The organism is Enorma shizhengliae (assembly GCF_009676995.1).
Classification (GTDB): domain Bacteria; phylum Actinomycetota; class Coriobacteriia; order Coriobacteriales; family Coriobacteriaceae; genus Enorma; species Enorma massiliensis.
In genome coordinates, this window is the sequence record NZ_VTFZ01000012.1 from 1 (window position 1) to 112,598 (window position 112,598).

General features: G+C 63.0%; 99 protein-coding genes. 26 read left to right on the top strand and 73 right to left on the bottom strand.

Annotation, left to right across the window (positions count from 1 at the left end; translation table 11 throughout):
- The coding region (locus GJE22_RS10325) for an IS3 family transposase (RefSeq protein ID WP_407923528.1) at positions 1-84 on the top strand (84 nt) is incomplete at its 5' end.
- A 504-nt stretch (positions 85-588) separates the two neighbouring features.
- Here GJE22_RS10325 and GJE22_RS08620 read toward each other — a convergent pair.
- The gene (locus GJE22_RS08620) at positions 589-1,101 is read right to left on the bottom strand and encodes a GNAT family N-acetyltransferase (RefSeq protein WP_144687947.1); all 513 of its coding nucleotides are present in this window, start codon (positions 1,099-1,101) and stop codon (positions 589-591) included.
- 7 nt (positions 1,102-1,108) lie between these two features.
- Positions 1,109-1,408 (bottom strand): YerC/YecD family TrpR-related protein, encoded by a 300-nt coding sequence (locus GJE22_RS08625; RefSeq protein WP_144687948.1) that lies wholly within the window; start codon positions 1,406-1,408, stop codon positions 1,109-1,111.
- Positions 1,409-1,792: 384 nt separating this feature from the next.
- On the opposite strand from GJE22_RS08625, the gene GJE22_RS08630 reads away from it, so the two are divergent.
- The 3 genes from GJE22_RS08630 (at position 1,793) to mnmA (ending at position 4,422) form a co-directional block, all read left to right on the top strand.
- Positions 1,793-2,155, top strand: a complete 363-nt coding sequence (locus GJE22_RS08630) for a phage holin family protein (RefSeq protein WP_019127939.1) — start codon at positions 1,793-1,795, stop codon at positions 2,153-2,155.
- Between the two features lie 182 nt (positions 2,156-2,337).
- Positions 2,338-3,273 carry a cysteine synthase A gene (cysK, locus tag GJE22_RS08635; protein ID WP_144687949.1) on the top strand — a complete coding sequence of 312 codons (936 nt, stop codon included), beginning with the start codon at positions 2,338-2,340 and terminating at the stop codon, positions 3,271-3,273.
- A 6-nt stretch (positions 3,274-3,279) separates the two neighbouring features.
- Complete coding sequence (gene mnmA / locus GJE22_RS08640) at positions 3,280-4,422, top strand: tRNA 2-thiouridine(34) synthase MnmA (protein WP_235895781.1); 1,143 nt, start codon at positions 3,280-3,282, stop codon at positions 4,420-4,422.
- Here mnmA and GJE22_RS08645 read toward each other — a convergent pair.
- Both GJE22_RS08645 and GJE22_RS08650 read right to left on the bottom strand, forming a co-directional pair.
- Complete coding sequence (locus GJE22_RS08645; protein WP_019127936.1) at positions 4,419-5,084, bottom strand: YoaK family protein; 666 nt, start codon at positions 5,082-5,084, stop codon at positions 4,419-4,421. The two genes, mnmA and GJE22_RS08645, sit on opposite strands and share 4 nt — an antisense overlap.
- An 87-nt stretch (positions 5,085-5,171) precedes the next feature.
- Positions 5,172-5,387, bottom strand: a complete 216-nt coding sequence (locus GJE22_RS08650) for a type II toxin-antitoxin system RelB/DinJ family antitoxin (protein WP_019127935.1) — start codon at positions 5,385-5,387, stop codon at positions 5,172-5,174.
- 425 nt (positions 5,388-5,812) lie between these two features.
- On the opposite strand from GJE22_RS08650, the gene GJE22_RS08655 reads away from it, so the two are divergent.
- Positions 5,813-6,574, top strand: coding sequence for a gamma-glutamyl-gamma-aminobutyrate hydrolase family protein (locus GJE22_RS08655; RefSeq protein WP_144687950.1), 762 nt, complete (start codon positions 5,813-5,815; stop codon positions 6,572-6,574).
- Positions 6,575-6,787: 213 nt separating this feature from the next.
- Here the strand turns inward: GJE22_RS08655 and GJE22_RS08660 are convergent, their stop codons facing one another.
- Positions 6,788-8,611 carry a DEAD/DEAH box helicase gene (locus GJE22_RS08660; RefSeq protein WP_235895782.1) on the bottom strand — a complete coding sequence of 608 codons (1,824 nt, stop codon included), beginning with the start codon at positions 8,609-8,611 and terminating at the stop codon, positions 6,788-6,790.
- 369 nt (positions 8,612-8,980) lie between these two features.
- On the opposite strand from GJE22_RS08660, the gene GJE22_RS08665 reads away from it, so the two are divergent.
- The 6 genes from GJE22_RS08665 to GJE22_RS08690 all read left to right on the top strand — a co-directional run bounded on the left by GJE22_RS08665 (position 8,981) and on the right by GJE22_RS08690 (position 15,177).
- Positions 8,981-11,350, top strand: a complete 2,370-nt coding sequence (locus GJE22_RS08665; RefSeq protein ID WP_144687951.1) for a heavy metal translocating P-type ATPase — start codon at positions 8,981-8,983, stop codon at positions 11,348-11,350.
- A gap of 269 nt (positions 11,351-11,619) precedes the next feature.
- Complete coding sequence (locus tag GJE22_RS08670) at positions 11,620-11,835, top strand: heavy-metal-associated domain-containing protein (RefSeq protein ID WP_144687952.1); 216 nt, start codon at positions 11,620-11,622, stop codon at positions 11,833-11,835.
- Positions 11,836-12,108 carry a metal-sensing transcriptional repressor gene (locus GJE22_RS08675; protein WP_144687953.1) on the top strand — a complete coding sequence of 91 codons (273 nt, stop codon included), beginning with the start codon at positions 11,836-11,838 and terminating at the stop codon, positions 12,106-12,108. It begins immediately after the preceding gene.
- Positions 12,109-12,371: 263 nt separating this feature from the next.
- On the top strand, positions 12,372-12,845 hold the full coding sequence (locus GJE22_RS08680) for a hypothetical protein (protein WP_144687954.1): 474 nt from the start codon (positions 12,372-12,374) through the stop codon (positions 12,843-12,845).
- A gap of 542 nt (positions 12,846-13,387) precedes the next feature.
- The gene (locus GJE22_RS08685) at positions 13,388-14,158 is read left to right on the top strand and encodes a hypothetical protein (protein WP_144687955.1); all 771 of its coding nucleotides are present in this window, start codon (positions 13,388-13,390) and stop codon (positions 14,156-14,158) included.
- 2 nt (positions 14,159-14,160) lie between these two features.
- The gene (locus GJE22_RS08690) at positions 14,161-15,177 is read left to right on the top strand and encodes a hypothetical protein (protein ID WP_144687956.1); all 1,017 of its coding nucleotides are present in this window, start codon (positions 14,161-14,163) and stop codon (positions 15,175-15,177) included.
- Between the two features lie 622 nt (positions 15,178-15,799).
- On the opposite strand, the gene GJE22_RS08695 is transcribed toward GJE22_RS08690, so the two are convergent.
- From GJE22_RS08695 to GJE22_RS08710, 4 genes are all read right to left on the bottom strand, one after another.
- Positions 15,800-17,431, bottom strand: coding sequence for a glutamate synthase subunit beta (locus GJE22_RS08695; RefSeq protein ID WP_144687957.1), 1,632 nt, complete (start codon positions 17,429-17,431; stop codon positions 15,800-15,802).
- A gap of 170 nt (positions 17,432-17,601) precedes the next feature.
- Positions 17,602-22,293, bottom strand: a complete 4,692-nt coding sequence (gene gltB, locus GJE22_RS08700; RefSeq protein WP_144687958.1) for a glutamate synthase large subunit — start codon at positions 22,291-22,293, stop codon at positions 17,602-17,604.
- 229 nt (positions 22,294-22,522) lie between these two features.
- Positions 22,523-23,737 (bottom strand): tyrosine--tRNA ligase, encoded by a 1,215-nt coding sequence (tyrS, locus tag GJE22_RS08705; RefSeq protein WP_144687959.1) that lies wholly within the window; start codon positions 23,735-23,737, stop codon positions 22,523-22,525.
- Positions 23,738-23,943: 206 nt separating this feature from the next.
- The gene (locus GJE22_RS08710) at positions 23,944-25,623 is read right to left on the bottom strand and encodes a DUF6056 family protein (RefSeq protein ID WP_144687960.1); all 1,680 of its coding nucleotides are present in this window, start codon (positions 25,621-25,623) and stop codon (positions 23,944-23,946) included.
- Between the two features lie 186 nt (positions 25,624-25,809).
- On the opposite strand from GJE22_RS08710, the gene GJE22_RS08715 reads away from it, so the two are divergent.
- Positions 25,810-27,993, top strand: coding sequence for a transglycosylase domain-containing protein (locus tag GJE22_RS08715; RefSeq protein ID WP_144687961.1), 2,184 nt, complete (start codon positions 25,810-25,812; stop codon positions 27,991-27,993).
- Positions 27,994-28,118: 125 nt separating this feature from the next.
- On the opposite strand, the gene GJE22_RS08720 is transcribed toward GJE22_RS08715, so the two are convergent.
- The 26 genes from GJE22_RS08720 to GJE22_RS08845 form a co-directional block, all read right to left on the bottom strand.
- Positions 28,119-28,556, bottom strand: coding sequence for an arginine repressor (locus GJE22_RS08720; RefSeq protein ID WP_019127921.1), 438 nt, complete (start codon positions 28,554-28,556; stop codon positions 28,119-28,121).
- 198 nt (positions 28,557-28,754) lie between these two features.
- Positions 28,755-29,825, bottom strand: coding sequence for a glycosyltransferase family 2 protein (locus GJE22_RS08725; protein WP_144687962.1), 1,071 nt, complete (start codon positions 29,823-29,825; stop codon positions 28,755-28,757).
- A gap of 220 nt (positions 29,826-30,045) precedes the next feature.
- Entirely contained in the window at positions 30,046-30,864 is an 819-nt protein-coding gene (gene truA, locus GJE22_RS08730) for a tRNA pseudouridine(38-40) synthase TruA (RefSeq protein ID WP_144688007.1), read from the bottom strand.
- Positions 30,865-30,942: 78 nt separating this feature from the next.
- A complete protein-coding gene (locus GJE22_RS08735; protein WP_186297394.1) occupies positions 30,943-33,798 on the bottom strand; it encodes an energy-coupling factor transporter ATPase in 2,856 nt (951 codons plus the stop codon).
- 271 nt (positions 33,799-34,069) lie between these two features.
- Positions 34,070-34,573, bottom strand: a complete 504-nt coding sequence (rplQ, locus tag GJE22_RS08740) for a 50S ribosomal protein L17 (protein WP_019127917.1) — start codon at positions 34,571-34,573, stop codon at positions 34,070-34,072.
- A 32-nt stretch (positions 34,574-34,605) separates the two neighbouring features.
- Positions 34,606-35,550: a DNA-directed RNA polymerase subunit alpha gene (locus GJE22_RS08745; RefSeq protein ID WP_019127916.1), complete on the bottom strand. Its 945-nt coding sequence runs from the start codon at positions 35,548-35,550 to the stop codon at positions 34,606-34,608.
- Positions 35,551-35,583: 33 nt separating this feature from the next.
- The gene (gene rpsD, locus GJE22_RS08750) at positions 35,584-36,180 is read right to left on the bottom strand and encodes a 30S ribosomal protein S4 (RefSeq protein WP_022349918.1); all 597 of its coding nucleotides are present in this window, start codon (positions 36,178-36,180) and stop codon (positions 35,584-35,586) included.
- Positions 36,181-36,201: 21 nt separating this feature from the next.
- Positions 36,202-36,609: a 30S ribosomal protein S11 gene (gene rpsK / locus GJE22_RS08755; RefSeq protein WP_019127914.1), complete on the bottom strand. Its 408-nt coding sequence runs from the start codon at positions 36,607-36,609 to the stop codon at positions 36,202-36,204.
- 14 nt (positions 36,610-36,623) lie between these two features.
- Positions 36,624-36,998, bottom strand: a complete 375-nt coding sequence (gene rpsM / locus GJE22_RS08760) for a 30S ribosomal protein S13 (protein ID WP_019127913.1) — start codon at positions 36,996-36,998, stop codon at positions 36,624-36,626.
- Positions 36,999-37,013: 15 nt separating this feature from the next.
- Positions 37,014-37,127 (bottom strand): 50S ribosomal protein L36, encoded by a 114-nt coding sequence (gene rpmJ / locus GJE22_RS08765; protein ID WP_006363204.1) that lies wholly within the window; start codon positions 37,125-37,127, stop codon positions 37,014-37,016.
- 123 nt (positions 37,128-37,250) lie between these two features.
- Entirely contained in the window at positions 37,251-37,469 is a 219-nt protein-coding gene (gene infA, locus GJE22_RS08770; protein ID WP_019127912.1) for a translation initiation factor IF-1, read from the bottom strand.
- Between the two features lie 161 nt (positions 37,470-37,630).
- Positions 37,631-38,419, bottom strand: a complete 789-nt coding sequence (gene map / locus GJE22_RS08775) for a type I methionyl aminopeptidase (RefSeq protein ID WP_019127911.1) — start codon at positions 38,417-38,419, stop codon at positions 37,631-37,633.
- Positions 38,416-39,042 carry an adenylate kinase gene (locus GJE22_RS08780; protein ID WP_019127910.1) on the bottom strand — a complete coding sequence of 209 codons (627 nt, stop codon included), beginning with the start codon at positions 39,040-39,042 and terminating at the stop codon, positions 38,416-38,418. The genes map and GJE22_RS08780 overlap by 4 nt, the downstream gene beginning before the upstream one ends.
- 18 nt (positions 39,043-39,060) lie before the next feature.
- Complete coding sequence (secY, locus tag GJE22_RS08785) at positions 39,061-40,329, bottom strand: preprotein translocase subunit SecY (RefSeq protein ID WP_022349920.1); 1,269 nt, start codon at positions 40,327-40,329, stop codon at positions 39,061-39,063.
- Positions 40,323-40,772: a 50S ribosomal protein L15 gene (gene rplO / locus GJE22_RS08790; RefSeq protein ID WP_019127908.1), complete on the bottom strand. Its 450-nt coding sequence runs from the start codon at positions 40,770-40,772 to the stop codon at positions 40,323-40,325. The genes secY and rplO overlap by 7 nt, the downstream gene beginning before the upstream one ends.
- A 3-nt stretch (positions 40,773-40,775) precedes the next feature.
- Entirely contained in the window at positions 40,776-40,958 is a 183-nt protein-coding gene (rpmD, locus tag GJE22_RS08795) for a 50S ribosomal protein L30 (protein WP_019127907.1), read from the bottom strand.
- Positions 40,959-40,960: 2 nt separating this feature from the next.
- The gene (gene rpsE, locus GJE22_RS08800) at positions 40,961-41,491 is read right to left on the bottom strand and encodes a 30S ribosomal protein S5 (protein WP_019127906.1); all 531 of its coding nucleotides are present in this window, start codon (positions 41,489-41,491) and stop codon (positions 40,961-40,963) included.
- A 14-nt stretch (positions 41,492-41,505) separates the two neighbouring features.
- Entirely contained in the window at positions 41,506-41,868 is a 363-nt protein-coding gene (gene rplR / locus GJE22_RS08805) for a 50S ribosomal protein L18 (RefSeq protein ID WP_019127905.1), read from the bottom strand.
- 69 nt (positions 41,869-41,937) lie between these two features.
- Positions 41,938-42,474: a 50S ribosomal protein L6 gene (rplF, locus tag GJE22_RS08810; RefSeq protein WP_144687964.1), complete on the bottom strand. Its 537-nt coding sequence runs from the start codon at positions 42,472-42,474 to the stop codon at positions 41,938-41,940.
- Positions 42,475-42,506: 32 nt separating this feature from the next.
- Positions 42,507-42,905 carry a 30S ribosomal protein S8 gene (gene rpsH / locus GJE22_RS08815; protein WP_022349922.1) on the bottom strand — a complete coding sequence of 133 codons (399 nt, stop codon included), beginning with the start codon at positions 42,903-42,905 and terminating at the stop codon, positions 42,507-42,509.
- A gap of 120 nt (positions 42,906-43,025) precedes the next feature.
- Positions 43,026-43,211, bottom strand: a complete 186-nt coding sequence (locus GJE22_RS08820) for a type Z 30S ribosomal protein S14 (RefSeq protein WP_022349923.1) — start codon at positions 43,209-43,211, stop codon at positions 43,026-43,028.
- Positions 43,212-43,291: 80 nt separating this feature from the next.
- Entirely contained in the window at positions 43,292-43,849 is a 558-nt protein-coding gene (gene rplE, locus GJE22_RS08825; RefSeq protein WP_019127901.1) for a 50S ribosomal protein L5, read from the bottom strand.
- A gap of 1,029 nt (positions 43,850-44,878) precedes the next feature.
- Entirely contained in the window at positions 44,879-46,744 is a 1,866-nt protein-coding gene (locus tag GJE22_RS08830; RefSeq protein ID WP_144687965.1) for an ATP-binding cassette domain-containing protein, read from the bottom strand.
- A gap of 732 nt (positions 46,745-47,476) precedes the next feature.
- Positions 47,477-48,502: a dipeptidase gene (locus tag GJE22_RS08835; protein ID WP_144687966.1), complete on the bottom strand. Its 1,026-nt coding sequence runs from the start codon at positions 48,500-48,502 to the stop codon at positions 47,477-47,479.
- Positions 48,503-48,622: 120 nt separating this feature from the next.
- Positions 48,623-49,996, bottom strand: a complete 1,374-nt coding sequence (locus tag GJE22_RS08840; protein WP_235895783.1) for an MFS transporter — start codon at positions 49,994-49,996, stop codon at positions 48,623-48,625.
- Positions 49,997-50,005: 9 nt separating this feature from the next.
- Positions 50,006-51,211, bottom strand: a complete 1,206-nt coding sequence (locus GJE22_RS08845; RefSeq protein ID WP_144687967.1) for a MalY/PatB family protein — start codon at positions 51,209-51,211, stop codon at positions 50,006-50,008.
- Positions 51,212-51,521: 310 nt separating this feature from the next.
- Here GJE22_RS08845 and GJE22_RS08850 point away from each other — a divergent pair, with 310 nt between their 5' ends.
- A complete protein-coding gene (locus GJE22_RS08850) occupies positions 51,522-54,041 on the top strand; it encodes a U32 family peptidase (protein ID WP_235895784.1) in 2,520 nt (839 codons plus the stop codon).
- 86 nt (positions 54,042-54,127) lie between these two features.
- Positions 54,128-54,895 carry an RluA family pseudouridine synthase gene (locus GJE22_RS08855; protein WP_144687968.1) on the top strand — a complete coding sequence of 256 codons (768 nt, stop codon included), beginning with the start codon at positions 54,128-54,130 and terminating at the stop codon, positions 54,893-54,895.
- Between the two features lie 420 nt (positions 54,896-55,315).
- On the opposite strand, the gene GJE22_RS08860 is transcribed toward GJE22_RS08855, so the two are convergent.
- The 26 genes from GJE22_RS08860 to rplJ all read right to left on the bottom strand — a co-directional run bounded on the left by GJE22_RS08860 (position 55,316) and on the right by rplJ (position 83,780).
- The gene (locus GJE22_RS08860; protein ID WP_144687969.1) at positions 55,316-55,693 is read right to left on the bottom strand and encodes a RidA family protein; all 378 of its coding nucleotides are present in this window, start codon (positions 55,691-55,693) and stop codon (positions 55,316-55,318) included.
- Positions 55,694-56,035: 342 nt separating this feature from the next.
- The gene (rplX, locus tag GJE22_RS08865) at positions 56,036-56,362 is read right to left on the bottom strand and encodes a 50S ribosomal protein L24 (RefSeq protein ID WP_019127892.1); all 327 of its coding nucleotides are present in this window, start codon (positions 56,360-56,362) and stop codon (positions 56,036-56,038) included.
- A gap of 17 nt (positions 56,363-56,379) precedes the next feature.
- Entirely contained in the window at positions 56,380-56,748 is a 369-nt protein-coding gene (gene rplN, locus GJE22_RS08870) for a 50S ribosomal protein L14 (protein ID WP_019239652.1), read from the bottom strand.
- Between the two features lie 112 nt (positions 56,749-56,860).
- Positions 56,861-57,124, bottom strand: a complete 264-nt coding sequence (rpsQ, locus tag GJE22_RS08875; protein WP_019127890.1) for a 30S ribosomal protein S17 — start codon at positions 57,122-57,124, stop codon at positions 56,861-56,863.
- Positions 57,125-57,140: 16 nt separating this feature from the next.
- Positions 57,141-57,356, bottom strand: coding sequence for a 50S ribosomal protein L29 (gene rpmC / locus GJE22_RS08880; protein WP_019127889.1), 216 nt, complete (start codon positions 57,354-57,356; stop codon positions 57,141-57,143).
- Positions 57,356-57,784: a 50S ribosomal protein L16 gene (gene rplP / locus GJE22_RS08885; RefSeq protein ID WP_019127888.1), complete on the bottom strand. Its 429-nt coding sequence runs from the start codon at positions 57,782-57,784 to the stop codon at positions 57,356-57,358. Before rplP ends, rpmC begins: the two co-directional genes overlap by 1 nt.
- The gene (gene rpsC, locus GJE22_RS08890; protein WP_019127887.1) at positions 57,784-58,497 is read right to left on the bottom strand and encodes a 30S ribosomal protein S3; all 714 of its coding nucleotides are present in this window, start codon (positions 58,495-58,497) and stop codon (positions 57,784-57,786) included. Before rpsC ends, rplP begins: the two co-directional genes overlap by 1 nt.
- A 5-nt stretch (positions 58,498-58,502) precedes the next feature.
- On the bottom strand, positions 58,503-58,874 hold the full coding sequence (rplV, locus tag GJE22_RS08895; RefSeq protein ID WP_019127886.1) for a 50S ribosomal protein L22: 372 nt from the start codon (positions 58,872-58,874) through the stop codon (positions 58,503-58,505).
- Between the two features lie 14 nt (positions 58,875-58,888).
- The gene (gene rpsS, locus GJE22_RS08900; protein WP_022349932.1) at positions 58,889-59,149 is read right to left on the bottom strand and encodes a 30S ribosomal protein S19; all 261 of its coding nucleotides are present in this window, start codon (positions 59,147-59,149) and stop codon (positions 58,889-58,891) included.
- Between the two features lie 29 nt (positions 59,150-59,178).
- Positions 59,179-60,009, bottom strand: coding sequence for a 50S ribosomal protein L2 (rplB, locus tag GJE22_RS08905; protein WP_144687970.1), 831 nt, complete (start codon positions 60,007-60,009; stop codon positions 59,179-59,181).
- A gap of 157 nt (positions 60,010-60,166) precedes the next feature.
- Positions 60,167-60,454, bottom strand: a complete 288-nt coding sequence (gene rplW, locus GJE22_RS08910) for a 50S ribosomal protein L23 (RefSeq protein ID WP_022349933.1) — start codon at positions 60,452-60,454, stop codon at positions 60,167-60,169.
- Positions 60,455-61,081 carry a 50S ribosomal protein L4 gene (rplD, locus tag GJE22_RS08915; protein WP_144687971.1) on the bottom strand — a complete coding sequence of 209 codons (627 nt, stop codon included), beginning with the start codon at positions 61,079-61,081 and terminating at the stop codon, positions 60,455-60,457.
- 46 nt (positions 61,082-61,127) lie between these two features.
- Positions 61,128-61,748 (bottom strand): 50S ribosomal protein L3, encoded by a 621-nt coding sequence (gene rplC, locus GJE22_RS08920; protein ID WP_019127881.1) that lies wholly within the window; start codon positions 61,746-61,748, stop codon positions 61,128-61,130.
- Positions 61,749-62,316: 568 nt separating this feature from the next.
- Positions 62,317-63,276, bottom strand: coding sequence for a Gfo/Idh/MocA family protein (locus tag GJE22_RS08925; protein ID WP_144687972.1), 960 nt, complete (start codon positions 63,274-63,276; stop codon positions 62,317-62,319).
- Positions 63,273-65,402, bottom strand: coding sequence for an FUSC family protein (locus tag GJE22_RS08930; protein ID WP_235895785.1), 2,130 nt, complete (start codon positions 65,400-65,402; stop codon positions 63,273-63,275). The genes GJE22_RS08925 and GJE22_RS08930 overlap by 4 nt, the downstream gene beginning before the upstream one ends.
- Positions 65,403-65,793: 391 nt before the next feature.
- Entirely contained in the window at positions 65,794-66,102 is a 309-nt protein-coding gene (rpsJ, locus tag GJE22_RS08935; protein WP_019127877.1) for a 30S ribosomal protein S10, read from the bottom strand.
- Between the two features lie 63 nt (positions 66,103-66,165).
- Positions 66,166-68,289, bottom strand: coding sequence for an elongation factor G (gene fusA, locus GJE22_RS08940; RefSeq protein WP_087186737.1), 2,124 nt, complete (start codon positions 68,287-68,289; stop codon positions 66,166-66,168).
- A gap of 20 nt (positions 68,290-68,309) precedes the next feature.
- Positions 68,310-68,783 (bottom strand): 30S ribosomal protein S7, encoded by a 474-nt coding sequence (gene rpsG, locus GJE22_RS08945; RefSeq protein WP_022348926.1) that lies wholly within the window; start codon positions 68,781-68,783, stop codon positions 68,310-68,312.
- Between the two features lie 77 nt (positions 68,784-68,860).
- Positions 68,861-69,235: a 30S ribosomal protein S12 gene (gene rpsL, locus GJE22_RS08950; RefSeq protein WP_019127874.1), complete on the bottom strand. Its 375-nt coding sequence runs from the start codon at positions 69,233-69,235 to the stop codon at positions 68,861-68,863.
- 489 nt (positions 69,236-69,724) lie between these two features.
- A complete protein-coding gene (locus GJE22_RS08955) occupies positions 69,725-71,023 on the bottom strand; it encodes a CPBP family intramembrane glutamic endopeptidase (protein WP_186297395.1) in 1,299 nt (432 codons plus the stop codon).
- 588 nt (positions 71,024-71,611) lie between these two features.
- Positions 71,612-76,108 carry a DNA-directed RNA polymerase subunit beta' gene (locus GJE22_RS08960; RefSeq protein ID WP_186297396.1) on the bottom strand — a complete coding sequence of 1,499 codons (4,497 nt, stop codon included), beginning with the start codon at positions 76,106-76,108 and terminating at the stop codon, positions 71,612-71,614.
- Between the two features lie 6 nt (positions 76,109-76,114).
- Complete coding sequence (gene rpoB / locus GJE22_RS08965; protein ID WP_144687975.1) at positions 76,115-79,651, bottom strand: DNA-directed RNA polymerase subunit beta; 3,537 nt, start codon at positions 79,649-79,651, stop codon at positions 76,115-76,117.
- 507 nt (positions 79,652-80,158) lie between these two features.
- A complete protein-coding gene (locus GJE22_RS08970) occupies positions 80,159-81,316 on the bottom strand; it encodes a glycosyltransferase family 2 protein (RefSeq protein WP_235895786.1) in 1,158 nt (385 codons plus the stop codon).
- A gap of 125 nt (positions 81,317-81,441) precedes the next feature.
- On the bottom strand, positions 81,442-82,347 hold the full coding sequence (locus tag GJE22_RS08975; protein ID WP_144687976.1) for a UTP--glucose-1-phosphate uridylyltransferase: 906 nt from the start codon (positions 82,345-82,347) through the stop codon (positions 81,442-81,444).
- Positions 82,348-82,776: 429 nt separating this feature from the next.
- Complete coding sequence (gene rplL, locus GJE22_RS08980) at positions 82,777-83,154, bottom strand: 50S ribosomal protein L7/L12 (protein ID WP_019127868.1); 378 nt, start codon at positions 83,152-83,154, stop codon at positions 82,777-82,779.
- A gap of 104 nt (positions 83,155-83,258) precedes the next feature.
- Positions 83,259-83,780 carry a 50S ribosomal protein L10 gene (gene rplJ, locus GJE22_RS08985; RefSeq protein WP_087186741.1) on the bottom strand — a complete coding sequence of 174 codons (522 nt, stop codon included), beginning with the start codon at positions 83,778-83,780 and terminating at the stop codon, positions 83,259-83,261.
- Between the two features lie 805 nt (positions 83,781-84,585).
- Here rplJ and GJE22_RS08990 point away from each other — a divergent pair.
- The 3 genes from GJE22_RS08990 (at position 84,586) to GJE22_RS09000 (ending at position 88,228) form a co-directional block, all read left to right on the top strand.
- The gene (locus tag GJE22_RS08990; protein WP_144687977.1) at positions 84,586-86,376 is read left to right on the top strand and encodes an ABC transporter ATP-binding protein; all 1,791 of its coding nucleotides are present in this window, start codon (positions 84,586-84,588) and stop codon (positions 86,374-86,376) included.
- Between the two features lie 302 nt (positions 86,377-86,678).
- Positions 86,679-87,404, top strand: a complete 726-nt coding sequence (locus GJE22_RS08995) for a helix-turn-helix domain-containing protein (protein ID WP_144687978.1) — start codon at positions 86,679-86,681, stop codon at positions 87,402-87,404.
- Entirely contained in the window at positions 87,401-88,228 is an 828-nt protein-coding gene (locus GJE22_RS09000; RefSeq protein WP_144687979.1) for a hypothetical protein, read from the top strand. The genes GJE22_RS08995 and GJE22_RS09000 overlap by 4 nt, the downstream gene beginning before the upstream one ends.
- A 146-nt stretch (positions 88,229-88,374) precedes the next feature.
- Here GJE22_RS09000 and GJE22_RS09005 read toward each other — a convergent pair whose 3' ends face one another.
- Complete coding sequence (locus tag GJE22_RS09005) at positions 88,375-89,007, bottom strand: uracil-DNA glycosylase family protein (protein WP_328592319.1); 633 nt, start codon at positions 89,005-89,007, stop codon at positions 88,375-88,377.
- A 33-nt stretch (positions 89,008-89,040) separates the two neighbouring features.
- Between GJE22_RS09005 and GJE22_RS09010 the strand changes: the two genes are divergently transcribed.
- Positions 89,041-89,577 carry a cysteine hydrolase family protein gene (locus GJE22_RS09010; protein WP_144687980.1) on the top strand — a complete coding sequence of 179 codons (537 nt, stop codon included), beginning with the start codon at positions 89,041-89,043 and terminating at the stop codon, positions 89,575-89,577.
- A gap of 275 nt (positions 89,578-89,852) precedes the next feature.
- Here GJE22_RS09010 and feoB read toward each other — a convergent pair whose 3' ends face one another.
- From feoB to GJE22_RS09045, 7 genes are all read right to left on the bottom strand, one after another.
- On the bottom strand, positions 89,853-92,213 hold the full coding sequence (gene feoB / locus GJE22_RS09015) for a ferrous iron transport protein B (RefSeq protein WP_144687981.1): 2,361 nt from the start codon (positions 92,211-92,213) through the stop codon (positions 89,853-89,855).
- A gap of 973 nt (positions 92,214-93,186) precedes the next feature.
- Positions 93,187-94,017, bottom strand: coding sequence for a MurR/RpiR family transcriptional regulator (locus GJE22_RS09020; RefSeq protein ID WP_144687982.1), 831 nt, complete (start codon positions 94,015-94,017; stop codon positions 93,187-93,189).
- A 7-nt stretch (positions 94,018-94,024) separates the two neighbouring features.
- Positions 94,025-94,816: a PHP-associated domain-containing protein gene (locus tag GJE22_RS09025; protein ID WP_144687983.1), complete on the bottom strand. Its 792-nt coding sequence runs from the start codon at positions 94,814-94,816 to the stop codon at positions 94,025-94,027.
- 108 nt (positions 94,817-94,924) lie between these two features.
- Complete coding sequence (locus GJE22_RS09030) at positions 94,925-95,764, bottom strand: energy-coupling factor transporter transmembrane component T family protein (protein ID WP_144688013.1); 840 nt, start codon at positions 95,762-95,764, stop codon at positions 94,925-94,927.
- 60 nt (positions 95,765-95,824) lie between these two features.
- Complete coding sequence (locus tag GJE22_RS09035) at positions 95,825-97,618, bottom strand: ABC transporter ATP-binding protein (RefSeq protein ID WP_144687984.1); 1,794 nt, start codon at positions 97,616-97,618, stop codon at positions 95,825-95,827.
- Positions 97,619-97,636: 18 nt separating this feature from the next.
- The gene (locus GJE22_RS09040; RefSeq protein ID WP_144687985.1) at positions 97,637-98,473 is read right to left on the bottom strand and encodes a cell division protein FtsQ; all 837 of its coding nucleotides are present in this window, start codon (positions 98,471-98,473) and stop codon (positions 97,637-97,639) included.
- A 741-nt stretch (positions 98,474-99,214) separates the two neighbouring features.
- Positions 99,215-100,567, bottom strand: coding sequence for an FtsX-like permease family protein (locus tag GJE22_RS09045; protein ID WP_144687986.1), 1,353 nt, complete (start codon positions 100,565-100,567; stop codon positions 99,215-99,217).
- 390 nt (positions 100,568-100,957) lie between these two features.
- Between GJE22_RS09045 and GJE22_RS09050 the strand changes: the two genes are divergently transcribed.
- The 5 genes from GJE22_RS09050 to GJE22_RS09070 all read left to right on the top strand — a co-directional run bounded on the left by GJE22_RS09050 (position 100,958) and on the right by GJE22_RS09070 (position 107,418).
- On the top strand, positions 100,958-101,575 hold the full coding sequence (locus GJE22_RS09050) for an HAD family hydrolase (protein ID WP_144687987.1): 618 nt from the start codon (positions 100,958-100,960) through the stop codon (positions 101,573-101,575).
- Positions 101,576-102,268: 693 nt separating this feature from the next.
- Positions 102,269-103,708 (top strand): asparagine--tRNA ligase, encoded by a 1,440-nt coding sequence (asnS, locus tag GJE22_RS09055; protein ID WP_144687988.1) that lies wholly within the window; start codon positions 102,269-102,271, stop codon positions 103,706-103,708.
- A gap of 203 nt (positions 103,709-103,911) precedes the next feature.
- A complete protein-coding gene (locus GJE22_RS09060; RefSeq protein WP_144687989.1) occupies positions 103,912-105,198 on the top strand; it encodes a hypothetical protein in 1,287 nt (428 codons plus the stop codon).
- Positions 105,199-105,333: 135 nt separating this feature from the next.
- Entirely contained in the window at positions 105,334-106,338 is a 1,005-nt protein-coding gene (locus GJE22_RS09065) for an ABC transporter substrate-binding protein (protein ID WP_144687990.1), read from the top strand.
- A gap of 57 nt (positions 106,339-106,395) precedes the next feature.
- Positions 106,396-107,418, top strand: coding sequence for an ABC transporter substrate-binding protein (locus tag GJE22_RS09070; protein ID WP_144687991.1), 1,023 nt, complete (start codon positions 106,396-106,398; stop codon positions 107,416-107,418).
- Between the two features lie 258 nt (positions 107,419-107,676).
- Here the strand turns inward: GJE22_RS09070 and GJE22_RS09075 are convergent, their stop codons facing one another.
- A complete protein-coding gene (locus GJE22_RS09075) occupies positions 107,677-108,012 on the bottom strand; it encodes a helix-turn-helix domain-containing protein (RefSeq protein ID WP_144687992.1) in 336 nt (111 codons plus the stop codon).
- Positions 108,013-108,490: 478 nt separating this feature from the next.
- Between GJE22_RS09075 and GJE22_RS09080 the strand changes: the two genes are divergently transcribed.
- From GJE22_RS09080 to GJE22_RS09090, 3 genes are all read left to right on the top strand, one after another.
- On the top strand, positions 108,491-109,444 hold the full coding sequence (locus tag GJE22_RS09080; RefSeq protein WP_144687993.1) for an ABC transporter permease: 954 nt from the start codon (positions 108,491-108,493) through the stop codon (positions 109,442-109,444).
- Positions 109,445-109,447: 3 nt separating this feature from the next.
- Positions 109,448-110,242, top strand: coding sequence for an ABC transporter ATP-binding protein (locus tag GJE22_RS09085; RefSeq protein WP_144687994.1), 795 nt, complete (start codon positions 109,448-109,450; stop codon positions 110,240-110,242).
- A 258-nt stretch (positions 110,243-110,500) separates the two neighbouring features.
- Positions 110,501-111,214 (top strand): DNA alkylation repair protein, encoded by a 714-nt coding sequence (locus GJE22_RS09090; RefSeq protein ID WP_144687995.1) that lies wholly within the window; start codon positions 110,501-110,503, stop codon positions 111,212-111,214.
- Between the two features lie 63 nt (positions 111,215-111,277).
- On the opposite strand, the gene GJE22_RS09095 is transcribed toward GJE22_RS09090, so the two are convergent.
- From GJE22_RS09095 to GJE22_RS10330, 3 genes are all read right to left on the bottom strand, one after another.
- Positions 111,278-111,601, bottom strand: a complete 324-nt coding sequence (locus tag GJE22_RS09095; protein WP_144687996.1) for a TFIIB-type zinc ribbon-containing protein — start codon at positions 111,599-111,601, stop codon at positions 111,278-111,280.
- 101 nt (positions 111,602-111,702) lie between these two features.
- The gene (locus tag GJE22_RS09100; RefSeq protein WP_144687997.1) at positions 111,703-112,386 is read right to left on the bottom strand and encodes a hypothetical protein; all 684 of its coding nucleotides are present in this window, start codon (positions 112,384-112,386) and stop codon (positions 111,703-111,705) included.
- Positions 112,387-112,513: 127 nt separating this feature from the next.
- Positions 112,514-112,598, bottom strand: an 85-nt coding sequence (locus GJE22_RS10330; RefSeq protein WP_407923528.1) for an IS3 family transposase, incomplete at its 5' end; no start/stop codon positions are given.

Genomic DNA, 112,598 nt, shown 5'->3' on the forward strand with positions numbered 1-112,598 from the left:
TGGAACCACGTGAGGCGCCAGAAGAAGCTGGGCGGGCTGACCCCGGTGGAGTTCCGGGAGCGGGCCCTCCGGGAGGCGGCTTAGGGGTTATCATTTAGCGCGTCCAAGTTTTGGGGCGCAGTTCAGGGGACGCCGCGTTGGGGTATACTCGTAGCGAGCAGAAGGTTTAGGCCCTCCTGTGAAAACGTTGTGGTGGGGTAATGCCCACGCCGAACAGCCGTCTCCACCAAGGCGGCTGTTCCCTTTTGCGTCAAGCATCACCCCGTGCCCGGCCTAGCCGAGCAGCATCTCGTAGGCCAACAGAATCAGCGCTACCAGAACAGCCGCCGCGAGCAGCAGCTGGGTGAGCTTGCTCAAGGGATCCCTCCATCTACCCCGTTGGACTCGGAGGGCACCGCCCGCTCGTTAAGGCGATTATAGCATGAATAGCGAACATATGTTTGTATATCTTGACCTATGGAAGATATCAGAAGCCCCTGCTCCGCCGCCTTCGCCCCCGATGCTCGGTGGCCGAACGCCGTTTAGCTAACAAAACAAAGCGATTCCACTCTTCATGGTGCTGATGCACTGAGGTCGCAGGGCAAGCCCTTATTTCACGCACTTCTCCATGATGTAATCGTCCATGATGAACCCTTGGCCGATATCGGTCTCGACGGCATCGATAACAGAGAAGCCGTTGCCACGATATGCGCGAACGCCCAGGTCATTACCCTTGTTGACGGTGAGATACATGGCAGAGAGCCCGCGCTCGCGGCAAAGTCGCTCATAGAAGGAGACCACGGCACTCGCAAAATGCTTTCCGCGCTCCGATGCCAGAAGATAGATCTTGGAGATGAAGAACCGATTGGTCTCGGGCTCGACATACCCGCCCGTATATCCCACGATGCGCCCGTCGTCCACGGCGCGCACGAACCAATACTCGTAGGCATGATCGCGCATGTCGCGCTCGATCGCCGGCAGCGACTGGAACCGATCGACCATATATGACGTCTGGTCCGCTCCGATGAGCGACGGCCAGTACTCGAACCAGATCTCGTGGGCGAGCTCGGCGAGCGCGCTCACGGTTTCAGACGTAACGGCCTCGAGAACAACGGTCCCCATTCCCTGCTTACCTCTCGTCCTCCAAACAAATCAGGAGCCTGCGATAGCCGCCGTACTCGCCATTGAGTGCCTTCGACACACGGCTCACCGTGGTCGATGACGCGCCGGTGCGCGCCTGCACCTGCACATACGGCTCCCCTTCGTCGAGGCAGCGCGCCACCTGCAGGCGCTGGGCCAAATCGCAGACCTCGCGCGGGGTGAGCAGATCGGCTAGGAACGCCTTGATGTCCGCCTCGCCGTGCAGCATAGAAAATGCGCGCACCAGCTGCTCGACATCTTCACGTTCATACATCTTCTCGATATCCATGCGGCACCGCCCCCGTTCGCCCCGTTTGTGCATGCGCTCTGCAACGCGCCCTGGCGACAATGGCCGCACGCTGGCGCACGTCGCAGTGTACCACACCACTTCGCTAAAGCGCCGCACTTCAGAGGCATCATGCGGATACACCGCCGGCTGCGTCGCACCAGCCTCTTTCAACCGCGCGGGCACCTCGCCATCCTTCAACTCTTCACATACGCCGCCCATCGGAAATATGTGAGCCCAGTTGGGGCATAATCGGTCGGAACTTCGCGAACCCGGCGGAACCGCAAGCGCGCGCCCGACGAGCTCGCGAACCGCAAGACAGGCCCCGCGCCGTAACCGCATGTCGCAACGAACCGGCCCACGCAGCGCGCTCCCGAAAGGCCCCTCATGACCTTCCTGCTCAATTGGCTCTTCACCTCGATCGCCATCGCGATCGCCGATTGGTTCGTCCCGGGCATCTTCGTCCTGGGCACCGTCGAGCCCTGGCTGTGCTACATATTCACCGGACTTTTCCTCTCGCTCGTCAATTCGCTCGTGAAACCCATCATCACGGTGCTCGCGCTCCCGCTCACCATCATCACGCTTGGGCTCTTCCAGCTTATGGTGAACGGTCTCATGCTCCAGCTTGCAAGCTCGCTCTCGCTCAACCTGCTCGGCTCGGGTATCGTGGCCGCCAACTTCGTTTCGGCATTTGTTGGCGCGATCATCGTGAGCATCATGTGTACCATCTTGGGCGTGAAGAAGCATTAGCCTCACGCCCCGTCGGGCCTGCACCCGCCCGTCGCACGAGCCGGGCGCCCCGTCGTAAACAGCGTATGAACCGCCTCGCCGGCAGCCATCCTTCTGGAACTCCGGCCCTATGCTTACAGTACGCGCCGCCGCAACGGTGCCGTGCAACACCATACACACCCCTCTTTTATAAGGAGTTTTCCATGAGCAAGATCTATTCCTCCATCGACCAGCTGATCGGCAACACCCCGCTGCTGGAGCTCAGCAACATCGAGCGCACGGACGGCCTCAAGGCGCGCGTGCTCGTCAAGCTCGAGCGCTCGAACCCGGCCGGCTCTGCCAAGGACCGCGTCGCGCTCTCGATGATCGAGACAGCTGAGCGCGAAGGTGCCATCCGCCCGCATGAGGGCTATACCATCATCGAGCCCACCTCGGGCAACACCGGCGTCGGGCTCGCTGCCGTGGCAGCCGCTCGCGGCTACCGCGCCATCATCGTCATGCCCGAGACCATGAGCGTCGAGCGTCGCCAGCTTGTGCGCGCCTATGGCGCCGAGCTCGTGCTCACCCCGGGGGCCAAAGGCATGGCGGGAGCCATCGAGCACGCAAACGAGCTCCAGAGCGCCACGCCGAAGAGCATCATCGCAGGCCAGTTCGTGAACCCCGCGAACCCCGCCATCCACCGCGCCACCACCGGCCCCGAGATCTGGGACGACACCGACGGCAATGTCGACATCTTCGTCGCCGGCGTGGGCACGGGAGGCGCCATCACGGGCGCGGGTGGCTACCTTAAGGAGCAGAATCCCGCAATCGAGCTCGTCGCCGTGGAGCCCGCCGACTCCCCCGTGCTCTCGGGCGGCAAGCCCGGCCCCCACGGTATCCAGGGCATCGGCGCGGGGTTTGTGCCCGAGGTGCTCGACACGCACGTCTATGACAAGGTGATGACCGCTACCACCGAGGATTCCTACGCCGTGGGCCGCCGCCTCGGCGCTGAGGAGGGGCTGCTCGTGGGCATCTCGTCTGGCGCCGCCACTTGGGCCGCGCTCGAACTTGCCCGCCGCCCGGAAAACGAGGGCAAGACCATCGTGGCGTTCCTTGTAGACACGGGCGAGCGCTACCTCTCGACCCCTATGTTTGCGTAGGCCGCCGTGGGCACGCGCGTTCTCATCGCCATGAGCGGCGGGGTCGATTCAAGCGTTACCGCCTACCTGCTGTCTTCGGCCGGCTACGACTGCATCGGCGTCACGATGCGGCTCTACGACGCCGAGACCTCGGGGCGCGACCCCGCGCGCGCATGCGGCAACCTCGCCGATATCGAGGACGCGCGTGCCGTGGCGAGCCGGCTCGGCATACCGTTCACGGTGCTCGACTGCCGCGATGCTTTCGAGCGCGACGTGATCGAGGCGTTTTGCCGCGCCTACGAGCTGGGCACCACGCCTAACCCCTGCGCCATCTGCAACCAGCGCATCAAGTTCGGCGCCCTGCTCGCCCATGCCCGCGAACTCGGGTGCGAGCATCTGGCAACGGGGCATTATGCGCGCGTTGAGCAGCTGGAAAGCGGCTCCTTCGCCCTTATGAAGGCCGTCGATCGAAGCAAGGACCAGAGCTACTTCCTCTATGGGCTCACGCAGGAGGAGCTCGCTCATGTGCTGTTCCCCCTGGGCGGGCTCACGAAACAGGGCGACGTGCGCCGCATCGCGCGCGAGCACGGCTTCGAGAACGCGGCGAAGCGGGATAGCCAAGGCATCTGCTTCGTCCCCGACAACGACTTCGCCACGTTCATCGAGCGCCGTAGGGGCCAGGCGCTTCCCGACGGAGATATCGTCGATAGGAACGGATCGGTGCTGGGCACTCACCACGGCGCCATCCGTTACACCGTGGGCCAGCGCAAGGGCCTTGGTGTGGCGGCAGCGCGGCCGCTCTATGTGACCGGCATCGACGCGCGTGCCAACACCGTAACCCTCGGCGACGAGGCCGACCTGATGTCGGGCGCGCTCATCGCCGACAGCTGGACCTGGTCGGCCCCCGCGCCCGACACGGAGGCCCGGCTCGACGCGGCGCCGCTCCGCGCGGCCGCGCGCATCCGCTACCACCAGGCCGACCAGGCGGTCCGCGTGCGGCGGGCGCTGCCCCCCGAATGCGCGGCGGGGCCCGTGCCCGTCCGCGGGGAGGCGCTCCGCATCGATTTCGACGAGCCCCAGCGCGCCGTCGCGCCCGGGCAGGCGGTCGTGCTCTACGACGGGGACGTCGTGCTGGGCGGCGGGCGCATCCTCTGCGCGGCGGGCGCCTAGGCCCCGGGCCGCTCGCGGTCTATGAACATGAGGAGGAACGCCAGGAAGTGGAGCGCTGCGCACACCGCGATCGCGCGCAGCGAGAGCAGGTCGATGAACCAGTTGCCCAAGATCGCGCCGACCACGAAGCAAAGGATCACGCCGAAGTAGAGCACCCCGTTCTCCAGGAACCCCCGCTTGTGCGTGACGATGTAGTCGTCGACGCTCTGCAGCGCCGAGCGCAGGTTGCCGATGCACATCGTCGTCGCGATGCCGTGCCCGTGGATCTTGCGGAACGACTCGACCTGCATGCCGCAGGCGAGCGACGTCAGGCTGTTCGCCAGGATGTTGAGGTCGCCGGGGACGAAGCTCACGCCGAGCAGGATGAGCGCTTCCACGAGCACCGTCACCTGGCGCCAGTGGATTCGGCTCGAGAAGCGCTCGTGCACGAGGTCGCTCAGCATGATGCCGAGCGAGAAGCACAGCACGGGGGCCAGGAACCTGAGCGCCAGCGCGTAGTCGCCCTCTGAGATGTGGACGCCGGTGAGCAGGATGTTGCCCGTCTGGGCGTTGGCGAACACGCCGTCGCGCGCAACATAGGAATACGCATCCATGAACCCGCCCGCGAGGGCAAGCACGATTCCGAGTTCGATCGATTCGGAGGTCTGCTTCGCTCGCTCCATGTACCGGCACCCTTCCGGCGCGATTCCGCGCGTCGCCCATATGACGCATGCCATCGTAGCGCATCCGAAGGGGATGGGCGCCGGGGATCAATCAGTTGTCGAAACGTTTGCAGACCCGTCCCCCGGGCCGAAGGCCCCCGTGGGCGAGATGTCGAAGGGAAAGGTCCCGCAGCGGTTGAACGCCGCGATGAACATGCGTATGGCATTCGAGGGCGTGGTGCCCACGCGCTGCGTTGCCGCCGCGAAGGCTGCCTTCTCTTCAGGCAGAACCTTCGCGACGACCGGGGTCATGTGATCTGCCATGGTCGTACCTCGGTGGAACGAACGAGTGCGTTTACCTGGGCGCGCGGCATGTGCCGATGTCGCACTACCAATGACCTAACTCGGCCCATGCCGCGCGCCCAGGCTTGGTGTGATGTTGCTTCGTGGTATTACTAAGTATTACTAAGTTATACCCCGTTGATAGATTAACGCACCTGGAGCGCCCGCGCAAGGACAGCGCGAACTGTTCAATGCAAAACTTGTCTCAAAGGATCGAATTTTGCTAGACACCTCAAGTAGCTTGTTTTTCGGCAAATCTCTGAGCTGGGGTTTTGAGATACGGAAAAGCGTCTATACTTCATAGGCACTCGAAAAAGCAGTCCTTTGAGCCAAGTTTTGTCGATTAACCCCATGGCCCACAGCGGCACGAACCGCGCCGTTGCGAGCCATGCTCTCGAAGGAGCCCCATGGCGCATCGCCCCCTTATTCTCGCAACGGCATCGCTCACCACGTATCTTGGCGAAACTGCCTTTCGCTTGTGCGAGAACTATGCCGACGCCATCGTGCGAGCGGGTGGCTTGCCCGTCGTGCTTCCTCTAACGGAACGCTCCGATGTATACGATGAGTATCTTGACCGCGCCGACGGCCTTATGCTCACAGGCGGAGCAGATATAGAACCCGCTCGCTATAGAAGCGCGCTCGAGCGATGCGGGGTCGAAGCGTTATCAGGGGAACGGCTGGTAGGCGAAACGACTCCCCTACGCGACGCCGCGGAACTCCACCTCTTATCCGGCGCAGAGCAGCGAGGGCTGCCGATTCTCGGCATATGTCGCGGCGCGCAGATTATGAACATCGCTCATGGGGGCACGCTCTACCATGACCTCGATGCGCAGCACGCACCGGCCTCTGGGGCCCTCGCTATCGTCCATAACGAATATATGGATGGGCGAATTTCGCACACGGTCGAGATCAAAGGCGGAAGCGTGTTGGGAGGTATCCTCGGCGAGAGCGAGCTCGCCGTGAATTCTCTCCACCATCAGGCGATTCGAGACCTCGGAGCGGGCTACACCGCGAGCGCCATCGCGCCCGACGGCGTAATCGAGGCCATCGAGCGCCCCGATGCCCCCTTTATGTTGGGCGTGCAATGGCACCCGGAATACCATGCGAGCAAAGAGCCCATGGCGCGCCTCTTCAACCGATTTGTCGAAGCGTGCGCCCAAGCAAGCTGATTCGCAGCGGAAGCCGACTCTAGGGCCCGCGACCCATGGAGCGCCCACGTGACATGAGCCCACGGGGTGCACCTTCCTGCACCCCGTGGCTGCTTCCGGGCAGCCCCATCGCCGCAACCAAGGTATTCGCACATCGTCACGGTATGCAGGCCGCCCGCACTTTGTCGCGGCAACTTAGGCTAGCCGCACCCCGTTGCTGTTTCAGGGCTGTCCCTACTTCCGTCGGCCACCAAAATCGCCGGGGCGGCGCGAATGGCCCGCGGGCTTACCCATGCGACCCGAACGAGATGCGGTACCCGCTGCATGGCTACCCCTGCCGCCGCGGCCCCGACGCTCATCGGGAAAATCGCTGTTGCGCCAATCATGGGAGAGCGCATCGCGCGACGAGGCGCCTCGCTGCGCGCCGCGGGCCCTGCCGCCGCGCCCCTTCTTGGTCACCGCCGCGCCAGCATCGGCGCCGCTCTGCCGGTTGGTGCGAGCGCCCCTGCCCGAACGGTTCGCCCGGGCACTGCGCGGCTCGTCGTGGACGAGCTTCTCATCGTGCTCTCGCCGTTCGGAATCCGCATCGTTCGAGCGAACGCGCGCTCTACCAGAGCGTTTGGGACGGGCTGGACGCGGCGCCTTCTCGTCCGCACCCGCAGCGGAGGCGGCAACCTTTGACCTAGAGCCATCCCGCTGCACGCCCTCGTTGCTCGCATCCGAACTGCCCGGGGCTGTACGGCCGTGCGTGCCGCGCCGAGCGGAGCCGTGCGAACCCGCGCTGGGGCGCTTCTTCTTGGACGTCGACTTGCCGCGCTTCGTCTTCTTCTTGGAGCGCGAAGCCGGCACACGACCGGGATCGATGATGGGCGGATGAGCGCCCAGCTCGAGCCCATCGGCGTCGTAGAGGTCTGCCGTCTTTCCCATGAGCGCTTCGATGTCGAAGAACTCCTCCACGTCGAGCTCCGTCACGAACGTAAGCGCCCAACCAACCTCACCGGCGCGACCGGTCCTACCGATACGGTGAATGTAGTCGGTCGGCTCGCTCGGCACGTCAAAATTCACCACGTAGCGAACGTCGGTGATGTCGATGCCGCGCGCGAGCACGTCGGTCGCCACGAGCACGTCGACCTCGCCATCGCGGAACGCCTTGAGCGCGCGCTCGCGCTGTGCCTGGGTACGGTTGCCATGGATGGGCGCCGCCTTGATGCCTGCGCGGGCGAGGCGCCGGCAGCAACCGTCCGCGCGATGCTTGGTGCGCATGAACACGATCACGCGCTCCGGCCCCTCGCGCTTGAGGACATTCGCAAGCAGGGCGTTTTTGGCTTCGGAGGATACGGGCAGCACGTACTGATCCACCGTGTCGGCAGTGCTCTGCGGCGGCGCAATCTCCACGCGCGCAGGGTCGCGCACGAGGTCGGTTACCGCACCCACGGCCTTCTCGTCCAACGTGGCAGAGAAGAGCAGGGTTTGGCGATCGTCCGGCGTGGCCCCCACGATCTTGCGCATATCGGGAAGGAACCCCATGTCAAGCATGCGATCGGCCTCGTCAAGCACGAGCACCTGCACCTCGCTCAGACTGCAGCTCCCCTCGCCGATGAGGTCGACGAGTCGCCCCGGCGTGGCAACGAGGATGTCGCAACCGTTTTTGAGGGCGCTCCTCTGAGGGTTGTAGCCAACGCCTCCCACGACGGTTACCGCGATATGCCCCGTATGCTCGGCCACGCGTGCGCAAATATCTTCAATCTGCTGGGCAAGCTCGCGCGTTGGCGTCACCACGAGCATGAGCGGCCCGCGACCGCGAGCACGCCGACGGCGCTCGCCGCGCGGAGCCACATGGCCCAGGCGGCACATGGTCGGAAGCAGGAACGCCGCAGTTTTACCCGTGCCCGTCTGCGCAGCGGCAAGGAGATCGCGGCCAGCGAGCACCTCGGGAATTGCCGCCGCCTGCACCGGGGTGGGCTCGGTATAGCCGAGATCGCGCACGGCGGCGAGCACCTCGTCCGAAAGGCCGAGGCCATCGAAGCCGAGGACCTCGGCTGCGTTATTTGAATCCATGTTGTATGTCCATTCTATGCGCCATGTGCGACGCCGCATGGACGGCGCGGGCAGAGCGCCGAACGGGCAACGGCGCATGGGCGCGTCGGTAGCAGATGTTGTATCGATCGGGCGAATCGCAGGGCGCGTGGATGCGGTCGCACCGTAATCTGCGATGGAGCAGGTTCGCCGCAGGCAAGTATAGGGGGCGAGACGTCCGCGCGGCGCGAAAACCGGATCGCCACATGTGAAGACCATAGCAACATGGCGGGGCAGGCGTTGTGCCGGCAGCTGAGAAAGCGATCGCCCCCTAGTGCTTGACACCCCCAGGGGGTGTAGGTGTATAAAGAGTATGACATGGATAACATACCTCAATTGAAGGGACGCCCCATGGCACATGAAGCATTTGACGTGGGAGGCATGACCTGCGCGGCATGCCAAGCCCATGTGGAAAAAGCCGTCTCGAAGCTACCAGGCGTGACGAATGTCGCCGTCAACCTGCTATCCGGCTCGATGACCGTCGATTTCGACGAGAGCGCACTCACCGACGACGACATCTGCACCGCCGTGGATCGCGCCGGCTACTCCGCCGCGCCCGTCACCGGATCGGCCGATGCCGTCAACGCGTCCGCCGCCGGCACCTCCCCCGCCCGCGCCGCACGCCTCGAATCCCCCACCAAGAAGCTCGAGGCCACCGCGCGCGCCATGAAGACGCGGCTCATCGTCTCGCTCGCATTCTGGATCCCGCTCTTCTACATCGGCATGGGGCACATGCTCGGCTGGCCGGTGCCCGCGGTCTTCACCGACCCCGCACACGGCATGACGCTCGCCCTCACCGAGCTCGTGCTCACCATTCCCATCGTCTTCATGAACCGCTCTTACTTCGAGAACGGCTTTAGATCATTGGCACACGGCGGCCCCACCATGGACACGCTCATCGCTATCGGCGCCGCGGCGAGCATCGCTTGGTCGGTCTACGCAATGTTCCTCATGGCCGACCAGCTTTCCGCAGGCACGTCCGCGGGGCTCCACGCAGCGCATGCGACGGCGATGGACAACCTCTACTTCGAGAGCGCGGGAACGATTCTCTCGCTCGTCACGGTGGGCAAGTACCTGGAGACGCGCAGCAAATCCAAAACCGGCGGCGCCATCGAGAAGCTCATTGACCTCGCACCAAAAACTGCCACCATCGTGGACGAGGAGGGCGGCGAGGCCACCGTGGCCGTTGAGGAGATCAAGCTCGGACAGACCATCCTCGTGCGTCCCGGCGAGGCAGTGCCCGTCGACGGCGTGGTGCTCGAGGGGTCCTCGGCGGTAGACGAGAGCGCGCTCACGGGAGAATCGATACCCGTGGAGAAGGCGCCGGGCGACACGGTGAACGCAGCGACCATCAACCGCACGGGCTCGTTCACCTTCCGAGCCACCCGTGTGGGCGCAGACACGGCGCTAGCCCGCATCATCCAGCTCGTCGAAGACGCCAATGCCACCAAAGCGCCCATCGCGCGCCTGGCCGACAAAGTCGCTGGCGTGTTCGTACCCGTGGTCCTCGGCATCGCGGCAATCACCTTCGTCGCATGGCTCGCCCTCACGGGCAATCCCAACGAAGCGCTTACCTCGGCCGTTGCCGTGGTGGTCATCAGCTGCCCGTGCGCGCTCGGACTCGCCACGCCGCTCGCCATCATGGTGGGCACGGGCAAAGGCGCCGAGATGGGCGTGCTATTCAAGAGCGCAGAGGCACTCGAGACGCTGCAAAAGGTCGACACCGTGGTGCTCGATAAGACGGGCACCATCACCAAGGGCGCGCCCGCGGTAACCGACATCCTGCCCGCCGAGCGTCCAGACGGCACCCCCGCCATGAGCGAGAAGGCCCTCATGAAGCTCGCCGCGGCGCTCGAGAAGAAAAGTGAGCACCCTCTCGCCGAGGCCATCATGGCGCGCGCCGACGAGATGGGCATCGCGGCGCGCACGGTCGAGGACTTCACCGCGCTTCCCGGGCGCGGCGTGACGGCGCGTGAGGGGGCGAGTGTCGTCGCAGCCGGCAACGCCGCCCTTATGGAGGAGCTGGGCATCGAGGTGCCGACAGAACAGCTCGAGCAGTTCGCGCGAGCCGGCAAGACGCCGCTCTTCTTCGCCCGCAACGGACAGCTCGCGGGGACCATCGCCGTCGCCGACGAGGTCAAGCCCACAAGCGCCGCTGCCATCCGCGCGCTCGAGGGCCTCGGCATCAAGACGGTCATGCTCACCGGCGACAACGCCCTCACGGCAGGCGCCATCGCGCGCAGCGTGGGCGTCTCAGATGTGGTGGCCGACGTCATGCCCGCCGACAAGGAGCGCCATGTGCGCGCCCTGCAAGACGAGGGGCGCAGCGTGGCCATGGTGGGAGACGGCATCAACGACTCCCCCGCGCTCGCCCGCGCCGATGTGGGCCTCGCGATTGGAACGGGGGCGGACATTGCCAAGGAGGGCGCCGACGTGGTGCTCATGAGGAGCGACCTCATGGATGTGGCGCGGGCGATCGAGCTCTCGCGTGCGGTGATCCGCAACATCAAACAGGACCTCTTCTGGGCGCTCTTCTACAATGCCTGCGGCATCCCGCTTGCGGCGGGCATGTTCTTCCCGCTTCTGGGCTGGCAGCTTTCGCCCATGTTCGGCGCAGCAGCCATGAGCCTCTCGAGCCTCTGCGTCTGCGCGAACGCGCTTCGCCTACGCGGGTTCAAGCCGAGCGCGACCGACCGCATCGCGCCAATCGCGAGACGCTAGGCAGCGCCGCTGCACGGATTGCCGTCTCGAACGGGGGCTGGCAACTCGTGCGGGAGAAACCCGTCGCCCGAGATGCCTCTTCTGGGTACCTTCGTTTCACTTTTGGGAATATCTTTTTACGAGAGGGACGGTATCGGCCAGATAGAGGAACGTTTTCCCAGGTTGCCGATACGCGATCTGCTCGTATCAGCGCCGTGACCAAAACGAAGTTCCCAAAAGTGGAACGAACTATTCATCGTCGAGTCGTACTGAAGAGAAAGGACGTTACCATGCAGTACATCATCAAGACCGAGGGCCTTCACTGCAGCCACTGCGACGCAAGCGTCGAGACCGAGCTCATGAAGGTCGCAGGCGTCACCGACGCCGATGCGGACCACGAGACGAACACCGTGCAGGTCGAGACTGAGGGCGAGGTGGCAGCCGAAGCGCTCGCCGACGCCGTTGTCGCGGCGGGGTTCAAGGCTCTTTCCGTCGAGGCCGCCTAAATGCAGGCCGACCACGACAAAACCCTCCGCCTGCTTAAAACCGCGCGCGGGCAAATCGACGGCATCATGCGCATGGTCGAGCAAGACCGCTATTGCATCGACATCTCGACCCAGCTCATGGCCACCGAGTCGCTGCTCGCACGCGTGAACGCCGATGTTCTCAAGGCTCATATCGAGCACTGCGTGCGCACGGCAGCAGAAAGCGGCACACCCGAGGAAAAGGAAGAGAAACTCGAAGAGATCGCGCGCATCATCGATAAGCTCAATCGGTAGCCGAGAGACGGCAGCGCGAGGGGTGCCCTGGAGAGCGCCCCTCTTGAGGGCGAGCGCGCGGCAAGACGCCACTCTCAGAGGCGGGCGCATGACCGGTTGCCCCGGAAGGCAGACCCGCAGCAGAAGGCATCGCCTTTTTATTAAGATTTGGTTCATCTGCCGCCTCGTGGGTAGAACAGAGCAAGACACGCCGCGCCCGCGCCCATCTCGACGCGCGGGCGTGCTTGACACACGCGAAGCAAGACTGGAGAGGAACCCTCGGCATGCAAGATTTCATGAAGGATCGCTATGGCGTTGACGACCTATCATGCGCCCTCGGCGCGCTTGGTGTGGTGCTTACGCTTGTTGGGACCATATTCAACCTGCGCGTCGTCTCGATCGTCGCGCTCGCTATCCTCATCGTTGCCCTCCTGCGCTCCTTCTCCAAGAATCGAGACGCTCGATATAGCGAAAACGCCGCGTTTCGCCGCATGATGGCCAAGCTTCCCTTCGCGGGGGAGCGCTTCGGCGGCGACGGCAGCGGATACCGTGGGGGCGGCTCTTCGCGCGGCGGCGCGGGCTCTACCGAGCAGCTTAAGCGCCAGGCTCGCACCGCCAAAAAGATGTGGAAGGAGCGCAAGACGAAGGCTTTCCTCAAGTGCCCCAACTGCGGGACGATGCTCTCGGTTCCCCGCGGCAAGGGGAAAATCATCGTCACCTGCCCTAAGTGCCACGCACACATGGAAACCAAATCGTAGTATTCGAAGTACAGCGTTTGCGAACAGAGACGCGAGCATAGCCGGCGCCGGAACCTCCGGAGCCGGCTTTTTCCGTTAGCCCGCCCCCGGCGTCGCGCTCACAGTGACGACGCGCCCGCCAGCATCTCTGCGCTTGGCCGTTCTCCACATTCACCTGATTTCGCTCTTCTCAGCGCTGCCGCACCCATGCACGTTGCTGCGCCTACCTGTTTTCGCACTCCCCACGACGACGCACCCGCCAGTACTTCCGCACCCACCCGCTTTCCGCATTCCGTTGCTTTTTCTATGGATGAGAAGGGGCAACGCACCAACTGTTGCGCATGACGCAGTGGCGCAACCTTGCGATTAGCCACACGGGACCAGCTATTTCACAGACGGTGTTCAGAAAATGCAGGAAGCATCCGCGCCATTTGTTCACCTGCCCCATAGAAGCTATGAGTATGCAAGGCCGGTGAACCCGATGCGATTCCTTTGCAACGCGGGATCAATCACGCGCGAATCTGCGCGCGGGACCGGCATCGAGGTGGTACGAGGAGCAAGCCATGGACGAAAAACGAACAGCAAGCTATGCCACTGCAGAGCAACGCGACATGCAGAAGCAGACGGCGTGTATAGCAGGTGATATCGACGCCGTTGCCCGCTACTGGGCAATCCGCAAGCAAGAACTGCTGGCCGACGCTGCCGGTACGTTCATCTCGTTCGTGGAGCCCGCGTTTCTCTACGACATGCCTCCCTTCATCGAACCGGATTCCTTCAACGTCATGTTTACGGAATGGATGCTCTTCGAATATCCCTTCCGTAACGGTAGAACGCCCCTTGAGGAATATGCGGCCCATCCCCCGGCGGGAGCGAAGGCCCTGCATCTTGACCACGTGCGGCAAATCTGTGAGACGCAGACCTTCTCTCGCTTCATCATCCACGACAAGGACACGCGCAGCGGTATGGCCGCGCTCGAAGATATCCAGACCGCTCGACGCTACGACGTCTACGACCCCGAGCTCTGCAAACGAGCCCGTTGGAGGAGCGGAACCATTGGCGAGAGAATTGCCTGCGTCGACGGGCTCTGGGTTCCCCTAGCCAACACCAGGCTTTACGACCGGGCCGCACCTGCAGACACCGCCCTCGATGGACCCGGGTTCTTCCATCCCGAAGACCGCGTGCGCAAGCCCGAGGCGGAGCACGCTTCGTTCTACCTGCGCCTCGTCCGCGATATCATCGGCATCGACGGAAGATACCGACACACTGCAACCATTCCGCCCGACGAGGAGCAACGCACGCGAACGCGCCGTAATGCCCAACCGCGGGGAGCATGATCGTGAGCGGGCTGCGTCGAGCAACGCAAGAGAAGCTCGATCACATCCTCGATGAAGCAGAATGTTACCGAGCCCTCGCCCTCGCCTGCGAAGACGAGGCGCGAGCGTTTCGTCGCCGCTGCGAAAACGGGTCCATCGTAAGCCCGGCACACGGCGCATTTGCACGAACTATCTATTGGGAAAGCCTAAACCCACGCGAGAAAGCACTTCACATCATACGCGCAGAAGCCGCCCGTCACCCTTCGTGGATTTTCCGCTCGCACTGCGCCGCCCTCATCTGGGGGCTTGACGTACCATATCCCCTGCTCGATACCACAAGCATCATCGCCGCTCGGCCGCCGCGGCCCTGCATCATCGCCGCGCGCAGGCCCTCCCCACGCGATGAAATCGAGAGCGTTGACGGCATAAAGGTGACTTCATTCTGGCAGACCGTTTCGGAGTGCCTGCGCGAGGCCCCCTTTAGCTACGGCCTTGCCATCGCGGATTCAGCCCTTCGCCGCACAAACCAAACCCGCGTGAATCTTATGTCTCACCTTGAAAAGACACGTGGCTATCCCGGTATCAGGCAGGCGCGGTTTATCGCCTCCTATGCAGACGGGCGCTCGGAAAACGGCGGGGAATCGCGCGTGCGCGCCTTTTTCATCGCCCATGGCTACCCGATACCAGAGCTGCAGGTCGATTTGCCCAATCCCATTGAGCCCGCCAGGCCCTTCCGCGTCGACTACTACTGGGAGCTCTCGCACCTGCTACGCATCGCGGGGGAGTTCGACGGAAAGCAGAAGTACCAAGACCCCGCCATGCTTCGCGACAAAACCATCGTGGACTCCCTGATAGAAGAGCGGCAGCGAGAATCGCGCTTAACGCTGCTTGGCCTTCCTGTGCTGAGATTCACCTACGAAGACCTTTCGCAACCCGCGCGCCTTGACAAGCTTCTCAAGGCATCGGGAATTTCCCCAGACCGCGACGCTGCGCAACGTTGGAGAGATCAGTGGCGAGCCGTCACGCATACGCGGTACTAGGGTGCGTGATGCCCATGCGCCGCCTGAAGCGATGCCGATCTTTTCCCATACGGCCGAGTGCGGTGGGCATGACAGCACGTGTCCGACCGCCATGGGCAGGGGCATGGCCGGGTGCGACGGGCAGCCAAGCGCAGCTGATCTGGAGATACGCGTCGCCGGGCGCTGCACCCCTGGCGCCGCCGGTTACCGAGTTCGGCAGATCCGGAGCTGCCATTAACGCTCCGGTGCCCGGCGCTGCAGAAATGGAGTTATGCTCAGCGGACGCGGCGGGTATGGAGCCATGCTCACGAGCGCAGCAGATTTGGAGTTACCGGCAGCATCCCCCTCACCCAGCGCTGCAGATCCGGAGTTACAAACAGCGAACGCTGCAGATTCGGAGTTACGGGCGCCTGTGGAGGCCGGTAACTCCGGATCTGCAGCGCTCGGCACGGATAACTCCATTTCTGCAACGTTGAGCGGCGAGACACCCGACCCGAACATGCGATAACTCCAAAACTGCTGCGCTCAGGGCCGGGCCGAGCCGATAACTCCGGATTCGCCGTGCTCGGGGTCGGCAGCGTCAGGACCGCTGAGCCCGGCGGCGCGTAACTCCGGATTCGCTGCGTTCGCAGACGGGACAAACCTACAGCTCGAGATATTCGGCAACCTCGGCAGCGCATGCAAGGGCATCCGCGATGGCGTTGACGACGAGAGACGACCCATTGCGCGCGTCACCGGCAGCATAGATTGCGGCAGCGGCAGGAACGGAGCTCGCGTCAGCACCGGTCGAAGCCGCACCGGGAACGGAAACCGCCTCGACGGAGCTCGCTGCTGGAGCAGGAGCGGAGATCGGGCCGACAACGCTCTCAGCCGCACCGGACGCGCCACCTGCAGCAGTACCAACAAGCTCGCAGCGATGGCTCTCGGCAGACACCATCCGAGGCAAGGGGCGCCCCTCCCCCGGCGCAGGCATCGCCACGCCGAAAGCATCGAACACGCCGCGCTCCGGACCGGTGAAGCCGCAGGCAATCAAGACGAGCTGCGCGGGCAGCTCCCGCTCGCTCCCCGCAAGGCGCTCAGGTCTACCCGAGGTCCAATCGAGATCTGCGACCCGCAAGCCGCGCGCGGCGCCCGCATCGTCAAGCAGCACCTCAAGAGTGTCGACACCCCACGAGCGGATCTCTTCGCCCATGAGGTCGATAGCCTCTTCCTGGCCGTAATCCATCTTGCGGACGTTTGGCCACTCAGGCCAAGGATTGCCCGGCAGGCGGCGCTCCGGCGGCGCGGGCATGAATTCGAGCTGGCGCACGCTCTTGGCGCCCTGGCGTACCGCGGTGCCCACGCAATCGTTACCCGTATCGCCGCCGCCGATGACCACGACATCCAAGCCAACAGCCGAGATGGCGGGTGTAGCGGGCGCCTCGGGGGTGCCTTCGAGCACGGCGCGCGTTGCAGCGGTCAGGTAGTCGACGGCGTACACGACGCCCGGCGCATCGATGTGCTCGACGGAAAGCCCGCGCGCGGCCCGAGCGCCCGCCGCCACGACCACGGCATCGAACTCGAAACGCAGGTCGGCGGCGACCGTCGGATCGGAGGCATCGACTCCCAGGCGGAACACGATGCCAAGCTCGTTCATAAGGGCCACGCGGCGCTCGACCACGCCTTTCGGAAGCTTCATGTTGGGGATGCCGTACATGAGCAGCCCGCCGGCGCGGTCGTCGCGCTCAACGACCGTCACCTGCGCCCCGCGCCGCGCGAGCTCCCATGCGGCAGCAAGCCCCGCAGGCCCCGAGCCCACCACGGCAACCCGCGGCGCATCCTTGGAAGCCGGCTCAAACCGGCGCGGACCACCGTGCACCCATTCCCAATCGGAAATGGCGCGTTCGTTGTCGTGGATGGTCGTGGGCTCGTCGCTCACCCTGCCAAGGTTGCACGCAGCCTCGCAAAGGGCCGGGCACACACGGCTCGTGAACTCCGGCAACGGAGAGGTAAGCGCGAGGCGCTCGGCCGCCTCGGCCCATCGTCCGCGATACACGAGCTCGTTCCACTCCGGGATGAGGTTGTGGAGCGGGCAGCCGCTCGGGCGAGCGCTGCCAAACGTACTGCCCATCTGGCAAAACGCAACCCCGCACATCATGCAGCGGCTCGCCTGTCGGCGCTGGGCATCTTCATCGAGGTTCACATAGAGCTCGTTGTAGTCGTGAACGCGCTCGCGCACCGGGCGCAGCTCATGCGCCTCGCGATCCCGCTCGAGAAATGCTCCGGGCTTCCCCATCGATATCCCCTCTCAAACCTTATCGACTGCGGGTAATCCGCCCCGCATCAAATCCGTCCCCTTGTGACGTCCCCTCGTGACGATCCCTCATGACCGCAAACGGTCAAAATGAACCCGTCCCATAATGACCGACCAAAAACGGTCAAAACAAACACGTCCCATAATGACCGCTACGCCGTGATGGCCTCGAAAGCCTCCTCCAGCGCTTGCTCACGCGTGGCGCCCCGGCGCTCGGCCTCCTCCACGATCTTCAGCGCGCGCTCGTAATCGGTGGGAACCACCTTGACGAAGCGCCTCGACGCCGTGGCGAACTGGTAGAGCAGCTTGATGCCGCGCGGGCTCGCCGTATAGCGGACGTGTTCCTCGATGAGCGCGCGAATCTGCTCGAGCTCGGCCCCCGATGGCGTGCAGAGCCGCACCATCTCGGTATTGCAGCGGGCGGCGAGCGTGCGACGCTCGTCATACACATAGGCGACGCCGCCCGTCATGCCCGCAGCGAAATTCTGCCCGACCTCGCCTAAGATGAGCGCGCAGCCGCCCGTCATGTATTCGCACCCGTGTGCGCCCACGCCCTCCACCACGAGCGTCGCACCGGAGTTGCGCACGCCGAAGCGCTGGCCAGCAAGGCCGTTCGCAAAGCCGCGTCCCCCGGTTGCGCCATAGAAGGCCACGTTGCCCACGATGATGTTCTCGTCGAACTTGAACGTGGCGCCCTCCGGAGGACGAACCGAGACGACGCCGCCCGAGAGCCCTTTGCCAAAGTAGTCGTTCACATCGCCGCGAACGTTGAGCGTGACGCCCGCTGGCAGGAAGGCTCCGAAGCTCTGCCCGGCAGAGCCGTCGCAATCTATGGTGATGGCGCCGTCCGGCAACCCTTCGGGATGGGCCTTCGTGACCTCGTGGCCCAGAAGCGTGCCCACGCAGCGGTTGACGTTGGCGATGTCCGCGCGGAAGTGCACCGGGCGCAGGTGCGCGCGGGCATCCTGCGTATACGGCACGAAGAGCGTCGCGTCGAGCGTGCGCTCCACCCCTCGATCCGCGGCCATAGCGGGCAGGTAATGCGGGACGTCGGCGCCCGGGATATCCGCGCCGAACTCGCACACCGCGGGCGCGAGCACCGGAGCAAGGTCGATGAGCCCAGCCTTCCAGTTGCCCGGCGCCTCAACCTGGCGCAGGCACTCCACATGGCCCACCATCTCGTCTACCGTGGCGAAACCAAGCCGAGCCATGACCTCGCGCAGCTGCTCGGCCACGAAAAGCATGAAGCGCTCCACGTGCTCCGGCTTGCCCGCGAAGCCCCGGCGCAGGCGGCAGTTCTGCGTGGCGATGCCCGCAGGGCAGGTGTCCTGCTGGCAGTCGCGCTGCATGAGGCAGCCCATGGCGATGAGCGGCATGGTGGCGAAACCGAACTCCTCGGCACCCAAAAGGCACGCGACCGCGACGTCGGTGCCATCCATGAGCTTGCCATCGGCCTCGAGCACCACGCGCGAACGCAGACCGTTGCGCACGAGCGTCTGCTGCGCTTCCGCGAGGCCGAGCTCGAGCGGCAGGCCCGCGTGCCAGATGGAGTCGCGCGGAGCGGCGCCCGAGCCCCCGTTGTGGCCCGAGATGAGGATCTTGTCGGCCGCGCCCTTGGCCACACCGGTCGCGATGGTGCCCACGCCGGCCTCGCTCACCAGCTTCACGCTCACGCGCGCACCGGGATTGGCGCACTTGAGGTCGAAGACGAGCTCCGCCAGGTCCTCGATCGAATAGATATCGTGGTGCGGCGGCGGGCTGATGAGGCCGATGCCGGGGGTCGACCTGCGCACCTCGGCAACCCAAGGGTAGACTTTCTTGCCAGGCAGGTGCCCGCCCTCACCGGGCTTGGCGCCCTGAGCCATCTTGATCTGGATCTCCGTCGCCGAGCACAGGTAGCGGCTCGTCACGCCGAAGCGCCCCGAGGCCACCTGCTTGATAGCCGAGTTCTTCGAGTCGCCGTTGGCGAGCGGGGTCTCGCGGCGCGGGTCCTCGCCGCCCTCGCCGGAGTTCGATCGGCCGTGCAGGCGGTTCATGGCGATCGCCATGCACTCATGCGCTTCTTGGGAGATGGACCCGAACGACATGGCGCCGGTGTTAAAGCGACGCACGATTGAGCGGGCGCTCTCGACCTCGTCAAGCGAGAGGGGCGTGCGGGCATCCGCATCGAAATCGAGCAGGTCGCGCAGGCGCACCGGGCGCCCGGGCACGTGCAGCCGTTCGCTATAGGAACGGAAGAGCTCGTAGCTGTCCTCGCGGCAAGCGCGTTGAAGCGTGTAGATGACCTGCGGATCGATGAGATGCTCCTCGCCGCCGAGCGGCCGCCACTTGGTGAGGCCCAAGGTGGGCAGCTGGCCGGGCGCGGGGCTCTTCTCGGTTGCAAGCGCCTCGTCGTAGCGTTGGCGCAGCTCGCGCTCGACCACTTCCGCGTCGAGCCCTCCCACGCGGCTCACCGTACCGGTGAAGTAGCGGTCGATGAACGTGGGCGCAAGGCCCACCGCTTCAAAGATCTGGGCGGAGTGGTAGCTCTGCACCGTGGAAATGCCCATCTTGGACATGATCGAGACGATGCCCGCCGTCGCCGCGCGGTTGAAGTTCGCCACGCCCTCTGCTGCCGTGAGTACGCGCCCATCCTTGGCGGTAAGGTCGCCCGCGTCTGCAAGGCGTCCGATCACCGCATGGGCGGCATACGGGTAGATGCCGCTCGCCGAGTACCCCACGAGCGCCGCGAAGTCGTGCGCGCTGACGGCGTCTCCGCATTCCACTACGAGGTCCGCGAACGTGCGCACCCCCGCCCGGATGAGGTGGTTATGAACAGCCGAGACCGCAAGAAGCGACGGGATGGGAACCTCGCCCTCCCCTGCTCGGTCCGAAAGCACGACGATGTTCACACCATCGCGCACCGCAGCCTCTACCTCGCGCGCCAAGCGGCCGAGCGCCTCCTCGAGGGCGCAGGCCCCGGCGGGCGCCGCGTTCGCGCTGTCGAGCACCGCGCTCGCGCCACGCTGCGCTCCGCGGCCATACACGAAGACGGCGCGGAAGCGCTGGGCACGGAACCCCACGCGGTCGATGGCGCAGATGCTCTCGAACTCTTCGCGCGTGAGCAGCGGCCGTTGCAAGCGCACGAGCTGGCAGGATGCGCGCGAGTCTTCGAGCAGGTTGCCGTGGTTTCCCAGATAGAGCACCGTCGAGGTCACGAAGCTCTCGCGCAACGCGTCGATCGGCGGGTTCGTTACCTGGGCGAAGAGCTCGTAGAAGTAATCGAAGAAGGACCGGTTCTTCTTGGAGAGGCATGCGAGCGGCGCGTCGATGCCCATCGAGGCGAGCGGGGTCGCACCCGTGCATGCCATGGGGCGCAGCACCTCGTCCACGTCATCCCAGTGGTAGCCGAGCTTCACGAGGCGCACCGTCTCGGGCACGGCGGCATCCTCGGCAAACGGCGCGCGCTCAGCCGAAGGAGCCGCGAGGTCGCGGACGTCGATCGTCTCCTCGGCGATCCAGTCGCGATACGGCTTCTCCTTGGCGAACGCGCCGCGGAGCTCGTCGTTATAGACCACGCGGCCCGCCGCCATATCGACCTCGAGCATCTCTCCCGGCCCCAAGCAGCCCGCGGTGAGCACGTTGGATGGATCGACTTCGATGGTGCCGACCTCGCTCGAAAGCAGGAACCGGTCGTCGCGCGTCACGTAGTAGCGAGCCGGGCGTAACCCGTTGCGGTCGAGCGCGGCGCCGAGCGTTCGGCCGTCCGTGAAAGCAATGGCAGCAGGCCCGTCCCACGGCTCCATGAGCATGGATTGGTAGGCGTCGTAGGCGCGACGCTCTGCTCCAAGCGCTTGGTTGTGGTCCCATGGCTCGGGAAGGAGCATGCTCACCGCGCGGGAGAGCGGGCGGCCGTTCATGACGAGGAACTCCAGCACGTTGTCGAGAATCGCTGAATCGGAACCCTCGCGATTGATGATGGGGAGCACCCGCGCAAGATCGCCCTGCAAAAGCGGTGAGTAGAGGTTGGGCTCCCGAGCCCGAATCCAGTTGACGTTGCCCTTCAAGGTGTTGATCTCGCCGTTATGAATGATGATCCGGTTAGGGTGAGCCCGCTCCCAACTGGGCGTGGTGTTGGTGGAGTAGCGCGAGTGCACGAGTGCCACGGCTGTCTTGACGGCGGCGTCGTTGAGGTCGATGAAGAAGCGGCGCATCTGCGTGGCAACGAGCATGCCCTTGTAGACGATGGTGCGGCTCGACATGCTGCAGATGTAGAAGATCTTGCCCTGGAGCGCATGCTCCGCGTCGCCCGCCTTCTCGATGGCGCGGCGACACACGTAGAGCCGCCGTTCGAAGGCATCCCCCGGCTCCGTTCCCTCGGGCAGGCCGAGGAACGCCTGGAGGATCGTGGGCATGCATGCACGCGCCGTGTTGCCGAGGTCGTGCGGGTCAATGGGAACCTCGCGCCAGAAGAGCACGGGAACGCCGCAAGCCGCGCAACCGTCCTCGAAGACGCGGCGCGCGTCGCGCACCCCCTGCTCATCCTGGGGGAAGAAGAGCATGGCCACGGCGTAGCGCCCCTCATCGGGAAGGATGTGGCCGCACTTCTGAGCCTCCTTGCGGAAGAAGTGGTGCGGCACCTGGAAGAGGATGCCCGCACCGTCGCCGGTATTCTTCTCGAGGCCCGTGCCCCCGCGATGCTCGAGGTTCACGAGCACCGAGAGCGCGTCGTCGAGCATCTGGTGCGACCGCTCGCCCGTGATGCTCGCCAGCGCACCGATGCCGCATGCATCGTGCTCGAACTCAGGGCGATAAAGGCCGCTTTCCGCGGCGTTCGATAGGGTGGCTGTATGGCACGTGGGCATGGCGGCCCTCCCGGTTCTGCATGGATCGACAAGCGCAGGGCAAGCCGGCGCGTCGTGGCATCATACGGCGCGCGCGTTGCGCAACCGTTGCGCCGGCGTTTCGACCATGTTTCGAAACCGAGTGGCAACATGCAGTACGCTCGCATGAAAAAGCGGGCCCGGACCCGTTGCGATGACAGGTCCGGGCCCGCTCGAAACCGCTCGTTGCAGCCAGGCTCGGCGAGGCGCGTTAAGCGAGGCGCGCGTACTTGCGCTTGCCCACCTGGAGCACGCAGCCGGAGTGCAGAAGCGCCGGATCGATGTTGTAGGCCTTGGGCGCGACCGGCTTCTGGTCGATCTTCACGCCGCCGCCGTCGATGAGCCGGCGCGCCTCGCCGGCAGACGGGGCGAGCCCAGCCTCCTTGAGCACACCCGGAAGGTAGATGAGGCCTTCATCGTTGGGGGTCAGGTCGACCGAGACCATGGCGATGTCCTCGGGAAGCTGGCTCTCCTTGAACACCCGGTCGAACTCGGCCTGCGCCTCCTCGCCCGCGCCTGCGCCATGGTAGGTATCGCAGAGGTCGCGACCGAGCGCGCGCTTGAGCTCGTACGGATCGGCGGAGCCGTCGGCGAGCGCAGCCTCGATGGCATCGACTTCCTCGGGAGTCTTGGAGCTGGCCAGGCGGTAGTACTTCGCGATCATCTCGTCGGGAATGGACATGGTCTTGCCGAACATATCGGCAGGCTCGTCCGTGAGGCCGATGTAGTTACCGTAGCTCTTGGACATCTTGCGCACGCCATCAGTGCCCTCCAGCAGCGGCATGGTGAGCGCGACCTGCGGCTCCATGCCCATCTTCTCCATAAGCTCGCGACCGGCGAGCAGGTTGAAGAGCTGGTCGGTACCGCCCATCTCAACGTCGGCCTTGATGACCGTGGAGTCGTATGCCTGCATCACGGGGTAGAGGAACTCGTGGAGCGCGATGGGCGTCTGCGACTGGTAGCGCTTGGTAAAGTCGTCGCGCTCCAGGATGCGCGCCACGGTGAACTTGCTGCAGAGTTCGAGCAGGCCCTTGAGGTCGAGCGAGAGGATCCAGTCGGCGTTGTGCACGATGGTGGTCTTCTCGGGGTCGAGGATCTTCATGGCCTGGTTGACGTAGGTCTGCGCGTTTGCCTCGACCTGCTCCTGCGAAAGCTGCGGACGGGTGGAATTCTTACCGGACGGATCGCCGATGAGCGCGGTACCGTTGCCGATAATGAGCGTGACCGTATGGCCCAAGTCCTGGAACTGGCGCATCTTGCGCAGGGGCACTGCATGGCCCAGATGGAGGTCGGGGCTCGTGGGGTCCACGCCCAGCTTGATGTTGAGCGGTACGCCCCGCTCGAGCTTCTTCTTAAGATCCGCCTCAGGCACGATCTGCGCCGCTCCCGAAGTGATGATCCGCATCTGCTCTTCGACTGACAGCATTTCTGTCCTCCTGATATCTAGCACCCTCGCCGACGGCATCCCATAGGTCTTCTGCGCGCTGGCGGTGCTTGTTTTCTCGGTAGCTGTATTAGTGTAGCCGAAAACCACGCCCGGCACCCGAAACACTCCCGTGATAAAACGAACCCGGTTCGTTTTATCATTTTTGGCAGCGGACAAGAATGATAAAAGTAACCGGGTTCGCTGTATCACTCTGAGCTCGAAGGCGTGTAGCCGATCACGGAGTCGCGCCCATACCACTGAGCCAGGCGGAAGTTGATGTAGTTATCCATGTTGTCGCGGATATCGCCCATGAAGAGCACCTTGGGGCCCACGGTGTAGAACGGCACCTGGATATCTGCCGACGGGCTCTCCGTGAGCGTGGTAATGCGCGCCCACACCTGGTCATCGTATTCCTGAGCCTCCCCCGAGATGAGCGACGACGCGGCAGAGATCGAGACGAGGTCGTCGCGATGCCTCTCGTCGATGGCGAGCGCGCCGACCATGAGCGCAAGCACCGCGAACATGAGCGCGGTGTATGCCGGCCAGACCCGCCCCAAGCTCTTCCAGGGCACCGCAGCCGTGCGCCCCGACCTCTCGAGACGACGAACGCACCATCCGCAAAACCAGCCGATGCAGAGAAATGCGAGCACCACGAAAAGGTCGTAGCGAATGTTCTGCACGCGGCCCGGGCCCACCGTGCCCATGGAGTAGAACGTCGGCGCGAAGCTCGCCATAAAGAGCAGCACGGACGCCACGGCCGGAACGCCCGGCAGCGCGAAGGAACAGGCCGAGCGCCGCGCCGCCCACACCATCACGGGCACTGCGAGAGCAAGTGCCAAGACGAACAGGCCGTTGGTCCACAAGACGATGTACTCGATACCCGCAAAGGCGCTCCGCAGAAGCGTCATGAAGACGCCGAGATTATCACCGGGAAACTGACTCACCTGACGCTCCACGTTTCCCGGCGCCGCCATCGAGAGCGCGAAGCCGGCAGCGAAAACCACGAGCGCAGGAACGAGGGCGAAGCCGCGCCGGTTGCCCCGTGCGATGCACGCCACCGTGGCGGCAAAGAGCACCGTGCCCGCGACGAGCCCCGTTACGAAATTGCCGCCCGCCAGTATCGCCGCGAGGAGCGTGAGCCCCATCGCGCGGCCCACCAGCCCAGCTCGTCCGATGGGCCCCCGGCGCGTGCGCCCTCGAACAATGCGCGCCGATAGCGCCGCAGCCACAAGCATAAGCGCATGGTAGAAGGTGTAGTAGATAGCCGAGTTGTACCACCAGAACCCTTCGACGGGGCTCGGCAAAAGCTGCGTCTGCAGCAGAAGAACGAGACAGGTGAGGGCGACCCACACCGCGGGCGGCGCGCCGAGCAGATCGCGCACGACGACACTCGAGGCATACGCCGTGGCGAGCACGAGCGCGGCGATGATGAACACCGCGCCCAGGCCGTAGAGCTCCTCGGCGAACACGCCCGGCTGAAGCGCCATGAGAAAGATTGCTGAGTAGGTTCCCTGCCAGGAGAAATAGGTATCGACGACCTCCTGGGCCGCCGCCGCAACGGCTCCGAACACGCCGCGCCCGGCCTCGAGCGCAAGGTGAGCATCGACGCCGTAATGCCAATCGTCGGCATAGCTGTGATCGAAAAACGAGATGGCGACCATGATGCCCAGCGCGACCACAAGGGCAAAAGCGAGCACGGCGGCTATGGCCACGAGGGCATGGGGCTCGGCTCCGCTCCCCCGCCCTGGGCGGTGAGCAATCGCGGGCCGTGCTGCATGGCTGGCTGCCGCATGCCGCGGTGCCACCATGTGCGCCGGCTGCGCCTCACCGCCGACAGGGCTTCGCGTGCCTCCGTGCGCCGGCTGCGCGCCCTCGATCGAACCCATTGGTCGCTCCCATCTAGCCTTGCGAACACGCCGCAAGGTATGCAGTCGGTCTGGAATTTGGCTTGAACAAGCATACCCAAATTCCATCAACGAGCGTGTTGAGGTAATGTGTGCTCTATCTATGTTTGACGATTTGCCCGCATCTGCGCGCAAGCACACGCGAAGCTTCAGCAACAGGAGGTCTATATGGGTCCTCGTCAACGCCATAGTCGAAAGCGCGCGAAGACGCACGCTTTGCCCATCATCATCGCGTCGTTCTTCGGGTTCCTGCTCCTTGCGGGCACCGCTTTCGGCATCGGCATGATCGGCGTCGTGGACACCTGGCTCCAAGACCTGCCCGACTACACCGACACCGACCTCTACCTCATGAGCGAGCCCACGACGATCCTCGATGCCGATGGCAACGTGATCGCCCGCTTCTATACGCAGAACCGCACCACGGTTTCGCTCGACCAGATTTCCGACTATGTGATCAACGGCACCGTCGCCACCGAGGACGAGCGCTTCTACGAGCACGGCGGCTTCGACCTCGTAGGCATCATGCGCGCTGCGGTCTCGCAGGTCACCGGCGGTTCCGAGGGCGCATCGACCATCACCCAGCAGCTCGTGCGCAACACCATCCTCTTGGACGAGCAGTTCGACATCACCCTCGAGCGCAAGGTGCGCGAGATCTACCTCGCCGTCAAGATGGAGGAGATCTATTCCAAAGACGAGATCCTCAACATGTACCTCAACGTGATCAACTACGGTCACGGAGCGTACGGCATCGAGGCCGCCGCGCAGACCTACTTCTCCAAGAGCGCCAGCGACCTCACCCTGGCCGAGGCGGCCCTGCTCGTGGGCCTGCCGAATGCCCCATCGCAGTACGACCCCACCATCAACCCCGAGCTCGCCGTCCAGCGCCGCAACACGGTGCTCGACCGCATGCTCCGCAACGGCTACATTTCTCAGGAGGAGCATGACGCCGCGCAGGCCGAGGAGCTCCAGCTCAACGTATCCGAGACCTCGGGCACGGGCGTGGATATCAACGCCTACCCCTACTTCGTCGACTACGTGCGCTCCCTGCTCTCGGATGAGTTCGACTACGACCAGATTTTCTCTGGCGGCCTCACCGTTAAGACCACCATCAAGCCGAACGTGCAGCAAGCAGCAGAGGCATCGGTGCAGGACCAGCTCAACAAGTTCGACGAGGACGGCCTTGAAGCCGGCATGACGGTGATCGATAACGACAACGGCTACATCGTGGCCATGGTGGGCGGACGGGACTACTACGCCGACGACCAGCACACCAACCATGCCATCACGCAGCGCCAGACGGGCTCCGCATTCAAGGCATTCACCCTTGCCACCGCCATCGACCAGGGCATGAACCCCAACATCATCATCAACTGCAACTCGCCGCAGACCTTCGACGACGGCTCGTACACCGTGAGCAACTACGATAAACACTCCTATGGCTACATTTCGCTCGCGCGGGCGACCGAGGTTTCGGCGAACACGGGCTACGTGCAGGTTGCAAAGGCCGTGGGCATCCAGAACGTGATCGATATGTGCCATAACCTGGGCATCGACGACGAGATGAATGCGTATTCGTCGCTCACGCTGGGCACCAAGGAGCTCTCGACGCTTCAGATGGCCGAGGCATACTCCACCTTCGCCATGGGTGGCGAGCATCGCGATGCCGTGGCGATCACCGAGATTCAAAACCGTGACGGCGAGGTCATCTACCAGCATGAGGACAGCCCCGAGCGCGTCCTCGATGCGAGCGTTGCCGCCGAGATCAACGATATCTTGCAGGGAGTCATCTCCAGCGGTACGGCCACGGGTGCTCAGCTCTCGGCGAACCAGCCCTTCGCCGGCAAGACCGGTACCACCGAGGCCCCGTCCGACTTGTGGTTCTGCGGATACACCCCGCAGTACACCATGGCCGTTTGGACGGGCCATAGCGGCAGCAACCAGCGCATCACCGTCAACGGACGGCGCGGGCGCACCTCCGACCTGCCCATCCCTATCGCGCGGAACTTCTTCAACACCGTGCTCGACGGCGTTGAACGCGAGGAATTCCCGGCAGCCGACGGCCAGATTACCTATCAGGACGACTCGGTTTGGGAGGTTGACGGCAAGCCGCTTTCCGGCGGCGGATCCAAGGCCACAACGCCCGAGACCGAGACCGTGGTGGAAAACGAGGGGACCGGCACCGAGGCCGAGAGCACGACCACTCAGGAAAGCCCCACCTCCCCCGTGACCTCGCCATCGGAACCCGCCACCACCCCGGAGCCCGAGCCCGAGCCCGATCCCAAACCCGAGCCGAGCCCCGCACCCGAGCCGAGCCCCGGCGCGGGTGCGGGCACAGGTGACGGACAAAGCTGAGACAGACATGAGACAGTTGTGCCAGGTACAAGTGTCTCATTGATAGCAAAACGGGGAGCTCGCAGGGGCTCCCCGTTGCTTTTGGGTCCTAGACACATGAGACACTTGTACCTGGCACAACTGTCTCATCGATGAGGATTGCAGAGCTTCGAGATAAGGGTCTCGAACCGCTCGCCGTCGTCGTCGGTTCGCGCGACCACCAGAATGGTGTCGTTGCCCGCGAGTGACCCGAGCACGGCGGGAAGCTCCGCGGCATCGATAGCGGCAGCGATACCGGACGCCGTACCCGGCTGTGCTTTCACAAGCACGAGATTGCCCGTGCGCACGACCTCTACGACGAGTTCCGAGACCATGCGCTGCAGATGCAGATCCTCGGCAAGCACATAGACGCCCTCGGGAAGCTTGCGCAGCCCCATATCGGCAATATCGCGCGAGACCGTGGCTTGCGTGCAGTCAAAACCGAACGTCTTCAGCTCGTCGACGAGCATGCGTTGCGTGCGAACGTTCTTATTGCGAACTATCTCCCGGATGGCATCCTGCCGGCCGTTGCGCTTCTTCGCCATTTCGCTACACTCCCCTTTGCCACGTTCCTGCTAGATATGCGTGAAGTACGCATAGTGTACTCAATTACGCAGGAGAATGGCGGTGTGTAATCAAATTGAAGCATATCCTATACGATTTATGCTTCCTTTCATGCGCTGAAGGCTATTTGAGGGAACACTTTGGCAACGATTTTCCGCATACGGCGTACGACAGAGCGATCAAGCGCACGAAAGCATGACGCCCGTTCGCGCTGCGAAGGGAAGATGCGAGATGCGCGCGAGTATTGAAAGGCGGGCGCTCAGACAGCAAGCGGTCACGTTTTTGCGGACGATGGAACCGTAGATGAAGCCGAATTCACGGCTCGTATCACCGAGCACCGCCACCGAAGCCCGCGTGCTCGGCGCCTCGATCATGTCGCGAACGCGCGCGTTGCGCTCGATAGCAGAAATCTCGCGTGACGAGCAGACGCCTTCAATGCAAGAGATGATCTCGCGTAGATGCAGGCGATGGACCGCAGCCAGAAGTGCTTCGTCGCGGTCGCGGCGCCATGTCGAGATGAGTTGCAGGTACCGCTCGTGGTTCCGTTCACAGCAGGCATATGCGGCCATGTTGAAGTGATTCAGCATCTCTTGTTGAGCCACATGGCAGACGGCTTGACCCGCCACGCCCACGCGCTCGATATCCTCAAGGTAGGCGGCAAGATAGGCGACCTCGTTACCGCATAGCTGCATACGCAAGCCGAGCGCGTCGGCGCGGTCGCGGTCCAAGACCTTGCCCTTGAGCGCGTTGAAGATGCCGTCCGCCAAGAACAAGGGCGCTTGATCGCGAAACTCATCTTTCGTGCGCGTCGGCGCCACATCGAAGCTCAGGCGATGCGAGCTGAGCTCGCCGTTGCCAGAATCTTCGTCAACCGAAAGCGCGAGGATGGCGAGCTCAAGATCATGCTCGGTGAGCAATGCGTGAAGGTGCTCGAGAGCGCGCGGGGCCAGCCAATCGTTCTGTCCAAGCACGAGCACATAGCGGCCACGCGCCACGCCAAGAGCGCGGTCGAAGGCAAGGGAACGGTCGGTATCTTCGAGTTCGATGACGTCGAGCCTGATCTCGCGCTCCGCACAGCGACGGCAGATGGCAGCAGTACGATCATGGGAAGCGCAGTCGCACACCACGAGCTGAACGTCGTCGAAGTCCTGGTCGAGCACGCTCTCCAGGGTGCGCAGCACATGTCGCTCGGCATCGTGGGCAAGCACGATAACCGAGATGAACGGGCGCTTCACCATACGACGTGCCACCGCTCAACCTCCCCCGGGAGTCCTGGACTGCAAGTCGTATTACATGGTATCACCGGGCGTTTTCACCGGACTCGAAGTGCTTGGCTGCACGTTCTGTACAAATGTTCTGCAACAACACAACACATCGCGACGGTCTATGCGAGCAGCGCGGGGTGCAATTGGTGCGCACCATGCGCACGGGGCACCAAGCAATCAGCGCGCCCCGTCCGGACGACGCGCCCTATGCGAGTGGCGTGAGGGTATCCGGCGGGTAGGCAACGTCCATGAACGTGAGCCCGCACGCCGGCGCCGTTGGGCCCGCTGTCCGGCGGTCACACGCTGCAAGCACCTCAGAAACCCAGCTGGGCTCGCGCCGATGGAGCCCCACCTCCACGAGCGTCCCCACGATGGTGCGCACCATGGAATGCAAGAAGGCATTGCCGGTGATGGTGAACGCGAGCACCTCCTCCCCAAGCTCCTCGGTTCGCTCAAAACCCACGCTCATCACATTTCGACAGGTCGGTTTCCCCACCGCAGAAGCCATCTTGCAAAAGCTCTTGAAATCGTGCTCCCCTACGAGATGCTGCGCCGCACTATCCATGGCCTCTTCATCGAGCGGCATGCGCTGCCACCACACATGATCACGCGTGAGCACCGGGCGATTCGGCCGATCGGCGATGCGATAGGTGTAGGTGCGTGCCAAAGCATCAAAGCGAGCGGAGAAATCCGAATGCGCCCGGAAGACCTCCTGAACGGCGATATCGCGCGGCAAGAGCGCATCCATGGCGCGCAACCAGCGCGTCTGGACAATCGAGAGCTCACCATCGATGGCAGGGAAGCTCACATACTGGCTGAGCGCGTGCACGCCAGCGTCTGTACGGCCGGCGCAGGTAAGGTCCACCTCACGGCGCAGGAAGGTTTCCAGCGCCTTCCTGAGCTCTCCCGCGACCGTGCGCACCCCGGGCTGCGTCTGCTCGGCAAACCCGCTATAAGCCTCCCCTGAATACCCCAGGCGCAAAACGATGGTGCCCGCGCATGAGGGCTGCCCGCCATGGTCCATAGCTTCCTGTGCCCTCGCCTTGTCCTCCATCGCGCCCCCTATCGTCTCGCGCGCCAGCATATCGGCGCGCCTTTCCCATCAGATACTATACGAAAGCACCGTGAGCACCGCTATGACAACGAGCCCGCCGAGAAGAACAAGCTTGTCCGCAGGCTGCAAAGGTATGCGTCTATGCTGCCCAGAGCTCCGCTGGCCGTAGCAGCGGGCATCCATAGACTCCGCCACGCGATCGGCGCGCCTGAAGAGCCCGACCACGAGCGGCGTAAGCACCGCCGCCCATGCCCGTACGCGCCTGAGCACCGACCCTTCGTCGAAGTTGACGCCGCGCGCCCGCTGCGCGAGCCTGATGCGCCCCGCCTCTTCGGAGACAACGGGAATGAACCGCAGGGCCATCGCTAGCACAAGCCCGACGTCTTCGATCGGCACCCCGATATGACCGAGCGGCCTCATGAGACTCGTGCAGGCGTGTGCGAGCTTAGTTGGCGTTGTGGATGTCGCGACCGAAAGCGCAAGACATACGAGCATGATGATCCTCGCCACGGCGGTGGCGGCACGTGCGGCACCCACCGTACTGATGCCGACACTTCCCGCGATGGCAACGTCGGCACTTCCATCGCAAGAGACGAGATTTGCGCAGACGATGAACGCGAAGAGCAGGGCGACCGGCTTTAGGGCACGTGCAACGGCCTTGCCCCCGATGCCGGATGCGCGAAGCACCAACAGGCAGAGCATTGCCCACATGGCAAGTGCCCAAGGAGCCCTCGCGGCAAAGAGCGCGGCCGTCGCGACAAGCAGAAGGGTCACTTTTACGCGTGCGTCGACGCCTTCCAGCCCTCGCCCTGCCGCGTCCTTCCGGCCTGGCCTGGCCGCGACCTCCGATCCGTGCGAGGATGGCTCTTGCGCCGACGTGCCCTCCGGCTCTTGCGCGGCGCCGGCCATTGGCCCTTGTGCCGCCGTGCTCCTCGAATCTTGCGCCACCGAGCCCTCCGGGCCCCGCGCGGCACCGGCCTCTTGCCCCTGCACAGCAGCTTCCACCGACGTGGCCCCGTTCACGCCTGCAGAATCACGCTTTTCCGCTTGCACAAGAAGTTCACGAAGTTGCCAGGATTCTGGCGGCTCAAGCCCCGCCCGCGCAAACGCATCTATATCCGAGGCAAGTGCGGCTGGCGTCCCCTGCCATGCAATCGTGCCATCTGCAAGCAGGACCACCTGATCTGCGATCGCGAGCCACTCTTCAAGATCGTGACTCATCACGAGGACTGGAAGCCCCTTGCAGGCAATATCTTGCACCAAGCGGTGGAGCGCCGCACGAGCCGGAGCGTCGAGACCAGCCGTGGGCTCGTCGAGAACAACCGCGCGAGGATTGAGCGTGAGAATGCTTGCAAGCGCCACCCGACGAGCCTGGCCCCCCGATAGGCAGAACGGATCGCTTGGCAGCAGCTCCTTGATCTCGAGCTGCGAGGCCGCTTCGCTCACGCGCCGAGCAACCTCATCTTCCGAGCAGCCAAGATTGCGCGGTGCGAAGGCGAGTTCGTGCTCTACCGTCTCGAGAAAGAGCTGCTGTTCGGGATTCTGGAACGCTAGGGCAACTTCGCCCGGTACAGGCGCGGTGCCACCAAGCAGCACCGAGCCCGACTGCGCCTTGGTGAGTCCGGCAGCCAGACATGCGAGCGTGGTTTTGCCCGCACCCGAACGACCTGCGATAAGCGTCACCCATCCGGATGGAATCGAAAGCGAGATATCGTTCAACACGTCCGCGTTTTCATAGGCAATAGAGGCGTGGCTGAATGCCAAGGAACTCGCTTCGCGCACGGGCTTGTCTTCAGTGCCACAGTCGTTTTCGGATATCGCGCTGAAAACCGCGGTGTTATCAGACGGAATTGAGGAACCGGAAGCGTTCTCAGGCATGACTCGAACATCGAGGCCGTTTTCGGGCGAGATTCGGGCACGACCTTCTTTGTCGGGCAGAATTCGGACATTGGTTCCCTTGTCGGGCGAATAATCGCCATTTTGAGACGCTTGAGCGTACGAATTACGCCCGACAACGCTGTGAGCGTCCGAATCACGCCCGAAAACAGAGGCGCTGTACGAATCTCGCCCGGCATCGAGCAGGGACCCTGCACCGGCGCACCCATCCACTTGGACACTGCGCAGCCACGTGGCAAGTTGAGCCGGAGCAAACCCACCGGCAAGATCAAAGCCATCGGCAACGGCACGCCGCAGCGCGTCGGCATAGCCGTTTGGTGGTAAAACCCAATCCCAGAGGTCACGATAATCGACCAGAAGCGAACCCGGTGCCCCCGACCAGATCACCTCGCCAGCGTCGAGCACAAGCACCCGATTGCACGAAAGCACCTCAAGCGGATCATGGGTGACGAGAACCACGCCGACGCCACGCCCCGCAAGATGCGCCACCAGGCTCCTGAACTGGGCCCGGAAGGTGCTATCGATCTGAGAGGTCACCTCATCGAGCACGAGATAGCCAGGCTCCATTGCGAGCACAGAAGCCAACACGAGGCGTTGGAGCTCTCCGCCTGAAAGCGATTGCACCTCACGATCCTCGAAGCCCGCAAGCCCCACAGCATCAAGCGAATTCGCAACTCGCTCCGCTATCTCCCCTTCCGTGCAACCGATATTCCACAGACCAAAAGCGAGCTCGTCGCTTACGATGGTCGACACGGTCTGGTCCGCAGGATTTTGGCCAACATAGCCAACTAGACGGCGCACAAGGGCACGCCCCGGCACATTGGCGGTAAAGGCCCCATCGACGCAAACGGCACCGGATTGAGGCAACTGGGCCCCACACACAAGCCGCCCGAGCGTCGATTTGCCGGAACCATTGTGCCCGATCAGCGCAACGACCTCGCCGCGCTCGACGCAAAGCGAGACGCCGTGAAGGGCGCCGTCGACAATGGCATCTACTACCTCGATCATGCGACGCCTCCCTCCAGCATCGAGCGAGCTTTTCATCTTTGGAGCTCAGAGCGCAATCGCGCCCCCGCTCATCCATCACCTATTACAACGAACACGCCGGCGGTATGAAATGAAGCGCCACCGCGTTTAGGTTTCGGCATGACATAGCTCAACAGCAGCAAAACGCCAACACCGTTACCGCCGCCAACGCAGAAGCAAAACGACGCCACCGTTAATGTGAAAAAGGCCCCGCAGAGCGGGGCCTTTGCAAAAGCTCACATGAGCCTGGGCGCTACTCGGCAGCGCTCTCCTCGGCGGGAGCCTCGGTCTCGGCGACCTCAGCCTCAGCGGCGGGAGCCTCCTCGACAGCCTCGGCCTTCTTGGGGGCAACGGGCTTCGGAGCAGGAGCAGCCTTCTTCACCTTGGGGGTGCAGGGCTCGGAGACAATCTCGATGATGACCATCGGAGCGTTGTCGCCCTTGCGGGGGCCGAGCTTCATGATGCGGGTGTAACCGCCGTTGCGGTCGGCCCACATGCCCTGAGCGGCCTTGTCGAAGATCTCGGCGACGAGGTCCTTGTCACCGAGCTTGGCGATGGCGAGACGACGGGAGTGCAGGTCGCCCTTCTTGGCCCAGGTGATGATGGGCTCAGCATAGCTGCGGAGCGCCTTCGCACGGGTCTCGGTGGTCTTGATGCGATCGTTCTCAAAGAGCGCCTTGGCAAGGCTCTTCTTCATGGCCTTGGTGTGGCTCGCATCGGTGCCGAGCTTCAGGCCCTTCTTCTTGTTGTGACGCATGGTCTCGTATCTCCTCTATATGAAAGCTCGAGCTACTGCTTCAGGCTTAGGCCCATAGACTCAAGCTTGTCCTTGACTTCCTCGATCGACTTGACGCCGAAGTTGCGGATGTTGAGCAGGTCGTTCTCGGAGAACTCCACGAGCTGGCGCACAGAGTGAATGCTCGCGCGCTTCAGGCAGTTGTAGGAGCGAACCGAGAGGTCGAGATCCTCGATCTGCTTATCGAGCTCGGCGTTGTCGCTCGCGGCCTCAGGGGCGAAGATCGAAACCTCTTCCTCGACCTCGGGGGTCTCGGCAAGGTTCATGAACGCAGCCATGTGCTGGTTGATGATGTTGGCAGCCTGAACCACCGCGTCGCGCGGGGAAAGGGCGCCGTTGGTCTCGATCTCAAGCACCAGACGGTCGTAGTCGGTGTGCTGACCCACGCGGCAGGCCTCGACGAGCTTGGCGCAACGGCGCACCGGCGAGAAGAGCGAGTCGACGTGGATGATGCCGATGGGATCGGAATCGCGCTTGTTGCCCTCGTACGACACATAGCCGCGACCATGACCGATGCGCATGGACATCGTAAGGTGCGCGCCCTCATTCAAGGTGGCGATGTGCTGCTCGGGGTTGACGAGCTCGAAACCAGCCGGAATGAAGAAGTCGCCGCCGTTGACATCGCACGGGCCCTCGACGTTGATGGTGGCCTCGGCCTCGGACACCGAGGTGCCCGTGGCGCGGAAGACCAGGCCCTTAACGTTGAGGACGATATCGGTAACATCCTCAACCATGTTGGGGATGGTCATGAACTCGTGCTGGGCGCCATCGATCTTGATCGCCTCAACTGCCGCACCCTCGAGAGAGGAGAGCAGGACGCGACGGAGCGAGTTGCCGAGGGTGTCGCCGTAACCACGCTCGAGCGGCTCGACGGAGACACGAGCGGACGTCTCGTTGATCTCTTCGACCTGAACCTGAGGCCTAATGAATTCTGACATGTATTAACCTCCAGCCTCAGCAGCCCTGATGGACTACTTAGAGTAGAGCTCGACGATGAGCTGCTCTTGGATATCGGTGCTGATCTGCTCACGCGTGGGCAGCGAGAGCACGTTACCAGAGAGCTTCTCGATATCGACCTCAAGCCAGCCGGGGACCTCGAAGCGCTCGGACTGGATGAGAGCCTCCTTGATGGGGAGGAGGTCACGGTACTTCTCGCCCACCGCGATGACGTCACCGGGCTTGACGAGATAGGAGGGGATGTCGACGCGGCGGCCGTTCACGGTGAAGTGGCCGTGGGAAACCGTCTGACGGGCCTCGCGGCGGGTGCGGGCGAAGCCGAGACGGAACACCACGTTGTCGAGACGGCTCTCGAGGAGAACCATCAGGTTCTCGCCGGTGACGCCGTTCATGCGACGGGCGCGCTCATAGTAACGGTGGAACTGCTTCTCGAGCACACCGTAGATGAACTTAGCCTTCTGCTTCTCGCGCAGCTGGACGCCGTACTCGGATTCCTTGCGACGACGCTTGGGCTGACGCTTCGATTCCTTCTTGCTGCTGTAACCGAGCTCGATGGGATCGACCCCGAGCTGGCGGCAGCGCTTAAGAACAGGAGTCCTGTCGATTGCCATAGTAATGCGATCCTTTCAGAGTTACACGCGGCGACGCTTCTTGGGGCGGCAGCCGTTGTGCGGGATGGGGGTCTTGTCCTGGATGCTCGTGACCTCGAGGCCGGCGGCCTGGAGGGAACGGATGGCGGTCTCGCGACCGGAGCCCGGGCCCTTCACGAACACGGCGACCTTGTGCATGCCGTGTTCCATAGCGGCCTTGGCGCAGGCCTCGGCAGCCATCTGGGCGGCAAACGGGGTGCTCTTACGAGAGCCCTTGAAGCCCACCTGGCCCGCCGACTTCCAGGCAATGACGTTGCCCTGCGGATCGGTGATCGAGATGATCGTGTTGTTGAAGGTGGAACGGATGTGAGCCTGTCCCACGGAGATGTTCTTGCGGTCGGCGCGCTTGACGCGAGTAGCGGCGCCGCGCTTGTTCTTAGCAGTAGCCATCAGTTAAGCGCTCCTTATTTCTTCTTCTTGGCACCGATCTGGCGCTTCGGACCCTTGCGGGTGCGAGCGTTGGTGTGGGTGCGCTGGCCGCGGACGGGAAGACCCTTGCGGTGACGCAGGCCACGATAGCAGCCGATGTCCATGAGGCGCTTGACGTTCTGGTTACGCTCACGACGGAGGTCGCCCTCCACCATGATGTGGTTCTCGTCGATGTACTTACGGATGACGTCGACCTCTTCTTCGGTAAGGTCCTTGACGCGGGTATCCGGGTTGATGTTCGTGTCGGCGCAAATCTTAGACGCCGTGGTGCGGCCGATGCCGTAGATGTAGGTCAGACCGATCTCGACGCGCTTCTCACGCGGCAGATCGACACCGCTGATACGGGCCAACTTGGATCTCCTCTCTTAACCCTGACGCTGCTTGTGACGCGGGTTCTCGCAGATAACGAGCACCTTGCCATGGCGCCTGATAATCTTGCACTTGTCGCACATCTTCTTGACCGAAGGACGTACCTTCATCGTTCTTCCTTTCGGTTGTGCTCAAACCAACAAACCTACTATGTACTCGTCCAGCCGCAGACGTGAATTACCTGGCTGGTTGCGCACACGACAGCTGAGCGGTCTGTCGCGCGCGTGCGCTGCCTATTTATAGCGATAGGTGATGCGACCACGGGTGAGATCGTAGGGCGAAAGCTCCACCACGACCTTGTCACCTGGAAGGATTCGGATGTAGTTCATACGGATCTTGCCCGAGATGGAGCAGAGAACCGTGTGACCATTACCCAGATCGACACGAAACATCGCATTGGGAAGCGGCTCGGTGACCGTACCCTCGAGTTCGATTGCGTCTTCCTTCTTCACAAGCACATCTTTCTCTCGAAACGACAGCAGCGACTAATGATACCGCAGAGCGGTACCACCTCATGTATTTTTCGTCAACGCTCCACATTCTTCCTGCAGAGCGCACTTTCGTACTCCTCTAACCAGACGCTGTGATAAAACGAACCGGGTTCGTTTTCTCACTACATCACACCGCCCTGCAAGCTGCACCACGGGCCCTGAGCATCTTGGGTGAGAACAACCGGTCCGTCGTTGGTGATGGCGATGGTGTTCTCGTAGTGGGCAGCGGGCAGATGGTCATTCGTGGTCACGATCCAGCCATCGGGCCCTACGCTCACGCGATGCGTGCCGAGCGTGATCATCGGCTCGATCGCGATGACCATGCCGGCTTCGAGCGTGATGCCCCTCCCCTTCTTACCGTAGTTGGGAACGTTGGGTTCCTCGTGCATCGCACGGCCCACGCCATGCCCCACGTACTCGCGAAGCACGCCGTAACCATGGCTCTCGGCAAGGCTCTGAACGGCATGGCCGATGTCACCGATGCGGTTTCCCGGCACAGCCTGCTCGATGCCCGCCTTGAGGCAGTCGAGGGTGACTTCGCACAGCGCCTTGACCTCGGGAGCAGGGTTTCCGACGTAGAACGTCCAGGCGTTATCGCCCACCCAGCCGTCGACGATGGCTCCGGTGTCGATGGAGAGGATATCGCCATCGCGCAGGATCACATCGGGGTTGGGGATACCGTGCACCACGGCGTCGTTCAGCGATGCGCAGATGGTGCCCGGGAACCCGCCGTACCCCTTGAACGCGGGCGTGCCGCCGTGCATGCGAATGATCTGCTCGGCAAGCTGATCGAGCTCAAAGGTCGAAACGCCGGGGCGCACCATGGCACCGACGTGCCGGAGCACCATCTTGGACAGTGCTCCGGCCTTCTTCATCTGCTCGATCTCTTCAGGGGTCTTGATCTTGATCATAGACCGAGCGCTTCCTTTACGTCAGCGTAGACCGCTTCCATGCTCTGGGCGCCGTTGACGCTCTTGAGCAGACCCTGGCCGCGATAGTACTCCACGAGCGGGCTCGTGTTCTTCTCGTACACATCGAGGCGGTTCTGGATCGTCTCGGGCTTATCGTCATCGCGCTGGTACATCTCACCACCGCAGGCGGGGCAGACGGTCTCGGTCGCGGTGCCGGTATGGCCGCAGGCGCGGCAGGTGCGACGCGACGAGAGGCGCTCGATGATGATGGCGGGCTCGACGTCGATGAGCAGAGCGCAGTCGATGGTGCGACCAAGCCCGGAGAGCTCGGAGTCGAGCGTCACGGCCTGCATGGTGTTGCGCGGGAAGCCGTCGAGGATGAAGCCCTTCTGGGCATCATCGGCAGCGAGGCGCTCCTTCACCAGATCGATCACGAGCTGATCGGGCACGAGCTCGCCGGCATCCATGTACTGCTTCGCCTGGAGGCCGAGTTCGGTGCCGCCCTTCACGGCAGCACGCAAAAGATCGCCGGTCGAGATGTGCGCGACGCCGTAATCGGCGACGAGCTCCTGGGCCACGGTGCCCTTACCGGCGCCGGGCGCGCCCAACAGAACGATATTCATGGGTGACTCCTCTCCGCCCTACTTGAAGAAGCCGTCGTAGTTATACATCTTGAGCTGGCTCTCGACCTTATCGACCGTATCGAGCACCACGCCCACCATGATGAGCACCGAGGTGCCACCGAAGGCCTGGATGAGCTGGTTCCCCGTGAAGGAGAAGATGATGGACGGCACGATCGCGATGACCGCCAGGAAGACGGCGCTCGGAAGCGTGATCTTGTTGAGGGCGTTCTTGATATAGGCGGCGGTAGCACGGCCCGGGCGAACGCCGGGGATAAAGCCACCCTGACGCTTGAGATTCTCCGCGGTGTCCTCGGGATTGAAAATCATCGAGGTGTAGAAGTACGCGAAGAACACGATCAGGACGACGTTCAAGATCCAGTTGATCCAGCCCGAGGCAAGCGCGTTGGCCACGGCCAGCACCCAATCGACGTTGGGGAAGAAGACCGCGATCTGCGCAGGGAAGTACAGAAGCGCGCTCGCGAAGATGATCGGCACCACGCCGGCGGTGTTGACCTTGATGGGAAGGTAGGTCGACTGACCGCCCATCATGCGACGGCCCACAACGCGCTTGGCGTACTGCACCGGAATGCGGCGCTGGCCGCGCTCAAGGAAGACGATGAACGGGATCACGCACAGGATCACGACGAAGATCACGACGGTGACGACGATGCCCATCGTGCCCTCGCCAAGCGAGGAGAAGATGGACTGCGGCAGGCCAGCCATGATGTTCGCGAAGATGATGAGCGACATGCCGTTGCCGATGCCGCGCTGCGTGATGAGCTCACCGATCCACATGATGAGCATCGAGCCCGCGGTGAGCGTGCCGACGACCATGATGTCGAAGATGACCTCGGGAGCACCGGCCTCAGCGAAGCTGATACCGTAGCTCTTGAACAGGAACAGGTAGCCGATCGAGTTAAGGATGGACAGGCCGAGCGTGAGATAGCGAGAATACTGCGTGATCTTGGTCTGGCCGACCTCGCCCTCGCGGGCAAGCTCGTGGAGGCTCGGAATCACGCTCTGCAGGAGCTGCATGATGATGGAGCTCGTGATGTAGGGCATGATGCCAAGCGAGAAGACCGAGACGTAGCTCAGCGCGCCACCGGAGAAAAGCGTAAGAAGCCCCATAGCGCCATCGGTCGGCAAAAGGCCCGCCATCCCCTGGAAGGGGACGCCGGGCACAGGAACATGTGCACCGATGCGGTACACAATGAGCATCGCTATGGTGAAGAGAATCTTGTCCCGAAGATCTTTGATCCGGAACGCGTTCTTCAGGCCAGTTAGCACGGGAGCTCGACCTTTCCGCCGGCCGCCTCAATCTTGGCCTGCGCGGCAGCGGAGACCTTGTCGACGCGGACCGTGAACTTCTTGCTGGTCTCGCCCTCAGCAAGAATCTTCACCGGCTGGAATTCCTTCTTGATGATGCCGGCAGCCTTGAGCGCTGCGCCGTCGATCACCGCGCCGTCCTCGAACTTCTCGTCGAGGCGGGCGATGTTCACGGGAGCGAATTCGATGCGACGCGGGTTACGGAAGCCCGGGAGCTTGGGCAGGCGCATCGCGAGCGGGGTCTGGCCGCCCTCGAAGCCCGAGCCCTTGCCGCCGCCGGAGCGGGAGAGCTGGCCCTTCTGGCCGCGACCCGCCGTGGTGCCGTGACCAGAGGAGTTGCCGCGGCCGATGCGCTTGCGGCGGTGAGTCGACCCCTCTGCGGGGGTGAGGTCATGAAGCTGCATTGCTTACTCCTCTACAATCTCAACAAGGTGCTTGACCTTGAAGATCATTCCGCGGACAGATTCGTTGTCGGGAAGCTCGCGGGTGCGGTTGATCTTCCCGAGGCCGAGGGCCTTGATGGTCCTGACCTGGTCCTGCTTGCAACCGTTGGTGCTGCGGACCTGCTTGACGGTGATGGTATCGGCCATGCTTACTGCTCCTTCTTGCCCACGAACATCTCGCTGACCGTGAGGCCGCGGCGAGCCGCGACGTCCTCGGGGCTTGCGAGCTCCTTGAGGCCCTCGGCAGCGGCCTTGATGATGTTGAGGCCGTTATCGGTGCCGAGCGACTTGGAGAGAACGTTCTTGATGCCAGCAAGCTCGAAGAGGGGGCGCACAGCGCCGCCGGCGATAACGCCGGTACCCTCGACAGCGGGCTTGATGATGATGCGGCCGGCGCCGAAGTGGCCCTCGACCTCGTGCGGAATGGTGCCCTCTTCGGTCACCGGCACGTGGAACATGTGCTTCTTGGCATCGAGCGACGCCTTGGAGATGGCCAGGGGCACCTCAGCGGACTTGCCCATGCCGATGCCGACGTTGCCCTTGCCGTCGCCGACGACGACGAGCGCGACGAGGGACATGCGACGGCCGCCCTTGACGGTCTTGGCGACGCGGTTGATGAAGACGACGCGCTCCTCGAACTCGGAGGCCTCGCGCTGCTTGTTATCTCGATTACGAGCCATGTGCTTCTAACCTCCTAGAACTCGAGACCGGCGGCACGAGCGCCGTCGGCGAGGGCCTTGACGCGCCCATGATAGATACGGCCGCCACGGTCGAAACGGACCGCCTTGATGCCAGCCTCGATGGCGCGCTTGCCCACGAGCTCGCCGACCTTCTCCGCAGCCTCCTTGTTGGAGGTGTGGGTGCCCTTGAACTCGGCCTCGAGGGTCGAAGCGGACACGAGGGTCTTGCCCTGGGTATCGTCCACGATCATGGCATAGATGTTGGCGTTCGTGCGAACCACGCGCAGGCGCGGGCGCTCGGGCGTGCCGAAGATCTTCCCGCGAACGCGACGCTGACGGCGCTTGAGGCCGGCTGCCTTCGCTTTGTTCTTATCCATCTGATAACTCCTTAGAGGATCTTGCCCGTACCTAACGGGGTACGGGACTTACACGGTGTGCGTCTGCTACTACTTAGCGGCCTTACCGAGCTTGCGACGGATGTGCTCGCCAACGTAGTGGATACCCTTGCCCTTGTACGGCTCGGGCGGACGCTTGCCGCGGATCTCGGCGGCAACCTGGCCGACCTGCTGCTTGTTGATGCCCTTCACGTTGATGTGCGTGTTGTCGGGCACCTCGAAGGTGATGCCCTCGGGGGCATCGTACAGGACGGGGTGCGAATAACCGAGCGACATCTCGAGGTTCTTGCCCTTGAGCTGCACACGGTAGCCGACGCCAGCGAGCTCGAGCTGCTTGGTGTAGCCCTCGGACACGCCGGTCACCATGTTCTGGATGAGCGCGCGGGTGAGGCCGTGACGGGCGCGGGTCTCGCGCTCATCGTCGGGACGGCTCACGACGAGCTCGTTCTCCTCGATGGAAATGCTGAGCTTCTCGTAGAAATCAAGCTCGAGCTGGCCCTTGGGGCCCTTGACGGTCACGTGCTGACCATCGACTGCCACCTCGACTCCGGCGGGAATCTGGACAGGCTTCTTACCGATACGGGACACGGTGTTCTCCTTCCTTCTACTCGCCAGTCGTCTTACCAGACGAACGCGATGATCTCGCCGCCGACGTTCGCCTTGCGGCAGTCGCGGTCGGTCATAACGCCCTTGCTGGTGGAAACGATAGCGGTACCAAGACCACCGCGAACGCGGGGGATGTCGGCGACGCCGGCATACTTGCGAAGGCCGGGCTTGGAAATGCGGCGGATGCCGTTGATGACCTTCTGCTTCTTGGGGCCGTACTTAAGCGTGATGGTGAGGGTCTTCTGGGGCACGGTATCCTCGACCGTGTAGCCCTCGATGTAGCCCTCCTCGTGCAAGACGCGCGCGATCTCGACGAGCTTCTTCGAGCTCGGCATGGAGACGGCGGCCTTGTTCGCAGAGTTGCCGTTGCGAATGCGCGTAAGCATGTCTGCAATCGGGTCTGTCAGGTTCATGCAGATTCTCCTTCGTTCTAGATGAACTCGTGCAACCGGTCCTCGGTCACCCATAGCGACCGAGCCTGCCGTACACGATCTTCCCTGCCGGGGCTGCACACCCCGTGCACTGGTAGTGACTTACCAGCTGGCCTTCTTGATGCCGGGAAGCTCGCCCTTGAGCGCCAGCTCGCGGAAGCACACACGGCACAGGCCGAACTTGCGGTAAACCGAATGCGGACGGCCGCAACGCTGGCAGCGGGTGTACTTGCGGGTCGAGAACTTCGGCTCGCGCTGCTGTTTGACGATCATCGATGTCTTAGCCACTTACTTACCTCCTATCACGGATTATCATGCACCGGTCGGGCCGCACACGAACCGCGCGGCCCGGAGCCGGAGCGAATGAACTACTTCTTGAACGGGAACCCAAAGCCGTCGAGAAGGGCACGGCCCTCTTCGTCGGTCTTGGCGGTGGTGACGATGGTGATGTCCATGCCGCGCTGGCGGTCGATGGAGTCGAAATCGATCTCGGGGAAGATGAGCTGCTCGGTCACGCCCATGGAGAAGTTGCCGCGGCCGTCGAAGCTATCGGGCGAGATACCGCGGAAGTCGCGGATACGGGGGATCGCCACAGCGGTGAGACGGTCGAGGAACTCCCACATGCGGTCGCCGCGCAGGGTGACCTTGGCACCAATCGGCATGCCGGCGCGCAGGCGGAAGGACGCGATGGACTTGCGGGCGCGGGTGACCATCGGCTGCTGGCCGGTGATGGCGCGCAGGTCGCGCACGGCACCGTCGATAGCCTTGGAATCGGTGGCTGCCTCGCCGACGCCCATGTTCACGACGATCTTCTCGATCTTCGGGATCATCATGACGTTCTTGTACTGGAACTTCTCCTGAAGCTGGCCCTTCACCTCGTTGAGGTACTTGGTCTTAAGACGGGGCACGTACTTCTCTTCAGCCATGTTCACTCCTTTGGGGTTTTAAGCACGGGGCTTGGCCACTCCCAGATGCGAAAATAGGACAGAGGGAATTTCGCATCCGGTCGGGTTGTCCTCGTGCCTCCTGTCGTCATCGGACCGCGCTGGCTGTCGCGGCACGACGAATCACCGACAGGAGCCGGGCAATACGGTCGCTATGATACGCGTCTGCGGGACGAATTGCCAGAAGAACTTCTGAAGCCCCTTGGCAACCTGCGGAAATCCACATTTTCAAGATGCTTGCGGTGTGGAGGTTGCTGGGCGGGCAGCCCCCCCTCGGCGCTCATTCCAGCGCATCGCGCGAACGGGGCCTCCCGATGCGCCCCCCAGCGTGCGGCTTCTCGGGCGAGATTTGACGCCCGCGCGGTTGTCGGGCGCAATCCGGACACTCCCTCCGTTGCCGGGCGACATCTGGACGTTTTCGAGCCTCCGAGCGTACGAAAGTCGCCCAAGAAAAGCCTCCCATCTCCAGGGCTTTTTAGTCCAAGAAATGGGAGACGGTTCACTTCAGCACGCTGCTCCAATATTAGCGCTGTATCGCTCAATAGACTGAACTACGCCTCATATCACCCCGTACGCCTACCATACAGAATACGTATATTGATAGATATAGACGGTACCCGTGTGATTGTATTGGCACTGACCGCTCACAGACCAGCTGTTTGTCAAGCGTGATCCGGTGCAAGAATATCCGTTGCTATAACGAAGAGATTTATAGCTAACGTTGTACTTTAACCTATTGTGAGCTCCGTTGTTGTGGCATAAGTACACACGATAAGTGTCTTCCACCGTATCTATGTATGCGCGGGGCTCAATGGTTCCCGAATCCTCCGCCACACTATCCAAGCCTACCGCAACTTGCGGCACCATGAAGCCGAAACAGATGGCCAACAAGAGCACGGATACAATCCCAAAGGCTTGCTTCTTCAAGTACAGCAACATCCGCATTATAGTTCCATCCATCGTTTCCTTTTCCTCCGCATTTTTTCTTGTGTCTAACCCTCCCTCCTCACTTTACGGAAGCACGTTTCCAGAGGCCTTTTCAAACGTCTCCGCATAGTAATCTGCCACGGTGCCATCAGGGCGCTTTGAGCAAACGGCGCCATCTTCAATAAATAGGTAATCGTCGCAGAGACCCTCGAGCGTGCTGAGAATATGGGATGAAATGAGCACCGTTCCCCCTGCATTCGCATACTGACGAAGCGTATGGGAATGCCACTTTACATGAGTGGGGTCAAGGGCGTTCATGCTTTCGTCCAAAAGAAGGCAGCGAGCGCCCGAAACATATGCAAGGGTCAAGGCAACTTGCTGTTTCATGCCCTGCGATAGCTTGCGAACAGCTTTATGTCCAAACTCTGCAAGTTCGGAGCACGCATCATCGTAAACACGACCCGCCGCCTGCCCCCAAAAGGCTGTGACGAGCGCCAGATGCTCATCCGGCGAAAGGTGTGAGTACATCCAGTCGGCATTCCCCGGGACAAGAAACACACACTGCATGTATTGGGGATTGCGCGAGCAGGGAACACCGGCTATTTTGATGCTTCCGGATTTCAACAATGACGCGTTGCCAGCCAGAACCTCGAGCAACGTCGTTTTTCCGCATCCATTAGGAGCGACCAGCCCAACGACATGCCCGGGGTCGAGGGAGAACGATGAATCGCTGAGAACGGCTTGGCGACCCCGCGCTACCGTTATCCGAGACGCACGGACAAATCCGCGGGAAGCGTCCGCACCTGTCGCCTGGGACCCAAGCCTGTCGCGACGAATAGACACTCCTCGAACGAAAACGTCAGCGATAAAGGCGGCTATCAAGAGAATCGCGATGAGAGCCACTATCAGCATAAGGCCACGCCCGAAGCTTGCGCCTTCGACGGGAAAGACATCCGATGAAGGATTGTAGCTAAAGAAGCCCGCAGACGATGGCATATAGAAATAGATAAACGGACACCAGAGAATCCAATCGCCCCCCTCTTGAGCAAGCAAAGCCTGCAGGAGCATCGGGGAAAGGGACACTACCGCACCCGTCAAAGCTGCCACAGTAGAGTGGTTCACCATGCAATGAACAAACTGACAAAACAGAGATATAGCAATGGTCAGAAGCAGGTAGAGCAGAGCCACGCGCGCCGAAGACTCTAACGCGGTAAGATGCATAAGCTCGCCGCCTTGGTAGAACACGACGGGATACGACACATCGCCGAATCCATTCCTCAGCAACGCGAAAACAAGCGGCACCAGCAGCGTGATGGCGACGCACGCCGCACCAAGCACCAGCTGCAACGTGAGCAGGATCGCAAAACGCTGCACGCCGGATACGGGTGCCCTGCTAAGCAAACGGCCCGCATCGAATAACCGCAATGTAATGAGGCCGACAAAGACGCCCGGTAGCAACCAGACAATATAGGGAACGTGCGCGCTTATGAAGCTTAGAACCAATACAGCCGGCAACTGCGAGGAGGTATCGTACGCCTGCGGGCTCGCTAACCGGCTCATCCCATCGAAAAGCTCTGCAGATTGGCGCAGCGCAGGCTCGTCTGCCACCAGATACCCCGCATCGAGCATGCGTAGCTCAACGTCATAACATGCGCTTGCAGAACGAATCAAATCGGCATCCGACTCAGCAGATGCCATCCGCTCGAGTGCATCTATACGTTCCTGTGTAAGTTGTTTAAGGTCATCTGGCATGGTTGGATCGTCCAGGCTTGCCCGTGATTGGCCAACAAACTGAATGTTGGATTCGAACTCAATGCGCCGCCCTGCAAAACCAGTTTGGAAGTCAAGCAGAATATACATAGAAAACGACAGGGAGACGAACAAGAGCATCGCATAAAGCGCGAGCTGTTTGCCCGAGCAACGAATCAATAACGCAATCTGACGTCCCATAAGATGACCCCCATCAATGCGCTAACTTACATTTTAGACTATCATATATTCAGATATATGTATATATCTGAGCAGCATTTCTTTGCGCTTGGCAATTCATTCCGAACGCAGTTGTCCTTGAGCAGAGGCTGTCCACGGCACCTTGACACGATGAAGCTTGCAGCCACGGCTTCATCAGGAGACAACCATCACCGAGCGTTGCCTCCGTCCACCGCACCGACCGTGAGATTGACGGGGTCAACGAGAACGACAATGAGCCACTGAGGCAACACTTACCCAAGGACATCTTAGCCTCGACAACGTATTCGGCGAGAAGGCCGCGGTGGCGCACGTTTTCAAGATACTCGTAGCATGGAGCTTGCTGGGTCAGATGAATCCATCGGCGCTCATTCCGGCGCATCGCGCGGACGGGGCCTCCCGATGCGCCCCTAGCGCGTGGCTTCTCGGGCGCAATCCTGACACTTGTCCCGTTGCCGGGCGCAATCCGGACACTCCCTCCGTTGCCGGGCGACATCTGGACGTTTTCGAGCCTTCGAGCGTACGAAAGCCGCCCGAGAAGCACGCAGATGGCGGAAACCCGCCCGAGAACGGGGTGAGCGTCCGAAATAAGCCCGGAAGCGAATCGATCGTCCAAATCTCGCCCGAAAAAGCGCCTACGAACAAGCTCGACAACACGAGCAAAACGACGACGCCGCGCCCGGCAAGCAACGGGCCTGAGCCGGCAGCGCTACCTTACCGTCCGAACCGCTCAAAGAAGGCAAGCGCGTTTCCGCCGCAGAGCGCCTCGGTTACCTCGGCACCGAAGCGCTGCTCAAGGTGCTCTTGGAAGGCGGGCATCTTATCCGCGCTCGCGATGTCGGGCACCGGATCGCACCCGTCGAAGTCGCTTCCCAGCGCCAGCACCCGCTCGCCGCCGAGGTCGAGCCAATGCTCGATATGCCGGGAGAGGTCGTCGAAGGTGGGCGGCGTGGATGCAGGATCGTCCACGACGAACAGGTCCGCATAGTTGAGACCCACGATTCCGCCGCGGTCGCGGATCTCGGCGAACTGGGCATCGGTGAGGTTCCGCTTGTGCCCGCAGACCGCCCGTGCGTTGGAGTGGCTCGCCACGAAGGGGCGCTGCGCGAGCTTGGCCACCTCGCTAAAGCAGACATCGTTGAGATGCGAGACATCGAGGATGACGCGCTCCTCCTCCATGCGGCGCAGGGCATCGCGACCGGCCGCGGTGAGCCCGCGCTCCGGAGCATCGTGGCCGCTCGCAAGCGGGCCCGGAGCGTTCCAGCTGAGGGACGCCATGAGCAGGCCCTGCTCGGCGCAGACATGCACCAGCTCGATATCATGCGCGAACAGCCGAGCGTTCTCGATGGTCCGAACAGCCGCGATGCGACCCTCTGCAAGCGCCGGGCGAATGCCGGCCGCCGAGCGCACGTCTGAGAAGCGATCACCGTGCTGCGCCAGCTCGCGGTCGAGGCAGCCAGATACGTGCTCCCAGAGCGCCGCGGCGCAGGCAGGTTCAAAGGTATCGGGAATGAAGCTGGCAAAGCACTGCGCCCAAGGCGTGGCGCCGATCTTTTCCGCGGTGAGCTGAAAACCGCCGGCAAGCAGGTCCGCGGCGGCGGGTGGCTCGGGCAGCTCGGGTGCCGCGGACGCCTCGCCTTGCCCCAGCATGCCGGCTGCGGCTGCGAGCTCTGCGGGCAGGCTCTGGAACGCGAGCATGGTCGCGGTATCGCAATGCAGGTCGAATACGGGAAAGCCCATGATGCCTCCTTAAAGACGAAATTCGGCTCCAGAACCGGCACGAGCGTCCCAGTTCTGGGTGGATGCGACGGCGATGGCAGGACACGCCGGCAACGACCGGGCACGGCACAAAACTGGGCGCTATGCCCGAGCTCGCTCGCGTACCCGCATCGCACGGTTCAGACGCTCGCCGGCCACCGTCATGCCCACCAAGAAGATCACCAGGTACCACGGGTACAACCACGTTCCGAAGAACTGGGCGAACACGCCGAACAGCGGCGACATGGCGAGCGACCCGATATAGGCGAACGCCATCTGCATGCCCGTGAGCTCGAGTGCGAGCTCCTCCCCGAACCGTGCCGGAGTGGCATGAATCGTCGAGGGGTAGATGGGGGCGCATCCGCAACCCAGAAGCACGAGGCCCGCAAAAAGCGCGGTGTCGCCGGGCATGAGCACGCACACGAGCGCGACCGCGATGAGCGCCTGGCCGAGCCGAATCATATTGCGGTCGTTCACCTTGAGCGAGATGAAGCCGCTCACGGCACGGCCTACGGTGATGCCCATATAGAAGAGGGCGGCCCAACTCGCTGCCGTCTGCGCATCGATGCCGCGTGCAAGCGTGCAAAACGTTGCGGCCCAGTTGCCGCAGGTGGCCTCGAAGGCGCTATAGCAGAAGAAGCTGACGAGCACCGCCTTGACCCCCGGAATACGAAGCAGCTGAGCACGGGTTCGCCGAGCGGGGAGCTTCTCCCCCGCGCCATCGGACGTCCCGCCCGCCCCGGGCGCCGCGGCGGCTCCGGGTACTTCGCCCGCAGCTCCGAGTACCTCGCCCACCTCAGGCGCTGCAGTGGTTCCAGACAGGGCGCGAGCGCCCGCACCATGCCCAGCTTCCCCACGGGGCAAGGCCGCCTCGGGTGCCGCACCGCTCGCAGCCTCCTGCCCAGCCCGCCGCCCAGATACGCGAGGCAGCTTCCGGTCGCGCCAAAGGGGCAGCGAGAGGGTGAGCACCAGTGCGATGCCCACCTGTATGCCGCCGAGTACGAGAAAGCCCAAAGACCACGTGCTTCGCTCGAGGCACTGCGCCATGACCATGGGGCCGCCACTCGCCCCCACGCCCCACATGCAATGGAGCCAGCTCATGTGTTGCGACTCATAGTGAACCGCCACGAAAGCATTGAGCGCCGCGTCGACGGCCCCCGCCCCAAGGCCATAGGGGACCGCCCAGAGGCAAAGCTGCCAGAACGCCTGGGACTGGGAAAAGCCCATGAGGGCAGCCGCCGTGAGAACCACGCTCATCACCGTGACGCGACCCGTTCCGAAGCGCTCCACCACGCGAACCGACATAAGGCTCGACACGATCGTCCCCGCCGAGATGATCATGGTCACCACGCCCACCCATGAGATGCCCGCGCCAAGGATGGGGGCCATCGTGGGCCACGCAGACCCGATAGCGGAATCGGGCAGGCCCAAGCTGATGAAGGCGAGGTAGATGATGGGTAGAAGCCCTGCAGGCATGAAGCTCACCTACGCGCCGAACACGTAGCGGCTCAGGCGGTCGAACGCCTCTTCGACGCGAGCGCGCGGAAGGGCAAGGTTCATGCGAATGTGGCACGGGCCATGGAAGGGGCGGCCGTCTTGCCAGGCCACGCCCACGCGCCACCCGGCGCGAAGCAGCTCGCCCACATCGCAGCCGTGCTGCTCGCACCACGCAGTGCAGTCGAGGAAGAGCATGTAGGTGCCCTGCGGCTTCACGACCCGCACGCCCTCGAAATGCTCAGCGATATACGCGCACGCCCAATCGATGGTGCCGCCGAGCACCTCGGTCAGCTCGTCCACCCACACGCGTCCCTCGGGGCCGTAGGCACCCATGAGGGCGTGCATGGAGAGCACGTTCATGCTGTTGTAGTGGCACTTGGATGCCTGCGCGAGCACGCGATCGCGAAGGTAGTCGCCGTAGATGATGTGGTAGCTCCCCACAAGCCCCGCAAGGCTGAAGGTCTTGCTCGGCGCATAGAGGGCCACGGTGCGCTCGCGGGCGTCGGCGGAGACGGACTGCGTGGGCACGTGCACATGGCCGGGGAGGATGATATCGGACCAGATCTCGTCCGAGACCACCACGCACCCGTATGCGCGGTAGAGCTCCATGGCGCGCTCGATCTCGTCGCGCTCCCACACGCGGCCGCACAGGTTATGCGGCGAGCAGAACACTGCGACATGGATCTTGTTCTCGGAAAGCTTTCGCTCCATATCGTCGAAATCCATGCGCCAGATGCCCGCCTCGTCGAGCTTGAGCGGCGATAAGACAATCTTGTAGCCAGCGTTCTCGATGCTTTTGGTAAACCCGATATACGTAGGGCTGTGCAAGAGCACTGCATCGCCCGGCGCCGCGAAGGCCTGGAGCGTGGAGACGAGGCCGCCGAGCACGCCGTTCTCGTATCCGATATGCTGCGGTTCGAGCCCGGTCACGCCGTTGCGGTCGCGCTGCCAGGCAATGATGCGCTCGAAGTACTCGTCCCGCGGATCGAAATAACCGAAGTGGGGTTCCTTCACGCGCGCGACGATGGCGTCTTGGATGGCGGGGAGCACCGGAAAGTTCATATCGGCCACCCACATGGGGATGGCGTCGAACCCCTCCTGCGGAGCCTCCGGGGCACCGGGCGCGCCCAGACCGTCGACGGCCACCGCGTCTTGCCCGTGGCGCTCCATGATGCTTGTGAAATCGTAGGTCATAGCGGCTCCTTTGCACGCATGATGGTATCCAGACGAGAGCTGCGAGCGCAGGGCTAGAGCCTCGCGCATTCCCTATAATAGGAACATTCGCCGATTCAGCAATGCCCGCCGCCAAGATAAGGCCAAGGCCCAAGCCCTGGAACCTCTTCGAGTGGCCCGTGGTTCGCAGACACCCGGTGTCTACGATTCACAAACCACCAGAACATGAATCATGGACACCGGGTGTCCGCGAACCACGAGACGGGCATCAACGATACCGCAACGGCATTTCGAGACAAGCGCGCATCTTTGCCGTTTCAGAGAGGAAACCATGGCCGATCGCCCAACCCAACAAGCACTGTCCTTTGCGCGACGCGTGGAGCTCCTTGCCCCCGCAGGCGGCCCTAAGCCGTTCGCAGCGGCCCTTGCGGCGGGCGCCGATGCCATCTACCTCGGCATGGGAACCATGAACGCGCGGCGCAAGGCCGAGAACTTTACCGACGAGGAATTCGCCCGCGCGTGCCGGGCCGCGCACCTTGCTGGCGCACGCGTCTATGTAACCACCAACATCGTCATCAAAGACGACGAGATGGACGAGGCGGTCGAGCTCATCCGTCGGTGCACGGCACTCGGCGCCGACGCCTTCATCATTCAAGACTGGGGCCTCTTCTCGGAAGTAAAGCGGCTTATGCCCGAAATCGAGACGCACATCTCCACCCAGGCGAACATCCATGACGCACGCGGGGCCGCATGGTGCGAGCGCCTGGGCGCCGACCGCGTGACGCTGTCGCGCGAGCTCTCCCTGGGCGAGATCGCCGCCATCCACGAGCAGTGCGGCATCGACCTCGAGGTATTCGCCCACGGCTCCATCTGCTTCAGCTATTCCGGGGTATGCCTGCTCTCGAGCTTCTGCCAGGCCGGGCGCTCCGCCAACCGTGGTATGTGCGCGCAGCCGTGCCGTCTGCCCTACGAGCTCATTGACGAGCAGGGGCGCGAGATCTCGGCACCCGGCCGCGGTCGGCCTCTCTGCCCGCGCGACACCTGTACGACCGACCTGCTCCCCCAGCTCGTGGACACAGGCGCCTCGGCACTCAAGCTCGAAGGGCGCATGAAGGCCGCCGACTACGTCTTTTCGGTAACGGATGTATACCGCCGCGAGCTCGATGACGTCCTTGCAGGGCGGAATGCGGGCGAAAAGGAGCAGGCGGCTCGCAAGCGCCAGCTCAAGCGCTGCTTTAACCGCGACTTCACGCATGCGTACCAAGACGGCACCTCCGACGACGACATGATGAGCTACGAGCGATCGAACAATCGAGGCGAGCTCGTGGGCCGCGTCGCCGGGTTCACCGCGCGCGAGCCCCAAACCAAGGGGGAGCGCCTGCGGGCGGCCATCAAGGGGCCTGCGGGCACCGCCCACCTCGCACTCGACGCGCCCGTTGGGACAGGAGATCTCCTTGAGCTGCGCGACGACGACGATCCGGACACGTTCCTCACGGCCCTCGCCCGCCGTGATGCCGCCGCCGGCGAAATGCTCGATGTCGAGCTCCCGCGACCGCCCGGGAAGCGGTGCCGCGTGCGCATCATTCGTAGCCAGGCGGCGATCGACCGCGCCGACGACGTGCTCAAGCGTGCCTACCCCCGCAAGCGCCCTGTCGATGTGCGGGTGCGCGCCCGCCTTGGCAAGCCGTTCGAGGTCGAGCTGTTCTGCTGCGACGACCCCTCGCTCTCCGCATGCGCCCAAGGTTTCACGGTTGAAAAGGCGCGTACCAGGCCCGTCTCGTCCGACGACCTCGTAGAACACGTTGGCCGCATGGGCTCGAGCCCGTTTGAGATGCGGACCTGTTCCGTCGAGCTCGATGAGGGCTGTGGCATGGGCTTTTCCGCCGTCCACAAGGTGAGAGCCGCCGCATGCGACTTGCTCGAGGATGCCATTCTCGCCCCAAGCCGACGTCGCGCGGAGCTGGCCGAACGCCTGGACATTCCCTCGCACCGCAGCGTCGCGGATTCTGCGAACGAGCACAACGACGCACGAAGCGCAGAGACGATGGTGTGCGCGCTCGCCACTTCGCTCGAGGCGGCAGATGCCGCGCGCCGCGCAGGCGCCGACCGAGTCTATATGTCCACCGACGACCTCGACGCGGCGGGCATCTCCCCCGCCCAAGCCCGCGAGCTCGGCCTCATTCCCGTGCTTGACGAGGTCTGCCGCGCAGGCGACCGCGAACGGCTCGATTCCTGGGTCGAAACCGGCGCCGCCATCGCCGTCGGCAATATCTCCGAACTTGCCCTTGCTGCGGAGCGCTCGGCGCTCGCCGAAGTGCGCTCGTGCATCCCAGCACACAACCGGCCGTGCCTTGAGCTCCTTGCCCGAGAAGGCGCCCGCGCCGCCTGGCTCTCCCCCGAGCTCTCGCTCGCCGAGATTGAGCGCATTGCCCCCGCGAGCCCCCTTACGCTCGGCATCTGCGTATACGGAAAGCCGCGCGTCATGACGAGCGAGCACTGCATCCTGCAGGTCGCAAACGCATGCATCCACGACTGCGCCCGCTGCTCGCTGCGCATGCGCAAGCTCGCGCTCCACAACATCGACGACAAGATGCTGCCTGTCCGCACCGACATCCACGGCCGCTCGCGCTTGTACGACGCCTATCCCCTGGACCTTACGCCCCAGATGCCTGCGCTCCTTGCCGCTGGCGTGAGGCGCTTCCTCGTTGACGGCACCTTGCTCGAGCCCGAGGAGCTCTCCGATCAGATCGAGCGCGCCCGCCGGGCGCTTGACGCCGCGAGCGCCGGACGCAAGCCCGCGCCCCGGCAGAAGGGCTCTTCGTCGGGCTGCCTGTTTGTGGGTGTCGATTAGCCATGGGAAACCAGACTTTCGCCCATTGCTCTTCACGCGGAGATGATGCGCACAAAGGCGGCACGTCCGCTGCACCCAGAAATGTCATGCGCGGAAGCGGCTCGTATGCTGTGCAGGAAAGCGCCACGTACAGGCGCGATGCGCCAGCCAATCTCTCCCCTCGCGTGCTCTACGTCAGCGAAACGCTGCTCGCGGTGGACAAGCCCGCCGGCATCATCGTCCATGGGGACGGGACGGGTACAAAAACGCTCACCGACTTGGTGCGCCGTGCCGTAGAACGAGGAGCCATAGACCACGTTGCGCCCACATGTGCAGCAGAGGCCCAGGCTCTCCAGCGGCTCGATCGCGACACGACCGGCATCGTGCTCTTTTCGATTTGCAAGCACACGCAAGGTGTCTACGATGCGCTGATCGCCGGGCACGGTGCGCGCAAGCACTACCTTGCCGTCGCAGAGGGCCGCATACCTTGGGACCAGCGAGATATTCGCGTACCGATTGGCAGGGACCGGCACGATGCGCGACGCATGCGAGCGAGCCGCACAGGCAAAGACGCTCACACGGAAGCGACCGTGCTCGACCGAAGGCGCATCGACGGCCGCTGGTATACCCTCCTCGGCCTCAGGCTATATAGCGGGCACAAACATCAGATCCGCGTTCATCTTGCACACGAGGGCTTCCCGCTCGTCGGCGATGCCTTATATGGCGCGGGCGATGCGCGTGGCTTGATGCTCCACGCACGTCGGCTTGCCTTTACCGACCCTGTTTCCCACACGTCGGTGGACATCCACGCGCCCATTTCCAAGCGTTTTCGCGATCTATTCCCCCGCTCGTGCTCGCGCCTCTTCAACATGTAGGAGAATGACTGGCGCGAAACGGGCGGTTTGCTCATTGAAGCCGTTCTTTTTGGCTAAAAATGTCGATTTATGGCAATCCGCGCGTGCGTCGAGGGGGCGTCGCGGCCTTCATGAAACCCTCTTGGCGGATAGGAGACGCATGTTCTACCTGCCAACGGTCTTGCAGCCCCACAAATAGTGCTATGGAGCGAGCTCGTCCCATCCAACTTCTCTTCCTCAATCGCCAGAAATCGACATTTTTAGCCAATTTGGCCCTTCTCAGGTAGAATTCGCCAATCGCGCAAGCGCAGCGCGGCTCCATAACAACAAAGCGCGGCCCGAGCTTGCAAGCCCGGACCGCATAAACCAAGTGCTTCTTTGGCGCGCTCGCAGCGCGACCCACGCAAACAAGCATGGACCGTCCCTTGCGCATACAGCAACCTACAGAACGGCGATGACCTCGATCTCGACCAGCGCGCCCTTAGGCAAAGCCGCCACCTGAAACGCACTGCGTGCGGGATACGGGGCCTCGAAATGGCCCGCATACACCTCGTTAACCGCAGCAAAGTCGTTGATGTCAGCTAGGAGCACGGTGCTTTTTACAACCTGCTGCATCGTTGCCCCCACCTCGCCCAGAATCGCGGCGATGTTCGTCAAAGCCTGCTCCGCCTGCGCCTCAACACCGTCCTTGAGCTCGTTCGTCATCGGGTCCAAACCAAGCTGGCCGGACAGATAGAGCGTATCCCCCACCTTGACCGCCGATGAATACGGCCCCAAGGCCGCCGGCGCCTTACTCGAAACGATCGCTTCCTTGTTCATCGAGACCTCCTGGTAGCCGTACGGTACGTCCCCTATATCGTAATACCTTACGTCGACCATCCCGCACAACAAGAACGTAGGCGCCCCTCGCACGGGCCGATGCGCGAAGCGCGAGGCCACCAAAGCCATCGCACGCACGTGCCCCGTGCAGGGGCAATGGCGCGAAGCGCCGAGCCCCCAGGCCCCTCCCTTCCTCCACACCCCGCCGCGAGCCCGTAAACGCAGGAAGGCCCCGGAAGGATTCCTGAGCGCGTTTCCCGCAGCCGCTCGGCTCTGCCGAGCGGCGAGGACCACGCGCGAAGGAACCTTCCGGGGCCTTCCGGTGGGAGTCTAGGACTCAGCTTAGAACTCGTGACCGCACTTCTTGCAGACGCGGATCGAGGTCTTGTGACCATCGAGCTCGCCCTGCTTGTGGCCGACGCGAGTAGCAGCACCGCACTTGGGGCACACGAGCATCGCGTTGGAAGCGTCGAACTTGGCCTCCTGCGAGACGATGCCGCCCTGCTGGTTCTGCTGGTTGGGACGGACGGCCTTCTTGACGACGGCCACGCCCTCCACCTTGATCTTGCCCTCGGCGGGGTACGCGCGCAGAACGGTGCCCTGCTTGCCGCGATCCTTGCCGGAGAGAATCTTGACGGTGTCGCCCTTCTTGATTTGCATCTTAGGCATGTCTGTCTCTCCTTTCCTTACAGGGTCTCGGGAGCAAGCGAGACGATCTTCATGTACTTCTTGTCACGCAGCTCGCGCGCCACGGGCCCGAAGATACGGGTGCCCACCGGCGAGCCGTCGTTGTTGATGACGACGCAAGCGTTGTCGTCGAAGCGAATGTAGGAACCGTCCTTGCGACGGACCTCCTTCACGGTACGAACGACGACGCACTTCACAACGTCCTTCTTCTTGACGTTGGCGCCAGGCGTGGCCTCCTGGACGGCAGCCACGATCACGTCACCGATTCCCGCATAACGGCGCTTGGAGCCACCGAGCACCTTGATGCAGCGAACCTTGCGCGCACCGGAGTTATCGGCGACGTTCAGCATGGTTTGCATTTGAATCATGGTAGTTCCTCCGAACTTAGGCCAGCGAGAGGTGCGCGGAGCTTATGCCGGGAACCGGGGCTCTACGGGAGCCGCGCCCGCGCACGTCACTGGTGCGAACAATCAAAGCAGCCTACTTGGCGCGCTCGATGATCTCGACGAGACGCCAGCGCTTCATCTTGGACAGAGGACGGGTCTCCATGACGCGAACACGGTCGCCCACGCCGGCAGTGCACTCCTCATCGTGTGCATGAAGCTTCTTGGTAAAGGTCATCATCTTGCCGTACTTGGGATGACGCTTGCGCTCCATGGTCTGGACAACGATGGTCTTGTTGCCCGAGATGGAGACGACCGTGCCCGTACGGACCTTACGCGAATTACGCGTGGTATCGCTCATGTTATCTCCTCAAGCTCTACTCTGCCGCAGCGGACTTCTCAGCCGCGATCTCGCGGGCGCGCTGCTCGGTGAGAACACGCGCGATGTCCTTCTTCACGGTCTTGACGCGAGCGGTGTTGTCAAGCTGGCTCGTGGCCATCTGGAAACGAAGGTTGAAGAGCTCGGCTCGACCTTCCTTCAGCTTTTCGGCGAGCTGCTCGTCGGAAAGCTCACGAATCTCTGCGGGCTTCATTACTTATCCTCCCCGTCCTGGTCAGCGCGGGCCACGATCTTGGTCTTAATGGGGAGCTTGTGCTGGGCTAGACGCAGGGCCTCGCGGGCAATCTCCTCGGACACGCCGGAAATCTCGAACATGATGCGACCCGGCTTCACGACGGCCACCCACTCCTCGGGATTACCCTTACCGGAACCCATGCGGGTCTCAGCGGGCTTCTTGGTGATGGGCTTGTCGGGGAAGATCGTGATGAACACACGGCCGCCACGACGCATGTAACGGGTCATGGCAACACGAGCGGCCTCGATCTGACGGTTGGTGATCCAATGGGCCTCGAGGGCCTTGATGCCATAATCACCGAAATGCAGCTTGGTGTTACCCTTGGCCTGGCCCTTCATGGAGCCACGCTGCACCTTGCGGTGAAGAACACGCTTAGGGGCAAGCACTACTGACCCCTCCTCTCGGAGTTACGACGACGCGGACGCGAGGAGCCCTCGAGCGCCGGGTTCGGGACGGGCTGGCCGGGAAGCTTCTCGCCGAGGTAGATCCAAACCTTGACACCGCAGGAACCCATGGTGGTGCGAGCGGTGGCCGTGCCGTAGTCGATCTTGGCACGGAGGGTGTGCAGCGGCACGCGACCCTCGCGGTACCACTCGCGACGGCCCATCTCGGCGCCGCCGAGACGACCGGAGCACTGGATACGAATACCCTTGGCGCCGGCCTTGCGGGCAGACTGGACAGCCTTGCGCATGGCACGACGGAAGGCCACACGGCCCTCGAGCTGCTCAGCGATGGACTGGGCAACGAGGACAGCGTCGAGCTCGGGACGCTTGATCTCGATGACGTCGACGGAGAGCTGGCCCTTGGAGACACCAGCGACCTTCTCGAGCTCGCCACGGATCTGATCGATCTCGGAGCCCTTCTTGCCGATGACGATGCCCGGGCGAGCGGTGTAGATGATGACCTTAACCTTGTCACCAGCACGCTCGATCTCCACGCGGGAGACGGCGGCACGACGGAGGCGCTTGGTCAGGTACTTGCGGAGCTCGAGATCGTTACCGAGGGTCTTGGCGTAGTCCTTGTCGCCAGCGAACCAGCGGGAGCGCCAGTTCTCGGTGATGCCGAGACGGAAACCGGTGGGGTAGACTTTCTGACCCATTGTGCTTATGCCTCCTTTCGCGGAGCGACGACGATGGTGATGTGGCTCGTGCGCTTCAGGATGCGCGAAGCGGAGCCCTTGGCGCGAGGACGGATGCGCTTAAGCGTGGGGCCCTCGTCCACATAGGCAGCGGCGATGACGAGGTCGTCGGCGCGCATGCCGTGATTGTTCTGGGCGTTGGCCACGGCGGAGCGGAGAACCTTCTCCACGTCGACCGCGACGGCGCGCTCGCAGAAATGCAGGATGTCGAAAGCCTGCTCAACAGACTTGCGACGGATGAGATCGACCACGAGGCGAGCCTTGTACGGCGAGACGCGCACGAACTTGGCGACGGCGCGGACCTCGCGGGTCTCGGTATCGGTAGCTTTAGTTGCCATTTACGTGAAACCCCCTACTTGGCCTTGTGACCGCGGAACGTACGGGTGGGTGCGAACTCGCCGAGCTTGTGACCGACCATGGACTCGGTGACGTACACAGGCACATGCTTGCGGCCATCGTGCACGGCGATGGTGTGGCCGACCATCTCGGGGAAGATCGTGGACGCGCGAGACCAGGTCTTCACGACGTCCTTCTTGCCAGCCTCGTTCATCGCGACGATACGCGAGAGCAGGCGAGCTTCCACGAACGGCCCTTTCTTGAGACTTCTGCTCATAGTGGCTTACTCCTTCTCGGAATCTTTCGCTACTTCTTGCGACGACGGATGATGAGGCTGTTGGAAGCCTTGTTCTTCTTACGCGTGCGGTAGCCCTTGGTCGGCTTGCCCCACGGGGTGACGGACGGGCGACCAGAGGTGTGGTTCTTGCCCTCGCCGCCGCCGTGCGGGTGGTCGACCGGGTTCATGACGGTACCACGGACGGTCGGGCGCACGTTCATGTGACGCTTACGACCGGCCTTGCCGATCACGATGTTGGAGTGCTCGGCGTTGCCGACCTCGCCCACCGTGGCGCGGCAGGTGATGAGCACGCGGCGCATCTCGGAAGAAGGCATGCGCAGGATGGCGTACTTGCCCTCCTTGCCCATGAGCTGGCAGGAGTTGCCAGCGGAGCGGGCGATCGCGGCGCCCTTGCCCGGCTGGAACTCAACCGCGTGGATGAGCGTACCCACGGGGATGTCGGCGAGGGGCAGGGCGTTGCCCGGCTTGATGTCGGCATCGGAGCCAGAGAGGACCGTATCGCCCACCTGGAGGCCCTTCGGGCACAGGATGTAGCGCTTCTCGCCGTCCACATAGTGGAGCAGTGCGATGCGAGCGGAACGGTTGGGGTCGTACTCGATCGTGGCAACCTTGGCGGGCACGCCGTTCTTGTTGCGCTTGAAGTCGATGCGACGGTAACGGCGCTTCACGCCACCGCCCTGATGACGGACCGTGATGCGGCCCTGGTTGTTGCGACCGGCCTTCTTGGGCAGCGGCTCGAGAAGCGACTTCTCGGGCTTGTTGGTCGTGATCTCGGCGAAATCCGAGATCGTCTGCCAACGGCGACCCGCGCTGGTCGGCTTGAGGTGTTTAACAGCCATTGGGAATCCCTTTCATCTCTTTCCGTTGGCCAGCACATCAGGGATGCGGGGCTCATCGCCCCAGGGTGTGCTGACACCGGATTACCACGGTACCGGGCGGCTCTATCTCAAGCGCCCGATACGCTTACCGCCGAGGCGGTAAGCCAAGGCGCAGGCCTTAGGCCTGGTTGCCGTAGATCTCGATCGAGTCGCCCTCGGCGAGCGTGACGATGGCCTTCTTCCACTGACGGGTCTTGCCGGCCACATAGCGCACGCGCTTGGTCTTGGGCTTCACGTTGATGGTGTTCACCGAGGTGACCTTAACGTTGAAGAGCTCCTCGACGGCGTCCTTGATCTGGTACTTGTTGGCATCGCGAGCAACCTCGAAGGTGTACTTGTTCTCCTCCATGAGGTCGAAGGAGCGCTCGGACACGATCGGGCGGATGATGATCTCGTGGGCGGTCATTTATGCAAGCACCTCCCCGAAGTGAGCGGCAACGTCGGCGGGCATCAGCAGGGCGCCGTTGTTGATGAGGTCGTAGGTGTTGGCCTCGGACGGCGTGATGATGAACGTCTTGGGGATGTTGCGGAAGGACAGGAACGCGTTGATGTCATCGTCGCGGACGATGATGGTGAGGCGCTTGCCCTTGAGGCCCAGGGCCTTGAGCATGGCGACGGCAGCCTTGGTGGACGGCTTCTCGAAGCCGTAGTCGTCCACGAGCACGAGCTCGTTGTCGCGCACCTTAGCGGAAAGCGCGGAGCGCATGGCGAGCTTGACCTCTTTGTTGTTCATGCGCTTGGTGTACAGACGCGGCTTGGGGCCGTGGATGACGCCACCGTGACGCCACTGGCCGGCGCGGATGGAACCCTGGCGGGCACGACCGGTGCCCTTCTGGCGCCACGGCTTGGCGCCACCGCCAGAGACCTCGCTGCGGCCCTTGGTGGACTGGGTGCCGGAACGCCAAGAGGCCATCTGGCACTTCACGATGTGATGCATGACGTGGGTGTTCGGCTCGATGCCGTACACCTCGGCAGCGAGCTCGGCCTCTGCGACCTTCTTGCCCTCGCTGTTCTTTACTTCAAACTTAGACATGTAAGTGTTCTCCTTGGTATGACGTGGCTTATCTACACGGTAGCGATTACGCCATACGGATGGCGACCAGGCCGTTCTTGGCACCGGGGACGGCGCCCTTCACGAGCATGAGGTTCTGGTCGGCATCGATGCGGACAACGGTCAGGTTCTTGACGGTCACGCGCTCGTTGCCCATGTGACCGGCCATCTTAACGCCCTTGAGGACGCGCGCCGGGTAGGCGCACTGGCCGATGGAGCCCGGGTGACGCTTGAAGTGAGAACCGTGGGTCATGGGACCGCGGCGCTGACCCCAGCGCTTGATGCGACCCTGGAAGCCCTTGCCCTTGGAGGTGCCGATGACGTCGACCTTGGCGACGCCCTCGAAATCGGCGACGGTGACGGTCTCGCCGACCTTGTGGTCCTCGCCATTCTCGACGCGGACCTCGCGCAGGTAGCGCACGGGCTCGACGCCGGCCTTGGCGAAGTGACCAGCCATGGGCTTGTTCACGTTCTTGGCCTTGATGTCGCCGAAACCGATCTGGACGGCATCGTAGCCATCGGTTGCCTTGGTTTTAACCTGCGAGACAGCGCAGGGGCCAGCCTGGATGACCGTGACGGGCACGACGTTATCGTCGTCGTCCCACACCTGGGTCATACCGATCTTGCGGCCGAGAATCATCTTGATCATTCAATGATCCTAACCCTCTGTGGTCTTGGGACCTGCGAGCACCCCTTGCGCTCGCCCCCAGCGGACCACTCCGACAGATGTGCCGCCGGTTTGAGTTCCATCTCCCCTGCTAGACCGTGCAACCCATATTTGGTCCACACCGGCGAGACAGAATCCTCCCCATAAAGGCACAGCTTCAGTAGTATACACGGGGGCGGGCGTATCCCTTAGCTTCCACAAACTCTTCACGCCACGGGCTACGCCAAGGACAAACTGCTTGAGGTGCTGCCAGCGCCCCCTCGGCCGGTGGCGCGAATATGGAGCCAAGCGGCATCGGACGGTGCTGATGCGGATTCAGGTACGGCGACTACCCAAATATGGGTTTGCCTCGCCGACCGCCGCAGATTTGGAGTTACGCACAGCGAGAGCTGCATTTCTGGAGTTAAAGCCGTCTGCAGGGACCGATAACTCCAGATATGCTGCACTGAACGCGGATAACTCCATATTTGCAGCGGTGAGCGACGTGGCACCCCCCTCGCTATTCGATAACTCCAGATGTGCAGCAATCGATGCGCAGCTGTCCCACGGATCACCACGCAGCGCGGATACGATCGAGTATCCGAGCGCAGCGGAGGGTGGCAGCATGGGACATCACGGGGCTTTCAAGCGCGCCCGCGCGCATGAGGCTGCAGAAATGGGTGATTTGGCCATAGAAATCGTCAACCTCGTAGGGCACGTCGAGAATACGAGCTTGCTCGCCCGCGATTCGAAGCTCCGCATGTTGAGGACGGTGCAGGTCGTCGACCGTGAGCACGCCCCGCTCGCCCTCGACGACCAGCTGCCGCGGCCGCGCGCGGTCGCAGGCGCACTCGAGCTCCGCGGCTACCCCGCCGATTGCCATGTGGGCATCAACGTAGACGTCGGACCCCCCATAGAACGCCGTGTCCACGCGCTCAACAGCGATCTCGCCGGGAAGCAGCTCGTCGAGCCAGCTCGCGCAATAGATGCCACAATCGAGCAGCACGCCCGACCCCGGGCCTCCGCCAAGAATATAGGTGTCGCGCGTGCGGTAGGATGCAAGCGCATCGTTGCAAAGCGACGCATGCACGCGCGCGACGGGACCCAAAGCACCAACCGCGTCCATAACGTGCGGGTGCAACGGCACAAAGCGCGTCTTCATGGCCTCCATGAAGAGCAGGCCGCGTTCGCGAGCGGCAGCGGTAACCTCAGCCGCCTCCGCCTCGGAGAGCATCGCTGGCTTCTCGCAGAGCACTGCCTTTCCCGCATCGAGCGCCCGCAGGGCCCACGCATGATGAAGGTCGTGCGGTAGGGCAAGATAGATGGCGTCAACCTCGGGGTCTGCGAGCAGCGCCTCGTGATCGCCATAGGCCCGGGCGCCAGACGCGCACGGCACCTCGGCAAGAAATGCTGCAGCCTTCTCTGCCGTCCGGCGGCTCGCCGCCACAAGCTCGGCTCCCTCAACCTTTGCCAAGCTCGCCGCGAACCGATGCGCAATGTTGCCTGCACCCAGGATACCGAAACGAATCATCTTGAACTCCCATCTACAGCGCCATTGCCTATCTCGGCCACTTCCTCGCGGTAGCTCGGGCGCCCCATGACCGTGCCCCGCGCCGCTGTGAGCGCCGCCGCAAGCACCCCGGCGCGCTTGAGATATTGCCTGAGCAGATACTTCAGATCCTCCTCTTTGAATCCCTCTATGAGCTGCTTGGCCTCCCCAAGGCGCGCATCCACTACGAAGGGGTTGCTGCACACCTCGGCAAGCAGCATGAACCGCTCCAGCCGCGGATATTCCGAAGCGTCCACCGCATCGACGCGGATGAGGAAGCCCAGCTGCTCGAGCTCGCAGACAAGCTCCCACAGGCAGAAGAGCACGCGCCTGGTCATCTGCTTCTCGGCGCGCTCGTCGAGCGTGCGCTCGGGCATCTTGTTCGCGTATGCCGCCGCCTGGGTATGGACCATCTGAATGTGCAGCAGCGCCTCGCTCGACGTCACCGCATCTACCGTACCCTCGAGGCTCTTGCGCATGAGTGCCCAATAGCGCTCGAGCAATGCGAAGAGCTCGTGCACGTTTGCTAGAAAGAGGGTGTGATCGCTTGTGGGCATGACCAAGCGATTCACCAAGGAAACGAGAAGCACCGCCGCGGCAAGGCACGCGAGGCGCATCCAGATGGCATATTGGTCGTCGATGGACACCGACGCCATGGAAAGCGCATACGCCGTCGCGAAGAACGCCATCGGCGTGCCGCCCGGCGTCGAGGCGTACAGGCACGTGATGAGCACCATCCCCACCGCCATCACCGCTGGATACGGCAAGCTCAAAAGCGAGAGTCCGTGTACGAAGAGACACCCCAGCACCGTCCCCATCGTGCGCGTGCGCATGCGGCGGATGCTCTCGGCGTGGAATGGCTGCGTGAGCAGAAACGCAGTGAGCGGGAACCAGTAGAGATGGTCGACGGGCGAAGCGAGGCTCACCGTGCAGGATACGGCAAGAACCGCTGCGCAGCGCACCGAGAAACGCAGCTCAAACGAGTCGAGGGTGGGGTGCTTGCGGAACGAAGCGATGCGCAGCTGCGTAAGGGGCGACATGTTCCACGCACCGGCAAACCTCCTGCCCGCATCGCGGAGCACAAGCAGCGTCATATGCAGATAGCTTCGATAAAAGAGGCGGAAGCGGTCGTTTTCAATGGAATCCGCCTCGTCAAGCAAGCCCTGGGCGCGCCCCGCCACGAGCGCGCGATGCCCCTGGCTCTCCAAGGCAACGCCCACGTCGCGCGTAAGCGAAGCGAGCTTCCTTAGATAGGGAGCATTCGGGCACCCCGGCCCCTCATGCCACTCAAGGCGGCCCACAAGATAAGCCGTGCGCTGCGCAAGCATGGCGAACATATCGTAGAGGTTCGAAATGGTGGGCTGCGCGTTGGCGTCTTCTCGCACGCCGTAGGCAAGCTTCGTATAATCCGCACGCAACCTGAGCAGCTCCCTGCGCGTGCTGCCACCGATGCCCGTATCCGCCATATGGTTGAGCTCGTCGGCAAGGCGGGCAACCATGTCATGAAGCTGGCGAAGGTTATCGTCAGCCTTGTGATAGGCAACGCCCGAGACAAGCAGGGCAACCGTAAGCACGATGCAGCACACCGTGAGGAGCCCGGCCTCGAGCGCAAGGTCGTCTAGGTACTCCGGGCGGAGCTGAAGGAAGACGAAAAGCATCGTATAGGGAAAGTAGCGACGCGGGTTCAGCTGGGAGGAGCGCATGAACACAAAGACGAATGGCATTGCCGCATTGATTGCGATGCTGGGAACGACACCCAGCGTAGCCAGACAAGCTGCCAGAAGCGCGAGGTAGCTCACTGCAAAGAATCGAAGGTACTGCGTGGGCTTGTTGTATTTGCGATGACGCACATTGAAGAGCGTGGTGTAACACGATACGGGCATGACATGCGAGATGCCAAAGAGCCCCACCACGATCCAGAACAGCACAATGAAGAAGCCCGCAACGGGGAGCGCCTTTTTAATCTGCGCGGGCAGCCCTGGCAGCGTCTCACGACGCCATGTCGAAAAAAGGCTGCGCGCCCGCATGGCAACACGCTCAAAGCGCGCCACGGCGCCCTTCGCGCCCAAGCTACGCCCTGCATCGGTTGTTCCCTCACGGCTCGCCACGCTTCACCCAATTCGCCTCGCCCATCCCGTCGCCATCACATCATACTCCAGGCAGCCAGGCATCACAGCCCAAGCCCCATGCACGCCCGACGCGCGCAGCGCGAGGGCCCCAGGCCCCAGCCATGTCCGCACGCCCCGCGCACGCCCAATGGCCGAAGGCCGAGGGCCCAAGCCCCAATCATGTCCAAACCCCATGCACGCCCGATGCGCGCAGCGCGAGGGCCCAAACCCCTCAGGGACACTACCTCCAAAACGCGCCCTAAAGGGCGAAAACGCAGGAAGCCCCCGGTTTCCTCCTGAGCGCTTCCGCAGCAGTTCAGCTCTGCTGAACTGCGAGGACCAGCGAAGGAGGAAACCGGGGGCTTCCGAAGGGAGTTACAGCCCTTTGCGCTTAGAGCTTGATCTCGATGTCAACGCCCGCGGGAAGGTCGAGACGCATGAGCGAATCGACGGTGCCAGCGGAGGGATCGAGGATGTCGATGAGGCGCTTGTGGGTGCGCATCTCAAACTGCTCGCGGGAGTCCTTGTCCTTGTGCGGCGAGCGGATGACCGTGTAGAGGTTGCGCTCGGTGGGCAGCGGGATGGGGCCGGAAACGCGAGCACCGGTCTTCTGAGCGGTCTCGACGATGAGCTTCGCGGACTGGTCGACGATCTCGTGATCATAGCCCTTGAGGCGGATCCTGATCTTCTGGGTAGACAACGTTACCTCCTTGATGTGCGCGTGATACGCGCGATTGATACCTAATCGAGCGATCGCGCGTACTTACGCGTTGCCGCCAGCCTTGCTGACGACCTCGTCGGCGACAGACTTGGGCGCCGGCTCGTACGAGTCGAACTGCATGGTGTAGGACGCGCGGCCCTGCGTCTGGGAGCGGAGGTCGGTTGCATAGCCGAACATCTCGCCCAGCGGCACCTTGGCGCGAATAACCTTGTTGCCGGAACGATCGTCCATACCCTCGATCTTGCCGCGGCGACCAGAGAGGTTGCCCATGACGTCGCCCATGTACTGCTCGGGGGTCTCGACCTCGACGGCCATGACCGGCTCAAGCAGGATCGGGTCGGACTTCTTGAGGGCGTCCTTGATGGCCATGGAACCGGCGATCTTGAACGCGGCCTCGGAGGAGTCGACCTCGTGGTAGGAACCGTCGAAGAGGGTCACCTTGACATCGACCACCGGATAACCGGCGATAACGCCCGTCTGCAGCGCCTCCTGGATGCCCTTGTCGATGGAGGGGATGTACTCCTTCGGCACCACGCCGCCAACGATGCCGTTGACGAACTCGTAGCCGAAGCCCTCTTCCATCTTCTCGAGCTTGATGACGGCGTGACCGTACTGGCCGCGACCGCCGGACTGGCGGACGAACTTGCCCTCGGCACGATCGACATCGTGGCCCGGGGCCTCACGGTAGGCAACCTGCGGCTTACCAACGTTGGCCTCGACCTTGAACTCGCGGAGCAGACGGTCGACGATGATCTCGAGGTGCAGCTCGCCCATGCCGGCGATGATGGTCTGGCCGGTCTCGTGGTCGGTGCGCACCTGGAAGGTCGGGTCCTCCTCGGCGAGCTTGGTGAGCGCGAGGCTCATCTTGTCCTGCTCGGCCTTGGTCTTGGGCTCGACGGCGACGTCGATAACCGGGTCGGGGAACTCCATGGACTCGAGGATGATCTCGTGGCCCTCCTCGCAGAGGGTGTCGCCGGTGGTGGTGTTCTTAAGACCCACGGCGGCGAGGATGTCGCCGGCGAAGGCACCGTCGACGTCAACGCGGTCGTTCGCGTTCATCTCGAGGATGCGGCCGAAGCGCTCGCGCTGGCCGTTGGTGGCGTTCACCACGTAGGAGCCGGCGTCAACGTGACCGGAGTACACGCGGAAGAAGGTGAGCTTACCCACGTAGGGATCGGTCATGATCTTGAAGGCGAGCGCGGAGAAGGGCTCGTCGTAGTCGGCCTTGCGCACGTCCTCCTCGCCGGTGTCGGGGTTGGTGCCGTCCACGGGCGGGATGTCGAGCGGGCTCGGGAGGTAATCGACGACGGCGTCGAGGAGCTCCTGCACACCCTTGTTCTTGTACGCGGAGCCCACGAGAACGGGGTTGAGCTCGTTGGCGAGCACGCCGGCGCGAATGGCGTCCTTGAGCTTCTCGACGGGGATCTCCTGCTCCTCGAGGATCATCTCCATGAGCTCGTCGTCGTAGTTGGCGGCGGCGTCAAGGAGCTCCTCGCGCTTCTCAGCAGCAATCTCCTCGAACTCAGCGGGGATCGCGTCCATGGGCTCGGGATAGGTCATGCCCTTGTCGTCGGCCTTGAAGTCCCACGCGGTCATGGTGACGAGGTCGATGATGCCCCAGAAGTTATCCTCGGCGCCCATCGGGACCTGGATGGCCACGGCGTTAGCGTTGAGGCGGTCCTTCATGGTGTCGATGGCATGCCAGAAGTCGGCGCCCACGCGGTCGAACTTGTTGATGAAGGCGATGCGCGGGACGTTGTAGTTGCGAGCCTGGCGCCACACGGTCTCGGACTGGGGCTGCACGCCAGCCACGGCGTCGAACACGGCAACGGCACCGTCGAGGACGCGCAGCGAACGCTCGACCTCGGAGGTGAAGTCCACGTGGCCCGGGGTGTCGATGATCTGGATGCGGTAGGCGGGGCCGTTCTTCACGTCGCCGCCCTTGTGCCAGAAGCACGTGGTGGCAGCGGAGGTGATGGTCACGCCGCGCTCCTGCTCCTGGACCATCCAGTCCATGGTGGCAGCGCCCTCGTGAACCTCGCCGATCTTATGCGTCTTGCCCGTGTAGTACAGGATGCGCTCGGTCGTGGTGGTCTTGCCGGCATCGATGTGGGCCATGATGCCGATGTTGCGGGTTTCGGAAAGCTTGTACTTAGCCTTAGCCATGAGTATCTACCCTTCCTGGATTACCAGCGGTAATGTGCGAAGGCACGGTTGGCCTCAGCCATCTTGAAGAGGTCCTCGCGACGCTTGATGGAAGCGCCGACGCCGTTCGAGGCGTCGAGGATCTCGTTGGCGAGACGCTCGGCCATGGTCTTTTCCTTGCGGGCACGCGAGAAGTTCACGATCCAGCGGATCGCGAGCTGCGTGGAGCGACGGGAGTTGACCTCGACAGGCACCTGATAGGTGGCGCCACCAACGCGGCGAGGCTTGAGCTCGAGCGTGGGCTTGACGTTGTCCATGGCCTTCTTGAAGACGGCGAGAGCGTCCTGGCCGGACTTCTCGGCCACCAGATCGAAGGCACCGTAGACGATGCGCTCCGCGACGGACTTCTTGCCGTCGAGAAGGACCTTGTTGATGAGCTGGGTCACGAGACGGTTGTTATACACGGCATCCGGCATAACCTCGCGACGATGAGTCTTAGATGCACGACGCGGCATAGTTTAATCTCCTCTAGCGTGAAAGTGTTCATGCGACGTTCGCCAGGCGACGCCGCAGGACGAATCTGGGTGGTTGCTTACTTCTTGGGACGCTTCGCGCCGTAGCGGGAGCGGGACTGCATACGGTTCTGAACCGCAGCGCAGTCGTAGGCACCACGGATGATCTTGTAACGCACACCAGGGAGGTCGCGCACACGGCCGCCGCGAACGAGCACGATGGAGTGCTCCTGGAGGTTGTGGCCCTCACCGGGGATGTAAGCGGTAACCTCGATGCCGTTGACCAGGCGCACACGAGCCACCTTACGAAGAGCCGAGTTCGGCTTCTTGGGGGAGGTGGTGAACACGCGGGTGCACACGCCGCGCTTCTGCGGGTTGTGCTGCAGTGCCGCGTTCTTGGACTTCGCGGGCTTAGACTTGCGGCCCTTGAGGACCAGCTGGTTAATTGTAGGCAAAGCGTACTCCTTCTTTAGATGATTCCAGCTTGTACGAGGTGCAACGGCTTGAATCGAGGCGTCAGCATCCACCTTCGAAACACGCAGTTCGCTAAGATACGCGCATTGACAAGCGATGTCAACAGACCACGCCTCCGGGCGTTTCCTTCTTTTCCTGCAGTTCCCGAATTTCTTCACACATTTGGGGCTGGGATGAGTTGCGAGGCACGCCCGAGCGCTCGACGTGGGGATGCATCATTGCTACGCAGGGGCTCCAGCCGCTCGTCAGGGGGGCGTGCCCGGCCGCTCTGCAGGGGCCGGATGCCCGCCGCACGGGCCGATTGATGCCCCCAGCCCATTGGCGCCTCATACTTCTCAAGCGCCATGGCTCAGCGCGCATTTTCTTGACGAGTGCTCGGCAAAACTTTGCTGATGTTACCAATTTCGTGCATTTCGACAGGTTTGTGCGGTGCATTCGTCAAGAAAATGAACCCGGAAGGGTTTAGTGCGTCAAGCTTGCATCGCCGCTGCACCGTGCCCCCGCTCCGGTCGGAGCAGGCGGAAAGCGTACACGAGGGCAATGACGTTGGTTATGAGGAGGATGAGGAACGGCGCAGGCAGATAGCTGTAGATGAGGTCGCTTCCCAAGGTCCCCATGAGGTTGTAGACGAGATGCATAAGCATGGCGGGAGCGGTCGACCCACTCCGATGCGTCACGTATCCAAGCGCGAGGCCGAGCACGAAGGTGTATATGCCCTGCGTAAGGTTCATATGGAAGATGCCGAATGCGAGCGCCTGCACAATGTTCGCCACCGCAAAGGGCACTCCGGCGCGCTCCAAATAGGTAAGGCCCAGGCCGCGGAACCCCGCCTCTTCCACAAGAGGTGGCAGAACGAGCGTTGAGATGACCCACGTGAGCCCGTAGGTCGTGATGCCCGAGCCGTCGACGAGCGTGTTGTACTCCTCCATAACAGAAGGAAGCAGTACGTTCACCAGAACCATGATGAGGGTTGTCACGATTTGCATCCCATACCCCATGAGTGCTGCCGCGACGAAATGTCTGCGGTCAACCCCCTGGATGCGCGCGTTCACCGTGGGCTTGGAATGCCCTTGCCGGCTCAGCTGGGCCCGCGCAGAAGCAAGGGCTTGGGCCTGGGCCACTCCCCCACCCTGAGCCTGGGGTGCGCACCCACCCTGTGATGCAAGCTGCCATGCCACCGGGCGGTCACCATAGTAGATATAGCGAGCCGGTGGGCGGGGCGGCTCCGGGAAAGACGCGGACGCGAAATCGGCGGCCGATGCTATCGGGCGCTGCGAAGAATCAGCGCTCCCGGAAAGAGGCTGTCGCCCGGGAGCGGCGGCTGGTTCGAACGACTGCGGCCCGGAAGCTGCCGCCGGCATGAACGGCTGCTGCTCAGTAGTGGTGGATGGCGCCATCGAACGCTGCCCGGAAGCTGCGGCTGGCACGAACGATTGCTGCCCGGCATAGGCATCATGGCTTTCCAAAAACTGCTGTTCCAGCTGAGCGTGGCGTAGGCGAGCGCGCTCTCGGTTGCGCATACCTCGCACCCAGAGCAACACAGGAATCCCGAAGAGGAGGTAGACGAGCGCGGAATACAGGTTCATGTTCTCGTTCATGAACGCAACGACGCGCACGATTGCGGGCTCTCCCCCAACGAAGCCCGCACCATAGATAACGGCATACGAAACGACATAGCTCGCAAGGGTGGGCATCACGATCATGAGCGCGAACGCTAGCGCGGCGAGCAACAGGTTCTTCCAACGCTGCGACGCGTCCATCTTGGGCATAATGCCTCCTTCCGCCTTCACTGGCCTGTCGCTTCTGCTATTTGTACATGTCTGCTGGCACATGTTGTGTCCCAGTGTACCCGTTTGTCCCGCATATCCATACGCTCCGGGCGACTTCTGGAAACACCCGGCGCTCTCGGGCGACTTCTGGACAGGCCCGGTGTTGCCGGGCGACATTCGGACACACTCGGCATTGCCGGGCAGCTTTTGGACGCACTCGGCGTTCTCGGGCGCAATTTGGACACTCCAGGCGTTCTCGGGCGCAATTTGGACACTCCAGGCGTTCTCGGGCGAAATATCGCCATAACACAGCGCTGGAGTGGCAGATTATTGCCCGAAAACGCAGCGAGCGTCCGAATGTCGCCCGAAAACGAAAATGAATCGCCGGAACACGGCTCCGTCGAACCACGTGTCAAATGGGGAATCAACGAATGGAATATCGAGTCGGGGGCCATATCGGGAACCGCCCCGGGCCAAACCGGGCCCGTTCCGCACCAAATCGGGGACCGTCCCCTTGACAAAAGGCCCGCCTCCGAAGAGACGGGCCTTGTGCGAACGTTTCGCTACGGCCTATGCCGCACGGGAAGTCTAGTCCTCCGTGCTGTTGTGGCCGTTCGGATCCTCGGGCGAGTCGCCGTCATCGGTATCCACGAGCTTGTTGAGCAGAGCCTCCAGCGAGGGCATATCCTCGTTGATGATGCCCGAGCCTGCGGTGTCGGCAGAAGAGCTCTCCGCCGGAGCACCGATCATCTCCTCATCGTCCTCGTAGTGGCGCGGCGCGCTCGTGCCGAGCAGGATGTCGTCCGGACCATCCGGCGAGAACACCATCTGGAGCAGCTGGGAGAGGTCCTCTTCGTCGGCCACGTCCTCGTTGTTCTCGAGGATGTAGAGCAGGTTGTGCTCCTCGAGACCGTCGCGCAGCTCCTCGATCGCCTTGGCACCAATGCCGTCGATGCGAAGCAGGTCCTCCTCGCTCTTGCCCATGAGGTCGCCCACGGTCTCGATGCCCACCTCGCTGAACTTGTTGGTCCAGCGCTGCGAGACGCCGAGGTCGTCGAAGAGGTACAGGCGCGCATCCTCGGCCGAAATCGTACGGCCGTTGCGGGTGAAGGAGCCGTCGGCGCTGCCGAACTCGTCGTAGCCGGCGTAGCTCGTCTCCTGCGGCACCTGCTCGTCGAGCTCCTTGAGCTCGGCGGGAGCCCAATCCGGAAGGCTGCGCGCGGTCGGCAGGGTGGGGCCGTCCACATCCACATAGCCCTCGGGGGTGCGATAGGTCAGCGTCGCGTTGGCATACGGCTTGAGACCGGTGCCCGCGGGGATCTTCTTGCCCACGATGACGTTGGACTTGAGGTCCATGAGGTGGTCGACCTTGCCCTCGATAGCGGCCTCGGTGAGCACGCCCGCAGTGCGGATGAACGACGCGCTGGAGAGCCAGGAATCGATGGACGAAGCAACCTTCAGCGTACCGAGGATGACCGGCTCAGCCGAGGGCGCGGTGCCGCCCAGGCGGGCGACGCGCTCGACCTCATCGGCAAACTCATAGCGGTCGACGTACTGACCGAGCAGGTACTTGGAATCGCCGGGGTTGGTGATCTGAACGCGGCGCAGCATCTGGCGCGCGAGCACCTCGATGTGTTTGTCGTTCAGGTCGACGCCCTGCGAGCTGTAGACGTCCTTCACCGAGTGCACGAAGGTGTGCATGGTGGTCTCGATGTCCGTGAGCTTGCGGAGGTTGCGGAAGTTCACGAAGCCGCGGGTGATCAGGTCGCCGGCGCGCACCTCGCAAGTCTCGCCGTCGCGGAACCCGGGGCTCAGGTGCGCGGAGGACGGGATGTGGATCTCGTCGAGCACACGGGTCGGGTCGTCCATGTCGGTGATGGTGGCCACGTAGCCGCTCTCGTCGGTTCCGATGGTGACCATACCAGAGTGCGGCGCGAGCACGGCCTCGGCACCGAGGATCTTCTCGTTCACGTTGCCGACGATGTCGAACATACGCGAAACAGTCGGCAGACCCTGGGTGATGTCCTCGACGCCCGCGACGCCGCCGGAGTGAATGGTACGCATCGTGAGCTGCGTGCCGGGCTCGCCGATCGACTGGGCGGCGATGATGCCCACCGCGGTACCGATGGCAACCGGGCGACGGGTGGAAAGGTCCCAACCGTAGCACTTCTGGCACACGCCGTGCTTGGAACGGCAGGTGAGGAGCGCCCTCAGCTTCACCTTGGTGAGGCCGGCGTCGATCATCTTCTTGAGATCGGCCTCGCGCTCGATGTACTCGTCCTTGTGGAAGAGCACGGTGCCGTCCGCTGCAACGACGTCCTCGATGAAGCAGCGGCCCACGAGGTCGGCGTTGATGTCGCCGGACTCGAGAATGAGGTCGTAGGTCACGCCCTCGGTCGTGCCGCAGTCCTCCTCGCGCACGATGACGTCCTGGCCCACGTCGACCAGACGGCGCGTGAGGTAACCGGAGTCGGAGGTGTGCGAAGCGGTGTCGACGAGGCCCTTACGAGCGCCGTAGGTCGAGATGAAGTACTCGAGCGGCAGCAGGCCCTCGCGGAAGTTCGCCTTAATGGGAAGGTCGATCGTCTCACCGGACATGTCGGCCATGAGGCCGCGCATGCCGCCGAGCTGACGCAGCTGGGTCTTGGAACCACGGGCGCCGGAGTCGGCCATCATGTAGAGCGGGTTCTCCTCGTCGAACATGTCGAGCATGAGCGCGGAGACCTTGTCGGTGGCGTCGGTCCACACCTGGACCACCTCGTTGTGGCGCTCGCGGCTCGTGATAAGGCCGTTCTCGAAGTTCTCGTTGATCTGGTCGGCCTTCGCCTGGGTCTCGGCCAGGATCTCGGGCTTCTCATCGGGGATGAGCGCGTCCCACAGCGAGATGGTGAGGCCGGAGCGGGTGGCGTAGTGGAAGCCGGTGTACTTGATGTTGTCGAGCATTTCGGCAACCTCGGCCTGCGGATAGCGGTCGCAGCACTCGGCCACGAGCTTCTTCACGTCGCCCGAGCCCATTTTGTAGTTGACGTACTCGTAGTCGCGCGGCAGGCACTGGCGGTTGTAGATGATGCGGCCGATCGTGGTCTCGAAGCGAGCGGTCTTGTTGCCCGTCACGTCGAGCTCCAGCACGTCGCCGCCGCCGTTGTTCACGCGGAACAGGCGGGTGCCGTCCTCGTTCTCGACGTTGGCGTCCTCGCCGGCCACGCGCACCTGAATCTTGGCCTGAAGGTCGATCTCGGTGCGGGCGTCGTAGGCGTTCATGGCGTCATCGAAGCTCGCGAACACGTGGCCCTCGCCCGCCAGACCATCGCGGGCCTGGGTGAGGTAGTACACGCCGATGATCATGTCCTGGCGCGGGGTGTTCACGGGCTTGCCGGACGCCGGCGAGCGCAGGTTGTTGGAGCTGAGCATGAGCACGCGGGCCTCGGCCTGCGCCTGCTGCGAGAGCGGCACGTGCACCGACATCTGGTCGCCGTCGAAGTCCGCGTTGAAGGGCTCGCAGACGAGCGGGTGAAGGTGGATGGCCTTGCCCTCAACGAGCACGGGCTCGAACGCCTGGATGGAGAGACGGTGCAGGGTAGGTGCACGGTTGAGCAGCACCAGGCGACCGTCGATGACCTCTTCCAGGATGTCCCAGACGAAGCTCGCGTTGCGCTCGATGGCGCGCTTGGCGCCCTTGATGTTCTCGACCTTGCCAAGCTCCACGAGGCGCTTCATGACGAAGGGCTTGAAGAGCTCGAGGGCCATGGTCTTGGGCAGGCCGCACTGGTGCAGCTTGAGCTTGGGGTCGGTAACGATAACCGAACGGCCGGAGTAGTCCACGCGCTTACCGAGCAGGTTCTGGCGGAAGCGACCCTGCTTGCCCTTGAGGGCCTCGGCGAGCGACTTGAGCGGACGACCGCCGCGGCCGGACACCGGGCGCCCACGACGACCGTTGTCGAAGAGCGCGTCCACGGCCTCCTGCAGCATGCGCTTCTCGTTGTTCACGATGATCGCAGGGGCGTCGAGGTCCAAGAGGCGCTTCAGGCGGTTGTTACGGTTGATCACGCGACGATAGAGGTCGTTCAGGTCGGACGCGGCGAAGCGGCCGCCGTCGAGCTGGACCATCGGGCGCAGATCGGGCGGGATCACGGGGATCACGTCGAGAATCATGTTGGCGGGGTCGTTGCCGCCCTTCAGGAAGGCGTCCACGACCTCAAGGCGCTTCACGGCCTTCTCGCGCTTCTGCTTCTGGCCGTCCTCGTCGGCGATGATGGCCTTCAGGGTCTCGGCCTCCTGCTTGAGGTTAATCTGCGAGAGCAGGTCGCGAATGGCCTCGGCGCCCATGTCGCCGGAGAAATACATGCTGTAGTAGCGCTTCATCTCGCGGAAGAGCGGCTCATCGGAGATGAGATCGCGTTCGGAGAGCTTCATGAAGGCCTCGAAGGCGTCCGTGCGGAGCTGCTTCTCGTCCTTCGTCTCCTCCTCGATATCGATGATACCGGCGGCGATCTCTTCCTCGGTCAGGGGCTCCTCGTCGCTGAACTCATCGAAGTTCTCGGGGTTGCCCTGGGCCTTCAGGCTCTCGATCTGGCGGGTGCACTCGGCATCGAGCTCCTCCAGGTCGGCGGCGAGCTCTTCGCGCAGGTCGTCGGCATCGGCCTCACGAGCCTCATAATCCACGTGCGTGATGATGTAGCTCGCGAAGTAGAGCACCTTCTCGAGGTCCTTGGACTTGATGTCCAGAAGACGGCTCATGGGGAAGCTGGTGGGGCTCTTGAAGAACCAGATGTGGCTCACGGGAGCCGCCAGCTCGATGTGGCCCATGCGCTCGCGGCGCACCTTGGAGGTGGTCACCTCGACGCCGCAGCGCTCGCAGACGATGCCCTTGAAACGGATGCCCTTGTACTTGCCGCAGGAGCACTCCCAGTCCTTGGAAGGTCCGAAGATCTTCTCGCAGAACAGGCCGTCCTTCTCCGGCTTCAAGGTGCGGTAGTTGATGGTCTCGGGCTTCTTGACCTCGCCCTTGGACCAAGAGCGAATCTGGTCGGCGCTGGCCAGCGAGATCTTTACCGCGTCAAAATCAGTAGCTTCGAAATCTGCCACAGTCAACTACTCCTTATCTGTGGTCGTGGCGGCGAGGTCGGGAAGCGAGACCTCGGCGGCATCGGCGATCAGATCGTCGTCACCGAGCACGGCCTCGTCGGCGAGGGGGTCGACGGGCAGGGCCTCATCGGCCTTATCCGCGACCTGCGCCTTCGCAGCAGGCTCCGCCTCATGCAGCGGCTCGATGTCGAGCGCGAGCGAGCGAATCTCCTTGACGAGCACCTTGAACGACTCGGGGATGCCGGCCGTGGGGATGTTCTCGCCCTTGACGATGGACTCGTAGGCCTTCACGCGGCCCACGGTATCGTCGGACTTAACGGTGAGGATCTCCTGCAGCACGTTGGAGGCGCCGTACGCGTAGAGCGCCCAGACCTCCATCTCGCCGAAGCGCTGGCCGCCGAACTGAGCCTTGCCGCCCAGCGGCTGCTGGGTCACGAGGCTGTAGGGGCCCGTCGAGCGCGCATGGATCTTGTCGTCGACCATGTGGCCGAGCTTCAGGATGTAGGAGGTACCAACCGTGATGGGCTCGCGGAACTCCTCGCCGGAGCGGCCGTCGTAAAGCGTGGTCTTGCCGCGCTCGTCGAGCTGGGTCACGAACTTGGGGTCCATGTGCTCGCCATAGCGCTCGGTGGCAAGGTTGAGCATGTTCTTGTTGGCACGGCGGATGACCTCGGCGATCTCGTCCTCCTTGGCGCCGTCGAAGACGGGCGTCGAGACGAAGAACGGGCCGGGCACGTACTTGTCGGAATCGGCGTCGTCCACATCCCAGCCGGCGGCAGCAGCCCAACCGAGGTGGCACTCGAGGAGCTGGCCCACGTTCATACGCGAAGGCACGCCGAGCGGGTTCAGGATGACGTCCACCGGGGTGCCGTCGGCCATGTAGGGCATGTCCTCGACCGGCAGGATCTCGGAGATAACACCCTTGTTGCCGTGGCGACCGGCGATCTTGTCGCCCTGCTGGATCTTGCGGCGCTGGGCAACGTAGACGCGCACCTGCTCGTTCACGCCGGGTGCAAGGTCGTCGCCGTTCTCGCGGCTGAAGCGCACCACGTCGATGACGCGGCCATAGGCGCCGTGCGGCATCTTGAGCGAGGTGTCGCGCACGTCGTGTGCCTTGGCGCCGAAGATGGCCTTGAGCAGGCGCTCCTCGGCGGTCTGGGTGCTCTCGCCCTTCGGGGTGACCTTACCCACCAGGATGTCGCCCGGGCCCACCTCGGCGCCGATGCGGATGATGCCGTCATCGTCGAGGTTCGCGAGCATGTCCTCGGAGAGGTTCGGCACCTCGCGGGTGATCTCCTCGGGGCCGAGCTTGGTATCGCGCGCGTCGATCTCGTGACGCGAGATGTTGATGGTGGTGAGCAGGTCCTCGGCCACCACGCGCTCGGACACCACGATGGCGTCCTCGTAGTTGTAGCCTTCCCAGCTCATGTAGGCCACGGTCAGGTTCTGGCCGAGCGCGAGCTCGCCGTGATCGGTCGAGGGGCCGTCGGCGATGGGCTCACCGGCGGCAACCGTATCGCCCACGCGCACGAGCGGGCGGTGGTTGATGCAGGTCGACTGGTTGGAGCGCTGGTACTTGGGCAGGCGGTACTCCTCCAGGCCCGCGGAGGTCTTGATGGTGATCTTCGCGGCGTCGGCGAACACGACCTCGCCGTCGTGCTTGGCAAGCGTGACCTCGCCCGAGTCGAGCGCGGCGCGGCGCTCCATGCCCGTGCCCACGTACGGGGCGGCCGGGTGGATGAGCGGCACGGCCTGGCGCTGCATGTTCGCACCCATGAGGGTACGCTTGGCGTCGTCGTGCTCGAGGAACGGAATGAGGGTGGCGGCGACCGAGATCATCTGGCGAGGCGAGACGTCCATGTAGTCGACTTCCTCGACCAGAACGTCTGCGGGGGCACCGAACTTGCCGTCGTAGTCGCGCGTACGGGCCACGATGGTGTGCGGGCGCACGATGTTGCCGTCGATGTCGGTGGTCACGAACTCGTTGGTCTTGGGGTCGACCGGGGTGTTCGCCGGCGCGATGATGTGGTCTTCCTCTTCGTCGGCCGTCATCCAGTCGATGATATCGGTGACCTTGCCGTTTTCCACGCGACGGTACGGAGCCTCGATGAAGCCGTACTCATTCACGCGAGCATAGAGCGCGAGGCGGCCGATGAGGCCGATGTTGGGGCCTTCGGGCGTCTCGATGGGGCACATGCGGGAGTAGTGCGAATTGTGAACGTCGCGCACGGCCGTGGGGACGTTCGTGCGGCGGCTGGAACCCGACTTGTGGCCGGCGAGGCCACCGGGGCCGAGCGCGGAAAGCGTGCGCTTATGAGAAAGGCCGGTAAGCGGGTTCGCCTGGTCCATGAACTGGGAAAGCTGCGAGGAGCCGAAGAACTCCTTGATGGCGGCCACGATGGGGCGGATGTTGATGAGGCTCTGCGGGGTGATCTCGTCGATATCCTGAGAGCTCATGCGCTCGCGCACCACGCGCTCCATACGGCTCATGCCGATGCGGAACTGGTTGGCAACGAGCTCGCCCACGGTGCGCACGCGACGGTTGCCGAAGTGGTCGATGTCATCGGTGTAGAAGCCGTCCTCCCCCGCGGCGAGCGCGAGGAGGTAACGGAGCGTGGCAACGATGTCCTCGTCGGTGAGGATCTTGACCTCTTCCTCGGTAGCGAGGCCGAGCTTCTTGTTCACCTTGTAGCGGCCCACGCGCGCCAGGTCGTAGCGCTGCGGGTTGAAGAGCAGGCCCTCGAGGAGGCTGCGGGAGGCATCCACGGTGGGGGGCTCGCCCGGACGCAGACGACGATAGATCTCGATGAGGGCGTCCTCGCGGGTAAGCGCGGTGTCGCGTTCGATGGAGCGCTTGACCACGTCGGAGTTGCCCAAGAGCTCGAGAATCTCGTCGTTGGTGGTCGCGATGCCGAGCGCGCGCAGGAACATCGTGGCAGACTGCTTGCGCTTGCGGTCGATGGACACCATGAGCTGGTCGTGCTTATCGACCTCGAACTCAAGCCAGGCACCACGGGCCGGGATGACCTGCGCCTTGAAGATGTCCTTGGGGGTCGTCTTGCCGTTGGCGTCCGTGACCACGCCGTCCTGCTCGCTCGAGAAGTACACGCCCGGCGAACGGACGAGCTGGCTCACGACGATGCGCTCCGTGCCGTTGATGATGAAGGTGCCCTGATCGGTCATCATGGGGAAGTCGCCCATGAAGACGAGCTGCTCCTTGATCTCGCCCGTCTCCTTGTTGGTGAGACGAACCTCGGTGAGGAGCGGCGCCTGGTAGGTCATGTCCTTGGCGCGGCACTCGTCTTCCGTGTGGGGAGCATCACCGAACTGGTGATGACCGAAGGTGACCTCCAGCACGTGGTTCTGGCTCTGGATGGGGCTCGACTCCCTGAACGCTTCGCGGAGACCCTCATCCATGAAGCGCTGGAAGGATTCCTTCTGCACGGAGATGAGGTTGGGAAGCTCCATGGAGGGCGCGATCTTGCCAAAGTTGACGCGAGCGCGCTCCGTCGGTGTTGCCTGCGGAATTAATGTTGCCACCAGGTTGTTCCTCCTTCTTGAAAAGGCGGGTTTGTTGGCCTCATGGGCGGCATGGCCGGAAGCGCTCGCGGGGCATGCGCGCCCGCTTTGAGCGGCATAGCCGCCCTCTCACGCTTTCCGGACCCAATCCACCTGATGGGGCCAGTTTCGCAACCTATAAGTTTACCAATCACCTACCGTTTAGCAAGATTTTCCTTGACGCAGGCACTGTTTTGGAGTAGCAAAAAACTTCACTATTAAATCCGCAGGTTGTTGCTGGTGTATCGAACATTTGTTCATGAGTTTTGTGTGAGACGATGTGCCCAACGCGAACAGGACACCGCCCAGCGGCATGCGAACGGCGTGCGAACTCTTATGTCCGATGCAGCCAGAAGCGCACGCGGACTCCAGAATCCGAGGCTACGTGCGAAACACCGGCACGGCCCACAGCATGAGAAGCAACACCGCGCTGGCCACGCGATACCATCGTTGACGACTCATCTCCATTCCATCTGCCACGCGTTGCCCCCCTCACGCGTCGCCGCGTACTGATTCCCCTGCATCCGTCGGCGCAACTCGAGCGGGCCGAGTACCGCCATCACCTTCGAAACTCGTGCGCTCGGAGATAATGTATCGCGGCCGCGCCTTGGCCTCGAGATAGGTCTTGCCTACATATTCCCCGATGACACCGAGACAAATCAGCTGCACACCGCCCAACAGGCAGATCACGCTGATCGTACTTGCCCAACCGGATACAGCCCATCCAAGCAACGCATTCGCCACCGCCCATACGATACCTAAGAAGCTAGCGATAGAAATGACAATGCCCAATGCCATGACCAGGCGAATCGGCTTGATGGAAAGGCTTGTCACGCCGTCAAGCGCAAGCCCCATCATTTTCACCAAAGGATAGCGAGACCTTCCGGCGATGCGCTTCGAACGCTCGTAAACGACTTCGCAGCTTTTAAATCCCACGAGAGGGACCATTCCCCGTAGATAGATGTTCACCTCGTGAAAACCCGATAGCTCCTTCATCACCGGAGCCGAAAGCAAGCGATAGTCCGCGTGATTGTATACCACCTCGGCACCGAGCCATCCAAGCAGTCGATAGAATGCTTGAGCGGTTGTGCGCTTGAGCCACGTATCGGTCTTGCGGCTACCGCGCACCCCGTACACGACATCAAAGCCCTCTTGGTAGCGCGAAATCATCTCATCCATCGCATCGATATCGTCTTGCCCATCGCAATCAATGGAGATGGAAGCGTCACAACGATCCTTCACCTCCATAAGGCCGGCGAGCACGGCATTCTGATGACCGCGATTCCTGCTCTGGCGAATGCCACGCACGCGCGAGTTATGCCGAGCAAGCGCGCAGATGATATCCCATGTCGAATCTTCCGACCCGTCATCAACGAGCATAAGAAAGCTATCCTCAGCCACATGATTTTCATGCATGAGCCGGTTAAGTTTTGCAAGGAACCGGGGGAGCATGAGCGGAAGCGTCTCTTCCTCGTTGAAGCAGGGAATCACTATGGCCAGCGTCGGCTCTGTCCGCATGAGCACCCCCATGATGCCTGTCTCGTGCAATCTGGCCTGTCGGCGCATTCGAGTATACCGCGCCTTCACATTGGGAAAGTTTCCACCAAAAAAGAAACGGGCACCTGAGATACATCCCAGGTGTCCGCACATTCAACGCGTTCGCGCAATGTCAGCGCGTCAACAAGGCGGGGCAGCGCCGCACAAACTCAGTAGCCCGGCAGCACCGCATGCCGACGCCGACGCAAGTTGGCGCGGTGGCACAGCCCAACCGAGACCTACCGTGTGAGGCCGCCACGCACCTCGATGGCATCCCAGAACTCGTCACGGAAACGCGGGTCGGAAGCGGCCATGAGCGCGTTCGTCGCCATCCAGCCGGACGGGGTGCCCGTATCGTAGCCGCTGAGCGGGTCGATGACCACCGCATACATGGCCTCGCGATCGAGCGAGCGCGCCATGGCATCGGTGAGCTGGACCTCTCCGCCCGCACCGGGAGCCTGATCGGCGAGCAGGTCCATCACGAGGGGCGAGAGCAGGTAGCGGCCAACGATGTAAAGGTTCGAGGGGGCATCGGCGGGATCGGGCTTCTCAACGAGGCCCGAGATGCGCCACACGGCACCGGGCTCGCAGTCGGCAACGTCCTCCGCGCCGGCAAGCGATCCCGCGCGCTCGCCCGCGATCACGCCATAGCGCGAGACCTCCTCCGGAGCGCAAGCCGCAACAGCGATAACGCTCGCGCCGCCATGGGCGCGGCTGACCTCGAGCATCTTGTCGCAGATGTCGCGCGCCGGCACCACGTAGTCGCCGAGGAGCACAAGGAAGCTCTCCCCTGCCACGGCATCGGCCGCAGAGCGGATGGCATGGCCGAGGCCGTTCGGCTTGTACTGGAAACGGAAGTCTACGGGAAGACCGCCCGCCTCGGCAACGGCATCGGCATAGGCGGTCTTGCCGCGAGAGCGGAGAAGCTGCTCAAGGGCCGTATCAGGCTGGAAGTAGCTCAGGAGCTCCGGCTTGTTGGGGCTCGTCACGATGATGGCGTCCGTAACCTCCTCGGGTTCGAGCGCCTCCTCCACCACGTACTGGATGACCGGCTTGTCAAGCACGGGAAGCATTTCCTTGGGCGTGCACTTGGTCGACGGCAGGAAGCGGGTGCCCAGGCCCGCGGCGGGGATGATGGCCTTCACTGATGCATTCCTTTCAACGTGCCCGGTTCGGGCGACATCGCCGGCATGCGGCGTGAGATAACTTCGCACAGCATAGTAACGCGACACATGAAAAGCGCGGAAAATCTCAAGCAAATTCCAAGGCTCCCCCTCATATGTCTACCGCGAACGGTCGCCCTCCGCGTGTGAATGGATGCCCGTGGAGCTATCGAGGCCCGCGCTGCCCTGATCGCCCACCACACGGCGCAATTGAGGTCCCGGTTCCTGTCGTTTTCCGCCCAACAAATAGCAAGATGAAGGACCTCGATTTGCGAAACGAAGCGAAGCCTTAAAACAAGAAGGTGAGCGCAAAAAAACGGGGTCCGAGACGAATCTCGAACCCCGTAGTGCAACACATGGGCTGCAGCCGATCATGCGGCATGTCCGAGCAGGCGCTTCGCCTGCCCAAACTTACTTGAGGGAGACGGCAGCGCCGGCGGCCTCGAGCTTCTCCTTGGCAGCGTCGGCGTCCTCCTTCTTGACACCCTCGAGCACGGCCTTCGGAGCGTTCTCGACGACCTCCTTGGCCTCCTTGAGGCCAAGGCTGGTGAGCTCGCGGACGACCTTGATGACCTGGATCTTGTTGTCGCCGAAGCCCTCGAGCACGACGTCAAACTCGGTCTTCTCCTCCTCGGCGGGGGCGGCGGCAGCGGGGCCGGCCACAACGGCGGCGGGGGCGGCGGCGGAGACGCCGAAGGTCTCCTCGATGGCCTTGACGAGCTCGGAAGCCTCGAGCAGGGTCATTTCCTTAAGAGCCTCGATGATCTCTTCGTTGGTAAGCTTAGCCATGGTAAGCAATCCTTTCGGTTACCACGCCCAACGCTGGGCGCGGAGCTGAAACTTCACGTGGCGCGCGAGCGCGCCGGGGTGCGTGGCCAGGCCACGCGCGGCTGCTAGGCAGCCTTCTGCTCGGAGATCTGCTGGACGGTACGGGCGAGACCGCTCGACACGCCGTTGACGCAGACCGCGATGTCGCGAGCGAAGCCGTTGATGAGGCCGGCGATCTGGCCAAGGAGCTGATCCTTGGTGGGCAGGTCGGCCATGGCCTTGGCGTCCTCCGCGGTAATAGCCTTACCCTCGGAGATACCGCCCTTCACCTCGATGACACCCTTGGCCTTCAGGGCGAAGTCCTTGAGCACCTTCGCAGAGCTCACCGGCTCCTCCTTGTAGAAGACGTAAGCCAGCGGGCCGGCGAGGATATCGTCGATCTCGGGCTGCTCCTGGTTCTTGAGGGCGAGGCGGACGAGGTTGTTCTTGTAAACCTTCATCTCCGCACCGGCCTCGCGAAGCGCGTGGCGCAGCTCCTGAGCCTGCTTCACGGTGAGACCGTTGTAGGACATCACGTACAGGCCAGCGCTGGCCTCCACGCGCTCCTCGATCTCGGCGACTTTGTCGATCTTGTACTGCTGTGGCATTCGTTACACCTCCTCGTTGCTTTTCCGGGCACGGGCCGCCGAAGACTGTGGCGGGGATGCCTCGGAAATGAAGCGCAGAAACCAGGTTTCCGCGTTTCAAAAAGAAACCCCCGCGCTGCGTGAGCGACGGGGGCGAGAAGACATGCAAAGTTGAGCTATCTGCTCGACCACCTCGGCTGGCGGGTTTCCCCATTGAGCCTTGGGTGTGCACCGAAGTGCTCCCCGCGGCACCGGCTGTCTCTGGCAGCGGGTCCGTGCGTGAACCGGGTGTTAGTATGCCGCGTTGCCGAACGCGCGTCAACCGACAAGCGGCGCCGGCGCAGGAAATGTGCACATTTTTTTCCTCGTTGATGGCTTTCTACGCTCCATTCGGACGATGCGCAAGCCGTATTGCTTTGCTTGCAGGCCAAGTTTGGCTAAAAATGTCGATTTATGGCAATCCGCGCGTGCGTCGAGAGGGCGTCGCGGTCTTCATGGAACCCTCTTGGCAGATCGGAGGCGCATGTTCTACCTGCTAACCGTCTCGCAGCCCCACAAATAGTGCTGTGGGGCGAGTCCGTCCCGTCCAGCTTCGCTTCTTCCATCGCCAGAAATCGACATTTTTAGCCAAAATATGCTTTCGACACAGCATTTTGGCTTTGCCGGACGATTCTAGCCGCACACATCTGTCCGCGAGCGATGCCGAATGCCCCTCCAACCGGAGGAAACAATGCCAAGCAAACCGTTGCAGACCGCGCACCACGCCCAATGACCTCGTTCTGCACTTGCGGTACCATACCGGACAAAACTCGTTGAAAGGAACGCCGTGTCCAGCCGTACCTCCTCCGTCACGCGCCGCACGCTGCACTACTTTTGGGGCGTCACGCGTATCCAGCTCCCCATGTTCGTCCTCGATGTCGCCGTGACGCTTGGCTATGTGTTCTTCCTCACCTTTGCAAGCCCGCTCATCGTGGGCCAAATCGTAGACATGGTAGGCGCAGGCGGCGTGGGGCCGGACGAGGTCCTAACTGCTTTCGGGCCATACATCCTGGCGCTCATCGGCGTGAACATCGCCGGCCAGGTTTGCAGCAAGCTGCAGGACTACGCCTGCGCCAAGCTTGAAATCCGCGCAGGTTACGAGCTGGGGCGCCTGGCCTTCGACACCCTCTCCAACCAATCGATGACCTTTCATACCAACCGCTTCGGCGGCTCGCTGGTAAGCTCCACGCAGAAATTCATATCCGCATACAGCCTGCTCATGGACAATTTCACCTACTCGGCGCTACCCACCGCAGCGACCGCGGTGCTCACCATATGCATGCTTGCGCCACTTGCCCCCGCCTATGTTGTGGTGCTCCTCGTGGTGCTCATCGCATACGTGGCCATCGTATTCAAGCTGTACCGCAAGATTCTCCCCATCAATGCAGCAGCCTCCGCTGCACAGAACCGCCTTTCCGGCGAGCTCTCGGACTCCATCACTAATATATTGGCGGTGAAGACAGCCGGACGCGAGGCATACGAGCAGAGCATCTTCGAGCAGGCCAACCAAGAGGTCAAGGCCGCCGACAGTCAGCGCATGCGTCGCACGGTGAAAACCGGCGCGGTCACGAGTTCGCTCATCGTGCTCATGATGGGGCTTGTCGCGGTGTTCATCGCCGGCGGCAATGCGTGGTTCGGCATCAGCGCGGGCACGCTCGTCATGATGTTCACGTATACCAATTCGCTCACGGGGCGCTTCAACATGCTTTCCCAGATGTTTCAGCAGATCAACCGCTCGTTCGGCGAGGCGCACGATCTCACGGTGGCGCTCGACGAGCCGCGTCTCGTGGCAGACGAACCCGGCGCGCCTGAGCTCGCCGTACCGGAAGGCGCCATCGATTTCAGCGACATCGATTTCCATTATGCCGATGCCAGCGCCGACGACGCCGTGTTCCGCGGTTTCAGCCTGCACATCCCCGCGGGACAGCGCGTGGGTCTGGTGGGTCGCAGCGGCTCCGGTAAGACCACGCTTACCACGTTGCTGCTTCGCCTGGCAGATCTCTCGGGTGGCAGCATACGGATAGACGGGCAGGACATCGCCCACGTGAGCCAAGTAAGCTTGCGCCAGCATATCGCCTACGTGCCGCAGGAACCGCTCCTGTTTCACCGCACCGTGCGCGAGAACATCGCCTACGGCCGGCCCGATGCCTCGGAGGAGGAGATTATGCAGGCGGCGCGCGAGGCCAACGCGCTCGAGTTCATCGAGAAGCTGCCGCGCGGACTCGACACGCAGGTGGGCGAGCGCGGGGTGAAGCTCTCGGGCGGGCAGCGCCAGCGCATCGCCATCGCGCGCGCTATCCTCATGGACGCACCGATCCTCGTGCTCGACGAGGCAACGAGCGCGCTTGACTCCGAGAGCGAGAAGCTCATCCAGGATGCGCTCGAAAACCTCATGCGCGGCCGCACATCGCTCGTGATCGCCCACCGGCTCTCCACCGTAGCCGCGCTCGATCGCATCGTGGTGATTCGCGACGGCGAGATCGTGGAGGACGGCCGCCATGCCGACCTGGTACACGCTTGCGGCGAGTATGCGCAGCTGTGGAGCCGACAGTCGGGCGCGTTCCTGGGGAGCGAATAGGGCTCGATCGCGGTGCGCGGGATGGTGCTTGAGCACAGCGGCGGGCGTTTCAACGCAGTGGTGGGTGCTTCGTCGCGGCGTTGGGTATTTCTGCGCAACGCCAGGCGTCTCATCGCGGCGCAGGGTTTTCAGCGCGGCGCAGGGCGCTTCGCCGCAACGCCAGGCATTTCGCCGCCCCGCAACCGCAAGTTGCACAATTGCAAGGCGAACATGGTGGCGCGCACGGGCACGGCGCATAGACTATGTGGTAAGCGACATCCACACCGCATCGCTTGATCGCATCGTTTGACCGGGAGGCTCCCATGAACGGACAACTTGCCCAACGCCTGCACGACCTCCGCCGCGCCAACGGCTTGAGCCAAGAGGAACTCGCGCGCAAGCTTGCAGTGAGCCGCCAGGCGGTTTCCAAGTGGGAATGTGGCGACGCCCTGCCGAGCACCGAAAACCTGTTCGCGCTGGCCGAGCTCTACGGAGTGGGCATGGCGACACTCATGGATGACGTTCGGAACGACGCCCGCGAGGAAGATAGGCGCGCCGGATACGACGTAGAGCCTCGGGACGTTTGCAGCGAAGCCGGAATGGCAGCCGACGCCGACGCGCCAGGCAACGACCCTGCGCCCCCTGCGCGCCAAAAACCATCTGGCCGATGGCTCAAAATTGCCTGCCTGGCCTTGCTCGGCATCGTAGCTGCCACATTCATCGTCTGCTGCGTTACCGCAAAACCCGACCTGCACGTTATTGAGGGAACCGTGGTGGCGAGCGACCGGACCAGCGACGACTTCGTCGTGGACCTCGGCCGCGGGTATGACTACCGTTACTGGGTTATTTCCGTTGACAGCAACACCATGTACTCGCACGCCATCGAACAGGATGGCGAGGCGCCCGAAGAGACCGAGACCGACCCCTTCGCGCCTGCGGTAGGCCAACACGTGCAGGTATCGATCAAGACGCACGCGCAGAATGCGCCGCAAGCGACCAACCTCGCCGAAAGCGTCTGCGTCATCGAGCAGGCGGAGGGGGAATCGTGACGGCCGCGACAAAAGGGGCGCGCGAAGCAGCAGGGCTGCGCGTGGGGCTCATCGAGCTTGGCGAGGGCTGCGAGCCTCGGCACCCTGGCCAGGATTGCGGGTCACGGCGCGGTGGTGAGGGCAGCGGGCCGCAGCACTCTGGCGAAGGTCCAAACCCTAACCCGAGCCCTGCAGCGTTATTGCTCGACGACTTCGCAGGCGCGCTCGCTGCGTACACGCGCATATCGGCACGGCAGAATGGAGCAGCAGCGGTTGCGCCACGGTTCGTTCGGGTTCGCCTTGAAGCCGGCCACCGCTTGCCAGCGACCTTGGAAGCGGGGGAAATCGCAGGCTATGACGTTGTGATTTGCGCCGCGTACTGCACAACAGGGGCACCGGATGCCGTGGCAACGTTATGCGCGGCACTGCAAGACGGAAGCGCGGCGGCGAATGACACGATCCGCCCCGGCACTCCCATCGGCATGCTCGCCGCAGGGAACGCGCACGACGGCTCAGACGCACGCGAAGTTGTCGCGCAAGCTGCATCTGCCTGCCAAAGCGCGGGGCACCCCTGGATCGGCGGCGTCATCGTAACCGACGGAGCGCTGCTCCCCCGCCTGATGAGAGCGCCGCGACTCGGCGCGTGGCGCCGAGATGTTTCCGAGGCCGTCGATTGCCTGGTCGCCGGCGTGAGGCTCGGCCGCTCGCTTGACGAGCTTGAAGACATCATGGGCGCCGGCGCCGAAAACCTCGATGCCAAGCACCGAGCCCCGAGCGTCATCGTCGCCTCGCCCCACACGTTGTGGCGATCCGTGGTATCCAAATGTCGAAGGCTTGGCGAATAGCCCTCGTCGGCGGGCAGCGGCGAATCGCCAATCAACCGGCAGGCAATGGTGGGCAGCCACTCAAGTGGACGCCGGTTTATTTCCGCCCCGTTATCGTGCGACGGCGAATAGCCCTCGTCGGCGGGCACCGGTTAGCCGCCGGTCCGTCAGCGGGCAAGCTCGTCGAACGCTTGGGACCACCGCTCCACCAAGCGCTCGAAACTCCACGACGCGTTCGCCGGGCTGGTCGAAGGCAGCACCACTGCCGGAATTCCAGTCCGATCTTGCAGGTACCGACGATATAGCCGCCCCGCCGTGCCGCCGTTGCAAAACACCGCCCCGATGTTCGCCGAGCCTACGATGCGCTCGATGCGCGCGGGCACCACATTTTTAATGCTTGCGTCGGAAGAGCCCTTAATATCGCAGCTCTCGATGACATCCCAGAGCGCGATGCCGTGCCCAAGCAGCAGCTCGCGCTTTGCCTCGATAGAAGCGGCGAGCGAAGCGGGGATACCTCCTGGGAGGGCATCGCCTTCGTTCGGTGGAACGGGTGCGCCCACGCAAGCCGCGATCACGCGCCAGAAACGGTTTTGTGGGTTACCGTAATAGAACGCGTTCTCGCGCGAAAGCACCGAGGGGAACGATCCCAGCACCAGCACGCGCGAGCGCCCATCGAAGACCGGATCGAATCCATGCGTGATGTGCTGGTACTCCCCCATCGCCTGGCTCCTCTCACCACATGACCGGCAGGTTACGGCGCATCGGTAGCTCGCCGAGCGCCCCTCCGCTTCTGCTACCATGACGCAAACACCATCCCCATGCAAGGAGGCTCCATGGCTCGCAGATATCTCATCGTCATCGATATGCAAAACGACTTCGTGACCGGCGCGCTCGGCACCGCCGAGGCCCAGGGGATCGCCCCCGCGGTCGTCGAAGCCGCGCGCGCGTTCGATGGCGAGGTGCTCTTCACGCTCGACACCCACGGCGAAGATTACCCCGAGACGCAGGAAGGCAGAAACCTCCCTGTTCCCCATTGCATCAAGGGCTCCGAGGGTTGGCAGCTCATCCCCGAACTCGCCGACGTCCAGCGCGAGCGCGATGCCCGCGTGTTTGAGAAGCCGACCTTTGGCTCCACGGCGCTTGTCCACTACCTGACGCACGCCAACGCAACCGAGCCGATTGAGTCCATCGAGCTTATCGGCGTGTGCACCGATATCTGCGTGGTATCGAACGCCCTGCTCATCAAGGCCGCGCTGCCCGAGGTGCCCATAAGCGTAGACGCGCGCCTGTGCGCCGGCGTTACGCCCGACGCGCACCAGGCCGCGCTCGCGACCATGCGCAGCTGCCAGGTTCAGGTGGCCGGCGCGTAACACCGCGTCCCGCTGCCGCACTTTTTGCGTGAAACGCGTTTTTTGTGTCAGTTATTTCAACTATGAACGATGAGGCGCGGGCTTTGCCGTGCCTCATCGGGGCCACGGGGACGGCCAGCCAACAAAATCCTGCGTTTTTGACACACGCATAGGCATCGCGGGGGCATCGACAGCTGCCGATGCCCCCGCGAATCGTTCATAGTTGAAATAACTGCCAGAAATACAGGCTTTCGGAAGAAAAACTTCGAGGCTGCCCCGAAATCGCTATTCAGCCGCTACGCTAAGCCCAGCGCCAAGCCGATCAGCCGCACGGCCAAGGCCACCAGCCACGCCACGCCGCACTGCATGAGCACCACGGCGCACATCATGCGTGTGCCAAGCTCGTTTCGCACCGCAGACACCGCTGCCACGCAGGGCGTGTACAGCAGGACGAATGTCAGGAACACATAGGCCGTCAGCGGCGTGAAGAGCGTCGCGAGGCCCGCAACCGAGCCGCCCATGAGCACGGTGAGCGTCGCTGCGACGTTCTCCTTGGCTCCAAAACCCGCAACGATGGCCGCAGCCGCAATCCAGCTCCCAAAGCCAAGCGGCGCGAACAGCGGCGCGATGAACGTGCCCAGCCCCGCAAGCATGCTCTGGGACTGGTCTGCCACTACATCGAAGCGAAGGTCGAACGTTTGCAGGAACCAGATGATCACGCTCGCCGCGAAGATGATGGTGAACGCCTTGGTCACAAAGCCCTTGGCTTTATCCCACGCCAGGCGGATCGTCGTCTTGGCCGAGGGCAGGCGGTAGTTGGGAAGCTCCATCACAAACGGGACGGGGTCGCCCTTGAACGCCGTCCCCTTGAGCACCAGCGCCACAAGCACGCCCACGACCATGCCCATGATATAGAGCGAGACCATGACGAGCGGGGCATGGTCGGGGAAGAACGCCGCCGAGAACAGGGCGTACACCGGCAGCTTGGCCGAGCAGCTCATGAACGGTGTGAGCATGACCGTCATCTTGCGGTCATGCTCAGAAGGGAGGGTGCGCGTGGCCATGATGGCGGGCACGCTGCAGCCGAAACCGATGAGCATGGGCACGAAGCTCCGCCCGGAAAGGCCCAGCTTGCGCAGGATCTTATCCATTACGAAGGCGACGCGCGCCATGTAGCCCGAATCCTCCAGGATGGATAGCAGCAGGAACAGAACCACGATGATGGGCAGGAACGAGAGCACGCTGCCCACACCGGCGAAGATGCCGTCGATCACGAGCGAGTGCACGACCGGGTTGAGCCCGAACGACGTGAGAGCCTGATCAACCACGCCGGTGAATGCCTCGATGCCGAGTTCGAGCAGATCGGAGAGGCGCTGCCCCACCGCGTCGAAGGTAATCCAAAACACGAGCACCATGATGAGGATGAACACGGGTATGGCCGTGTACTTGCCGGTAAGGATACGGTCGGCGGCAACAGAGCGCAGGTGCTCGCGGCTCTCATGGGGCTTTACCACGCTCTGGTCGCACACCCCCTCGATGAACGAGAAGCGCATGTCGGCGAGGGCAGCCATGCGGTCGGTGCCGGCTTCCTCCTCCATCTGGCAGATGATGTGCTCTACGGCGTCGAGCTCGTTCTGCTCGAGCGCGAGGGCCTGCGTAACCAACCGATCGCCCTCGATCAGCTTGGTCGCGGCGAAGCGCACGGGTATGCGCGCCGCTTGGGCGTGGTCGTCGATCAGGTGGCAGATACCGTGGATGCAGCGGTGGAGCGCACCGCCGTCCGGACCGTCCGCCGCGCAGAAGTCGAGCCGGCCAGGGTGCTCGCGATACCGCGCCACGTGCAGCGCGTGCTCGGCGAGCTCGCCCGTGCCCTCGTTCTTCGCCGCCGAGATGGGCACCACCGGTATGCCGAGCGCTGCCTCGAGCGCGTTCACGTCCACCGTGCCGCCGTTCTCGGTAAGCTCGTCCATCATGTTGAGGGCGAGCACCATGGGCCGATCAAGCTCCATAAGCTGCAGGGTAAGGTAGAGGTTCCGTTCGATGTTCGTGGCGTCCACGATATCGATGATGGCATCCGGCTGCTCTTCCAGGATGAACTGGCGGCTTACCACCTCCTCGCTCGTATAGGGCGAAAGCGAGTAGATGCCCGGCAGGTCGGTGATGGTGGCGTTTGCGTGCCCCTTGATCTGGCCGTCCTTGCGGTCCACCGTCACGCCCGGGAAGTTGCCCACATGTTGGTTGGAGCCGGTGAGCTGGTTGAAAAGCGTCGTTTTGCCGCAGTTTTGGTTACCAGCGAGGGCAAAGCGCAGGGGCGCGGTCTCGGGAAGGGGCGCTGCCCCCTCGCGGCGCGGGCGCGCGGGCTCCTCACCGAACGCCGGGTGAGCCGCTGTGCTCGCCTGCGGGTTCTTGCGCGGGCAGTCATGGGCGTCGTGCACGTTCGCGAGCGAGATGCGCGCGGCGTCGGCTCGGCGCAGCGTGAGCTCGTAGCCGCGCAGGCGAATCTCGAGCGGGTCGCCCATGGGGGCGTACTTCATCATGGTCACTTCGGTGCCGGGGGTGAGCCCCATATCGAAGATGTGCTGCCGCAGGACGGCATCGCCAGAATCGACCGATTCGATGATGGCGTCCTTGCCGATTTCTAGCTCATCGAGCTTCATGCAATATCTCCTCTGCATGAATCTGTCCAAAGTTTTCTACGGTGAATTGTAATCGCAATACATCGACCTAGCGCAATATCATTAATTATTTATATATGAACATATGTGCAGATAGTATTGTATTATCACTGTTTGCCCTCATGCGGCCGTTGGATGTCGCTACGCGCCACAGCCCTCTCGTCACTTCATGGCAAGGCATTTCCAGAGCCCTTTTCGGAGGTCTACGCATTGCAGCAGGCCACAGCGGCCTCAAATCAATTTGAACAAAGGAGGCTTTCTTCGAATCAAAAATCATCGCAGAGGCTCTCAACCGTGCTGGGATATGAATTGGAATGAGCACCCCCGCATTCATGGAGTTACACGGCGGCAACTGCAGCAGAAATGGAGTTATCCAGCAGCGACTGCAGCACTTATGGAGTTATGCTCGGCGAGAGCAACAGATTCGGCGTTATCTGCCCTTCAACGACCCGGTAACTCCAAAAATGCTGCTTTCGCTGCGCATAACTCCATTTTTGTTGCACTCGGCAAAAATGCTCAAATGGGAGGGCTCCGCCGATCGGCGCGAGGCAGCCGCTCTCGGCGAAGCAGCGCCTCGATGGCGCCCTCGATTGATGCGAGGCTCACCCACTCAGCGCGAAGCCCCCCAATCGATGCGGGCTGCTCCACTCGGCGCGAGCCCCACCGCGCAACGTTCACCACGCGAAACGACACGAGTCAAACGGCCGAACAGGTGCCGCTTGCCCGACCTTTCAACTTTTGGGCGCTCCATGGGGATCAAGCGAAGTAGACGGAAAAGCGCCAGCGTCCCTACCTGCGCATTCCCCGCACACCGCGCCGCGTCTACTCCGACGCTCCCCGTTTAAGTGCCCAAAAGTTGAAAACGCTTCTCAGCGGGCAGGAAATCGGACGCGAAATCCAGCTCGATGCCCCTTAGAAGTCCTTGGGGGCGACGCATCGCCACCTCAGCGCTCCCCTAGCGCGCGAGCAGATGACCGTACGCCCGCTTGAGCTCTTTGATGCGGTCGAGGGTTTCGAGCGCCGGCCCGTCCAGCTGCGCCGCAATGCCCACCACGAGCGCATCGACCAACGCCACCGCGCTCGCCATCGAATGATACGCACGCGGCTCCCCGCGGTAGGTATAGAGCTCGATCGTCGCTCTCGGTCCCACGCTGCGCACATAGCGGTCGGTGAAGAGCACCGTCGTGCAGCCAACCTTCTCGCCATGGTCCAAAAGCGCCTGGCCCTCGGGCGACACGCGCTGAAAGCCGAAGGTCACGAGCACGTCGCTCGGTCCCGCGTGCACGAGGCCCTCCATGAGCTCCGTGCCGCCCGCAGGCAGCAGCTCCACGAGCATCCCGTAGCGGTTGAGGCGAAAGCGCAACAGCTCGGCCACGCAGGCCGAGGCACCTTTGCCGTGCAAGAAAATGCGCCGCGATGCCACGAGCGCATGCACCGCCTTGGCAAACGATTCCTCATCGAGCCCCTCGAGCGTGCGATCGATGTTCGCGCGCTGCTGGCGCAGGAACGCTTGCACGTCGCCCGCGCCCTCATCGATACTTGCCGACATTTTATCCGCGGGCCCCAGCGAGCGCGCCGCGACAGCATTCTTCAGCGTTTTGAAATCGCCGAACCCCGCATGGCGCGCGAACCGCGACACCGTGGCCTCGGAGATGCCGAGGCTCGCCGCCACGTCTTGAATCGACTGCAGAAGGAACTCGCGCGGCTTCTCGACGATGTGGTTGATGATGAGCTCCTCGGCGGGCGTGTAAGCCACGCCCGTGGGAAAAAGCGACGGATCGGTCATGGCTCCCCTACTCTGCCCCCGCTATGAGCGTCTGCACGTAATCGCCGCCCAAGCGGTCAATCTCCTTGAGCGCACGCTTGAGCATGCTCGCCGTCTTAACCTTAAAGGCAAGGTCGGACGCGTAGGAAATGCGGTAACTCCCCGAAAGCACCTGCGCACGCAGGCCGGCTACGGTCGTTACGCGCTCGCTCATGACGGTGACGGCGCATCCATACTGAAATGCCTGGTGCGTGTCGCTCCCCGAGACCACGGGTACGCCGAGCTCTTGCGCGAAGGCGTAGGTCTTCGCGATCGTTCCCTCGAAGTCGTGCGCGAGGTCCTTGCCGTTCAGGTCGACAAACTGGAACGCAGCGAGCGCCTCGCGCGGCTGCTCGGGAATGTGGCCGGGCGCCCGGAACGGATGCGCCGCACCAAAGAAGAGCCCTCGCCGGCGGACCTCTTCCGCAAGTTCCGCGAGCGGAAGAAAGGACCCTTTGGCCTTATAGGGCTCGAGCGCCCTATTGAAATCGAGGATCTCTTCCATCGTGCCGAGCACGAGCGTATGGCCGCTCTCTGCAACATCCACCTCCATGCCCGGGAAGACCAGAAGGCCGTTCACGTTGAAGGCGTCGCCCTCCCGGGGGAAGCGCGCCGCGATGTCGGCATACACCTGGTCGAATCCGAGCGTGTTGAAATGCTCGGTGAGGCATATGGCATCGAGGTCGGCCGAGGCCGCCTCGCCAAAGAGCCAATCGGTGTACGCCGGCGAGAATGCCAGGTACTTAGCTAATTTTCCATGTGTGTGAAAATCGATGTTCATTGATTTCCCCTCTATTGATTACCGTTGGAGCGGCCGGTGCGCCCGCCCGATGCTGGCGTGCCACGCACCTTCCTGAGCACGCTCGCCCGGCGCTGGCATGTCGCGCGCCTACCTGAGCACGCCCGCGAGAGCGGGCAGCGCGAAGCAAAGCGCGGCCCAGGCGATCGAGACGGCAGCGAAGATAAGGTCGTTCCGGCCGATGGCAAGCGATGAGAGCTTGATCTTGAGCACGGTCATATTGGACGATGCGTACCGGTACCCCTTGAGCTCGAGCGCTTCCACCGTGGTGCGCGAGCGCTTCGCCATGTTGAGCATGAGCGGGTAGAACGACTGAACGATGGTCTTCACCTGGTACACCAGCCAGCGCAGCTTGCCCATGAGCGTATCGTGCGCCGGCGCCTGGCCGCGGAGGCGGAAAGAGAGCAGGATGTTCTGCAGCTCCTCGAACATGATGGGGAGAATCCGGTAGGCAAACGAGATGGAGAACGAGAGACGCTCCGGGCAACCAAACCAGAGAAGCCCATTCGAGAGGCGATCGGGATCGAGGCCCGAAAACACGGTAATCGACGCAAGCGAGCAGGTGGTGACCTTGAGGGTGAGCACGAGCAAGGGAACGAGCGTCTCGACGCTGCCGCCAAAGAAAAGCGCCACGATGAACAGATAGCCCGTCTGCGAGAACACGCCCAGCGCAAATACGAAGAGCACGAGCGGCGCAACGCGAGCGAGCCTTGTGGTGACGGCGCAGAAGAGGAAGAGCCCCAGCAGCACGGTCACCTCGGAGAGGAACCACGGCACGAGGCCGAAGAAGAGGTACCACACGATGAGCACGCGCGGGTCGAGCTTGGCGATGGGCGTGTCGTCGTTGCCGTACGCGTTCCTGAGCACCTGGTTGCGCAGGAAGTCGATTGACACCTTATCCATGACGTTCTCTGAGAGTTTTTCGAGCATCAAGCTCGCATCTCCTTTCCATGTCACATGGGGGGCAGCCCCTTGTTTGACGCTCCGGATTTACCCGCCGATGGCAGCAAGCGCCAGCTCGCGGTAGCCGTCGAAGCACATGAGGAAGTCCTCGATATCGAAGCAGGTTGCCCGCGCATCGAGCGCGGCGCCCATGGCATAGATCTCGGGCGGGCAGATGCCCGACGCCTCGACCACGGCTTCGTTGTGGAAAATCTCCTCCGGCGTGCCGTCGCCGATAACCTCGCCTTGATTGAGCACGATCACCCGGTCGGCGAACTGGCACACAAGCTGCATGTCGTGCGTCGCGATGACCACGGTGTCCGTAACGCCGCGCAGGTCGGCGATGGTGCGCACAATTTCGCGCCGCGTGGCGATGTCGAGGTTTGCCGTGGGCTCATCGAGTAGAAGGATCGGCGGATTGAGCGCGATGCCAATGGCGAGCGATGCCCGGCGCATCTGACCGCCCGACATGAGGCGCCCGTCACGATCGGCGAGGTCGCCCAGCCGGAAACGGTCGATGAGCTCCTGGGCGCGCTCCTGCCAGCCCGCCACCCCGCGTGCGCGCATGGCAAACTCCACATCGGCGTGCACGGTGTCCTTGATGAACATCTGCTCGGGATTCTGGTAGACGAGCGAGATCGCACCGGAGATGTCTTCCGGGCTCATCGCGCGCGTGGCCACGCCGCCGAGGCGCACCTCGCCGGATGTGGGCTTGATGAGGCCGCACATGAGCTTCATGAGCGTGGTCTTGCCCGCTCCGTTGGAGCCCACGAGCGCGACCTTCTCCCCCGGCTGTATGGCGAGGTCGAGGCCGTCGAATACCGTGTGCGGCGCGCCCTTGACGCTTCGGTACTGCACGTGCACGTCGCGGAAGGCCACGGCGGGCTCTGCGCCGGGCGCGTCCGAGGGGTGGACGGGCTCTGCGCCGGGCGCACCCGAGCCGTGGGCGCACCTCTCGGCCATCGCATCATCGCGAGAGGAGTGCGTCTGCGGCGTGAATCCAAGCCCTGCGAATGCGCGTACGCCCTCGTCCACGGTCGTGGGCAGCTCGATGCAGCGGTCCATGATGCCCGCGCTCTTGAGCTCGCGCGCGGCCGAGGCGATCTGCGGTGGATAGATATCGCTCGCCGCAAGGTCGTCCAGCTGACGCAGCGCCTCACGTGCCGGGAGCTTCCACGATACTGCGCCGTTCGCCATAAGCACCGCATGCTTGCAGTAGTCGGCAATGAAGTCGGTATGGTGCTCGATCACGATGATCGTCTTGCCGTGATGCTCGTTGAGGTCACGCAGCACCTCATAGGTCTGACGCGCATGGTACGGGTCCAGCTGGGCGATGGGCTCGTCCAAGATGATGACCTCGGGCTCCAGCGCGAGCGCTCCGGCAAGCGCGAGCAGGTGCTTCTGCCCGCCCGAAAGCGCCCACACATAGTCCTGAGCCTTTTCGGCGAGCCCGCAGAGCTCGAGCGCCGCCATCCCGCGCTCCAGGTAATCGGGCTGAGCGTAGTTGAGGCTCGCGAACGATGCCTCGTCGAGCACCGTCGGGCGCACCAGCTGGTTCTCGAAATCCTGATATACATAGCCCACGTGCTGGGCCAACTCGCCGATAGGGGTATCGCGCGCCTCAAGAAGGCCGGAAACCACGAGCGAGCCGGTCATATCGCCCGCGATGAACTGCGGAATGAGCCCGTTCATCGCTTTGCAAAGGGTCGATTTGCCGCAGCCGTTGGCACCCATGATGGCAAGAAAGTCACCCTCCTCCACCTCGAGGTCAAGGTGGCGGAGGGTGGCATCATGGGCACCGGGATACGTGAACGTGAGGTCCTTGATGGAGATGATCGACATATCCTGGTCCCTTGGGGGCTACGCGCGGCTCAGAGTCGCGTTGCGGTGCAGGCAGAACGCGGCGACGATGGCAACTACCGCGGCAACGCCGAGCCCAGTGAAGATGGCACCGGTGCTCTCGGCCCACTCGGCCTCCCACTCGATGAGGGAGAATCCCGCTTTCGAGAGGCAGGCGGCGAGCACGGCCACCACGAAGCACACCACAGCGCCCAGAACGAGCTTGGCAGAGGGGGCCTCGGGTGCGTCCTCGGCCGTACGCGGCTTCATGCCCAGGAGCGGCTCGATCTTTCCATAGAGGCGCGGGACCAGGAAGAGCGTGGGAAGCAGGCAGAACAGGATACCGCTGAAGAGTAGGTCGTTCAGGAAGGCGAAGCCCTCGGTGAAGAAGACCGACTCGGGAAGGCCCGGGACCGCCTCGAATTCCTCGACCGCGAAGACCACCTTCAGGATGTCCACGCCGGCGCTCATGGCAAGTTGGAGCGCCGTCGCGCCGATGGCGGCAGCGGCCACGGCCTTGAGGTTGCGGGGATCGCGAACCAGGGTGCCTGCGATGTAGATGGCGATGGTGACGGTCAGGAACTTCTCAAGCTCGCCGATGCCTCCGAACTGGCCGAGCATGATCTCGCTGAAAACGAGCTCGCCCGTTGCGGCGCCCAGCGCCACCGAAAGCGGGTCGAAGAGCATGGCGAGGGTAAGCGGGATGAACAGGAAGAACTCGACCGAGAACTCAACAATGCCTACCTGGACGGAAGGGATGAGCTCGGAAACGAGCGTGGCGAGGCCGTAGAGCGACATGCTGAGGACGAAAACCATCAGCTTGTGCGTCTGGGCGCCCTTAGAAGCCGTAGTTGTCATGGGATTCCTCTCTCTTTCTGCGCCGGCGAAAGCGCATTGGTTCGAGGGACGTGGCGGCGTGCTCGGTGTGCCGTGCGCGGCGCTGCGGGCGATAGCCCGGCTCGACGCCGCAGACAGCTGCCCACGCGGGGCCACGGTCCCTGCCGATGTGCTCGGCAGGAAGCATCATACGCAGCTGAACTGCGGAAATGGGTTAGCCGTGCGTAAGGTGAAAATAAAGTTTCGCTGGCTTGTTTGATGAAAATTCTGCATGCACCCGCAGATGCGGCGGGGTGCTTTCTCGTGCGTCTCATGAAAATGCGAGCGATTTCGCACTTTACATAGCGCTGATAATGGCACTTGCCCCGAGTTGCCGGGCGAGAGCCAGGCGCCGGCTGGGCTTCCGAGCGGGTTTTGAACGCCCCCTCCGTTGTCGGGCGGGTCTTGGACATCGCAAGGGCAGCCCGGCGAGATCCAGACACCGCTCGCGTTGCCGGGCGAGATCCTATCGCCTCCCCGTCCCCGGGCGGTTTTCTGCCGCAGCCCTCGTTTTCGGGCGACTTTCGGACACCGCCGGCGTTCTCGGGCGACATTCAGACGCTACGAGCCTCTCAGATGGCGAAATCCCGCCCGAGAAACTGAGAAATATCCGAATGTCGCCCGATGTCGGTGCCGTCAGCAAATGGTGAGACAGTTGTGCCGGGTACAACTGTCTCCGAGACAAATGTACCTGGCACAACTGTCTCCCTGCGCCCATCTCACCTAGAGCAGCAGGCGCTCGCAGGCGCGGCACGTTATGAAGTAATACGCCGCCATAATTGCAACGGTGAAGCCAAGCACGCCCGCCACCACCAACGCAAACGACGCGCTTCCCAGCACCAGCGCAAGAAAGGCAACGAGCACAAGGCCGAACACGTCGTGAATGAGAGCTCCCGCAAGAGGCGCCGCAAAACACAGGCGCACCTGCGCGCGCAGCGATGCCCGCGCCATGGCGCGTTCGCACCCCAGCTCACGCAAGGTTTCGAACGCCTGCCGCGCGTCGGCCGCCCCCGAAAGCTGTTGCAGCGCGAGAACCGCCGCTGCCGTAACCAAAAATGCCGCCCCGTAGAAGATGCCCACGAATCCGATAGGCGCAAGCGAGCTTGCATTCTCGATGAGCGCGCCAGGGCCGCGCATTCCCACGCTAAACGCAAAGCCCGCGCAGGTCATGCACACCGCCGCGGCAATAAGCACGCACACGCACGAAAGCGCTGCGGCGGTGCTCGACACCCTCGCCTCGACCTGCCGCACCGTGAATGCGCGAAGGCCCGTCCAATATACCTCGGCGTGGCGCCGCGCCCGCGCTCCCCAACGCCACGCAGCCGATCGCATCACCAGGTACGTCGCCCCGAAAGCAGCAAACCCCATGGGAATGATGAACACGACGAAATACATGGGCTGGAACACGCAGGTTCCCCATACGATAGCGAGAAGCGGAAGGGCCGCGACGAACTGGATGCGCGCCGCGCGCTTCGTGCCAAATGCCAGGTGCTCGGGCGCCCGCTCAACGCACATGAGGTCAACGAGCGGCCGGCGCAGCACGTCTCGCGCGCACGCAGCGGCACCGAGCGCGGTGATGGCCACGAAGCAGCCCGCTGTCCAGGTTGCGGCACCGGGCGAAAAGCTCGCCTGAAACCGCCACGGCGCATCGAACACAAAGGCGGCAATGGCGCTGAACACGGGCGAGAGCAGGCCGCCTAGAATTATCCCCGCCGCCAGCGAGGCTGCGCCCACCACGAGGCCTTCGAGCGCAAGAACCGCCGCGATCCCATGGCGCGGCATACCGACAAGCGCATAAAGCCCGAACTCCCGCTTGCGTCGGCGCACGATAAACCGGTTGGCGTAGGCGACCAGAAAGATGAAGATGACGACCACAAAGACCGAAAAACCCTCGAGCACCGTACCCGACTTCGCATAGATGGCGCGCTGGTCTGGGGTGAGGTCGAGCGCGAGCAGGTAATCGCCCGAAGCGATGAAGCTATAGAGCAGACAAGCGGCGAGCGCGAGCGTTGCGAAATAAACGGAATAGTCGCGCAGGCTGCGCCGCACGTTGCCCAAGGCGAGCTTGATGTACATGAGACTCCTCGCAGGAGATTTGCGGGTAATTCCATGGCTCATTGTCGACCGGTCGCTCCACCAGCGCCATCGATTTGGCTTACGCCCGCCTTACGTTTTTGCAATGTAGCGCCTCGTTCAGCCGCGGTGTCCGCGACGCGCGAAAACCCTGTCGTGCCACCCATGAAAGCCATGCGATTACAAGATATGTAGCGCTCGGCATAAGAAACCCCTAGCCCGCAGCGCTCGGCGCAACCAGCGTTCGCCTATGATAGAACCAGCTCGACAGACTGCGCGCGAGCGACGGGCCGAACGGGCCCAGCAAGCCGGACGTGGCCGACGGACTTGACCTGCTCAGTGGATTGAGCTTGCTCGGCAGGGTTGCATCATTTCTCAGGAGAGGAAGTTTCCATGACGTCTTCCATTCGCAACGTCATCTTCGACATGGGCGGCGTGCTCATGACATTCGATAGCAAGCGCTTCGCAACCATCTTTACCGGCACCGAAGAAGACGCCGAGCTGCTCGACCGCGCGCTCTTCGACCGCAATGAATGGGCGCTCCTCGATGCTGGGGTCATCAGCCACGAAACCATGCGGCGTATCGCAGAGGCTGCTCTGCCCGAGCGGCTCCTCCCCAACCTGCACGAATGCATCGCCCACTGGCCCGAGCACTCCGAGCCCATCGCACCCACCAACAGCTTCGCCGCACAGCTCAAGGAGCGAGGCTTTAGCCTGTACCTTCTCTCCAACGCAAGCACGCGCATCGACGAGCAGCTGGGCCACTGCCCCGCCTATCCGCTCATGGACGGGCGCGTGGTCTCGGCAGAAGAGCGTCTCATGAAACCGGACCCGGCCATCTACCAGCTGCTCTGCGAGCGCTATGGCCTCGATCCCGCAACATGCATCTTCGTGGACGACAATCTCAACAACTGCCACGGAGCAGAGGTGGCCGGTATGCAGTCGTTCCATTTCATCACGGATGATGCCGAAGCGAGCGTCGCCCAGTTGGAGCGGATTCTTGACCTCTAGGCTTACAGCGGAACCGAGCTGCCGACGATCACCAATACCATCCTGGCGGACCTGATTACCTCAGCGCTTACCATTGTTGTAAACCGCATCATCGTTTATGACACGTCAATATGCTCGCCGTATGCTCGCCTCCATGCACACGGCCCTCACAAGGGGCCCAGCGGCGAAACTTTGCCCATGAGCCACGAAAAAACTCGCAAATTCAGCCGTCCACACAGTTCTGAATCAAAACTCTCGCCAAAGGATCGAATTTTACGACATGGCCCAAGTACAACCGATGAAAGCTTCCAAACTACCGCAGTTAGAAGCGTCGGTGCTTCGCTAGCTACTTTGCCCAAGCCCCATAATTCGATCCTTTGGCAAGAGTTTTGATCTGTACCGAGCTATGAGAGTGCCAAACGCGCCCCTTAAGGGAAAGCTTTGCGCCTGAAAGCCCGCTGGCGCGACTCCACACGCCACGACGCGCCCTTCCGAACGGCGGAGGGCGCGCTTTCACGCGGCGCAGAGTTGACGATTTCCGCGCGGCATGCCGGCGGTGTATAACGCGACGACGAAACAAGGAGCATGCCGGTTGGCATATCGCCCGCGGCGCAGGGCGTCGGCAACGCTCGCACTGCGCGGCATGGCGCAGGGCACGCGATGTCGGGTATCATGTGGCCGTATACGAAACACGCCCAAGAATCGAGGACTACTGTGGACCGCACTAAAATCGTCCAGCTCTATACGCACGCCGAGGAGCTTGGTGGCCAGACCGTCACCGTCGCGGGTTGGATCAAATCTGTCCGCGACATGAAGAACTTCGGCTTCGTGACCGTGAACGATGGCAGCTGCTTCAAGGACCTGCAGATTGTCATGAACCGCGAGACGCTCGCCAACTACGACGACATCGCGCACCAAAACGTCTCCGCCGCCATCACCGCCACGGGCACGCTCAAGCTCACCCCCGAGGCGCCCCAGCCCTTCGAACTCACCGCCGAGACCATCGAGGTCGTAGGTGCCTCCGCGCCGGACTACCCGCTGCAGAAGAAGCGCGCCACGGTAGAGTTCCTCCGCACCCAGCAGCACCTGCGCCCGCGCACGAACCTCTTCCGCGCCGTGTTCCGCGTGCGCAGCGTCGCGGCAGCCGCCATCCACCGCTTCTTCCAGGAGCGCGGCTTTGTGTACGTCAACACGCCGATCATCACGGCGAGCGACTGCGAGGGCGCAGGCGAGATGTTCCGCGTGACCACCATTGACCCGGCGAACCCACCGCTCGTGAGCGAGGAGCAGGCCACCGCGAGCAACGGCGAGCTCACCGCCGGCGAGGTGGACTGGAGCCAGGACTTCTTCGGCGTGCCGGCAAGCCTCACCGTTTCCGGCCAGCTCAACGCCGAGAACTTCGCCATGGCGTTCGGCGACGTGTACACCTTCGGCCCCACCTTCCGCGCAGAGAACTCCAACACCACGCGCCACGCAGCGGAGTTCTGGATGATCGAGCCCGAGATTGCCTTCGCCGACCTGGCAGACGACATGAACCTCGCCGAGGACATGCTCAAGTACGTCATTCGCGATGTCATGGCCACATGCCCCGACGAGCTGGGCATGCTCAACAAATTCGTTGACAAGGGGCTCATCGAGCGCCTCGAGCACGTGGCGAGCTCCGACTTCGCCCGCGTGACCTATACCGAGGCTATCGAGATTCTGGAGCAGGCCGTGGCCGCGGGCCAGAAGTTCGACTACCCCGTGAGCTGGGGTATTGACCTGCAGACCGAGCACGAGCGCTTCCTCACCGAGCAGCACTTCAAGCGCCCGACCTTCGTGACCGATTATCCTGCCGAGATCAAGGCCTTTTACATGCGCCTGAACGACGACGGCAAGACTGTGGCCGCCGCGGACTGCCTGGTGCCCGGTATCGGCGAGATCATCGGTGGAAGCCAGCGCGAAGAGCGCCTGGACGTATTGGAGCGCCGCATCGAGAAACTCGGCATGGACAAGGAGCAGTACAAGTACTACCTTGACCTGCGCCGCTACGGAACGTGCCCGCACGCAGGCTTTGGCCTGGGCTTCGAGCGCCTGGTGATGTACCTCACCGGCGTGGGTAACATCCGCGACGTGATTCCGCACCCGCGCACGGTGGGCAACGCGGAGTTCTAACTCATCGCGCCAAGCTTTGGCCAGCCAAACGTGTAGATACGGTGCGTGATTAGAATTCCGTTCGGCTGGCAGCCCATGTTGAAAATTCGCGCGCCCGTTCGCCGAACTTAAGCGACCGTCCAGAACCGCGGGCGGTCGCTTTTTCGTACACGCTCGTATGCTCGCAGCATCAATCAACGGTCCCCCACCGCTGCGAGGTACCCATGAACCAAAGCTATCATCTAGAACACGATATCTTCGTTAACGCCCCTATTGAGACCCTGCGAGATAGGCTGTACGCCGCGCGCTGCGTCGCTTCGGAGCCCTTTGAGCGCGGCGCTGACTCGGAGCTCGCCACGTACGAAGGCGGCAGAGAGTTCTACGTGCCCAGCTCCCACTCGGAACCCGCTATGTACGAAGACGGTCGAGAGATCTCCGCGCTGAGCGCCAGCCCAGACGCTGCCTTTCATCACGCTGACCGAGAAGCTGCCGATTACCAAGATGATTGGAGGCTCCCTGCACTACCCGATGAGGAGGCGCCCGCATACGGTGGGTTCGACCGGACGCGGGCGTACGATACGCGTACGCTGCGCATCCTTGCGATTCTGGAAGAGCACACCGACGAAGAGCACGCGCTCAGCGCGCCGCGCATCAAAACCATGCTCGATGCACAGGACCACCCCGGCACTCGACCGCCACGCGTCACCGCCAGCTCGATACGCTACTCAATCCAGATGCTCCGCTCCTTTGGGCTGAACATCGCGGGCAACAACCATCGCGGCTATGCCCTGCTTTCGCACCCCATCCCCACCGAAGATGCCGAGCTCACCCTCAGCACCATATGGAACAGCGCAGCGCTCACCTCGATCGAACGCCGGAGGCTTGTGAAGAATTTGCTCCCTCTCGTCGCGCCCACGGTTCGGCATCGCTTTGAGAAGAGCATGGAGCAGCCTTCCGGGAATGCAGCGCCTCCCGCGCGCGCAACCATGCGCTTTCAGCTTGCCACGGCGCGGCAGATCATCGAGCGCGCCATACAGCTTGGTGCGCCCGTCACGTTTGTACTCGCCGCAGCGCATGGAGAGGCGGGGGCGTCGAGCCATCGGTTTTGCCTCTTCCCCGAAGCGCTTGTTGAATCAAACGGTGCCGTCTTCGTGCGGGGACGCCTCGCCCAAGCGGCGCGCTCGAACAGCACCGATCCCGCAGGCATTGTCGATAGCGGGCGCACCTTCCGGCTCGAGCGCCTCCAGGCGCTCTCGATGCGCGACGGAGATGATGTCATGCACGTCGCGCCTGCGCCGCAGGCAGCGCCACCGGTACCGCAGGCAATCTCGCCTGCGTCGCAGGTAGCCTCGCCCACACCAGCGCCGCAGGCCATCGCGCCCGCGTCGAGGGCCGTCTTGCCGGCATCGCAGTTCGCCCCATCCGCACCGCAGGCCGCCGCTCCCGCGCCTGCGCCGCAGGCCACCGCACCTGCACCGGAAGCCCCCACCGCCCACGATTCCAATCGTTAACAATCTATAACAAGACCTCCACATGTACCTGCGCCCAGCGCATCTCGCTATGATGAAAAAACCCGCGCTACCGTGGGGATTTTTATCATCCGATGCCAGGGGGGGAACTGCCTTCGGCTGATTTTTGGAGGAACAATGGAACGGACTACCATCTCGCGCCGCGGCCTCATCGCCTCGCTCGCCGCTGCTGGCTCGCTCTCACTTGCCGCCTGCGCCAACGACACCTCTGGCGGAGGCTCGGCCGGCAGCGCGAGCAGCTCGGGCACCTACAGGATCGGCGTCCTGCAGCTCACGCAGCATGCCGCGCTCGATGCTTCGAACGAGGGATTCATCGCCGCTCTTGACGATGCCGGCATCTCCTACGAGGCGGACCAGCAGAACGCCAACAACGAGCAGTCGACCTGCACCACCATCGCCTCGACCTTCGCGAACGACGGCGTCGACCTCATCCTGGCCATCGGCACGCCCGCAGCCCAGGCCTGCCTGAACGCCACGACCGAGATCCCCATCGTGGGCACCGCCATCACCGACTTCGCAGAGTCCGGGCTCGTGGAGTCGAACGACGCTCCGGGCGGGAACCTCACCGGCTCCTCCGATATGACGCCCGTCGCCGACCAGATCTCCCTGCTCACCCAGCTCGTGCCGGATGCGGCGCAGGTGGGCCTGCTCTACTGCACCGCCGAGAGCAACTCCGAGATCCAGATCCAAATGGCAGAAGAGGCCCTGGACGATGCGGGCCTAGGCCACGAGCGCTACTCGTTCTCCTCCACCAACGAGCTCCAGACCGTCGTGGAGACCATGGTCGGCCAGGTTGACGCCGTGTACGCCCCCACCGACAACACCGTGGCGGCCGCCATGGCGCAGGTCGCCTCGACCGCCGACGCCGCGGGCATTCCCACCATCGTGGGCTGCGACACCATGGTCGAAGACGGCGGCACCGCCTCGTACAGCATCAACTACCGCGACCTCGGTTATCGCGCGGGCGAGATGGCCGTGCAGATTCTCACCGAGGGCGCAGACCCGGCGACCATGCCGATCGAGTATCTGGAGGCCGAGGACTGCACGCTCATCGCCAACCAGGCCTCGGCCGATGCCTGCAGCGTCGACCTCTCTGTGCTCGATGCCCCCGAAATCGTCTAACGCGTCTCGCAGCCCTGGCAGTGAACCCCGCTGCCTCCGACGTAAAGGAGAAGAACCATGAAGTCCGCAATTTCCCGTCGCACCTTCGCAAAGGGCCTCGCCGGCACCGCCGTCGCGCTCGGCGGCCTCGGCATCGCTGGCTGCAGCGATAACGCAGCCTCCGGATCTGCCGCAAGCAGCGGAACCACCTACCGCATCGGCGTCCTGCAGCTCACGCAGCACTCCGCCCTCGACGCGGCGAACGAGGGCTTCATCCGTGCCCTCGACGAATCGGGTATCTCCTACGAGGCGGACCAGCAAAACGCCAACAACGAGCAGTCCGCCTGCACCACCATCGCGTCCACGTTCGTGAACGACGGCGTGGACCTCATCCTCGCCATCGCGACCCCGGCCGCGCAGGCCTGCCTGAACGCCACGACCGAGATCCCCATCGTGGGCACCGCCATCACCGACTTCGCCGAGTCCGGGCTCGTGGAGTCGAACGACGCGCCGGGCGGCAACCTCACCGGAACTTCGGATATGAACCCGGTCGCCGACCAGATCGCCCTGCTCACCCAGCTCGTGCCGGACGCCGCGCAGGTGGGCCTGCTCTACTGCACCGCCGAGAGCAACTCCGAGATCCAGATCCAGATGGCCGAAGAGGAGCTCGATGGGCTCAGGATCGGCCACGAGCGCTACTCGTTCTCCTCCACCAACGAGCTCCAGACCGTCGTGGAGACCATGGTCGGCCAGGTTGACGCCGTGTACGCCCCCACCGACAACACCGTGGCGGCCGCCATGTCGCAGGTATCCGCCACTACGAACGAGGCGGGCATCCCCACCATTTGCGGCGAGGTGGGCATGGTCGAGAACGGCGGCCTTGCATCCGTTTCGATCAACTACGAAGAGCTCGGTTATCGCGCGGGCGAGATGGCCGTGCAGATCCTCACCGAGGGCGCAGACCCGGCGACCATGCCGGTAGAAACCATGGGCGCCGATGAGTGCGACCTGGTTTACAACCAGCAGACCGCCGACGAGATCGGCGTGGACGTCTCGAGCCTTGCCAGCGACGGCGGCACAGACGTGAGCGCTGAGGCGTAAGGCGCCTCGAGACCCAACGCCCGGCCTCACATGCCGGGCAGCAAGCGTAGCGCTACGTACAATGCGGGCTCCGTTCAAGAGGACGGAGCCCGTTTTCGTTCATGCGAAATGGAGTTGGCAGACAACGCCGCCGCCCTCTGAGTCGAAATGGGACGAGGCGAAATGGGGCGAGCAAGACAAGACCGCCCATGTGCCGTCCAGGCAAAAGTGCCAACCGAACAACGCCGCGTTCCCCGCTGAGATAAAGCAGCGCTCGGGCTAAACGGTGCCCGCGAGCCGCCTCCAGGCCTCCGCGTGCTTCTTACCAACCTCCGTCGCGCGATACCTGTTGCCGCCTTGGGCGCCATTCGGCATGAACTGCGGCTGCGACTCCACGAGCCCCTGTTCGCGCAGGCGGTGCACCGCACGGTCGAGCGATCGTGGGCAGCACCCCAACCAGCTTGCCATCTCCTTTTTATTGAATATCACGCCGCCTGCTTGGTTGGTCTCCCGCACGATGTACTCAAGCACGCGCTCATGCACGAAGGCATGCCGCTTGTTGATGCTCACGCTAATGCCGTCGAGCGGGCTCAAAGCCTCCTCGTTGCGTTCCATACACCTCTCCTTTTTCATGCTGCCCCGTCGCCTGCAAGCGCGGGCACAGCCGCTTACCTTTTGAAATGCCTGCCGTCGGAACGGTCGCATGGGCGTCCATCGGGAGCGTCGCGCGAAAGCCCGCCTGCCTGTTTCCAGCGACCGGCGGCATGGTGCCGCCCATCGTCCCCAGTCTCCCGCGCATCCGTTCCCTCTGGAGGCCCTGCCGCGTCTCTCCAGCTTCCTTTATGCGAAAACCTCCGGCTGGCAGCTTCTGCCGACCACCGTTCCCCGAAACGGCCCCGAGCGGCACATGCCGCCGATCACGTGGTCCGCACCCCTTGGCTGCTTGATTACCACTCCATTACAGACGCGCCGGTCCGTGGCGTTCGCAGCGGGGCGTGATACACTTTTGGCGTTATTTATGCAGGATTTCTTGCATCGGCCCCGGCGGGTTCGCTCGCCGGGGTTCGTTGCCTTACGGAAGAGAGGGGCTGCTATGGGACTCGCCATGCTTGGTGCCGTCTCGCAAGGCATTCTCTGGGGCGTCATGGTGCTCGGCGTCTTTATCACCTATAAGCTACTCGACATCGCCGACCTCACCGTCGACGGCAGCTTCGCGCTCGGCGGCAGCGTATGCGCGGTGCTCGTGGTGAGCGGCGTGGACCCGGTGCTCGCCATCTTCGCTGCCATGCTCGCCGGCATGCTCGCCGGAGCGGTAACGGGATTCCTCCACACGGTCTTCGAGATTCCCGCCATCCTCGCCGGCATTCTCACCCAGATCGCGCTGTGGTCGGTGAACCTGCGCATCATGGGCAAGTCCAACACGCCGCTCCTTCGCGTGGACACGCTGTTCTCGAGTGTCACCGACGCCACCGGCCTCCCGCAAAACGTCGCCTCCATCATCGTGGGGCTCATCTTCGCCGTCTTGATCATCGTGGCGCTCTACTGGTTCTTTGGCACCGAAATCGGCTCTGCCTGCCGCGCAACCGGAAACAACGAGGCAATGGTGCGCGCGCTCGGCGTCGACACGAAGGTCACCAAGATGATCGCGCTCACCCTTTCGAACGGCCTCGTGGGGCTCTCCGGCGGCCTCATTTGCGAGAGCCAGGGTTACGCTGATATCGGCATGGGCACCGGCGCCATCGTAATCGGCCTTGCCGCCATCGTGATCGGCGAGGTGCTCGGTCGCCTCACTCCCGGCAAGCTCCGCTCCTTCGGCAGCCGTCTTTCCGCCGCTGTCGTTGGCTCCGTGGTGTACTTCCTCATCCGCGCAATCGTGCTGCAGCTCGGCATGGACGCGAACGACATGAAACTCATCTCGGCCGTTATCGTCGCGCTCGCGCTTTGCATCCCCGTGGTGTGGGAGAAATACCAGCTGCGCCGCGCCTACGCGCGCTCCGCGAAAGCAACGCCCGCGACCCCTGCCACCGACTCCGAAGGGGGGCGATAGCGCATGCTGACGCTCAACGGTGTGTGCAAGACCTTCAACGCTGGGACCATCAACGAGAAGCGCGCGCTCGTGAACGTTGACCTTCACCTCGATGCAGGCGATTTTGTGACCGTCATCGGCGGCAACGGCGCCGGCAAGTCGACGCTCATGAACATGATCGCGGGCGTATACCCCATCGATGCGGGAACGATCACGCTCGACGGGCTGAACATCTCGCGCCTCTCTGAGCCCGCGCGCGCAAAGTACCTCGGCCGCGTGTTTCAGGACCCCATGATGGGAACCGCTGCCGACATGCAGATCATCGAGAACCTTGCCATGGCCAAGCGACGCGGCAAGACGCGTACCCTCGCCTGGGGCGTCACGCGATCCGAGAAAGATGAGTACGCCGAGCGCCTGCGCGAACTGGGGCTCGGGCTCGAAAAGCGCCTGACCGCCAAGGTGGGCCTGCTCTCGGGCGGGCAGCGCCAAGCGCTTACGCTGCTCATGGCAACACTTACCGACCCCAAGCTGCTGCTGCTCGACGAGCACACGGCGGCGCTCGACCCCAAGACGGCAGCCAAGGTGCTCGACCTCACCGAGAAGATCGTTGGCGAGCACCATCTCACCACGCTCATGGTGACGCACAACATGAACGATGCCATCCGCTTGGGCAACCGTCTCATCATGATGCACGAGGGGCGCATCATCTACGATGTCTCCGGTGCCGAGAAGGCAGCGCTCACCGTGGCCGACCTGCTACAAAAATTCGAGGAAGTTTCGGGCGGCGAGCTTGCCAACGACCGCATGCTGCTGAACTAGGCGCGCTGAACGAACTGTCGGAGAATATCGGGGCGAGGCTGAGGCTTCGCCCCGATATTTCGTTCTAGGGCACGTTCTGCCAGTTCATCCTCAGCACGCAATTCGCTCAGGCCGCGATTGCTCCTCCGGCACATCCGAAGCTCGAACTTCCACTCCAGCGTACGGACCGTACAAAAAGTGCCCGACAATCTTATACTGGCCGTATCAACGATTCGGCGAGACCCGACCATCCTCGCCGCAGCTTCGCCAGGAGGCACCATGAGCATGCGGAACGAACTTGCCATCATTGCGGATCCTACATATCGGGAGTTCCAGGCCAAGCTGGTGCCGACCGTCGAGCCGGAAAGCATCCTGGGCGTGCGCACACCGGAGCTGCGTCGCTTCGCCCGCACGCTCTGGAAGGACCGGCCTGCGGAGGCGAAGGCTTTTCTTGATGAACCCCTCCCCCATGAAACCTATGACGAGATGAATCTTCACGGCCTGCTCATCGGCATGGCAGCGCAGACGCCGAGCGAAGCCATCGATTTGCTTGACCGGTTCTTGCCGCACGTCGATAACTGGGCCACCAGCGACCTCATACGCGTGCCCGCGTTCAAGCGCGATCTGCCCGCCGCCCTCGTACAGCTGCGAGCTTGGATGCAGGCCACAGGATCGCATACGGAATACGTCGTGAGATTCGGCGTGACGCAGCTCATGGAGCTCTTCCTGGGCGACGCGTTCGAGCCCGAACAGCTCACGTGGGTCGCCGCAATCGAGCGGCCCGAATACTACATCAACATGGCGCGTGCCTGGTACTTCTCGTACGCCCTGATCAAGCAGCCCGAGGCCACGCTCCCCCTCTTCGAACAAAGAAGCGCCCAAGGCGAGCCGATGCTCGATCCTTGGACGCATAATAAATCGCTGCAGAAGGCGCGCGAGTCGCGTCGCATGAGCCCTGAGCAGAAAGCCTATCTGCAGTCGCTCAAGGTGTAGCGCCGGGCCCGCGGCGTGCACAAAACGCGAGGGGCACCCTCGCCATCACGCTCGTCGCAAAACCTATTCGCCGCCGAAAATCTCCATGATGTCGCCCAGAGCAGAAAGCGGGCTCTGCTTCTTCTTGCTCTTCTTGTCGTAGCGGGCGCGCTCGTCGTAGCGCTCGTCATAGCGATCTTCGCGCCGGTCATCCCGCCGCTCTTCGCGACGATACTCCTGCCGCTCGCTCTCGCGATACCCGTCGCGCGCGTCGCGGGCGCGATCGATAATCTTGTCGAGCTCGCCCCTATCGAGCCAAATGCCACGGCACTCGGGACAATAATCGATCTCTACGCCGTTCTTCTCGCTCATGAGCAGGGTCACATCTTTGCAAACGGGGCATTTCATCGGGCGTTCCTCCATGGGTCGCTCGGCACACGTGGCCGCATGAACACATGGCAGGTTTATACCCATAAGCCCCGACGCTGAACGTTCGGATGCGCAGGCAATTAGAACCAATCGATATCGTGGCGCAGGTACACGGCAATCTGGCCGCTGTCGTCGAGGTCGGCAACCATGGTCACCGTCCAGTTGCCGGCATCGAACACCGCTCCGCCGTCGTCGGTCACGATAACGAGGTCGTTGGGGTCGATGCCGTACGATTCGAGAATCCGCAGCGCGTTCGACCATTTCTCGTTGATGATTCCCGTGAGGTCGGCAGCGGTAACGCGGTTGCCATCCGCATCGTACACACCGGGCTCATCCTCCTCGCCCTCTATCGAGCTGGACGAGGAACCGCCGCCAGAGCCGCTTTGGGCCCCAGAGCCGATAGACCCAAAGACGCCGCCCCCGTCCTGTGATTCCGCCTCGTTCTCAAGAGAGCCGGCATCCGATTCGTCCGCGCTCTCCTGTGCTTGTTCGAGCGCAACGATCGCGCTCTCCTGCTCATCAATCTTTGAGGACAAGAAGATCCCCATAGCGATGGTCGCCGCGGCGAGCACAACGACAACGCCTGCCAGCACCCCCATGAGCACGCGCATGCGGCGGCAGCTTCGCTCGAGCTGCGCCACGCGGTCCTCGCCCGACGGTCCCGAGCCGAGCTGCTCCGCCCCAGCATGGCTGGCATCGGCCGGTGCAGGCGCGGGCGCCGGCATATCGATTTGCTTCGTCCAATCGACCTTGGTGTCGTCCATGTGCCCCTCCCTCAACACGCCCTCCGCAGCGATACCAATGCAAAGCCGCCTAGCAGGGCATTTCGAGAATACCCCGCAAGGCGGACTGAACTGCGCCCCAAAACTTGGACGCGCTAAATGATAACCCCTAAGCCGCCTCCCGGAGGGCCCGCTCCCGGAACTCCACCGGGGTCAGCCCGCCCAGCTTCTTCTGGCGCCTCACGTGGTTCCAA

Excerpts from the sequence above, each read along its gene's own strand:
- GJE22_RS08645 (WP_019127936.1), bottom strand. The coding sequence starts at position 5,084 with ATGGAGCGAGCGAAGCAGACCTCCGAATCGATCGAACTCGGAATCGTG.
- GJE22_RS08630 (WP_019127939.1), top strand. The coding sequence starts at position 1,793 with ATGACCTTCCTGCTCAATTGGCTCTTCACCTCGATCGCCATCGCGATC.
- rplL (WP_019127868.1), bottom strand. The coding sequence starts at position 83,154 with ATGGCTAAGCTTACCAACGAAGAGATCATCGAGGCTCTTAAGGAAATG.
- GJE22_RS09025 (WP_144687983.1), bottom strand. The coding sequence starts at position 94,816 with ATGAACATCGATTTTCACACACATGGAAAATTAGCTAAGTACCTGGCA.
- rplD (WP_144687971.1), bottom strand. The coding sequence starts at position 61,081 with ATGTCTAAGTTTGAAGTAAAGAACAGCGAGGGCAAGAAGGTCGCAGAG.
- GJE22_RS08695 (WP_144687957.1), bottom strand. The coding sequence starts at position 17,431 with ATGGGGAAGCCCGGAGCATTTCTCGAGCGGGATCGCGAGGCGCATGAG.
- GJE22_RS09005 (WP_328592319.1), bottom strand. The coding sequence starts at position 89,007 with ATGGTAGCAGAAGCGGAGGGGCGCTCGGCGAGCTACCGATGCGCCGTA.
- rpsS (WP_022349932.1), bottom strand. The coding sequence starts at position 59,149 with ATGAGCAGAAGTCTCAAGAAAGGGCCGTTCGTGGAAGCTCGCCTGCTC.
- rplJ (WP_087186741.1), bottom strand. The coding sequence starts at position 83,780 with ATGCCACAGCAGTACAAGATCGACAAAGTCGCCGAGATCGAGGAGCGC.
- rplW (WP_022349933.1), bottom strand. The coding sequence starts at position 60,454 with ATGACCGCCCACGAGATCATCATCCGCCCGATCGTGTCCGAGCGCTCC.
- rpsH (WP_022349922.1), bottom strand. The coding sequence starts at position 42,905 with ATGAACCTGACAGACCCGATTGCAGACATGCTTACGCGCATTCGCAAC.
- GJE22_RS09085 (WP_144687994.1), top strand. The coding sequence starts at position 109,448 with ATGCTGACGCTCAACGGTGTGTGCAAGACCTTCAACGCTGGGACCATC.
- GJE22_RS08995 (WP_144687978.1), top strand. The coding sequence starts at position 86,679 with ATGAACGGACAACTTGCCCAACGCCTGCACGACCTCCGCCGCGCCAAC.
- GJE22_RS08745 (WP_019127916.1), bottom strand. The coding sequence starts at position 35,550 with ATGTCAGAATTCATTAGGCCTCAGGTTCAGGTCGAAGAGATCAACGAG.
- GJE22_RS08655 (WP_144687950.1), top strand. The coding sequence starts at position 5,813 with ATGGCGCATCGCCCCCTTATTCTCGCAACGGCATCGCTCACCACGTAT.
- GJE22_RS09010 (WP_144687980.1), top strand. The coding sequence starts at position 89,041 with ATGGCTCGCAGATATCTCATCGTCATCGATATGCAAAACGACTTCGTG.
- fusA (WP_087186737.1), bottom strand. The coding sequence starts at position 68,289 with ATGGCTAAGGCTAAGTACAAGCTTTCCGAAACCCGCAACATCGGCATC.
- rplX (WP_019127892.1), bottom strand. The coding sequence starts at position 56,362 with ATGCCTAAGATGCAAATCAAGAAGGGCGACACCGTCAAGATTCTCTCC.
- gltB (WP_144687958.1), bottom strand. The coding sequence starts at position 22,293 with ATGCCCACGTGCCATACAGCCACCCTATCGAACGCCGCGGAAAGCGGC.
- GJE22_RS08780 (WP_019127910.1), bottom strand. The coding sequence starts at position 39,042 with ATGAATATCGTTCTGTTGGGCGCGCCCGGCGCCGGTAAGGGCACCGTG.
- GJE22_RS08670 (WP_144687952.1), top strand. The coding sequence starts at position 11,620 with ATGCAGTACATCATCAAGACCGAGGGCCTTCACTGCAGCCACTGCGAC.
- GJE22_RS09050 (WP_144687987.1), top strand. The coding sequence starts at position 100,958 with ATGACGTCTTCCATTCGCAACGTCATCTTCGACATGGGCGGCGTGCTC.
- GJE22_RS09060 (WP_144687989.1), top strand. The coding sequence starts at position 103,912 with ATGAACCAAAGCTATCATCTAGAACACGATATCTTCGTTAACGCCCCT.
- rpsK (WP_019127914.1), bottom strand. The coding sequence starts at position 36,609 with ATGGCTACTGCTAAGAACAAGCGCGGCGCCGCTACTCGCGTCAAGCGC.
- GJE22_RS08685 (WP_144687955.1), top strand. The coding sequence starts at position 13,388 with ATGGACGAAAAACGAACAGCAAGCTATGCCACTGCAGAGCAACGCGAC.
- GJE22_RS08955 (WP_186297395.1), bottom strand. The coding sequence starts at position 71,023 with ATGCCCAAGATGGACGCGTCGCAGCGTTGGAAGAACCTGTTGCTCGCC.
- GJE22_RS08970 (WP_235895786.1), bottom strand. The coding sequence starts at position 81,316 with ATGTGCGGACACCTGGGATGTATCTCAGGTGCCCGTTTCTTTTTTGGT.
- rpsQ (WP_019127890.1), bottom strand. The coding sequence starts at position 57,124 with ATGAGCGATACCACGCGTAATTCGCGTAAGGTCCGTACGGGCACGGTC.
- GJE22_RS09100 (WP_144687997.1), bottom strand. The coding sequence starts at position 112,386 with ATGGACGACACCAAGGTCGATTGGACGAAGCAAATCGATATGCCGGCG.
- GJE22_RS08665 (WP_144687951.1), top strand. The coding sequence starts at position 8,981 with ATGGCACATGAAGCATTTGACGTGGGAGGCATGACCTGCGCGGCATGC.
- rpsG (WP_022348926.1), bottom strand. The coding sequence starts at position 68,783 with ATGCCGCGTCGTGCATCTAAGACTCATCGTCGCGAGGTTATGCCGGAT.
- rplO (WP_019127908.1), bottom strand. The coding sequence starts at position 40,772 with ATGCAGCTTCATGACCTCACCCCCGCAGAGGGGTCGACTCACCGCCGC.
- rpsD (WP_022349918.1), bottom strand. The coding sequence starts at position 36,180 with ATGGCAATCGACAGGACTCCTGTTCTTAAGCGCTGCCGCCAGCTCGGG.
- GJE22_RS08925 (WP_144687972.1), bottom strand. The coding sequence starts at position 63,276 with ATGATTCGTTTCGGTATCCTGGGTGCAGGCAACATTGCGCATCGGTTC.
- rplV (WP_019127886.1), bottom strand. The coding sequence starts at position 58,874 with ATGGCAACTAAAGCTACCGATACCGAGACCCGCGAGGTCCGCGCCGTC.
- rplR (WP_019127905.1), bottom strand. The coding sequence starts at position 41,868 with ATGGATAAGAACAAAGCGAAGGCAGCCGGCCTCAAGCGCCGTCAGCGT.
- rplC (WP_019127881.1), bottom strand. The coding sequence starts at position 61,748 with ATGATCAAGATGATTCTCGGCCGCAAGATCGGTATGACCCAGGTGTGG.
- rplB (WP_144687970.1), bottom strand. The coding sequence starts at position 60,009 with ATGGCTGTTAAACACCTCAAGCCGACCAGCGCGGGTCGCCGTTGGCAG.
- GJE22_RS08845 (WP_144687967.1), bottom strand. The coding sequence starts at position 51,211 with ATGACCTACGATTTCACAAGCATCATGGAGCGCCACGGGCAAGACGCG.
- GJE22_RS08710 (WP_144687960.1), bottom strand. The coding sequence starts at position 25,623 with ATGGGTTCGATCGAGGGCGCGCAGCCGGCGCACGGAGGCACGCGAAGC.
- GJE22_RS09045 (WP_144687986.1), bottom strand. The coding sequence starts at position 100,567 with ATGTACATCAAGCTCGCCTTGGGCAACGTGCGGCGCAGCCTGCGCGAC.
- GJE22_RS08680 (WP_144687954.1), top strand. The coding sequence starts at position 12,372 with ATGCAAGATTTCATGAAGGATCGCTATGGCGTTGACGACCTATCATGC.
- tyrS (WP_144687959.1), bottom strand. The coding sequence starts at position 23,737 with ATGCTGTCAGTCGAAGAGCAGATGCGGATCATCACTTCGGGAGCGGCG.
- GJE22_RS08660 (WP_235895782.1), bottom strand. The coding sequence starts at position 8,611 with ATGGATTCAAATAACGCAGCCGAGGTCCTCGGCTTCGATGGCCTCGGC.
- GJE22_RS08835 (WP_144687966.1), bottom strand. The coding sequence starts at position 48,502 with ATGGGCTTTCCCGTATTCGACCTGCATTGCGATACCGCGACCATGCTC.
- GJE22_RS08855 (WP_144687968.1), top strand. The coding sequence starts at position 54,128 with ATGCGCGGAAGCGGCTCGTATGCTGTGCAGGAAAGCGCCACGTACAGG.
- GJE22_RS08625 (WP_144687948.1), bottom strand. The coding sequence starts at position 1,408 with ATGGATATCGAGAAGATGTATGAACGTGAAGATGTCGAGCAGCTGGTG.
- GJE22_RS09065 (WP_144687990.1), top strand. The coding sequence starts at position 105,334 with ATGGAACGGACTACCATCTCGCGCCGCGGCCTCATCGCCTCGCTCGCC.
- rpsC (WP_019127887.1), bottom strand. The coding sequence starts at position 58,497 with ATGGGTCAGAAAGTCTACCCCACCGGTTTCCGTCTCGGCATCACCGAG.
- GJE22_RS08860 (WP_144687969.1), bottom strand. The coding sequence starts at position 55,693 with ATGAACAAGGAAGCGATCGTTTCGAGTAAGGCGCCGGCGGCCTTGGGG.
- truA (WP_144688007.1), bottom strand. The coding sequence starts at position 30,864 with ATGGACCATGGCGGGCAGCCCTCATGCGCGGGCACCATCGTTTTGCGC.
- GJE22_RS08830 (WP_144687965.1), bottom strand. The coding sequence starts at position 46,744 with ATGGGACGTCAGATTGCGTTATTGATTCGTTGCTCGGGCAAACAGCTC.
- rpmD (WP_019127907.1), bottom strand. The coding sequence starts at position 40,958 with ATGGCCGATACCATCACCGTCAAGCAGGTCCGCAGCACCAACGGTTGC.
- GJE22_RS08650 (WP_019127935.1), bottom strand. The coding sequence starts at position 5,387 with ATGGCAGATCACATGACCCCGGTCGTCGCGAAGGTTCTGCCTGAAGAG.
- rpsE (WP_019127906.1), bottom strand. The coding sequence starts at position 41,491 with ATGGCTCGTAATCGAGATAACAAGCAGCGCGAGGCCTCCGAGTTCGAG.
- GJE22_RS08620 (WP_144687947.1), bottom strand. The coding sequence starts at position 1,101 with ATGGGGACCGTTGTTCTCGAGGCCGTTACGTCTGAAACCGTGAGCGCG.
- GJE22_RS08720 (WP_019127921.1), bottom strand. The coding sequence starts at position 28,556 with ATGGCGAAGAAGCGCAACGGCCGGCAGGATGCCATCCGGGAGATAGTT.
- GJE22_RS09035 (WP_144687984.1), bottom strand. The coding sequence starts at position 97,618 with ATGTCGATCATCTCCATCAAGGACCTCACGTTCACGTATCCCGGTGCC.
- GJE22_RS08840 (WP_235895783.1), bottom strand. The coding sequence starts at position 49,996 with ATGCCTGCAGGGCTTCTACCCATCATCTACCTCGCCTTCATCAGCTTG.
- GJE22_RS08735 (WP_186297394.1), bottom strand. The coding sequence starts at position 33,798 with ATGATCGAGGTAGTAGATGCCATTGTCGACGGCGCCCTTCACGGCGTC.
- GJE22_RS08715 (WP_144687961.1), top strand. The coding sequence starts at position 25,810 with ATGGGTCCTCGTCAACGCCATAGTCGAAAGCGCGCGAAGACGCACGCT.
- rplN (WP_019239652.1), bottom strand. The coding sequence starts at position 56,748 with ATGATTCAAATGCAAACCATGCTGAACGTCGCCGATAACTCCGGTGCG.
- feoB (WP_144687981.1), bottom strand. The coding sequence starts at position 92,213 with ATGAAGCTCGATGAGCTAGAAATCGGCAAGGACGCCATCATCGAATCG.
- rplQ (WP_019127917.1), bottom strand. The coding sequence starts at position 34,573 with ATGCGTCACAACAAGAAGAAGGGCCTGAAGCTCGGCACCGATGCGAGC.
- GJE22_RS08850 (WP_235895784.1), top strand. The coding sequence starts at position 51,522 with ATGGCCGATCGCCCAACCCAACAAGCACTGTCCTTTGCGCGACGCGTG.
- GJE22_RS09030 (WP_144688013.1), bottom strand. The coding sequence starts at position 95,764 with ATGCTCGAAAAACTCTCAGAGAACGTCATGGATAAGGTGTCAATCGAC.
- GJE22_RS09040 (WP_144687985.1), bottom strand. The coding sequence starts at position 98,473 with ATGACAACTACGGCTTCTAAGGGCGCCCAGACGCACAAGCTGATGGTT.
- map (WP_019127911.1), bottom strand. The coding sequence starts at position 38,419 with ATGATCAAGATCAAGACCCCTGAAGAGATCGAGCAGATGAAGAAGGCC.
- GJE22_RS09090 (WP_144687995.1), top strand. The coding sequence starts at position 110,501 with ATGAGCATGCGGAACGAACTTGCCATCATTGCGGATCCTACATATCGG.
- GJE22_RS09095 (WP_144687996.1), bottom strand. The coding sequence starts at position 111,601 with ATGAAATGCCCCGTTTGCAAAGATGTGACCCTGCTCATGAGCGAGAAG.
- GJE22_RS09020 (WP_144687982.1), bottom strand. The coding sequence starts at position 94,017 with ATGACCGATCCGTCGCTTTTTCCCACGGGCGTGGCTTACACGCCCGCC.
- GJE22_RS08675 (WP_144687953.1), top strand. The coding sequence starts at position 11,836 with ATGCAGGCCGACCACGACAAAACCCTCCGCCTGCTTAAAACCGCGCGC.
- rpmC (WP_019127889.1), bottom strand. The coding sequence starts at position 57,356 with ATGAAGCCCGCAGAGATTCGTGAGCTTTCCGACGAGCAGCTCGCCGAA.
- cysK (WP_144687949.1), top strand. The coding sequence starts at position 2,338 with ATGAGCAAGATCTATTCCTCCATCGACCAGCTGATCGGCAACACCCCG.
- GJE22_RS09080 (WP_144687993.1), top strand. The coding sequence starts at position 108,491 with ATGGGACTCGCCATGCTTGGTGCCGTCTCGCAAGGCATTCTCTGGGGC.
- rpmJ (WP_006363204.1), bottom strand. The coding sequence starts at position 37,127 with ATGAAGGTACGTCCTTCGGTCAAGAAGATGTGCGACAAGTGCAAGATT.
- GJE22_RS09075 (WP_144687992.1), bottom strand. The coding sequence starts at position 108,012 with ATGGAACGCAACGAGGAGGCTTTGAGCCCGCTCGACGGCATTAGCGTG.
- GJE22_RS09070 (WP_144687991.1), top strand. The coding sequence starts at position 106,396 with ATGAAGTCCGCAATTTCCCGTCGCACCTTCGCAAAGGGCCTCGCCGGC.
- rplE (WP_019127901.1), bottom strand. The coding sequence starts at position 43,849 with ATGGCTGAAGAGAAGTACGTGCCCCGTCTTAAGACCAAGTACCTCAAC.